The organism is Tenacibaculum sp. XPcli2-G (genome assembly GCF_024124505.1).
Taxonomy (GTDB): Bacteria; Bacteroidota; Bacteroidia; order Flavobacteriales; family Flavobacteriaceae; genus Polaribacter; species Polaribacter mesophilus.
The window spans coordinates 576,716-686,538 of the sequence record NZ_JAMXSH010000002.1; the positions used below are offsets into that span (position 1 = coordinate 576,716).

At 31.4% G+C, this 109,823-nt stretch carries 105 protein-coding genes, 2 tRNA genes and 1 riboswitch (1 of these 108 cut by a window edge); of the genes, 56 read left to right on the forward strand and 51 right to left on the reverse strand.

The genetic code is table 11. The annotated features are described in order from the left end of the window. Positions 1-199, forward strand: partial view of a hypothetical protein gene (locus NH341_RS07270; RefSeq protein WP_159613993.1) — the 3' end only. It extends 1,037 nt beyond the left edge of the window; the window shows 199 of its 1,236 coding nt (coding positions 1,038-1,236); its start codon lies beyond the left edge, outside the window; it ends in the stop codon at positions 197-199. Between the two features lie 9 nt (positions 200-208). Here NH341_RS07270 and NH341_RS07275 read toward each other — a convergent pair whose 3' ends face one another. The 14 genes from NH341_RS07275 to NH341_RS07340 all read right to left on the reverse strand — a co-directional run bounded on the left by NH341_RS07275 (position 209) and on the right by NH341_RS07340 (position 14,120). Further along, positions 209-1,186, reverse strand: a complete 978-nt coding sequence (locus NH341_RS07275) for a polyprenyl synthetase family protein (RefSeq protein ID WP_159493329.1) — start codon at positions 1,184-1,186, stop codon at positions 209-211. A gap of 328 nt (positions 1,187-1,514) precedes the next feature. Beyond that, a complete protein-coding gene (rlmN, locus tag NH341_RS07280; RefSeq protein ID WP_172644833.1) occupies positions 1,515-2,555 on the reverse strand; it encodes a 23S rRNA (adenine(2503)-C(2))-methyltransferase RlmN in 1,041 nt (346 codons plus the stop codon). 70 nt (positions 2,556-2,625) lie between these two features. Continuing rightward, positions 2,626-3,675, reverse strand: a complete 1,050-nt coding sequence (gene queA, locus NH341_RS07285; protein WP_047788566.1) for a tRNA preQ1(34) S-adenosylmethionine ribosyltransferase-isomerase QueA — start codon at positions 3,673-3,675, stop codon at positions 2,626-2,628. A gap of 67 nt (positions 3,676-3,742) precedes the next feature. Beyond that, positions 3,743-4,972, reverse strand: coding sequence for a 3-phosphoshikimate 1-carboxyvinyltransferase (locus NH341_RS07290; RefSeq protein WP_073181788.1), 1,230 nt, complete (start codon positions 4,970-4,972; stop codon positions 3,743-3,745). A gap of 6 nt (positions 4,973-4,978) precedes the next feature. Beyond that, complete coding sequence (locus NH341_RS07295) at positions 4,979-5,227, reverse strand: hypothetical protein (RefSeq protein WP_073181790.1); 249 nt, start codon at positions 5,225-5,227, stop codon at positions 4,979-4,981. After that, positions 5,228-5,554 (reverse strand): nucleotide pyrophosphohydrolase, encoded by a 327-nt coding sequence (locus tag NH341_RS07300; RefSeq protein WP_073182681.1) that lies wholly within the window; start codon positions 5,552-5,554, stop codon positions 5,228-5,230. 47 nt (positions 5,555-5,601) lie between these two features. Then, positions 5,602-5,979, reverse strand: a complete 378-nt coding sequence (locus NH341_RS07305; protein WP_073181792.1) for a VOC family protein — start codon at positions 5,977-5,979, stop codon at positions 5,602-5,604. Next, positions 5,970-7,187, reverse strand: a complete 1,218-nt coding sequence (locus tag NH341_RS07310) for an MFS transporter (RefSeq protein WP_073181794.1) — start codon at positions 7,185-7,187, stop codon at positions 5,970-5,972. The genes NH341_RS07305 and NH341_RS07310 overlap by 10 nt, the downstream gene beginning before the upstream one ends. Positions 7,188-7,694: 507 nt before the next feature. Then, positions 7,695-8,444, reverse strand: coding sequence for a cyclase family protein (locus NH341_RS07315; RefSeq protein ID WP_073181796.1), 750 nt, complete (start codon positions 8,442-8,444; stop codon positions 7,695-7,697). 12 nt (positions 8,445-8,456) lie between these two features. Continuing rightward, positions 8,457-9,581 (reverse strand): radical SAM family heme chaperone HemW, encoded by a 1,125-nt coding sequence (gene hemW / locus NH341_RS07320; protein ID WP_253056248.1) that lies wholly within the window; start codon positions 9,579-9,581, stop codon positions 8,457-8,459. A 200-nt stretch (positions 9,582-9,781) separates the two neighbouring features. Next, positions 9,782-10,336, reverse strand: coding sequence for a crossover junction endodeoxyribonuclease RuvC (ruvC, locus tag NH341_RS07325; RefSeq protein ID WP_159493322.1), 555 nt, complete (start codon positions 10,334-10,336; stop codon positions 9,782-9,784). A gap of 8 nt (positions 10,337-10,344) precedes the next feature. Continuing rightward, positions 10,345-11,967, reverse strand: coding sequence for an adenine deaminase (gene ade, locus NH341_RS07330; RefSeq protein WP_253056250.1), 1,623 nt, complete (start codon positions 11,965-11,967; stop codon positions 10,345-10,347). Between the two features lie 93 nt (positions 11,968-12,060). Next, complete coding sequence (gene pckA / locus NH341_RS07335; RefSeq protein ID WP_073181804.1) at positions 12,061-13,653, reverse strand: phosphoenolpyruvate carboxykinase (ATP); 1,593 nt, start codon at positions 13,651-13,653, stop codon at positions 12,061-12,063. An 86-nt stretch (positions 13,654-13,739) separates the two neighbouring features. Next, positions 13,740-14,120, reverse strand: coding sequence for a DUF423 domain-containing protein (locus tag NH341_RS07340; protein ID WP_047788577.1), 381 nt, complete (start codon positions 14,118-14,120; stop codon positions 13,740-13,742). 80 nt (positions 14,121-14,200) lie between these two features. Between NH341_RS07340 and NH341_RS07345 the strand changes: the two genes are divergently transcribed. The 6 genes from NH341_RS07345 (at position 14,201) to NH341_RS07370 (ending at position 21,664) form a co-directional block, all read left to right on the forward strand. Then, positions 14,201-15,571 (forward strand): saccharopine dehydrogenase family protein, encoded by a 1,371-nt coding sequence (locus tag NH341_RS07345; protein WP_047788578.1) that lies wholly within the window; start codon positions 14,201-14,203, stop codon positions 15,569-15,571. 113 nt (positions 15,572-15,684) lie between these two features. Next, positions 15,685-16,254: a Crp/Fnr family transcriptional regulator gene (locus NH341_RS07350; RefSeq protein ID WP_047788579.1), complete on the forward strand. Its 570-nt coding sequence runs from the start codon at positions 15,685-15,687 to the stop codon at positions 16,252-16,254. Positions 16,255-16,336: 82 nt separating this feature from the next. Further along, positions 16,337-17,611, forward strand: coding sequence for an NAD(P)/FAD-dependent oxidoreductase (locus tag NH341_RS07355; RefSeq protein WP_047788580.1), 1,275 nt, complete (start codon positions 16,337-16,339; stop codon positions 17,609-17,611). Between the two features lie 7 nt (positions 17,612-17,618). Continuing rightward, positions 17,619-18,374: a DJ-1/PfpI family protein gene (locus tag NH341_RS07360; protein WP_159493320.1), complete on the forward strand. Its 756-nt coding sequence runs from the start codon at positions 17,619-17,621 to the stop codon at positions 18,372-18,374. Positions 18,375-18,485: 111 nt separating this feature from the next. Further along, positions 18,486-18,673: riboswitch (cobalamin riboswitch) on the forward strand. A gap of 185 nt (positions 18,674-18,858) precedes the next feature. Beyond that, positions 18,859-21,183: a 5-methyltetrahydropteroyltriglutamate--homocysteine S-methyltransferase gene (gene metE / locus NH341_RS07365; protein WP_253056252.1), complete on the forward strand. Its 2,325-nt coding sequence runs from the start codon at positions 18,859-18,861 to the stop codon at positions 21,181-21,183. 55 nt (positions 21,184-21,238) lie between these two features. Next, positions 21,239-21,664, forward strand: coding sequence for an acyl-CoA thioesterase (locus tag NH341_RS07370; RefSeq protein ID WP_159493318.1), 426 nt, complete (start codon positions 21,239-21,241; stop codon positions 21,662-21,664). A 39-nt stretch (positions 21,665-21,703) separates the two neighbouring features. On the opposite strand, the gene NH341_RS07375 is transcribed toward NH341_RS07370, so the two are convergent. From NH341_RS07375 to NH341_RS07390, 5 genes are read right to left on the reverse strand one after another with little or no spacing between them, the layout of a single operon-like run. Next, the gene (locus tag NH341_RS07375) at positions 21,704-22,423 is read right to left on the reverse strand and encodes a tRNA1(Val) (adenine(37)-N6)-methyltransferase (RefSeq protein WP_253056254.1); all 720 of its coding nucleotides are present in this window, start codon (positions 22,421-22,423) and stop codon (positions 21,704-21,706) included. Beyond that, entirely contained in the window at positions 22,424-22,555 is a 132-nt protein-coding gene (locus NH341_RS15355; RefSeq protein WP_256471484.1) for a hypothetical protein, read from the reverse strand. It abuts the gene before it with no gap. 39 nt (positions 22,556-22,594) lie between these two features. After that, the gene (gene mnmD / locus NH341_RS07380) at positions 22,595-23,254 is read right to left on the reverse strand and encodes a tRNA (5-methylaminomethyl-2-thiouridine)(34)-methyltransferase MnmD (RefSeq protein WP_253056309.1); all 660 of its coding nucleotides are present in this window, start codon (positions 23,252-23,254) and stop codon (positions 22,595-22,597) included. 7 nt (positions 23,255-23,261) lie between these two features. Beyond that, positions 23,262-23,681: an acetolactate decarboxylase gene (locus NH341_RS07385; RefSeq protein ID WP_253056255.1), complete on the reverse strand. Its 420-nt coding sequence runs from the start codon at positions 23,679-23,681 to the stop codon at positions 23,262-23,264. Continuing rightward, the gene (locus NH341_RS07390) at positions 23,681-24,193 is read right to left on the reverse strand and encodes a DUF4920 domain-containing protein (protein ID WP_253056257.1); all 513 of its coding nucleotides are present in this window, start codon (positions 24,191-24,193) and stop codon (positions 23,681-23,683) included. Before NH341_RS07390 ends, NH341_RS07385 begins: the two co-directional genes overlap by 1 nt. A 120-nt stretch (positions 24,194-24,313) precedes the next feature. Here NH341_RS07390 and NH341_RS07395 point away from each other — a divergent pair, with 120 nt between their 5' ends. Both NH341_RS07395 and NH341_RS07400 read left to right on the forward strand, forming a co-directional pair. Further along, positions 24,314-25,363, forward strand: a complete 1,050-nt coding sequence (locus NH341_RS07395; RefSeq protein WP_253056259.1) for a branched-chain amino acid aminotransferase — start codon at positions 24,314-24,316, stop codon at positions 25,361-25,363. 67 nt (positions 25,364-25,430) lie between these two features. After that, complete coding sequence (locus NH341_RS07400) at positions 25,431-26,312, forward strand: TlpA disulfide reductase family protein (RefSeq protein ID WP_053056649.1); 882 nt, start codon at positions 25,431-25,433, stop codon at positions 26,310-26,312. A gap of 44 nt (positions 26,313-26,356) precedes the next feature. Here the strand turns inward: NH341_RS07400 and NH341_RS07405 are convergent, their stop codons facing one another. Together NH341_RS07405 and NH341_RS07410 are read right to left on the reverse strand one after the other, a co-directional pair. After that, the gene (locus NH341_RS07405; protein ID WP_047788588.1) at positions 26,357-26,743 is read right to left on the reverse strand and encodes a nucleoside triphosphate pyrophosphohydrolase family protein; all 387 of its coding nucleotides are present in this window, start codon (positions 26,741-26,743) and stop codon (positions 26,357-26,359) included. A 386-nt stretch (positions 26,744-27,129) separates the two neighbouring features. Beyond that, positions 27,130-27,861 (reverse strand): SDR family NAD(P)-dependent oxidoreductase, encoded by a 732-nt coding sequence (locus NH341_RS07410; RefSeq protein ID WP_253056261.1) that lies wholly within the window; start codon positions 27,859-27,861, stop codon positions 27,130-27,132. 39 nt (positions 27,862-27,900) lie between these two features. Between NH341_RS07410 and NH341_RS07415 the strand changes: the two genes are divergently transcribed. Next, positions 27,901-28,113: a hypothetical protein gene (locus NH341_RS07415; RefSeq protein ID WP_231128378.1), complete on the forward strand. Its 213-nt coding sequence runs from the start codon at positions 27,901-27,903 to the stop codon at positions 28,111-28,113. An 81-nt stretch (positions 28,114-28,194) separates the two neighbouring features. Here the strand turns inward: NH341_RS07415 and NH341_RS07420 are convergent, their stop codons facing one another. Both NH341_RS07420 and NH341_RS07425 read right to left on the reverse strand, forming a co-directional pair. Further along, complete coding sequence (locus NH341_RS07420; RefSeq protein ID WP_253056263.1) at positions 28,195-30,228, reverse strand: dipeptidyl peptidase 3; 2,034 nt, start codon at positions 30,226-30,228, stop codon at positions 28,195-28,197. Between the two features lie 45 nt (positions 30,229-30,273). After that, positions 30,274-30,834 (reverse strand): DNA-3-methyladenine glycosylase I, encoded by a 561-nt coding sequence (locus tag NH341_RS07425; RefSeq protein WP_047788590.1) that lies wholly within the window; start codon positions 30,832-30,834, stop codon positions 30,274-30,276. Positions 30,835-30,933: 99 nt separating this feature from the next. On the opposite strand from NH341_RS07425, the gene NH341_RS07430 reads away from it, so the two are divergent. Both NH341_RS07430 and sppA read left to right on the forward strand, forming a co-directional pair. Further along, positions 30,934-31,365 (forward strand): DUF6146 family protein, encoded by a 432-nt coding sequence (locus NH341_RS07430; RefSeq protein ID WP_253056265.1) that lies wholly within the window; start codon positions 30,934-30,936, stop codon positions 31,363-31,365. Positions 31,366-31,430: 65 nt separating this feature from the next. Continuing rightward, entirely contained in the window at positions 31,431-33,176 is a 1,746-nt protein-coding gene (gene sppA, locus NH341_RS07435; RefSeq protein WP_159614035.1) for a signal peptide peptidase SppA, read from the forward strand. 47 nt (positions 33,177-33,223) lie between these two features. Here the strand turns inward: sppA and NH341_RS07440 are convergent, their stop codons facing one another. Continuing rightward, positions 33,224-33,988: a hypothetical protein gene (locus tag NH341_RS07440; RefSeq protein ID WP_159614037.1), complete on the reverse strand. Its 765-nt coding sequence runs from the start codon at positions 33,986-33,988 to the stop codon at positions 33,224-33,226. A 247-nt stretch (positions 33,989-34,235) separates the two neighbouring features. After that, positions 34,236-35,489: a methionine adenosyltransferase gene (metK, locus tag NH341_RS07445; protein WP_159614039.1), complete on the reverse strand. Its 1,254-nt coding sequence runs from the start codon at positions 35,487-35,489 to the stop codon at positions 34,236-34,238. 321 nt (positions 35,490-35,810) lie between these two features. Here metK and trxA point away from each other — a divergent pair, with 321 nt between their 5' ends. The 8 genes from trxA to NH341_RS07485 all read left to right on the forward strand — a co-directional run bounded on the left by trxA (position 35,811) and on the right by NH341_RS07485 (position 41,548). Then, the gene (gene trxA, locus NH341_RS07450; RefSeq protein ID WP_028892415.1) at positions 35,811-36,128 is read left to right on the forward strand and encodes a thioredoxin; all 318 of its coding nucleotides are present in this window, start codon (positions 35,811-35,813) and stop codon (positions 36,126-36,128) included. 70 nt (positions 36,129-36,198) lie between these two features. After that, the gene (locus tag NH341_RS07455; protein ID WP_073181843.1) at positions 36,199-37,119 is read left to right on the forward strand and encodes a DUF58 domain-containing protein; all 921 of its coding nucleotides are present in this window, start codon (positions 36,199-36,201) and stop codon (positions 37,117-37,119) included. Between the two features lie 54 nt (positions 37,120-37,173). Further along, positions 37,174-37,247: transfer RNA gene (locus tag NH341_RS07460), tRNA-Asp, on the forward strand. Between the two features lie 42 nt (positions 37,248-37,289). Further along, positions 37,290-37,363, forward strand: a tRNA-Asp gene (locus NH341_RS07465). A 261-nt stretch (positions 37,364-37,624) separates the two neighbouring features. Continuing rightward, complete coding sequence (locus tag NH341_RS07470) at positions 37,625-38,449, forward strand: prephenate dehydratase (RefSeq protein ID WP_253056267.1); 825 nt, start codon at positions 37,625-37,627, stop codon at positions 38,447-38,449. Beyond that, positions 38,446-39,588, forward strand: coding sequence for a pyridoxal phosphate-dependent aminotransferase (locus NH341_RS07475; protein WP_253056269.1), 1,143 nt, complete (start codon positions 38,446-38,448; stop codon positions 39,586-39,588). Before NH341_RS07470 ends, NH341_RS07475 begins: the two co-directional genes overlap by 4 nt. After that, on the forward strand, positions 39,588-40,454 hold the full coding sequence (locus NH341_RS07480; protein ID WP_253056271.1) for a prephenate dehydrogenase: 867 nt from the start codon (positions 39,588-39,590) through the stop codon (positions 40,452-40,454). Before NH341_RS07475 ends, NH341_RS07480 begins: the two co-directional genes overlap by 1 nt. Positions 40,455-40,465: 11 nt before the next feature. After that, positions 40,466-41,548, forward strand: coding sequence for a bifunctional 3-deoxy-7-phosphoheptulonate synthase/chorismate mutase type II (locus NH341_RS07485; protein WP_159614047.1), 1,083 nt, complete (start codon positions 40,466-40,468; stop codon positions 41,546-41,548). A gap of 24 nt (positions 41,549-41,572) precedes the next feature. Here the strand turns inward: NH341_RS07485 and NH341_RS07490 are convergent, their stop codons facing one another. Further along, positions 41,573-42,031 carry a hypothetical protein gene (locus NH341_RS07490; protein ID WP_159614049.1) on the reverse strand — a complete coding sequence of 153 codons (459 nt, stop codon included), beginning with the start codon at positions 42,029-42,031 and terminating at the stop codon, positions 41,573-41,575. A 64-nt stretch (positions 42,032-42,095) separates the two neighbouring features. Here NH341_RS07490 and rsgA point away from each other — a divergent pair, with 64 nt between their 5' ends. The 3 genes from rsgA to NH341_RS07505 all read left to right on the forward strand — a co-directional run bounded on the left by rsgA (position 42,096) and on the right by NH341_RS07505 (position 44,273). Then, entirely contained in the window at positions 42,096-43,037 is a 942-nt protein-coding gene (rsgA, locus tag NH341_RS07495) for a ribosome small subunit-dependent GTPase A (RefSeq protein ID WP_159493304.1), read from the forward strand. A 73-nt stretch (positions 43,038-43,110) separates the two neighbouring features. Next, positions 43,111-43,563 carry a D-aminoacyl-tRNA deacylase gene (gene dtd, locus NH341_RS07500; protein ID WP_047788600.1) on the forward strand — a complete coding sequence of 151 codons (453 nt, stop codon included), beginning with the start codon at positions 43,111-43,113 and terminating at the stop codon, positions 43,561-43,563. Between the two features lie 65 nt (positions 43,564-43,628). Further along, entirely contained in the window at positions 43,629-44,273 is a 645-nt protein-coding gene (locus NH341_RS07505; protein WP_253056273.1) for a YceI family protein, read from the forward strand. Between the two features lie 48 nt (positions 44,274-44,321). Here the strand turns inward: NH341_RS07505 and lipB are convergent, their stop codons facing one another. Then, positions 44,322-45,026 carry a lipoyl(octanoyl) transferase LipB gene (gene lipB, locus NH341_RS07510; protein ID WP_047788602.1) on the reverse strand — a complete coding sequence of 235 codons (705 nt, stop codon included), beginning with the start codon at positions 45,024-45,026 and terminating at the stop codon, positions 44,322-44,324. A gap of 86 nt (positions 45,027-45,112) precedes the next feature. Between lipB and NH341_RS07515 the strand changes: the two genes are divergently transcribed. The 4 genes from NH341_RS07515 to NH341_RS07530 all read left to right on the forward strand — a co-directional run bounded on the left by NH341_RS07515 (position 45,113) and on the right by NH341_RS07530 (position 51,538). Continuing rightward, positions 45,113-48,796: a reprolysin-like metallopeptidase gene (locus NH341_RS07515; protein ID WP_253056276.1), complete on the forward strand. Its 3,684-nt coding sequence runs from the start codon at positions 45,113-45,115 to the stop codon at positions 48,794-48,796. 168 nt (positions 48,797-48,964) lie between these two features. After that, positions 48,965-49,579: a deoxynucleoside kinase gene (locus NH341_RS07520; RefSeq protein ID WP_047788603.1), complete on the forward strand. Its 615-nt coding sequence runs from the start codon at positions 48,965-48,967 to the stop codon at positions 49,577-49,579. Positions 49,580-49,989: 410 nt separating this feature from the next. Then, a complete protein-coding gene (locus NH341_RS07525) occupies positions 49,990-50,217 on the forward strand; it encodes a hypothetical protein (protein ID WP_159614053.1) in 228 nt (75 codons plus the stop codon). Between the two features lie 76 nt (positions 50,218-50,293). Further along, positions 50,294-51,538, forward strand: a complete 1,245-nt coding sequence (locus NH341_RS07530; protein WP_253056278.1) for a radical SAM protein — start codon at positions 50,294-50,296, stop codon at positions 51,536-51,538. Here the strand turns inward: NH341_RS07530 and NH341_RS07535 are convergent. Next, on the reverse strand, positions 51,535-52,269 hold the full coding sequence (locus NH341_RS07535) for an RNA methyltransferase (RefSeq protein WP_253056280.1): 735 nt from the start codon (positions 52,267-52,269) through the stop codon (positions 51,535-51,537). The genes NH341_RS07530 and NH341_RS07535 overlap by 4 nt on opposite strands. A 71-nt stretch (positions 52,270-52,340) precedes the next feature. On the opposite strand from NH341_RS07535, the gene NH341_RS07540 reads away from it, so the two are divergent. The 6 genes from NH341_RS07540 to folK all read left to right on the forward strand — a co-directional run bounded on the left by NH341_RS07540 (position 52,341) and on the right by folK (position 61,083). Beyond that, positions 52,341-54,794 carry a BamA/TamA family outer membrane protein gene (locus NH341_RS07540; RefSeq protein ID WP_047788608.1) on the forward strand — a complete coding sequence of 818 codons (2,454 nt, stop codon included), beginning with the start codon at positions 52,341-52,343 and terminating at the stop codon, positions 54,792-54,794. A gap of 95 nt (positions 54,795-54,889) precedes the next feature. Continuing rightward, positions 54,890-55,948: a class II fructose-bisphosphate aldolase gene (gene fbaA, locus NH341_RS07545; protein ID WP_047788609.1), complete on the forward strand. Its 1,059-nt coding sequence runs from the start codon at positions 54,890-54,892 to the stop codon at positions 55,946-55,948. A 51-nt stretch (positions 55,949-55,999) separates the two neighbouring features. Beyond that, complete coding sequence (accD, locus tag NH341_RS07550) at positions 56,000-56,857, forward strand: acetyl-CoA carboxylase, carboxyltransferase subunit beta (protein ID WP_173360535.1); 858 nt, start codon at positions 56,000-56,002, stop codon at positions 56,855-56,857. A gap of 129 nt (positions 56,858-56,986) precedes the next feature. Beyond that, positions 56,987-57,256: a 30S ribosomal protein S15 gene (gene rpsO, locus NH341_RS07555; RefSeq protein WP_047788611.1), complete on the forward strand. Its 270-nt coding sequence runs from the start codon at positions 56,987-56,989 to the stop codon at positions 57,254-57,256. A 187-nt stretch (positions 57,257-57,443) separates the two neighbouring features. Next, positions 57,444-59,672: a polyribonucleotide nucleotidyltransferase gene (locus NH341_RS07560; RefSeq protein WP_047788612.1), complete on the forward strand. Its 2,229-nt coding sequence runs from the start codon at positions 57,444-57,446 to the stop codon at positions 59,670-59,672. A 280-nt stretch (positions 59,673-59,952) separates the two neighbouring features. Next, the gene (gene folK, locus NH341_RS07565) at positions 59,953-61,083 is read left to right on the forward strand and encodes a 2-amino-4-hydroxy-6-hydroxymethyldihydropteridine diphosphokinase (RefSeq protein WP_159614059.1); all 1,131 of its coding nucleotides are present in this window, start codon (positions 59,953-59,955) and stop codon (positions 61,081-61,083) included. Between the two features lie 27 nt (positions 61,084-61,110). On the opposite strand, the gene gldC is transcribed toward folK, so the two are convergent. Continuing rightward, entirely contained in the window at positions 61,111-61,449 is a 339-nt protein-coding gene (gene gldC / locus NH341_RS07570; RefSeq protein ID WP_125069024.1) for a gliding motility protein GldC, read from the reverse strand. Continuing rightward, the gene (gene gldB / locus NH341_RS07575; protein ID WP_173360536.1) at positions 61,449-62,411 is read right to left on the reverse strand and encodes a gliding motility lipoprotein GldB; all 963 of its coding nucleotides are present in this window, start codon (positions 62,409-62,411) and stop codon (positions 61,449-61,451) included. The genes gldC and gldB overlap by 1 nt, the downstream gene beginning before the upstream one ends. 92 nt (positions 62,412-62,503) lie before the next feature. Here gldB and nadE point away from each other — a divergent pair, with 92 nt between their 5' ends. Then, complete coding sequence (nadE, locus tag NH341_RS07580; protein WP_253056282.1) at positions 62,504-63,292, forward strand: NAD(+) synthase; 789 nt, start codon at positions 62,504-62,506, stop codon at positions 63,290-63,292. Between the two features lie 47 nt (positions 63,293-63,339). Here nadE and dnaG read toward each other — a convergent pair whose 3' ends face one another. Next, positions 63,340-65,349 (reverse strand): DNA primase, encoded by a 2,010-nt coding sequence (gene dnaG, locus NH341_RS07585; RefSeq protein WP_047788617.1) that lies wholly within the window; start codon positions 65,347-65,349, stop codon positions 63,340-63,342. 137 nt (positions 65,350-65,486) lie between these two features. Here dnaG and NH341_RS07590 point away from each other — a divergent pair, with 137 nt between their 5' ends. Next, complete coding sequence (locus NH341_RS07590) at positions 65,487-66,404, forward strand: leucine-rich repeat domain-containing protein (protein ID WP_047788618.1); 918 nt, start codon at positions 65,487-65,489, stop codon at positions 66,402-66,404. 73 nt (positions 66,405-66,477) lie between these two features. Here the strand turns inward: NH341_RS07590 and clpX are convergent, their stop codons facing one another. From clpX to NH341_RS07610, 4 genes are all read right to left on the reverse strand, one after another. Then, on the reverse strand, positions 66,478-67,716 hold the full coding sequence (clpX, locus tag NH341_RS07595; RefSeq protein WP_047788619.1) for an ATP-dependent Clp protease ATP-binding subunit ClpX: 1,239 nt from the start codon (positions 67,714-67,716) through the stop codon (positions 66,478-66,480). A gap of 44 nt (positions 67,717-67,760) precedes the next feature. Continuing rightward, the gene (gene clpP / locus NH341_RS07600) at positions 67,761-68,420 is read right to left on the reverse strand and encodes an ATP-dependent Clp endopeptidase proteolytic subunit ClpP (RefSeq protein WP_047788620.1); all 660 of its coding nucleotides are present in this window, start codon (positions 68,418-68,420) and stop codon (positions 67,761-67,763) included. Between the two features lie 129 nt (positions 68,421-68,549). Then, on the reverse strand, positions 68,550-69,872 hold the full coding sequence (tig, locus tag NH341_RS07605; RefSeq protein ID WP_253056284.1) for a trigger factor: 1,323 nt from the start codon (positions 69,870-69,872) through the stop codon (positions 68,550-68,552). A 131-nt stretch (positions 69,873-70,003) separates the two neighbouring features. After that, positions 70,004-70,351 (reverse strand): phage holin family protein, encoded by a 348-nt coding sequence (locus NH341_RS07610; protein WP_047788622.1) that lies wholly within the window; start codon positions 70,349-70,351, stop codon positions 70,004-70,006. A 196-nt stretch (positions 70,352-70,547) separates the two neighbouring features. Between NH341_RS07610 and NH341_RS07615 the strand changes: the two genes are divergently transcribed. The 4 genes from NH341_RS07615 to NH341_RS07630 all read left to right on the forward strand — a co-directional run bounded on the left by NH341_RS07615 (position 70,548) and on the right by NH341_RS07630 (position 72,847). Then, a complete protein-coding gene (locus NH341_RS07615) occupies positions 70,548-71,114 on the forward strand; it encodes a Crp/Fnr family transcriptional regulator (RefSeq protein ID WP_047788623.1) in 567 nt (188 codons plus the stop codon). 62 nt (positions 71,115-71,176) lie between these two features. After that, a complete protein-coding gene (locus tag NH341_RS07620; protein ID WP_159614069.1) occupies positions 71,177-71,755 on the forward strand; it encodes an NAD(P)H-dependent oxidoreductase in 579 nt (192 codons plus the stop codon). 121 nt (positions 71,756-71,876) lie between these two features. After that, positions 71,877-72,371: a DUF2867 domain-containing protein gene (locus tag NH341_RS07625; RefSeq protein ID WP_053056652.1), complete on the forward strand. Its 495-nt coding sequence runs from the start codon at positions 71,877-71,879 to the stop codon at positions 72,369-72,371. Positions 72,372-72,424: 53 nt separating this feature from the next. Continuing rightward, complete coding sequence (locus NH341_RS07630) at positions 72,425-72,847, forward strand: redoxin domain-containing protein (protein WP_239179358.1); 423 nt, start codon at positions 72,425-72,427, stop codon at positions 72,845-72,847. A 9-nt stretch (positions 72,848-72,856) separates the two neighbouring features. On the opposite strand, the gene NH341_RS07635 is transcribed toward NH341_RS07630, so the two are convergent. Then, positions 72,857-73,228: a hypothetical protein gene (locus NH341_RS07635; RefSeq protein WP_047788626.1), complete on the reverse strand. Its 372-nt coding sequence runs from the start codon at positions 73,226-73,228 to the stop codon at positions 72,857-72,859. 145 nt (positions 73,229-73,373) lie between these two features. Here NH341_RS07635 and NH341_RS07640 point away from each other — a divergent pair, with 145 nt between their 5' ends. Further along, positions 73,374-73,631, forward strand: a complete 258-nt coding sequence (locus NH341_RS07640; RefSeq protein ID WP_047788627.1) for a hypothetical protein — start codon at positions 73,374-73,376, stop codon at positions 73,629-73,631. A gap of 75 nt (positions 73,632-73,706) precedes the next feature. On the opposite strand, the gene NH341_RS07645 is transcribed toward NH341_RS07640, so the two are convergent. Together NH341_RS07645 and NH341_RS07650 are read right to left on the reverse strand one after the other, a co-directional pair. After that, a complete protein-coding gene (locus tag NH341_RS07645) occupies positions 73,707-74,474 on the reverse strand; it encodes an alpha/beta fold hydrolase (protein WP_253056286.1) in 768 nt (255 codons plus the stop codon). A gap of 2 nt (positions 74,475-74,476) precedes the next feature. Further along, a complete protein-coding gene (locus NH341_RS07650) occupies positions 74,477-75,190 on the reverse strand; it encodes a pyridoxine 5'-phosphate synthase (protein ID WP_073181874.1) in 714 nt (237 codons plus the stop codon). A gap of 59 nt (positions 75,191-75,249) precedes the next feature. Here NH341_RS07650 and NH341_RS07655 point away from each other — a divergent pair, with 59 nt between their 5' ends. The 8 genes from NH341_RS07655 to murI all read left to right on the forward strand — a co-directional run bounded on the left by NH341_RS07655 (position 75,250) and on the right by murI (position 83,190). Then, entirely contained in the window at positions 75,250-75,909 is a 660-nt protein-coding gene (locus NH341_RS07655; protein WP_047788630.1) for a CBS domain-containing protein, read from the forward strand. A gap of 31 nt (positions 75,910-75,940) precedes the next feature. After that, entirely contained in the window at positions 75,941-76,837 is an 897-nt protein-coding gene (locus NH341_RS07660) for an NAD kinase (RefSeq protein ID WP_253056288.1), read from the forward strand. Positions 76,838-76,941: 104 nt separating this feature from the next. Next, positions 76,942-77,622, forward strand: a complete 681-nt coding sequence (locus NH341_RS07665; protein WP_253056289.1) for a DUF6089 family protein — start codon at positions 76,942-76,944, stop codon at positions 77,620-77,622. A 2-nt stretch (positions 77,623-77,624) separates the two neighbouring features. Then, a complete protein-coding gene (locus NH341_RS07670) occupies positions 77,625-78,377 on the forward strand; it encodes an isoprenyl transferase (RefSeq protein ID WP_047788633.1) in 753 nt (250 codons plus the stop codon). Then, on the forward strand, positions 78,370-80,913 hold the full coding sequence (gene bamA / locus NH341_RS07675; RefSeq protein WP_047788634.1) for an outer membrane protein assembly factor BamA: 2,544 nt from the start codon (positions 78,370-78,372) through the stop codon (positions 80,911-80,913). The genes NH341_RS07670 and bamA overlap by 8 nt, the downstream gene beginning before the upstream one ends. Before the next feature lie 63 nt (positions 80,914-80,976). Further along, positions 80,977-81,780, forward strand: coding sequence for an OmpH family outer membrane protein (locus tag NH341_RS07680; protein WP_047788635.1), 804 nt, complete (start codon positions 80,977-80,979; stop codon positions 81,778-81,780). A 37-nt stretch (positions 81,781-81,817) separates the two neighbouring features. Then, positions 81,818-82,327: an OmpH family outer membrane protein gene (locus NH341_RS07685; RefSeq protein WP_047788636.1), complete on the forward strand. Its 510-nt coding sequence runs from the start codon at positions 81,818-81,820 to the stop codon at positions 82,325-82,327. Between the two features lie 74 nt (positions 82,328-82,401). Further along, positions 82,402-83,190 (forward strand): glutamate racemase, encoded by a 789-nt coding sequence (gene murI, locus NH341_RS07690; RefSeq protein WP_253056291.1) that lies wholly within the window; start codon positions 82,402-82,404, stop codon positions 83,188-83,190. Here the strand turns inward: murI and NH341_RS07695 are convergent. Together NH341_RS07695 and NH341_RS07700 are read right to left on the reverse strand one after the other, a co-directional pair. Then, a complete protein-coding gene (locus tag NH341_RS07695; protein ID WP_239179326.1) occupies positions 83,187-84,167 on the reverse strand; it encodes a type IX secretion system membrane protein PorP/SprF in 981 nt (326 codons plus the stop codon). The two genes, murI and NH341_RS07695, sit on opposite strands and share 4 nt — an antisense overlap. A gap of 94 nt (positions 84,168-84,261) precedes the next feature. Beyond that, positions 84,262-85,107, reverse strand: a complete 846-nt coding sequence (locus NH341_RS07700; RefSeq protein WP_073181883.1) for an AraC family transcriptional regulator — start codon at positions 85,105-85,107, stop codon at positions 84,262-84,264. A 155-nt stretch (positions 85,108-85,262) separates the two neighbouring features. Here NH341_RS07700 and NH341_RS07705 point away from each other — a divergent pair, with 155 nt between their 5' ends. The 5 genes from NH341_RS07705 to NH341_RS07725 all read left to right on the forward strand — a co-directional run bounded on the left by NH341_RS07705 (position 85,263) and on the right by NH341_RS07725 (position 92,061). Continuing rightward, a complete protein-coding gene (locus NH341_RS07705) occupies positions 85,263-86,186 on the forward strand; it encodes a dihydrodipicolinate synthase family protein (RefSeq protein ID WP_073181885.1) in 924 nt (307 codons plus the stop codon). Positions 86,187-86,208: 22 nt separating this feature from the next. Next, entirely contained in the window at positions 86,209-87,795 is a 1,587-nt protein-coding gene (locus NH341_RS07710) for an aldehyde dehydrogenase (NADP(+)) (protein ID WP_159493285.1), read from the forward strand. Between the two features lie 156 nt (positions 87,796-87,951). Then, positions 87,952-88,959 carry a 4-hydroxyproline epimerase gene (locus NH341_RS07715; RefSeq protein ID WP_047788642.1) on the forward strand — a complete coding sequence of 336 codons (1,008 nt, stop codon included), beginning with the start codon at positions 87,952-87,954 and terminating at the stop codon, positions 88,957-88,959. A gap of 59 nt (positions 88,960-89,018) precedes the next feature. Continuing rightward, entirely contained in the window at positions 89,019-90,263 is a 1,245-nt protein-coding gene (locus NH341_RS07720) for an FAD-binding oxidoreductase (protein ID WP_159493284.1), read from the forward strand. Between the two features lie 10 nt (positions 90,264-90,273). Next, complete coding sequence (locus NH341_RS07725; RefSeq protein WP_253056293.1) at positions 90,274-92,061, forward strand: aminopeptidase P family protein; 1,788 nt, start codon at positions 90,274-90,276, stop codon at positions 92,059-92,061. An 11-nt stretch (positions 92,062-92,072) separates the two neighbouring features. Here NH341_RS07725 and NH341_RS07730 read toward each other — a convergent pair whose 3' ends face one another. Beyond that, a complete protein-coding gene (locus NH341_RS07730; protein ID WP_159614087.1) occupies positions 92,073-93,146 on the reverse strand; it encodes a proline racemase family protein in 1,074 nt (357 codons plus the stop codon). Then, complete coding sequence (locus NH341_RS07735; protein ID WP_159614089.1) at positions 93,146-94,099, reverse strand: ornithine cyclodeaminase family protein; 954 nt, start codon at positions 94,097-94,099, stop codon at positions 93,146-93,148. The genes NH341_RS07730 and NH341_RS07735 overlap by 1 nt, the downstream gene beginning before the upstream one ends. 130 nt (positions 94,100-94,229) lie before the next feature. Between NH341_RS07735 and NH341_RS07740 the strand changes: the two genes are divergently transcribed. Next, positions 94,230-95,537 (forward strand): S28 family serine protease, encoded by a 1,308-nt coding sequence (locus NH341_RS07740; protein WP_173360547.1) that lies wholly within the window; start codon positions 94,230-94,232, stop codon positions 95,535-95,537. A gap of 18 nt (positions 95,538-95,555) precedes the next feature. Here NH341_RS07740 and NH341_RS07745 read toward each other — a convergent pair whose 3' ends face one another. The 7 genes from NH341_RS07745 to NH341_RS07775 all read right to left on the reverse strand — a co-directional run bounded on the left by NH341_RS07745 (position 95,556) and on the right by NH341_RS07775 (position 101,924). After that, positions 95,556-96,653 (reverse strand): alanine racemase, encoded by a 1,098-nt coding sequence (locus NH341_RS07745; RefSeq protein ID WP_047788646.1) that lies wholly within the window; start codon positions 96,651-96,653, stop codon positions 95,556-95,558. 2 nt (positions 96,654-96,655) lie between these two features. Further along, positions 96,656-97,810 (reverse strand): alanine racemase, encoded by a 1,155-nt coding sequence (gene alr, locus NH341_RS07750; protein ID WP_159493279.1) that lies wholly within the window; start codon positions 97,808-97,810, stop codon positions 96,656-96,658. Next, a complete protein-coding gene (locus NH341_RS07755; protein WP_047788648.1) occupies positions 97,810-98,946 on the reverse strand; it encodes an amidohydrolase in 1,137 nt (378 codons plus the stop codon). Before NH341_RS07755 ends, alr begins: the two co-directional genes overlap by 1 nt. Next, positions 98,934-100,292: a sodium:solute symporter gene (locus NH341_RS07760; protein WP_253056295.1), complete on the reverse strand. Its 1,359-nt coding sequence runs from the start codon at positions 100,290-100,292 to the stop codon at positions 98,934-98,936. The genes NH341_RS07755 and NH341_RS07760 overlap by 13 nt, the downstream gene beginning before the upstream one ends. 78 nt (positions 100,293-100,370) lie before the next feature. Further along, positions 100,371-100,565 carry a 30S ribosomal protein S21 gene (gene rpsU, locus NH341_RS07765; protein WP_073181894.1) on the reverse strand — a complete coding sequence of 65 codons (195 nt, stop codon included), beginning with the start codon at positions 100,563-100,565 and terminating at the stop codon, positions 100,371-100,373. A 56-nt stretch (positions 100,566-100,621) separates the two neighbouring features. Continuing rightward, on the reverse strand, positions 100,622-101,485 hold the full coding sequence (locus tag NH341_RS07770; RefSeq protein WP_047788651.1) for an RNA polymerase sigma factor RpoD/SigA: 864 nt from the start codon (positions 101,483-101,485) through the stop codon (positions 100,622-100,624). 1 nt (position 101,486) lies between these two features. After that, positions 101,487-101,924: a GNAT family N-acetyltransferase gene (locus NH341_RS07775; protein ID WP_083574767.1), complete on the reverse strand. Its 438-nt coding sequence runs from the start codon at positions 101,922-101,924 to the stop codon at positions 101,487-101,489. Between the two features lie 770 nt (positions 101,925-102,694). On the opposite strand from NH341_RS07775, the gene NH341_RS07780 reads away from it, so the two are divergent. Next, positions 102,695-103,579, forward strand: coding sequence for a glycine zipper family protein (locus tag NH341_RS07780; protein WP_253056297.1), 885 nt, complete (start codon positions 102,695-102,697; stop codon positions 103,577-103,579). A 336-nt stretch (positions 103,580-103,915) separates the two neighbouring features. Here NH341_RS07780 and NH341_RS07785 read toward each other — a convergent pair whose 3' ends face one another. Next, positions 103,916-105,913, reverse strand: a complete 1,998-nt coding sequence (locus tag NH341_RS07785; RefSeq protein ID WP_253056299.1) for a protein-disulfide reductase DsbD — start codon at positions 105,911-105,913, stop codon at positions 103,916-103,918. 18 nt (positions 105,914-105,931) lie between these two features. Continuing rightward, entirely contained in the window at positions 105,932-106,378 is a 447-nt protein-coding gene (locus tag NH341_RS07790) for a protein-disulfide reductase DsbD domain-containing protein (protein ID WP_253056301.1), read from the reverse strand. Between the two features lie 720 nt (positions 106,379-107,098). Between NH341_RS07790 and NH341_RS07795 the strand changes: the two genes are divergently transcribed. Next, on the forward strand, positions 107,099-109,823 hold a 2,725-nt coding region (locus tag NH341_RS07795; protein WP_253056303.1), incomplete at its 3' end, for an S-layer family protein.

The following is a 109,823-nucleotide window of genomic DNA, read 5'->3' on the forward strand; positions in this document are numbered from 1 at the left end:
GAACCTAAGTTATGTAGAGAAAATAGTTGATATTAATATATTCTCAAGAAATGATTTAGAAAACACATGTGCATTAAGCCTTTTAATTAAAAACAATTTATACAATGGAACAACTAGTAAAATAAACATTCAGTCAAAATGTGGTGGATACGGTTATTTAATTATGAGGTTTAATGAGATTTGTAATTGTAATAAATAAGTTAACTTCCTATATTTTCCTTTCCACAACATAATCAATCATTTGCAGTAGGGAATTTTTATAATCTGAGTCTGGATAATTGTCTAAAATGGCTAATGCCTTATTTTTATAGTCGTGCATTTTAGCAGTAGTATACTCCAATCCCCCATTTTCTTTGACAAAAGCAATAACTTCTTTTACCCGTTTTTTGTTTTTGTTATGCTTCTTAACGGAATTTATTAACCACGATTTTTCTTTTGGAGAACAAGTATTCAAGGTATAAATTAACGGAAGTGTCATCTTTTGTTCTTTGATATCTATTCCTGTTGGTTTACCTATTTTGTCTTCAGTGTAATCAAATAAATCATCTTTAATTTGAAAAGCAATACCAATATACTCTCCAAACTTACGCATCTGTTGCACTGTTTTATTATTTGCTCCTACCGAGGCAGCACCAATACCACAACAAGCAGCTATTAGCGTAGCTGTCTTTTGACGGATAATTTCAAAATAAACTTCTTCAGTAATATCTAGTTTGCGAGCTTTTTCAATTTGTAATAACTCCCCTTCACTCATTTCTCTAACCGCAATAGAAATCAGTTTTAACAAATCAAAATCTTCATTATCTATAGAGAGTAATAATCCTTTGGATAGTAAATAATCACCTACTAAAACAGCTATTTTATTCTTCCAAAGTGCATTAATTGAGAAAAAACCTCTACGTCTATTACTATCGTCAACTACATCATCATGTACTAATGTTGCTGTGTGGATTAATTCTACTACTGAAGCTCCTCGATATGTACGTTCATCAAAACCACCATTAGAAACCATTTTTGCTACCAAAAACACAAACATTGGTCGCATTTGCTTTCCTTTTCTGCGGACGATATAATAGGTAATTCTGTTTAATAATGGAACTTTAGACAACATCGAATCTTTGAACTTTGTTTCAAAGAGTTCCATTTCTTTAACAATCGGAAGTTTTATTTGCTCAACTGGCTTCATATAGTGAACAAAAATAAGAATAAAAAATGTTTACTTTTGATTAAAAACAAAATATGAAACACTTAAAGATAAGAGCGATTGTTTTTCTTATAACCTGCACCTGTTTAATATTATTAGGAAGCTACATTTCTGACGGTAATCAACGCTCTTGTTTAGGTAATCCAGTTATTTTACCATACATTTTTTTAGGTCTCCCTTTTGTATTTTTGTTAGGTATACTGGATATTATCGTTTTAACTTTTTTAAAGAAACTAAGACTTTATAAAATTATTATTAACTTAAGTTTAATTCTAGTTTCTTTTCTCATTGCTTTTCTATTTATAGAGTACTAAGATTTATTAGCTAATTGCCCACAAGCAGCATCAATATCTTTTCCTCTAGAACGACGCACATTTACCACAATATCGTTCATTTCAAGATTAGAAATATAATTGTTTAAAGCTCTATCTGATGCTTGTTGAAACTCTCCGTCATCTATTGGATTGTACTCAATTAAATTAACCTTACACGGAACATATTTGCAGAATTGCACCAAGGCATCAATATCTTCTTTTCGATCGTTAATTCCATTCCAAACAACGTACTCATACGTTATTTTTCGTTTAGTCTTTTCATACCAATACTCCAAAGATTCCCTTAGATCTTTTAATGGAAAAGTAGCATTAAATGGCATAATAGATGTTCGAACCTCATCAATAGCGGAGTGTAATGAAACTGCTAAATTAAAACGTACTTCATCATCTGCCATTTTTTTAATCATTTTAGGCACACCAGAAGTTGATACGGTAATTCTTCGAGCTGCCATTCCCAAGCCTTCTTCTGAAGTTATTTTATCAATAGCTTTAATTACGTTGTTGTAATTCATTAAAGGTTCTCCCATTCCCATAAAAACAATATTTGACAATTTATGATTATGGTATAACCTACTTTGTTTATCAATTGCTACGACTTGATCGTAAATTTCATCCGCATTTAAATTACGCATACGTTTTAAACGAGCTGTTGCACAAAATTTACAATCTAAACTACATCCTACTTGACTAGATACACAAGCTGTAGTACGTTTTTCTGTAGGAATTAAAACTGACTCTACAATTAATCCGTCATGAAGTTTAATTGCATTTTTTATAGTACCATCATTACTACGCTGCATTGTATCAACTTCAATATGATTGATTACAAAGTTCTCATCAAGCATTTTTCTTGTTACTTTAGATAAACTTGTCATATCATCAAACGAATGTGCTGCTTTATGCCATAACCATTCATATACTTGGTTACCTCGAAAGGCTTTATCTCCGTTTTCAACAAAAAAGTCACGGAGTTGTTCTTTGGTTAATGCACGTATGTCTTTTTTCTTTACTATCATCATTAGGTACAAAAATACACAAAACCTCACAAGTAACTTGTGAGGTTTTGTAAATGGTTTAAAAACTGTTTTATAAAATTAACATCGCATCTCCGTACGAGTAAAATTTATATTTTTCTTTAATTGCTTCATGGTATGCTTCCATAATAAAATCGTGCCCTGCAAATGCAGAAACCATCATTAACAATGTAGATTTAGGCGTATGAAAATTCGTTACCATAGAGTTAGCTATACTAAAATCATAAGGAGGAAAAATAAACTTATTCGTCCATCCTTCAAAAGCGTTTAATTGATTGCTTGAAGAAACAGATGATTCTATAGTTCTCATTACAGTAGTTCCAATTGCACATACTCTTTTTTTGTTAGCTATAGCATTATTTACAATATCTGCACTAGCTTGTGGGATAATAATTTGCTCAGAATCCATTTTGTGCTTAGATAAATCTTCAACCTCAACTGGATTAAATGTACCTAAACCTACATGCAATGTTGTTTCAGCAAAATCTACTCCCTTAATTTCTAATCGTTTCATTAAGTGCTTAGAGAAGTGCAATCCTGCTGTTGGCGCTGCTACTGCTCCTTCGTGCTTAGCAAAAATAGTTTGGTAACGATCTTCATCTTCTGGCTCTACCTCACGTTTTATGTATTTTGGTAATGGAGTTTCTCCTAACTCAATTAATTTTTTTCTAAATTCATCGTAAGGTCCATCAAATAAGAAACGTAATGTTCTACCTCGTGAAGTAGTATTGTCAATAACTTCGGCTACTAAACTTTCATCGTCTCCAAAGAATAATTTATTACCTATTCTTATTTTTCTTGCTGGATCTACTAATACATCCCACAAACGATTTTCAGCATTTAATTCACGTAATAAAAATACTTCAATACGGGCTCCTGTTTTTTCCTTGTTCCCGTACATACGAGCTGGAAAAACTTTCGTATTGTTCAACATCATTACATCTCCTTCATCAAAATAATCGATTAAATCTTTAAATAGTTTATGCTCGATTTTTTGTGTGTCACGGTGCAATACCATTAATCGTGCTTCATCTCTATGCTCTGAAGGATATTCTGCCAATAATTCTTTTGGCAATTCAAAATTAAAATTTGATAATTTCATTTGTAAAATTTTCTTAACGGTGGCAAATATACAATTTCAACATAGGGGTTGTCAAGCTATTGCCCTATTATTTTATGGTAACATTCTGAATTCCTACACTCAGCATATCTTTCCAAAAACTTCTATACGATTTAGTTACTACTTCTGCTTCTAAAATTTCTATGGAAACTTTTAATGCTAACGGAGCAAATGCCATTGCCATACGGTGATCATTATAAGTGGCTATTTGAATATTCTCTTTAATTTTTATAGATGATTTTAAGTGTAAACTTTCATTAGTAACAGAAATATCTGCTCCTAATTTTGTTAACTCTTCACGTAATGCTTCTAAACGATCAGTCTCTTTAATTTTTAAGGTATGTAGCCCTGTTAAATCACAAGTAACACCTAATCCGAAACATGTAACTGCAATAGTTTGGGCTATATCTGGTGCATTTTTTAAATTTTCTTTCAATACAGCTGAACTATGTTCTTTTTCTTTGGTTAAAAGAATTGAGTTGTCTTTAAAAGTAGTCGTTACTCCAAAGTGTTTATAAATTTTTTCCAAGCAACTATCTCCTTGCAGACTATCTTTTTTATACGCTGATAATTTCACAAAGGAACCTACTTTACTCAACGCTATAATCGAATAAAAATAAGACGCTGAACTCCAATCAGACTCAACTACAACTGTTTGTTTCTCTAAAGTTAATTTAGGTTTTATTTTAATAACCTGTCCTTTAAACTCAGCTTCAACCTTCAATTGATGTAATAGCTGTAAGGTCATATTGATGTAAGGGACAGACGTTATTTCACCTATTAACTCAATCTCTAATCCGTTTTGTAAACCTGGAGCAATTAACATTAATGCTGAAATATATTGACTACTTACATTTCCATTAATCGAAACCTTATCCTTTGCTAGTTTTTTCCCTGATATTTTAAGTGGCGGGTATCCTTCTTTTTCAACGTACTCTATAGTTGCTCCTAAATCACGGAGCGCATTAACCAAAATTTCAATCGGTCGATTATGCATGCGGTCTGATCCTTGCAATATTTTTGTAACGCCTTCTTGTGTTGCAAAAAAAGCAGTTAAAAAGCGCATCGCAGTTCCTGCATGTCCAATATCTGCAACTATATCATCAGAGGTTAACGCTCCTTGTAAATGGTGTGTATCGTCAGAATCTGATAAATTTTCTATCCGTAAACCTGAATATAATTGCTGTAAAATCAACAATCTATTCGATTCACTTTTTGAACCTGAAATGGTTATGTGAGTACCTGAATTAAATTCTTCAGTTTTTAATCTTAAATCCATAAAAAACTATTTCGTTTTTTTATTTACAATGTATACACTATAAATAAGTGCGATTACTATTTTGCTCAACCAAAAACGAATCCACTGTTTATTTGCGAAATGTACATTGTACACAGTTTCAAAGTCTCCTGAAAAAATAGCCCCTCCTGTTTTAAATAATAAAGAAAATACCGCTACGATTATTAAAAAAGGAGTTCCTACTTTTAAAACATTAATCCAAAAACTTCCTTTTTGTATATTATTAATGAGACTCATTTATTGTAGTTTTTTGTTATTGTGATGACGATCGTGATCTCTTTTAGTTTTAATATCCAACTTCTTATCAAAGGCTTCTTGCAAATTTACGCCTGTTTGATTTGCTAAACACAACACTACAAACATTACATCGGCCAATTCTTCTCCTAAATCTTTGTTTTTATCACTTTCTTTTTCACTTTGCTCTCCATAACGACGCGCAATAATTCGAGCAACCTCTCCAACTTCTTCTGTTAGTTGCGCCATATTTGTTAACTCGTTAAAGTAACGTACTCCGTGATTTTTAATCCAATCATCTACCTGTTTTTGTGCGTCTTGTATATTCATATTTTCTGCTTTCTTATTAAACATTCAAAGATAAAAACTTCTATTTCTTAATCGATTCGCCAAGGCGGATTTTTTCTGTGTTCTCCTGCTTTAAACAGAATTAATTTATTACCATCTGGATCTAACAAGTGGGCTTCTCTCCATAACCATGTTTGATCTTTGGGTAATTGGGTGAATTGAACTCCCTTTTCTTGTAGTTTCTCTACTAATTCATCTAAATTTTCATCTTCAAAATACAATGTAACACCCTCTCCTTTAGGCAGCTTCTCTACTTGATGAATTGAGAAAGTTGTATTACCATCTGGCACTTCAAATCGGACATATCTAGGGCTTGCATCTACAATGAGAAGCAAGCCTAGTTTTTTATAAAATATTACAGATTCATTTACATCTATAGACGGAATTGTTACTTGATTTAAGTCCATGCGATTACTTTCTCTCTTTTTACAATTCGTATTAACATTAATAAAAATAATACTCCTATTCCCGATAATACAATCATAAAATTCCATGTATTATCAAATCCAATATTATCAATTAATTGCATTCCAGAATTGTGTCCGAAAATATGCGACATAGAAAATGCAATACTATAATACGCCATATATTCTCCTTGATTTCCTCTTTTGGCTCGTTCCATTACAAAGGCGTTTGAAAAAGGGAAAGCTATCATTTCTCCAATAGTCATTAACAACATTCCTACAATTAAAATTCCAGCCCAACCTGTTAAATTGATTACTACAAAACTTAATCCTGTAAGTGATAAGCCAAAAAACATTAAGAATTCTTTAGTATACTTACTTTTTTCTAACCAAGTAATCAGCGGCATTTCTAATAGGAAAATGAAAAAACCGTTCATGCCCATTAACAGTCCTATTTCTAACTCTGTTAAATGATGTATATCTTTATAATATAATGGCATGGTAGAGAAATATTGTAAAAAAATAAACCCGAACACAAACATTCCTACAAAAAATATCCAAAAAGCCTTATCTGAAAAAATCGACTTTGGATTTTCTACCTTTACTTCATCTAACACTCTTGCTTTTTTAGGGTGTAATACATTTATCAGTAATAAAGTTGCTAAAACACAAGTAACTCCATCTACCCAAAACAGCCCGCTATACCCCATTGAGGTAATTATTAATCCTCCAACTGCTGGACCTGCAGAAAACCCCAAGTTAATTGCCAGACGGATTAAGGTTACTGAACGTGTTTTATTTTCTGGTTTACTATAAGTATTTAAGGCTACAAACATAGCGGGTCTAAAAGTATCTGCTACTAGCATCACCAAAAAGATACCAATACAAAACCCCCAGAAAGTTTCTACAAATTGTAAGGATACAAAGAGTAATCCTGTTAAAAACAAACTGGTTTTCATTACCTTGTAAAAACCTATTTTATCTGCTAATTTTCCTCCCAACCAAGAGCCTACAACAGAACCTAATCCAAAGCAAGTCATAATCCAACCTACATCTTTTAAAGTAAACTGTAAACTTTCTCTTAAATACAAAGACATAAACGGAATTACCATTGTACCTGCCCTGTTTATTAGAGTTATTAAAGCGAGCCACCATACTTCGATTGATAAACCTTTAAAGGTATCTAAATAATTAAAATAGAGTTTTTTCATGTGGTTTGGTTTTAGTGTTGATGTTGATATAAAAATAAAAAGTCCGACTATGAAGTCGGACTTTTTATTATCGTTATATTTTATGTGAACATAATTATAATACATACATTGCCCGATCGTCTTTGTGTCTTACCACAGTCGATTTACATTGCTTATATGTATTAAAAATTGTCATTACTTTAATTCTACGGCTGTAAATTTATAAAAAAACAAATTGTTTCTACAAAAATTTTATTTTTTATTTTTTTTAATAGTTTTTACACACTTAAAAGTTTACTTTTAACCATTCGTCTACAGTAACACTCTTTTAATCTTATTTTTTATTTTCACTTTAATATCTACATTATCTTTGAAGTGTAAGTGAAACATAAAGTAAATCTCGCCGAACAGATAGAGATCCCTAAAAAGAAACATTTACTAAGTAACATCAATAAACTATTCTATTTTAAATATTCAGAAAAGCATGCTTATCTAAAACTTTTCAGTAGTTTGTTTTTATCATAACAATTAACACAATTTATAAAGAATTGGCTTACTTGGAGTAGCATCATTTTCAAATGGTGCTATCATAAGGTTCAAAAAGTAAGTTCCATCCTCTATTCTATTAGGTACATATATAAATTCTGTTATTGTTGCCTGCATTCTAATTTCTCCTTGTGTATCCCAAAAAGCATTATGTGCTAACAATTTTCCTTCGTCTTTTTCTTTATCTACAGATGGTAAGTCAATTAATAAATGTTCTATTCCTTTTTCTTTTAAGTATATAGCACCTTCTTCTAACAAATAGGTTGGATTTGTGTTTGAATACCGCATCGATTTTTTGTCTGAAAGGTTTGGTAAGGTTCTGATTACAATTGCATCACGCTTTTTGTTCCCTAAAACATTTTGTAATTGTTTTTTTGAAATTACAAAGTCCTTATTTTTTAACTGCTCAGGAGCAATAGTCACTACTTCTGCTAAGAAGAAAAATTTTGATAGTTCTTTGTTTACTGAATAAACTTCTTCTGTTATATGCCCCACACATTCGGTATGTGTAATATGTGAGTGCGGATTAAACTGTATGTTATTAAAATTTACATCAGCTCCTTGTTGTACACTTCCAATCCAATTCCCATCTGAAACAGGAAAAATTTTAGGATCATCAAGATACCATGCATTTATATTTTCTTTTGAGGTATCAATTGCTATTGAAATGTCTAGTGGTTTTGATAAATCTATTTTGTATTTTCTTGAGTTGTATTCAATTGTTGCAATCATACTCAAATATACTTAAATAATAAATAATTCGGAAGCCAATCCATCTGCTAAGAACTTTCCCTTTTCTGTAGTCTTCAAAACTTCATTTGTAATGACTAGTAGCTCTTGCTGGATAAACTTCTCAGCATTTTTAAGGAGATTTTTTCTAAATTCTTCCCCGAAATCCTCCTCTATTTTCTCTAACGACACTCCCCAAATGGTTCTTAATCCTGTCATCAAATATTCATTAAACTGATCTTTCTTAGTGAGTTTTTCTTCTTCTAAAGGGAGTTTTCCTTCTTGAATTGCTTTTATATATTTTGCATTGTTAGCTACATTCCAACTACGGTGTGTTTTATTAAACGAGTGTGCAGAAGGACCAATTCCTATATATTTTTTTCCTAACCAATAACTAGTATTGTGCTTTGAAAAATAATTAGGTTTTCCAAAATTGGAAATTTCGTAATGTACAAATCCGTTTTTAGTGGTTTCTGCTACCAAAACATCAAAATGTTCTTTGGCTACTGTTTCGTCAACATCAGGATATTTTCCTTGCTTGATAAATGAATCTAATGCTGTTTTAGGTTCTACCGTTAACGCATATGATGAAATATGATTGATCTCGAAATCAAAAGCTATTTGCAAATTTTCTCTCCAACGTTCATTATTCATATTCGGAACTCCGTAAATCAAATCAATAGTAATATTATCAAAGTAGCGTGTCGCTACAGACAAGCAGTTTTTTGCTTCTTGTGCATTATGAGCACGGTTCATTAACTGCAAATCTTCTTCAAAAAAAGATTGAATTCCAATACTTAGTCGGTTAATTGGAGTCTTAGATAATTCTATTATTTTTTCTTCTGATAAATCATCTGGGTTGGCCTCTAAAGTAATTTCTGGATTTGTTACTACTGTATAGTTTTTATAAATAGCATCTATCAACAATTGTAACTCGTCAACCGACAATAAACTCGGTGTTCCTCCTCCAAAATAGATGGTTTCTATTTCTTCATTTTGTAACTCTTCCTTTCGTAATTCTAGCTCTTTCACCAAGCAAGAAACTAACTCCTCTTTCTTTTTTAATAAAGTAGAAAAGTGAAAATCGCAATAATAACACGCTTGCTTACAAAATGGGATGTGTAGATAAATTCCTGCCAAATCAGTTATCAGTTATCAGTTATTAGTTATTAGTTATTAGTTATCAGTTATTAGTTATCAGTTATTAGTTATCAGTTATTAGTTATTAGTTATTAAGATTACTTATAAATCCTTGTCGTTTTTAATATTGAAAAAAGAATTTTTGCTATTTCATCGGCTTTTTTCAAAAATTGTTTACTGTTCATTAAGCATTGAAAAAATCAGTTTTTGATTTTTTTCGGGTTTTGTTTTACAAACGCTGCCCAACCTGTATAGTTCTTACCTCCTACTTTAGTTCCTGAATTATAGAAATGACACACCGCAGCTGCTAAACCATCCGTTGCATCTAAGTTTTTAGGTAGCACTTTTAAATTCAATAACGATTTTAACATTAAGGCTACCTGTTCTTTACTTGAAGTTCCTTTACCTGTAATTGCCATTTTTATTTTCTTGGGCGCATACTCGGTTACTGGTATTTGTCTTGACAATCCTGCTGCCATGGCTACTCCTTGTGCACGCCCTAATTTCAACATGGATTGTACATTCTTCCCATAAAAAGGAGCTTCCAACGCTATTTCATCTGGATGATAAGTGTCAATCAATTCAATGGTACGTTCAAAAATAATTTTGAGTTTTAAATAATGATCGTCATATTTTTTTAAGAGCAATTCATTCATTTGAACAAATTCCATCTTTTTACCTACTACCTTTATAATTCCAAATCCCATAATGGAAGTTCCTGGGTCAATCCCTAATATAATTTTTTCTGTCTTCAAACTCTCGTTTATTTAACTTCTAGAGAAGTAAATTTAAATGTATTTCCATCAAACAAGCCTTTGTCTGATAGTTTTAAGGATGGAATTACCAACAACGCCATAAAAGATAAGGTCATGTACGGAGCTCGTAATTTGCTACCTAGTTGTTTTGCCATCGCATCCAATTCGGCATAGGCTTTTCCTATTTCAACTGCTGGTTTATCTGACATGATTCCAGCCACAGGGAGCGGAACAACTTTTTCTTCAGAAGATGTTACAGCGCAAACGCCTCCTTTATTTTCAATCAATAAGTTTACCGCCTTACAAATTAATTCATCCGATACACCGACAGCGATAATATTATGAGAATCATGTCCTACAGAACTCGCTATTGCCCCTTCTTTTAACCCGAAGTTTTTGATAAACGCAATCGAAGGCTCTGCATTTTGATAACGATTTACTACCGTCATTTTTAGCACATCGTTCTCTACATCAGAAACTAAATTTCCTTCTTTTATCAACGAATCTGCTTCTATTTCATTTGTCACTAATTCTCCATCTAGAGCTTCTATAACTCGAATCTTTTCAGATGCTGAATGGAATTCAAAATCGGAAACGTTTTTTGCATCAGTGTCAAAATTATTCAACACTTCAAAATCTACATGCTCTACAAATGATTTTCCGTTTTCAGCCACTAACTCACCATTAATATACGTTTGTAGTATTTCAAACTTTTGTAAGTCTTTCACCACAATAAAATCAGCATCATCTCCTTCGTTTAAAATCCCAACATCCAAATTGTAATGCTCTACCGGGTTTATACAAGCAGCTTGCAATACTTTAAAAACATCTATTTCTTTCGCTACTGCGCGCTCACATAGCTGATTAATATGACCTAACAACAAATCATCTGGATGCTTATCATCAGAACAGAACATCATATTCTCATAATACTCAGGTAGTAAATCAATTAATGCTTCAAAGTTTTTTGCAGCACTTCCTTCACGGATAATAACTTTCATCCCTTTTTCCAACTTCTCCAACCCTTCTTCATAGGTAAAGCATTCGTGATCGGTATAAATTCCTGCCGCTATGTATTTATCTAAATCTTCTCCTCGTAGTCCAGGTGCATGACCATCTACAGGTTTGTTGTAATGTTTTGCCCAAGCGATTTTTTGTAACACTTCTTCATCTTGATAAATAACTCCTGGATAATTCATCATTTCTGCTAAATATTTGATATCAGGATTCTCCATCATTTTTTTTATGTCTTCTGAATCAATTACCGCTCCGGCACTTTCAAAAGAAGTCGCTGGTACGCAAGATGGTGCTCCGAAATTGAATTTTAACGGAACTTTTTTTCCGTTTTCAATCATAAAATTTACTCCTTTTACACCTAATACATTGGCTATTTCATGTGGATCGGATACTGTTGCTACCGTACCGTGTGTTACGGCTATTTTTGCAAACTCTGATGGCACTAACATAGAACTTTCTATATGAATATGCGCATCTATAAATCCGGGTAAAATATAGTTTTCTACAGTATGTTCTACTGCTCTAATTTGTGTAATCTTTCCTTCTTTAACCTCAACTTCTCCTTTAAATATTCGTTTGTTTTGAATATCGACTATATTTCCCTGTACAATCATGCTAAAATTTATTTATTGCTAAAGTACTGAGTATTTTTCACAAAAAAAGCACCCGTAACGGATGCTTTTTTGATAAGTATATTTTTTTTAAGGTTACGCTATTGGTCCTCCTTTAATAATTTCCTCGCTTGCCATTTCTTCAAACTGAGCAAAGTTCTTTCTAAATGAATTCGCTAATTCCATAGCTTTTGCATCATAAGCATCTTTGTCTGCCCATGTTTGCTTTGGATTTAATACTTCATCAGGAACATTTTCACAAGTAGTTGGCATTGATAATCCAAAAATTGGGTGTTGTACAAATTCAACATTTTCTAAATTACCTTCTAAAGCTTCTGTAATCATAGCACGAGTGTACTTTAATTTCATTCTGCTACCAGTACCGTAAGCACCACCTGTCCATCCAGTATTAATTAACCAAACGTTTACACCTGCTTCTTGCATTTTCTTACTTAACATTTCAGCGTAACGCGTTGGGTGTAATGGCATAAATGGAGCTCCAAAACAAGCTGAGAAACTTGGTAATGGTTCGTTAATTCCAGCCTCTGTACCTGCTACTTTTGCTGTGTACCCAGAAATAAAGTGATATGCTGCCTGCCCTGGTGTTAATTTAGAGATTGGAGGCAGTACTCCAAAAGCATCTGCTGTTAAGAAGAAAATATTCTTTGGGTTTGCACCTTTAGATGGTTTTTGAATGTTTTCAATGTGATAAATAGGGTAACTTACACGAGTGTTTTGTGTAATTGATGTATCATGAAAATCTACATTTCCTTTATCATCCATCACAATATTTTCAAGGATTGCTCCTCTTTTAATTGCTCCGTAAATTTCTGGTTCTTTCTCTTGAGATAAGTCGATTACTTTTGCATAACATCCTCCTTCAAAATTGAAGATTGTGTTTTCAGCAGTCCAACCATGCTCGTCATCACCAATTAAACTACGATTTGGATCGGTAGATAAGGTCGTTTTACCTGTTCCTGATAATCCAAAGAAAATAGCTGTATCACCATCTTTACCAACGTTTGCAGAACAATGCATTGGTAACGTGTTTTTGAATACAGGTAAAATAAAGTTTAATGCAGAGAAAATTCCTTTTTTAATTTCCCCTGTGTATCCTGTACCACCAATTAACGCTACTTTTCTAGTAAAGTTTAAAATAGCAAAGTTGTGTTGGCGTGTTCCATCCACTTCAGGATCTGCCATAAAACCTGGAGCGTTTACTACTGTCCATTCTGGAGAAAAGTTTTTTAACTCCTCTGCGGTAGGACGTAAAAACATATTGTGCGCAAACATGTTACTCCAAGGATATTCATTTACAACACGAATATTTAATTTATAATCTTCGTCTGCACATGCATAACTATCACGTACAAATACTTCTTTGTTAGATAAATAATTAGTTACTTTATCGTATAGCTTGTCAAATTTTTCTGAATCGAAAGGAATATTAATATCTCCCCACCAAACTTGGTCTTTAGTTATATCGTCTTTAACAATAAAACGATCCATTGGAGAACGTCCTGTGAACTCACCTGTTTTAACAGCTAATGCTCCAAAACTCGTTTCTACTCCTTGTTCTTTTTCAATAGTGATGTCGTGTAACTCGTCTGAAGTTAATTGATAACGAACCGTAGCGTCTTTTATGCCTAAGTTATCTAACGATATCGTTTTCGTATCAAGATTTGTCATCTTAAAAGATTTTAGTTGTGTTTAATTTTGGACAAAAATAGTTCTTTTTGATTAAACAGCTATATCATTAAATGATTTTATCAACTTTAACCTTTAATAACTTTTTTAAAAAAGCTATATGCTAAAAGGCTCCAACCAACGATTAATAACACTCCTCCTAACGGCGTTACAAACCAAATTGCTTTTGCAGGAACATTCGCTAAGTAAATTAAATATATAGACCCAGAAAACAATAAAATCCCAGCTATTAAAAAATAACTAATTCTGTTTTTTTCTTTGTTAGTAAGCTCAGTAAACATATTTACAAAAAGTAATAAAAACACATGAAAAAACTGATAACGTACAGCAGTTTCAAAACTCTCGAGGGCTTCTAGTGTTAATTTTGTTTTTAAAGCATGAGCTCCGAAGGCACCTAAAATCACAGCAATCATTCCCAAGACTGCAGCTATTGTTAAATTTTTATACATTATTTTAATTTTTGTTTAAATTTAAACTTTTTTAGCGATATTGTCGCCTCAAATTTTATACACAACAAAAATAATTATAAATGAGAAATATATTGATTATTGGTGCTGGTAGATCGAGCTCTTCACTTATAAAATATTTATTGGATAAATCTTCACAAGAAAACCTACATATAACTATTGGTGATGTTTCGTTAGAAAGCGCTCAATCTAAAATTCACAATCATTCAAGTGCTACAGCAATACAGCTAGATGTTTTTAATGCTGAAGAGCGCTCAAATGCAATTCAAAAAGCTGACATTGTTATTTCAATGTTACCTGCTCGTTTTCATATTGAAGTAGCTAAAGATTGTATTACTTATGGAAAACACATGGTTACTGCGTCTTATATTTCTGATGAAATGAAAGCTTTAGATGAAGAAGCTAAAGCTAAAGGTTTAGTGTTTATGAACGAAATTGGTCTGGATCCAGGAATTGACCACATGAGTGCTATGCAAGTTATTGATCGTATAAAAGAACAAGGAGGAAAAATGCTATTATTTGAATCTTTTTGTGGTGGATTAGTAGCTCCTGAAAGCGATACCAACTTATGGAATTATAAATTTACTTGGAACCCAAGAAATGTAGTATTAGCTGGTCAAGGTGGAGCTTCAATGTTTATTCAAGAAGGAACCTATAAGTATATTCCATATCAAAAATTATTTAGAAGAACTGAATTTTTAACTATTAATGGCAGTGGAAGATTTGAAGCGTATGCAAACCGTGATTCTTTAAAGTATAGAAGTATTTATGGTTTAGAAGATATTAAAACCATGTATCGTGGAACTATTCGTAAAGTTGGTTTTTCTCGTGCTTGGAATGTTTTTGTCCAGTTAGGAATGACTGATGATACATACACTATTGAAGATTCTGAAAACATGAGCTATCGTGATTTTACAAATCTTTTCCTAGCCTATTCTCCTTCAGATTCTGTTGAATTAAAATTCCGTTCGTATGCAAAGATTGATCAGGATGATTTAATGTGGGATAAATTTGTAGAGTTAGACATCTTCAATCCGAACAAAAAAGTAGGCTTGAAAAACGCTACCCCTGCTGAAATTTTACAAAAAATATTGATGGATTCTTGGACTCTTGAAGCTGAGGATAAAGATATGATTGTAATGCATCATATTTTTGGGTATCAATACAAGGAGGAAAATCATCAAATAGAAAGTAGCATGGTTATTAAAGGTGATGATCAAACCTATACTGCTATGGCAAAAACTGTTGGCTTACCTGTAGCTATGGCTACGGTACGTATTTTAAACGGTGACATCACAACTCCTGGAGTTCAATTACCGATTAACAAAGAGGTGTACGAACCAATTTTAAAAGAATTAGAAGATTACGGAATTACTTTTGTTGAAAAAGAAGTTCCGTATTTAGGCTATAACCCTGAGAGTATAAAAGGATAAAGTCTTCCAAAACGAACACAAAAGGCATCAATTTATTTGGTGCCTTTTTCTTTTAAAAATAAAAGGAATCTCTATAAAGTTGGTATTTTTACCTTTAAATACTAAACTAAGATATGGGTAAAAGCATTTTAAAAAATCATATTAAAAATTACACAAATCTTTCTGAAGAAAAATTAACGGAAATACTTTCTTTTTTTGATTGTCAATCCTATAAAAAAAAAGAAATTTTATTACTCACAAATAAACGTTGTAATAAACTATTTTTTGTTACCAAAGGTTGCTTACATTTATATTTTATTGATAGTTTGGGCTACAAAAAAACTACACAGTTTGCTCTAGAAAATTGGTGGTTAACTGACTTTTTAGCTTTTCAGAACCAAAAACATGCTAACTTTACCATAGAAACAGTTGAAAACTCTGAAATTTTGTCGATCTCCTTTTCAAAATATAACGAGTTATTAAATAAGTTTCCCTTATTAGAAAAATATTTTAGAAGTATATATGAAACCGCATACGGAGCTGCTTTAATGCGTTTAAAATACATTAACAGTTACTCTAAAGAAGATATCTTTTTTAGATTTAGAAAAGACTTCCCTGATTTTGTACAACGAGTACCCCAATATTTATTAGCTAGTTTTTTAGGATTAACTCCTGAATATTTAAGTGAAATTAAAAGAAAATAGCTATTCTTAAGTTAGTTTATTTTTTACTAAAACATACTTAACTACCTTTGCATTTATATTAATTTAAGGGCATAATAGCATTATGAAAAACATGAAAAAAATTGTCGTTGTTGGCGGCGGTTTTGCTGGGTTAGAACTTATAAAAGGGTTAGGAAATTCTGAAAATTATCAAATTATTTTAGTAGATAGTAATAACTATAATTTCTTTCCTCCTTTAATCTACCAAGTATCCACAGGTTTTATGGAACCTTCTGCAATTAGTTATCCATTCAGAAAAATTTTAAGAAAATTTAAAAATGCTCGTTTTCGTCTGGGTACTCTTGAAAAAGTTGTTCCAGAAGAAAATAAAATAGTGGTAAGTAATGGAGAAATAGCATATGATATCTTAGTAATGGCTACTGGTACAGAAAGTAATTTTTTCGGAAACAAAAACATTGAAAAGTACAGTTTACCAATGAAAACTATTAGTGACGCCTTGTCACTTAGAAATGTTATTTTAACTCGATTTGACCGTGCTACTAGAATTCACAATCCTGAAGAAAGAAAGAAGTGTTTAACTTTTGTTATCGCTGGTGCTGGTCCTACTGGGGTTGAACTTTCTGGTATTTTATCTGAAATTAAAACTTCAATTATCATAAAAGATTATCCAGAGTTAGATAAAAATGATTTTGGAGAAATTCATCTTATTGATGGTCAAAGCTCTGTATTAGCTCCAATGTCTAAAAGAGCACAAGAATATACCTCTAAAAAGTTAAGTGAACTCGGAGTAACATTAACGATGAACACCATGGTTAATGATTTTGATGGTGAAACTGTATATTTATCAAACGGAGAAGAAATACATACTAAAAACCTTATATGGGCTGCCGGTGTATCTGCTAAAACATTTGATGGCTTTTCAAAAGAAAGCTTTGGTGCTGGTAGAAGATTGAAAACAAATCAGTTCAACCTAGTACACTCATATGATAACATTTATGCTTTGGGTGACTGTGCTTTGATTTTAGGAGACGAAAGCTATCCTAAAGGGCATCCTCAATTAGCACAACCTGCATTACAACAAGCTAGAAACTTAGCTAAAAACCTTTCTAGAAAAGATACAAACTGGAAAACTTTTCAATATAATGATAAAGGTTCATTAGCTATTATTGGAAGAAATAAGGCTGTATTAGATTTCCCAGGACAAAAACAATCATTAAAAGGTTTTGTTGCATGGTTAATTTGGATTTTTGTACATATTATGGGGCTTGTAAACTTCAAAAACAAAGTAAGAACTCTATACAACTGGTTAGGCTATTACATATACAAAGACCAATATTTTAGAATGATTATTAAACCTACTCAAAGAGATACTAAATAAAATACGCATGAAAAATTTAAGTATTGTAGTAATACTACTTTTTACAATTATTACTGTTGGTTGTAATTCAGAAAAATCGAAAACCAATAAAAAAACAGAAGAAGTTGAACAAGTTGTATCTCCATCTGACACACTAACTAAACACCTAAAACCATTTAATCCTAATTTACCAACTATTGGACTTTTAATGTTTAATGGGGTTTTACAAGGAGAAGTTATAGCAACGTCAGATGTATTTGGAAAAGCAGATAAAGATGGCAAACAACTTTTTAATGTAGTAGCTATTGCTGAAACAGCTAAACCCATTACTACTGAAGAAGGAATGCATTTTGTTCCCGACTATACCTTTGAAAACTGCCCTAAACTAACAGCCTTGTTTGTACCAAGCGCTTACGACATGTATGCACAAGTACATAATAATAAAGTTGTAGATTTTATAAAAACAAAAAATCAAGAAACCAAATACACTGTTAGTAATTGTGCTGGAGCTAATTTAATTGGTAAATCTGGTATAGCAGATGGTCATAAAATTGTAACATGGATTGGCGGCGGTGAGCAACTACAAAAAGACTACCCAAATTTAAAAGTGCAAAACGACAGCTTGGTAACTTTTGTTAAAGACGGTAAGTTTTTATCTTCAAACGGAAATTTAGCAAGTTATATTTCAGCGTTAGAACTTCTCGAAATTATGACAAATACTGAACATAGAAAATTTGTTGAAAGCTATTTATACTTGGATCAACTTAAAAACTGGAAAAAATAAACATTAATTATAAATTTTCTTTTTCAAACATAAGCATCAATTTATTGGTGCTTTTTTTATTACCAGTTCTAAAAAAATAATACATACATTTACCTCGATAAGTTCTTTACATACTTCATCAACCGAAAAGGTTTTACTTAACTGTAGATTAATAGGGAATCGTGTGCAAATCACGAACTGTCGCGCAACTGTAAGTAACACACCAAAAGTTTTTATCCTAGTATATCCACTGCCAAAAGCGGGAAGGATGATAAAAGCTGTTATAAGTCAGGAGACCTGCCTATTCGGATATTGACAATGCTTTCGCGATTTGAAGCTTTTGGGTCATACCGATGATATATTTTTAACGCACACTTTCTTTATGAAATGCTGTGCTTTTTTGGTATGTCATTATTTTTCCTCAAACATCTTATCGTTTTTAGCATTGCGAAGCATCTAAAAGAGCTTTTAAAATTAATGTTTAATTATAAAAGTTTAAAAGAAAATGCAAACGCACATTCTTGGCTATCCGCGTATTGGTAGCAACAGAGAACTCAAAAAAGCCTGCGAGCAATATTGGTCAGGCAAAACTAGTTTACAGGAACTTCTTGAAACAGGAAGAAATATCTGTCAACAAAATTGGAAAACACAACAAGAAGCAGGCATAGACCTTATTCCTTGTAATGATTTTTCTTATTATGATCAGGTGTTAGACATGACGCTTACTGTTGGAGCTATTCCTAAACGTTACAATGAAGTAATGTTAAAAACTTCAAATTCTGAACTTGACCTTTACTTTGCTATGGCAAGAGGATATCAAAAAGATGATCTTGATATCACTGCTATGGAAATGACTAAATGGTTTGACACCAATTACCATTATATCGTTCCTGAATTTTATAAAGATCAGGAATTCAAACTATTTTCTAACAAAATTGTTAATGAGTTTGCCGGAGCTAAACAAGCAGGGATTAATGCTAAGCCTGTAATTATTGGTTTGGTTAGCTACCTTCTTTTAGGTAAAGAAAAAGAAGAAGGTTTTGATAAATTAGATTTAGCCCCAAAACTACTCCCTGTATATATTGAAATTCTACAAGAACTTCAAACACAAGGTGTTGAATGGATTCAGTTTGACGAACCTTTTTTAGCATTAGATTTGAGTGAAAAAGCCAAAGAAACCTATCAATTTATCTATAATGAGATTAGAAAAAAGTTTCCTAAACTAAAGTTTATAGTTACTACTTATTTTGAAGGTTTAAAAGACAATCTTTCATTAGCTAACATACTTCCTTTAGACGCATTGCATATCGACTTAGTTCGCTGCGAAGAACAGCTAGATGATGTATTGAATACTCTTCCTAAAAATAGAATTTTATCGTTAGGTGTTGTAGATGGAAGAAACATTTGGAAAAATGACTTTGAAAAGTCATTACAGCTAATAAAAAAAGTCACTGATAAGTTAGGTTCTGAAAAAACCTTTATTGCTTCTTCTTGTTCTTTGTTGCATTCTCCTTGTGATTTAGATTTAGAGATCTCTCTTGACACTGACATTAAACAATGGCTTTCTTTTGCTAAACAAAAACTTACCGAAGTAAGCTTATTAAAAGAGTTATCTGAAAACACTAGTAATGAAAATATTTTAAATGCTTTTGAAGAAAATAAAAAAGCTATTGCCAATAGAAAATCCTCAGCATTAATCCATCATAACGATGTAAAACTACGTGTTGATTCCATTAACGAAACAGATTCTAGAAGAAATAATAGTTTTTTAATTCGTAAAGAAACACAAGAAAAAGTATTGAATTTACCGCTATTCCCTACTACAACCATTGGTTCCTTTCCTCAAACTAAAGAAGTAAGAAGCTGGAGATCTCAATTTAAAAAAGGTATCTTAAGTAGTGAAGATTACAAGTATTTACTAAAAGAAGAAACTCAAAAAACCATTCAATGGCAAGAAAAAATAGGGCTAGATGTATTAGTTCATGGTGAGTATGAGCGAAACGATATGGTAGAATATTTTGGTGAACAACTTGCTGGAGTTACATTTACAAAAAAAGGTTGGGTTCAAAGTTATGGTAGTCGTTGTGTAAAACCTCCTATTATTTATGGTGATGTTTATCGACCACATCCAATGACTGTTTATTGGTCACAATACGCACAGTCTTTAACTGACAAATGGGTTAAAGGAATGCTTACAGGCCCTGTTACTATTTTACAATGGTCGTTTGTGCGTGACGATCAACCTCGTAGCATTACTTGCCAACAAATTGCACTGGCTATACGTGATGAAGTTAGAGACCTAGAAAATGCTGGTATTAGAATTATTCAAATTGATGAGCCTGCTATAAGAGAAGGTTTACCATTACGAAAATCAGGGTGGAATGATTATCTAAAGTGGGCTGTTGAAGCTTTTAAAATTTCATCTTGCGGTGTAGATGACGCTACACAAATACATACACATATGTGCTATTCAGAGTTTAACGACATTATTCAAAGCATTGCTGAGATGGATGCCGATGTAATTACTATTGAATGTTCTCGCTCTCAAATGGAGTTGTTAAACGCTTTTGCAGATTTCAAATATCCGAATGAAATTGGACCTGGGGTTTATGACATCCACTCACCAAGAGTTCCTTCAAAAGAAGAAATGGTTGAATTACTACAAAAAGCACAAAAAGTTATTCCAGCTTCTCGTCTTTGGGTAAATCCTGATTGTGGTCTTAAAACTAGACATTGGGATGAAACTGAAAAAGCTTTAATAGCTATGGTTTCAGCTTCAAAAGAAGCCTCTTTAAGCTATAATGCTAACACCTTAGAAACTGTAAATTAATAATAAAGTGCCTGAAAAGAATATTTCAGGCACTAATTATACTAACATATATAAAATGACCACAGAAGAAAAAATAACAAAGTCGGAAACACGTATTTTCAAAGCCGTATTTCCAAATACAACCAATCATTATGACACCCTTTTTGGAGGAACCGCTATGCAACTAATGGACGAAGTTGCTTTTATTACAGCAACACGATTCTGTAGGCAAAAAGTTGTAACCGTAAGTAGTGATAAAATTGATTTTAAAAAACCTATCCCTGCTGGAACTATTATTGAATTAGTAGGAAAAGTAAGTTATATAGGTAACAAAAGTTTAAAAGTTACTGTTAAAATTTTTACTGAACAGATGTACTCTCAACATAGAGAAAAAGCCATTGAAGGTGAATTCACCTTTGTTGCTATTGATGAAAATAAAACCCCTATTGCTGTCATAAAAACTGGCACTGAAGAACTACATTACTCACAAGAACATAACTAAAACTAAACAGAAATTTTGAAAATACAACCTCATAAAAGATTACATCTTCAAATAAAAATCTTTCGTAAGGTTAATATAGGCATCAGTATACTGGTGCCTTTTTGTTTCTATTATCAATTCTTCTTCTTGGATTGTAGTCTCTACAAAGGACATTTCTAATAAACTACGTTTGATTTCAGTAGTAGGAGTTCCTTTTACTCGACAAACTCTGTGTAGGTATAAATTATGATTTTTAGCTAGTTCTATAAAATTTTCTTCTTCTTTAAATGGTATAATAGTTGAAAACTTTCCATACTCCGACAATATTTCACTCACTCCTTTTAGTAGCTCTTCAAAAGACAGTGAACTCGTAAATCGTGCTTTATTTCTCGCTAAATCTTCCGTTTCGTAGTTATCAGTATAAAATGGTGGATTGGATACAATTATATCATACTCTTCTTCATCTTCAGACATTTCTTCTGCAAATTCAACAAAAGAAGCATTGTAACAAAAGAGTCTATCTCCCCAATCAGACTGCTCAAAATTCTCTACAGTTTGTTCATAAGCATCTCCATCTACTTCTACTGCATCAATAGTCATGGCATCGCTTCGTTGCGCTAACATTAATGAAATAACACCTGTGCCTGAACCGACATCTAATATTGTGTCTGGAAACTCTCCTAAATTACACCACGCTCCTAATAATACTGCATCGGTACCAACTTTCATCGCTGTTTTGTCTTGATGCACTGTAAACTCTTTAAATTTAAATGGTTTCATTTATAAAAATCTTCCAAGAATTTTTTCTGCATTGAAGAACAAATACAACACAACAATTAATAAAACTACTAAAAACAACCCTCTTTTAGGATTCCCTCTTTTTCGATTACCGAAACGTCTTTTAAACTCCATTTCTTTATTTTCTAATTTCTACATTAATCACGTAAAATATCACGTTATAATTTTTGTTCCTCGTAACATTTCTCTTTTACCTGGAGGCCCGGGCAAACGCTCAACATCAAAACCTACTGCTTGCATTGCTCGTCGTACACTTCCCTTTGCGGAGTAAGTTACTAAGACACCTTCTGGTTTTAGTGCAGCAAACATAATTTTAAAAATATCTTCCGTCCACAAATCGGGTTGTACTCTTGCTCCAAAAGCATCAAAATAAATCAAATCAAAACTATTCTCATCGGTAATTTCAGCAAAAAATTGTTTGCGTTTAGTTAATGAAAAATTGGGAGTAATGTTGTGTTTTTCTTCCCAAGAAACTTCGTGAATTTTTTCAAAAAATTCTCTTTTATCATCGGCGTCCAACTCCGCAACATAATTTAATTTTGCTACTTCTTCTTTAGCTACAGGATATGCCTCTACTCCAACATAATCAATCTCCTTTTTAGCTTCCAATAACGTGATAAAAGAATTAAGTCCTGTACCAAAGCCTATTTCTAGAATAGAAACATTTTTTGCATCTACATACTTTAATCCATTTCTAATGAATACATGATAGGCCTCTTGTATCGCTCCGTGTTTAGAATGATATTGTTCATTCCACTCTGGCAAATGAATGGTTGTGGAACCATCTGACGTTATGATAATTTCTCGTTTTATAACTAAACTATTTAATCAGTAATTTTTTAATCCTAGGTATTGGTCCAGTGCAAGTTGTTTTATGGCAGGCAATACAACTATTTACAGCTTTGTTGAAATTTTGCTTTATAGAATCTTTTGAACCCAAATATACTTGCTGTATATTTTGAATATATAATTTTGAAAAAGCTTCAAAACTTGCATTTCTATCTGCTGGGTCTGTTAAAACAGCACTATGAATATTCAAGTAAGTTTCAGGAAAGTCACCTATTGGCTCTCCTTCTAAAATCTTATTTTTAACGGTCATATTCCCTTCGTACATAGCATTCATTAAAGCTGCCATTTCAGAAGACTGATACATTATAAGTTCCTCTTTTGGTTGTTTCTTTTCCTCTTTGCAAGAAAAAAGCACCAAAGACATCAATAAAACAATAATTAATTGTTTCATTATTTTTTCATTAACACTCCATCTGCTTCAAAAGCATAGGTGTATTTTGGTTCTATAATTTTTGCTATTTCTTCTTCTGATTTTCCTGCATCTTTAGCATAATGTTGTAATTCATCAACAGAAATCTCAGTAACAAAAGCTTTACCGTTTACTATCACTTCTTTATTATCTGCATTTAAAGGCATGAAAAAACCATAATCTTTAAAACGCACCATTGACTCTTGTTCTTCCCCTAAATCTAACTTCATCCAACACCCTTTTTTCTTACACACTTCATTTATCGTTGAAGTAAATTTTATGTTTAGAGTATCCCCTTTTTTTAAGTTTTTGAATTTTATTCGCATTTCTTCAGCAGAAATAGCATTGCTATCTGTAATCTCATCTCCAAAAGACGCATAGGCAATCTTTTGTTCTTTAATACTATTCGCAGCAGGAGCTGCATCTTTCTTTTCAGTTTTACAAGCACTAAACATTACGCTTAAAAGCGTAGCAAAAACTAGTAGTCTTTTCATTTTCAAAAAATTAAAATTAACATATCAACAAATATACTCATATTTCTTCAAGCTGGTAGTTAACCTCAAAACATACCACTAGATTTCGTATCTTCGTAGCACTTCTAAAACAATCACATAATGAATATTGATATTGAGCTTATACAAGAGTCTAAAATAAATACGGTAGATTTTAACAACTTAGCGTTCGGTCGCACTTTTACTGACCATATGCTAGTTTGTGACTTTGCTAATGGAGAATGGAAAACACCTAAAATTTTACCTTATGGACCTTTAACTTTTGAGCCTTCTGCTAGGGTTTTTCATTACGGGCAAGCTGTTTTTGAAGGAATGAAGGCTTATAAAGATGAAAATAATGATGTCTTTTTATTCCGTCCAGATGAAAATTTTCATAGAATTAATAAATCTGGGGCTCGTTTAGCAATGCCTCCAGTTCCTGAAAATGTATTTTTTGAAGGGTTAAAAAAACTTCTTGAGATAGATGATGCATGGATTAAGAAAGGAATAGGAAACTCGTTATATATTCGTCCGTTTATTATTGCTTCAGAAGGAGCTATTGCTGCTTCACCTGCTGAAGAATATAAATTTATAATTATTTGTTCACCTGCTCAATCATATTATGCTGGTGAAGTTAGAGTACTATTTGCTGAAGAATACAGTCGTTCTGCTGACGGTGGTGTTGGTTTTGCCAAAGCCGCTGGTAACTATGCTGCGCAATTTTACCCTACTAGTTTAGCACATAAGGAAGGGTATCAACAAATTATTTGGACTGATGCTAATACTCATGAGTATCTAGAAGAAGCTGGTACAATGAACATCTTTTTTAGAATAGGAGATAAACTTGTAACTGCACCAACTAATGACCGTATTTTAGATGGTGTTACTCGTAAATCGATTATTCAACTTGCAAAAGATTATAATATAGATATTGAAGTTAAAAGAGTTTCAGTTGCTGAAATTAAAGAAGCTGCTAGACAAGGTGAACTGTTGGAAATTTTTGGTTCTGGTACTGCTGCTGTTATAAATCCTATAAAAGGATTTAAACACCAAAACGAAACTTTTGAATTACCTGAAACAAATGATTCTTATGCCTCTTTCTTTAAAGAAAAACTACTCAACATTCAGTATAACAAATTAGAAGACAAGCACAACTGGAGAGTTAAAATTTAATCATTTCATTTAAAAAAGCTATATTAGTAAACGGAATTAAGTTATTTTAATAAAAAATTCTAAAGAAATGAGAAATATTATACCTGCTTTATTATCAATAGGAGTTGGTTTTGTTATTTCATTTTTTGGATTGGATTTCTATTCTAATTCATTAGAAAATGAAAATAATATCATAGCCCAAAGTAATAAAATTACTTCTTCTAAAGAAGACACTCCTGAAGAGCCCTTATCTGTTGATAATTCCTCAACAGGTTCTTTTTCCGTTGACATCGAAGACATTCAAAAGAACTTTGATAACTGGGAAGCTTATGCAAAGGAAAACATTGATTTAATGTCTACCTTTATTCCTCTAGATGATGAAGGTGCAGCTATGGAAAAAGGTATCTTTTTAACCTTACTACGCACAGGCGCTTATATTCCGATTAAATCGGAAAAAAAAGGTAAAGTACAATACCAGCTTACTGGTATTGATGCTTCTTCTGATGAAAAAATAAAAAAATCAATCGTTAGTAAGGCTTCAATAGCACATCAATATTTTAAGATGGAAGGCAAAAAACTTCCTGATTACAATTTTGTTGATTTAAATGGTAACGCTCACAATAAAGCGGATACAAAAGGAAAATTATTAGTGCTAAAGTGCTGGTTTATTACATGTAAGGTATGTGTAGAAGAGTTTCCTGAATTAAATGAACTGGTTGATAAATACAAGGATGATAAAATAGAATTTGTTAGTTTGGCTTTTGATAAAAAAGATGAATTGATTAAATTTTTAGAAACTAAAGAATTTAAATACCCTACTATTCCTGAACAAAAGGATTATATGGCTAAGAAACTAAAGGTTAAACAATATCCTACACATTTAATTGTAGATGCTAATGGTATTATTATTAAAATGGTTAATAATGTAAAAACATTAACATCAGAATTAGAAAGAATTATGGGTAAATAAATAGAAAAACAAAATGTAAAAAAGCTCCTTATTAAGGAGCTTTTTTATTTATCTAAAATTTCTTTAATGTTTGGTTTAAAGTAATTTGGCCCTTTCAGTACTTTACCATCTTCACGATAAATAGGTTTACCGTCTTCTCCTAACTTACTCATGTTACTTCGTTGTATTTCATTGAATACTTCTTCTATTTTATGTTGCATACCGTGTTCTATTATAGTTCCACATAAAATATACAACATATCGCCTAAAGCGTCTGCTACCTCAACCAAATCGTTATTTTGTGCTGCTTCTAAATACTCTTCATTTTCTTCTTTCATTAAATTATAGCGAAGTAAGTTTCGTTCTTCTCCAATGTTTGCTGTTGGTTCATTTTTTATTCCTAACCCGAAAGCTGAATGAAATTCGTGTACTGCTGCTATTCTTTTTTTCATTATAGTTATGATTTTAATTCAATAATTATTAGTCAATAATGTTTTTATTTATATCATCATTTGACACATTTTATGGTTTTACCATACTTTTTTTAGTTTTTTTATTCCTTTATATATTTTAAGTTATCTAACTTTAAGAAACTCAAAAAAAATAAATTATGTTAAAAGAAATTTCTAAATTAGGTTCAACCCTAAATAAAACTGAACAAAAATTAATAAACGGTGGTACAGGTCGACCTTTACCCTGTAGCTCTGCCCCAACTTATTACAATGGATATTGTTACTTATGTGGTGAACAATACGAGATAGGCTCTAGTTACTGTTAGAATTAATAGAAAAGCGGACTTGTTTCGCTTTTTTGTTTACACTTTAACTTATCTAAAGTATTATGTTGCCATTTTTAAAATTCTTGCTGGTACTATTTTTAGTACCCAAGCTATTAACCTCCATCTTTTTGAGATATAAGCTACTCGTTTTTTTCGTTTTATTGCTGCATAAATTTGATTAACTGCTTTTTCTAGAGGAACCATCCAAAAAATACCATCACCTAAAGCCATTGCTGTATCAACAAACCCCGGACGGATATCTGTAATAAAAACTTTTTTTGTTTTAATAGATTTTGTTTTGATATACAAACTCTCTAAATACGCTTTTTGATATGCTTTAGAAGAGAAATAATCTGGTGCTGCTCTATTTCCACGTAGTGAAGCGATAGAAGAAATACCGACTAAATGACCAAAACCTTGTTTTTTAAACAATTTATAAGCTAATTCATATAGTTTTGTTACACCTAAAACATTCGTGTTTATAGTTTGCTCTTGTTTATCCCAGTCTAACTTTGGGTTTACAAATCCAACTCCTGAAGATTGTATCACCAAATGAACTTCTCCTAATTCATTTACTAACTCATTAAACACTTTTTCTACCTCATCTACTTGTTGGATATCATTTTGCTTAATAAGTATTTGGTTAGAATACCTCTTCTTTAACTCTTCCAATTTTTCGAACCTTCTCCCGGTTACCGCTACGATATAATTTTCTTGTATTAGTTTTTCTACAAGTCCTTTTCCAATACCAGAAGTGCCTCCAAAAATAATTGCTGTTTTAGTTTTTTTCATTCTAAAATCATTCTTTAACTTTGCTAAAAATACAATTTTATGTTTATACTTATTGCTGCAAAAATGTTTACTACAGGTAGAATTATTTTTGCGAGTTTATTTGTTATAGCTTTTATTCTTTTAATGTATTTTAGTTATAAAAAAGATGCTAAAAACAATAAAAAGCATTATCAAAATGGAGCTTTATACGTTGCCATAGCAATAGCGGTAGTAATTGCGTTATTGTTTTTATCAAAATTATTAACTAAATAATAAAACTCTTAAGAGTTTCTTATAAAAGCAAAAAACCGATTCTTTTCAGAATCGGTTTTTTTTATTCAAGTTTATAACTTTTTAATTTTTTATTGGTAAGAAGTTATAGTTTTTAGCGTAGAACTTCATTTGCTCTTCAAACGTTTCTGGTTGCTTAATCTTAATATTAGTAATATTTCCTTCAGTATCAGTTACTGGCTCTAATACTGGATTTACAAATCCGCTATAAGGAGCTGATGTAAATTGAGCATTACGATCTAAAACTTCTTTATGAATATCTTGATCTACTTTTACTCCATAACCTTCCACTAATGCTTTTGCCGCTTCAAAATCTCCTTCAGATTTAATTCTTTGTGTATCTTTTAATAAACGTCCGAAAATTTCACGAAGTTTTTCATAATCATTAATATTATAAAAAGTTTTTCCATCTCTGGTAACTTTTTCAATTACATTATCTTTCGCTCCTTGCTCAAAAGCCCAAGCTGAAACCCATTGACGGTTTACCATGTGATCTTCTTCAATATCGTCTCCTAAATTAATTCTAATTAACTGTGTCATTAATCCATTTCTGATATACCCGTCATAAGCAGCTTTTCCTACTTTTTGCCAATCATCAACTAATCCTAATTCTTGTAATTTAGGATCCATTAAGTAATAAAGTCCAACTAAATCTGCTCTACCCTCTTCCATTGTTGAAGCGTAGTTTTTCAAAGTTTCTTTTGGTTGACCAACTCCGTCGTTAATTACACCTGAAGCATGCCCAATTACCTCGTGTAATGCCGTGTGTAATTTATCTGCTAACTTCCCATATTTAATCTCTAAATCAATTTCTTCTTGATCGTTAGCAAACTCTGTTAAACGTCCAGTTCCTCCAGCATTATTATAAGATCCTATGATATTTCCTAACGATACCGATTTAGAACCGTGTTGTTGACGAATCCAGTTATTGTTTGGCAAATTCACTCCAATTGGAGTACTTGGAGATGCATCTCCTGCTTCACCAGCGACATTTACTGTTTTATACGAAACCCCTACAACATCTTTCTTTTTGTGACTTGGATCTAACGGAGAATTATCTTCAAACCATTGTGCATTGTCTGATAATACTTTCATCTTTTTAGACATATCAAAGTCTTTGATTTGTACAATTGTTTCGTACGAACCTCTATACCCTTTAGGATCATTATAAACTTCAATAAAACCATTAATCCAATCAATATTTCCTTCTGTAGATTCAACCCAAGCAATTGCATATTCATCCCAAGTATGTAAATCTCCTGTTTTATAGTATTCGATTAATAACTCTAAGGTTTTTGCTTGCTTTTCATTTTCTGCTACTTCTTTAGCTTTTTCTAACCAATAAATAATTTTATCGATTGCTTGTCCGTACATTCCACCAGACTTCCAAACTTTCTCCACTAGTTTTCCATTCTCACGAACTAGCTTCGAGTTTAATCCTGCCTCAATTGGTTGCCCTTCTGGTCCTTTATCAGCTTTCGCATAAAAGTCTTCTACATCTTTACTTGTGATATCTGCTCCGTAAAAATTTACTGCTGATGCTAATACATTATCCACTCCAGCTTTCTTATTTACTTTTTTAGCATCTTTATCATTAAAAATAACTTCTAATGCTTCCGTAGATAACTCAGTATTAGTTTCTTTTAACAACGTTTCTAAATACTCTTTAGAAAATGTAGGTTTTAACTTATCGTTAGAGTAATGATGATGGATTCCGTTAGAAAACCACACTCTTTTCAAATAGGTAGTGAATGCTTTAAAATCTTCACTTTCTTTATCTCCTTTGAAGCTATTGTTAATATTTTCTAAAGCTGCTCTAATTTCAAGATTGTGACGGTAGTTTTGATCCCACATAATATCACGTCCAGATAAACCAGCTTGTGTTAAATAGTACACTAATTTTTTTTCTTTTAGTGTTAACTCATCAAACCCTGGAATTTGATAACGTAACACTTTTATATCAGCAAATTGCTCAACAACATATTCAAATTCTTTTGCCTTTTTTTCTACTACTTTAGGCTCTTTTTTTGCGTCTACACCACAAGAAGTTAATACTCCTGCTGCTGCAAACACAAAAAGCATTTGTTTTAGTTTCATTTATATATTTTTAAATTTATTTTTTGAACGCTAAAATTACGAAATTTAAACTTCATGATATCGGAAACAGTCGGTTGTATGGTCGTTTACCATTCCTGTCGCCTGCATATGTGCATAAATTACTGTTGAACCTACAAACTTAAATCCTCGTTTTTTTAAATCTTTTGAAATCGCGTCAGAAAGCTCTGTTGTTGCCGGTACTTCTTCTCTCTTTTCAAACCTATTCACTATCGGTTGTCCATTAGTAAAAGCCCAAATATATTTTGAAAACGTACCAAACTCTTCTTGTACTTTCATAAAAGCCTGAGCATTGGTTATAGTCGCTTTTATCTTTAATTTATTTCTTATAATTCCAGCATCTTGAAGCAATTCTTCATATTTGTCTTCAGAGTATTTTGCTATTTTTTTATAGTCGAAATTATCAAATGCCTTTCTAAAGTTTTCTCTTTTCTTCAAAACTGTAATCCAACTCAAACCTGCTTGGAAAGTTTCTAATATTAAAAACTCAAACAGCTTATCGTCATCATATACAGGCACTCCCCATTCATTATCGTGATACTCAATATATAGTGGGTCATCACTAACCCAAAAACATCTTTTCTTCATTTTCTATTATTTAATGCTGAAAATTACTGTTAAACAAATTAAAAATCAATGAAAAATGGAATAATTTTTGCAACTTTATAATTATAAATCATACTGATTATGAAAACCTTACAACGCATTCTTTTTCTTAGCATTATTGGAATTATGATATGGGCTTGCAGTTCCTCGCCTATAAAAAATACTTCTAACACTCCTAAAGAGGAACCAGTTGTAATTGCTAATGATAGTTTAGAATATGAAATTATAATTATAGACCCTGGTTTTACTACCTATTTAAACAGCATTGCTAAACCCGTAGGATTTTATTCACAACAATACCTCGAAAATAAAAACCGTTTGTATGTAAACACATGGAATTATCGAGCTAGGAATCCTTTACAATTTAATTCAAACATTTATGAAAATGTAATTGATTATAGTCCACACGTTGATTATGGCTATGAAGTAAATTATAAACTTTTTAATTATTTTGAGTTCGCTCAACGAAAATACCGCATGAACTTGGGGGTAGGAATAAATCGCTGGAACTAGCAATATCTTAGTATAAGGCATCTTTCTAAAAACTGTATATTTGCTCAAAAAATTAATCATATAACATGAAGTTTTTAAGAAATTTACTTGCCTCTGTTCTAGGCTTTTTCATTGCCTTATTTTTACTGTTTGTATTCTTTTTTGCTATAGCTGCTATTGTAGGAGCTGAAGAAAAAATTGTTGTAAAATCAAACTCAGTTTTAGAATTAGACTTATCACCCCCTATTAAAGATTATGCTCCAAAAGAAGACAATCCTATTGCTGAAGCTCTAGAACTAACAGATGAAAAATTGGCTTTAAACAAAATTATCAACGCTATTGAAAATGCAAAAACTGATGATAAAATAAAAGGAATAAGTATTAAAACACCTTTTGTTAATGCTGGTATTGCCCAAACACAAGCCATACGAAACAAAATTGAAGAGTTTAAAGAAAGCGGTAAGTTTGTATATGCATATAATGACATTTATACTCAAAAAAATTACTACCTAAGCTCTGTTGCTGACAGTTTATTCTTAAACCCAGTAGGAGCTATTGACTTTAGAGGTTTATCTACCGAAATTTTATATTTCAAAGACTTTGAAGACAAATATGGTATTAAAATGGAGGTTATTCGTCACGGAAAATATAAAAGTGCAGTTGAACCTTTCTTGGAAAATGAAATGAGCGAAGCTAACCGCGAACAAACCACTTCATTTTTAAAATCAATTTGGTCAGAAATCACAGATGATATTAGTAAGAGTAGAAACATTTCTATAAAAAAACTAAACCTTATTGCTGATAATTCTAATGGAAGAAATATTACTGTAGCAAAAGAAAATAATTTAATAGATGCTTCTATTTATGAAGATGAATACGAAAAGAAGTTAGCTATGGGTTCTGATAAGAAAGTAAATACTATTTCTATTGAAGACTACATAAACTCTGGAAAAGGAAGAATTTCTTCTACTGCTAAAGATAAAATCGCTGTAATTTATGCACAAGGTGATATTGTGTATGGAGAAGGAAGCGAAGACTATATCGGACAAGGAATTATAAACAAAGCTATCAGAAAAGCCCGAAAAGATGATAATGTAAAAGCTATCGTACTTCGCGTAAATTCACCTGGAGGTAGTGCTTTAGCCTCTGAATTAATTTGGCGTGAACTAGAATTAACAAAAAAAGAAAAACCTTTAGTAGTTTCTATGGGTAACTATGCAGCTTCTGGAGGTTACTATATTGCTTGTAATGCTAACAAAATTATTGCAGAACCTACTACAATTACAGGATCTATTGGAGTTTTTGGAGCCATTCCTAACTTTAGTCAGTTTACCGATAATATTGGTATCAATGCAGAACAAGTCTCTACTAACAACAGTGCTTCTTATAGTGTTTTTGAGCCAATGAACCAGAAATTCTACGATGTAACTAAAGAAGGTGTTGAACAAATCTACACTACTTTTGTTAACCGTGTTTCTGCAGGGCGTAACATGACTTTTGAACAAGTAAACGAAATTGCACAAGGTAGAGTTTGGACTGGTAAAGAAGCTATTGAAAATGGCTTAATAGATCAATTAGGAGGATTAAATGACGCTATTAAAGTTGCCGCTGAATTAGCAGAGGTTCAAAATTTTAGAGTTCGTAATTACCCTAATTACAAAACTGACTTAAAAGAGGCTCTAAAGTTCTCTCCATTCATGAAAGCTTCAAAAGAAGAAATACTTAAAGAAACTTTAGGTGATGAAAATCACCAATTATACCATAATATTCACAAAATGAAAAACCTAAAAGGAATTCAAGCTAGAATACCCTTTGTATTTCAAGTGAAGTAAAAAAGAAAAGCCTCGACAATGTCGAGGCTTTTTTATTATAATCTAGTTTATTCGTAACTATAAGTAGTATTTATAGCAATTGATTCTTCACCAGCAACAGCTACTCCTTTTCCTATTAAAGGGTACCCATCCGAATCATAAGTATAATCTACAGTTAAAGTACCTATAACGTTATCACCTCCGTCTTTATAGATAATCTTCGTTACGTTATTTAATGGCAATAATCTTCTAGCTTTAATTACTTCTGAAGCTTGAGGATTCACACCAAAACTAACATCAACTCCATCTAAAATTTCAATAAGCCCAGCAGATTCTAAAGTAGAAAAATACATATTTGGCTTATTGTCATAAAATATTTCTGCTGTATAATTTTCAACAACATTCATTTCAGTTTCCCAATCATAAACCTCAACTTGAAATAAAACTTTACTAGGATTTTTGTTAGAATCATATTCTAATGCCATTCCTGTTTCATAAATATTATATGGTGATTGATACAACTCTTCTATTGAAAGGCTTTCTGAAAGATCGCTGTCTTCTGTCACCTTAATAGTACTCCCGTCATTGCTATAGTTTATTAAAGTAGCGTCTGTTCCATTTGTTCCAGAAACACTTACCAATTCTTTTTCAGCATTATACATAAACTGTGTAGTAATTGTTTCATTTTCTTGATTTGTCGCTGCAACAGTTTTTAATCTTTTCTTTTTAGCTTCTCCGTTAACTTCATCAAAATCGTCTGAAGCAGAGCTACTACATGAGGTTAATAATACTACTCCTAATCCAATAGCAAAAACATACTTTAATTTTTTCATTTTTTGTGATTTTTAATGAACTCATTTTTATTGTTCAAGCAAAAACTAAGTATTTCCCCCTACATAAAATCTTTAAGACAATTAATAGAAATGAGTAAAAGAAGAGAACAGCAATTTTTAGCAATTTGAAAAATATAAAAAACAAGTTCGGTTTATATTGTTTTTAAATTTCATACAAAAATAGCTGTATAAAAAAATACCTGCAATAAAATTACAGGTATTTTTCACTATGTTTTTATTTCGTTTATTACAAACCGAAACTCTCTTTTACTTTAGACACATAATCTAATTTTTCCCAAGTAAACAATTCAACTTCCATTGTTTTACTTTCTCCATTAGGTTGTGTAAATGTTTTAGAAACTACTTCATTTTTTCTTCCCATATGCCCGTAAGCTGCTGTTTCACTATACATTGGATTACGTAACTTTAAACGATCTTCAATAGCGTGTGGACGCATGTCAAAAATTTCAGAAACTTTTTGAGCAATTTCTCCATCAGTTAAATCCACTCTTGAAGTTCCGTAAGTATCTACAAAAATACCCATCGGTTCTACTACTCCAATAGCATACGATACTTGTACTAAAACCTCATCAGCCACTCCAGCAGCTACTAAATTCTTAGCTATATGACGTGTTGCATACGCTGCAGAGCGATCTACTTTACTTGGATCTTTTCCAGAAAATGCACCACCACCATGCGCTCCTTTTCCTCCATAAGTATCAACAATAATCTTACGGCCTGTTAACCCTGTATCTCCATGAGGTCCACCAATTACAAACTTTCCTGTTGGATTAATATGATATTTAATATCATCATTAAATAACGCTTGAATTTCTGGAGTTAATTGTGCTTTTACTCTAGGAATTAAAATCTCAACAATATCTTTTCTAATTTTAGCTAACATTGTTTCATCATCAGCAAAATCATCATGTTGAGTAGAAACTACAATTGCCTCAATGCGTTGCGGTACGTTATCGTCAGAATACTCAATAGTTACCTGACTTTTAGCATCTGGACGTAAATAAGTAATTTCCTTATTCTCTCTACGGATTGCTGCTAATTCCTTTAAAATTATATGTGATAAATCTAACGCTAACGGCATATAATGCTCAGTTTCGTTTGTCGCATAACCAAACATCATTCCTTGATCACCTGCTCCTTGCTCTTCTTTTGAAGCTCTATCTACTCCACGGTTAATATCATCTGACTGTTCATGAATTGCTGATAACACTCCACAAGAATTACCGTCAAACATATACTCACCTTTGGTATATCCAATTTTATTAATTACCTCACGAGCAATTTTTTGAACATCTAAGTAAGTAGAAGACTTAACTTCTCCTGCTAATACTACTTGACCAGTTGTTACTAATGTTTCACATGCTACTTTTGAATTTGAATCAAAAGCTAAAAAATTATCTATTAGAGCATCAGATATTTGATCTGCTACTTTATCTGGATGTCCTTCAGAAACACTTTCTGAAGTAAAAAAATATGACATAAATACTTTTTTTTAAAATTTAACTAAAAGAAAAAATCTGAATTGCTAAGTCGCTAAAAGGAGTAGAAATTACTGCTTTAGCATTTTTATTTTGAATCATTGTTCAATGAGGTTGCAATCAGTCAAATTTTTCCTCAAAATATATTTGACAAAGTTATAGATTATTTTACATACACAAAAACAAACTTACACGTAAATAAATAGAAAGTATTGATATTATGATAATAAAAAGTAATTTTTGTAAAATTGTATTGGTAAAATATTTGTTTACATTTGTACGTAAATAAATAAGAAAATAACTTTAGATAAAACATAAATAAAATGGCATTAGAAATTACAGATGCTTCTTTCGAAGAAGTAGTATTAAAATCTGACAAACCAGTATTAGTAGATTTTTGGGCAGCTTGGTGTGGACCTTGTAGAATGGTATCTCCTATCGTTGATGAAATTAGTAATGAATACGATGGTAAGGCTGTAGTTGGAAAAGTAGATGTAGATGCAAACCAAGAATTTGCCGCTAAGTATGGTGTAAGAAACATACCAACTGTATTAATCTTCAAAAACGGAGAAGTTGTAGACAAACAAGTTGGTGCTGCTCCAAAAAAAGCATATACAGATAAAATTGATGCTGCTTTATAAGTAAAGATATTATTTGATATTATAAAAAAGGTTTGGCTATCGCCAAACCTTTTGTTATTTTCGGTAATCTATGATTGATTTAAACAGTACTGCTTCAAAAATTAACAACCTTGAGCTACTTGCTAAACAAGTGGTAGAAGGCTTTATTACAGGAATGCATAAAAGTCCATTTCACGGATTTTCAGTTGAATTTTCTGAACACAAACTCTACAACAAAGGAGAAAGTACTCGACATATAGATTGGAAGCTATTTGCCAAAACTGAAAAATTGTACACTAAAAAGTACGAAGAAGAAACGAATCTTAGGTGTCATATAATCATTGATAATTCTGCGTCGATGCATTATCCTCCAAGCAATAATGAATCAATAAATGATTTAAATAAGATTGGTTTCTCTGCAGTAGCAGCTGCCTCTTTAATGGATATCTTAAAGCGACAACGTGATGCTGTTGGTTTAAGTATTTACTCTGACACTTATGAATACTATGCTCCAGAAAAAGGTAGTGAACGTCATCGTAAAATGTTATTACATCAATTAGAGCATTTATTATCATCTAATTCTACTTCAAATACAAAAACCTATCAATACTTACATGAAATAGCAGAGAAGATTCATAGAAGGTCTTTAATTTTCTTATTTACCGATATGTTTCAAACTTCAAAGAATGAAGAAGAACTTTTTAATGCTTTAAGACATCTAAAATTTAATAAACATGAAGTAGTATTGTTTCATACATATGATAAAAAAACAGAATTTTTGTTTGATTTTGATAACTCACCAAAAAAATTTGTGGATGTTGAAACTGGAGAAGAAATAAATTTATACGCAGAAAATGTACAGCAAAAATATCAAGAATTGAGCTCCTTTTTTTTCAAAAACCTAAAAAACAAATGCTTACAATATAAAATAGATTACATTCCTGTAGATATTAGTGAAGGTTATGATAAAGTGCTTATAGCTTATCTTATCACTAGACAGAATTTTTTATAAATAACTCTTTTTTATTTAAAAAAAGGTTATATATTTGCATCCGCTTAGAGCAACGGTCTGGTAGTTCAGCTGGTTAGAATACATGCCTGTCACGCATGGGGTCGCGGGTTCGAGTCCCGTCCAGACCGCTAAAGTTTCTCTAAAACATATAACATATTGCTTAAAGCAACGGTCTGGTAGTTCAGCTGGTTAGAATACATGCCTGTCACGCATGGGGTCGCGGGTTCGAGTCCCGTCCAGACCGCAAAAAGCTTCTCATTTTGAGAAGCTTTTTTCTTTTTTACACTTTTTTTAAAAAAAATTTGGTTTAGTTAAATTTATTTCTAAGATTTGTTCCGTACAAAAAACACAAATACAATGATGTTACAAAACGTATGGCAAGGTTTCTATTTTTACTTTTACTTTTTTAGTAAGAGACGAGACTTTGTATCATATTGTTAACCTAACAAAAAATATATACCCAATCAAAGTCTCGAATTTATCGAGGCTTTTTTTTTGATGTAAAATGAAAAAAATAGCCATTCAAGGAATACAAGGAAGCAACCACCATATTGTTGCAAACAACTACTACGGAGAAAACATCGACTTACACAAGTGCTTATCTTTTGACGTATTGGTTGATAGCCTTATTAATTCAAGAAGTGAGCAAGCAATTATGGCTTTAGAAAACACCATAGCAGGCTCAATCATACCCAACTATGCCCTAATTGACAAGTACAATTTGCATATTTCTGGTGAGTATTACTTGTCTATACATCATCATTTAATGGCGTTACCTGACCAACGAATTGAAGACATTACTGAGGTTTGCTCACATCCAATGGCATTACTACAATGTAAAGAATTTTTCAAACAACATAAGCACATCAAGTTAGTTGAAGATGTTGACACTTCCGCTGTTGCAAAAAGAATCGCGGATCAACAATTAAAAGGAGTTGCAGCAATTGCACCAAAAATGGCTGCTGATATTTTTAATTTATCAGTTATTGAAGATGAAATTCAAACGATTAAAAACAACGCAACTCGTTTTGTATTTCTTCAAACAAGTCTTCCAAAAAATGGTAAAAGTGAAATCAATAAAGCTTCATTAAAATTTGAACTAGATCACAAAAGAGGAAGTTTAGCTACAGTACTAAATGTAATGAGCGACTGTAAATTAAACCTTACTAAAATACAATCGCTACCCAAAATCGAGACACCTTGGAAGTACTCTTTTTTCGTAGATGTAACTTTTGAAAAATATAAAGATTACGAAAAAGCAAAAGCCATCATACAAATTATGGCAGAAGAATTTAAAATATTAGGCGAATACAAAAACGGAAGATTATGATACAGTTTGCTAACAGACTACAAACCGTACAGGAATACTACTTCTCTAAAAAACTACAAGAAGTACGTCAATTAATTTCAGAAGGTAAACCAATCATAAATATTGGAATTGGGAGCCCTGATTTACAACCTCCAACATCAGTATTGAAAGCTATTCAAGATAGTTTACAAGATACTGGAGCACATAGTTATCAGAGTTATCAAGGCTTACCTGAATTTAGACAAGCTGTTTCAAGTTTTTATCATAAAAACTATCAAGTTAGTATTAATCCTGCTAACGAAGTACTTCCTTTAATGGGAAGTAAAGAGGGAATTATGCATATTTCATTGGCTTTTTTAAACGAAGGAGATCAGGTATTAATTCCTAATCCAGGATACCCGACCTATAGCTCTGTTACTAATTTACTAGGAGGTAAACCTATTTTTTACAATTTAGATGAAGCTACTAACTGGCAACCTGATTTTGAAGCTTTGGAAAAACTCGACACCTCAAGAATAAAGTTGATGTGGGTAAATTATCCGCACATGCCAACGGGTGCCGATGCTACCAAAGAAACTTTTCAAAAGTTGATTGACTTTGGAAAAAAACATAACATAATTATTGTAAATGACAATCCGTATAGCTTTATATTGAATGAACACCCTCAAAGTATTTTACAAATTGAAGGCGCAAAAGATGTTGCTTTAGAATTAAACTCAGTGAGTAAATCTTTTAACATGGCTGGATGGCGTGTTGGAATGTTATTAGGTAAACCTGAATTTTTAACTGAAATTTTAAAAGTAAAAACTCAAATGGATTCAGGTATGTTTTATGGAATTCAGAAAGGAGCTACCAAAGCATTAGAACTAGATAAGGATTGGTTTACTCAACTAAACAACACCTATAAAAAAAGGCAAAAACTAGTGTTTGAGTTAGCAGAAAAATTAGGATGTACCTACGATAAAAACGCATCTGGAATGTTTGTTTGGTGCAAACTTCCTGATGGAAAAACATCTGAAGAAATGATTGATGATTTACTATATAATAAACACATCTTCGCTGCTCCAGGAACCATTTTTGGTAATCAAGGAGAAGGCTATATTCGTTTCTCATTATGCGTTCCAGAAGAAAAAATTAACGAAGCAATCAACAGAATATAATGAACGTATTTATCATAGGACTAGGATTAATCGGCGGAAGTTTTGCCTTAGATATTCAGCTAGGATTTAAAAATGCTACTATCTACGGAATAGATTCCAACGAAGAGCATGGAGACCTTGCTTTAGAGAAAAGGATTATCCATCAAAAAGCAACTTTTTCAGAGTTGAAAAATGCAGATATCGTTATTGTTGCCATTCCTGTAGATGTTTCTAAAGAGGTGATCTTAAAAACATTAGATAGCATCTCTGATACTTGTTTGGTTTTTGATGTAGGTTCGACTAAAGAACTGATTTGCGATGCTGTTAAAAATCATCCGAAAAGAAGAAATTTTTTAGCAACACACCCTATTGCTGGAACGGAATTTTCAGGACCTAATGCGGCTTTGACAAATTTATTTAGAGGTAAAACCAACATTATTTGTGAAGTAGAAAAAACAGCTTTCAAATTACAGGAAAAAGCATTAGATATATTTTCAAAATTAGGAATGCGTATTCGATACATGGATCCAAAATCGCACGATAAGCATATAGCCTATGTATCACATTTATCACATATCAGCTCTTTCATGTTAGGTAAAACAGTTATTGAAAAAGAGAAAAACGAGCGTGACATTTTTGATATGGCTGGTAGTGGATTTGCTTCTACTGTGCGTTTAGCAAAAAGCTCACCAGCAATGTGGACACCTATTTTTGAGCAAAATAAAGAAAATGTTATTGAGTCTCTGAATGAATATATTCATAACTTACAACAATTCAAAACTTTATTAGAAAACAACGATTTTCCAGAAATCTATATAGAAATGGAAAACACCAATCATATAAAACAAATATTAAATGGAATTTTAGAGGGAATACCTCAACAATAAGAATATCAAAAATGGAGAATACAAAAGAGTTAAAAAAATGGTTAGATGCTTTCGGGTTAGGGCATCCACTAGTAATTGCAGGACCTTGTAGCGCCGAAACAGAAGAACAAGTACTACAAATTGCACACGAATTAAAAGATACAGATGCTACTGTTTTAAGAGCTGGAATTTGGAAACCTCGTACAAGACCAGGTAATTTTGAAGGTGTGGGTGCTTTAGGGCTAAAATGGTTACAAAAAGCAAAGCAAGAAACAGGAATGTTAATTGCTACTGAAGTAGCTAACAAAGACCACGTAAAACTTGCAATTGAGCACGACGTAGACATCTTATGGATTGGTGCTCGCACTACCGTAAGTCCTTTTATTGTTCAAGAAATAGCAGATGCTTTAGAGGGTACAGATAAAATTGTTTTAGTAAAAAACCCTGTAAACCCCGATTTACCATTGTGGTTAGGTGCCATAGAACGCTTGTACGCTAAAAACATTAAAAAACTAGGGGTTATTCATAGAGGATTCTCTACTTATGAAAAAACAAGGTACCGTAACAACCCTGAATGGCAAATTCCTATTGAATTGCAAAACCGTTTCCCTGATTTACCACTGATTTGTGATCCGTCACACATCGCTGGTCGTCGTGATATTATTTTCGATGTTTGTCAAACTGCATTAGACTTAAATTTTGATGGTTTAATGGTTGAAACTCATTACGATCCAGATAATGCATGGAGCGATGCAGCTCAGCAAATTACTCCTAAATCATTAATTCAAATGATGATTGATTTAAAAGTTAGAAAAGCCACAGATACAGAAACTGAGTACAGAAATGCTTTAAATACGCTACGTACTCAAATTGACGTAGTAGATCATCAACTCATTGAAATGTTAGGAAAGCGTATGAAAATAGCAGACTCTATTGGTCAGTTAAAAAAAGAGAAAAACGTCGCTATTTTACAAACTAAACGGTGGAATGAGATACTAGGCAAAATGATTTTAGAAGGTGATGAACGTGGTTTAAGTGAAGAGTTTGTACTTAAAATGTTCAAAGCAATACATCAAGAAAGTATCAATCATCAAGAGAAAATAATTAATAAATAAAAAAAGCGCCAAATGGCGCTTTTTTTATTTCTTTAATCTTTTAAAGATATATCTTGTTATAAATAATCCATTTTTATCTCCTTTACCTCCATAACTTTCTACTCCTGTATTAACAAAAGCTAAGTCCCATCCTTCTTCTGTCATAGTGTTAATTTTCGAAGAAATAACAGCATCATTAGCTACAATGTTTTGGAACCTTATTCCTCCTAAGTTAAAGAAGTTTAATAATTTTGTTTCTTCAAAATTTTTAACTCTAATTTCTGAACGATCAGATTTGTTTCTTTTATCTTTTTCTTTATCATCAGATCTTGTTGAGGTGAAATCTTTAAAATCTCTACTTTCATTAGAAGATAATAACCTTGACCTCCCCATTCCATTTGGAACCGTTGACTCAACACTTGTAATCACTTTGTACTCATAAGACTGAGCTACAACCGAAAACGATGATACAGCAAAAGCAATTGCTAATAATAATTTTTTCATAATGTTTTTAAAATTTAAGCAACGAATATATTATATTTTTATGAATAATCCGCATCTTTGTTTTATGATAGGAACGGTTTACAAATCTACAGGAAGTTGGTATTGGGTAAAATCTGAAGGCGAGCTATATAAGTGTCGCATTAAAGGAAAGTTTCGTATCAAAGGAATTAAAAGTACCAATCCCATCTCTGTAGGTGATATTGTTGATTTTTCGTTAGAAACTAAAAATGATGAAGAAACAGGATTGATTACTAATATTCACGAACGAGAAAACTATATCGTTCGCAAGTCTGTTAATCTTTCAAAACAAACTCATGTTATTGCTTCTAATATTGATCAGGTGTTTTTATTGATTACTATTGACAACCCTCCTACATTTACGACTTTCATTGATCGCTTTTTAGTTACTTCCGAAGCCTATTCAATTAAAACTATATTAGTTTTCAATAAAATTGATTCTTACGAAATTGAGCAGCGTGCCGAAATTTTGTATTTAAAAGATATTTATGAAGCCATCGGTTACAAATGCATTGAAGTTTCCGCGACTAAAAACATCAATATTGATAAAATAAAAGAGATGATGACAGACAAAGTAAGTATGTTTGCAGGTCATTCAGGAGTTGGAAAAACAACCTTAGTTAACGCTATTGAACCATCTTTAGACTTAAAAACGAAAGAAATTTCTGAACAACACAAACAAGGACAACACACTACTACGTTTGCTGAAATGTTCGATTTAAGTTTTAATGCTCGTATTATTGACACTCCCGGAATTAAAGGTTTTGGTGTAGTTGATATGGACAAAGATGAATTAGGCGATTATTTTCCTGAGTTTTTTGCTTTAAAACAAAACTGCAAATTCAACAATTGCATTCATATTAACGAACCACAGTGCGCAGTTAAAGAAGCCTTAGAAAATGAAGAAATAGCTTGGTCTCGTTATAAAAGTTATCTACAAATTTTAGAAGGCGAAGAAGAACACTACAGAACCGACATTTGGGAGTAATATAATTTTTTAGTCTAATCTCCACTAAGGTTCAAAACATTCAAATATTTAAAAATTCAACAATTTATATAAAATGAAAATTGTCATTCAACGTGTTTCAAAAGCTAGCGTTACTATTGAAGGTGAAAGAGTAGCTAAAATACAACAAGGGCTTTTAATTTTACTTGGAATTGTTACTGAAGATACACCTGATGATATTAAATGGCTCTCAAACAAAATAACAAACCTTCGTATTTTTAATGACGAAGAAGGTGTTATGAATAAATCGATTAAAGATATAAATGGAGATGCTATTATAGTAAGTCAATTTACTTTACACGCTTCTACCAAAAAAGGAAATCGTCCTAGTTATATTAAAGCTGCCAAACCTGATGTTGCTATTCCTTTATATGAAAAGTTTGTTCAACAAATTGAGGTTGATTTAGGTAAAAAAGTACAAACAGGTCAGTTTGGTGCGGATATGAAGGTAGAGTTGCTAAATGATGGACCTATAACTATCATTATTGATTCCAAAGATAAAAAATAATTTCCATGGGAATTATTTTTAATTATATTTGTATCTGATTAAGTATCATTATTAAAAACACAAAAATGAAAAAAACAATTTTAGCTATTGCATTTGTTGCAATTGGAGCTGTTTCTTGTAAAACAGATAAAAACAAGACTACTGTTAGTGACGAAATTAAAGAAGTTGCAAAAACAGAGAATGTTATTAATACTTATAAGGCTAACATCGCTGAATCTTCTGTTGCTTGGAAAGGTAGCAAACCTACTGGTTCTCATAATGGTGTCGTAAGTTTAAGTAAAGGAACGTTAGAAATCGAAAACGGAAACGTAAAATCTGGTGAGTTCATTATTGACATGACTACTATTTCTTGTGAAGATTTAAAAGCTGGAGACGGTAAAGAAGATTTAGAGGGACACTTAAAAAATGCTGATTTCTTTGATGTTGAAAAATTCCCTACTGCTAAATTTCAAGTAGCTAACTCTGAAGTAAAAGGTGGAAAAGTACACGTTACAGGGAACTTAACTCTTAAAGACGTTACTAAAAGTATTACTATACCTGCTACTATTACAGAAGCTGATGATATGGTAACTTTTAAAAGTGATACTTTTAGTATTGACAGAACTGACTTTGGTGTTACTTACAAGTCTAAAAAAATTGACGCTGCTTTAAAAGACAAATTCATCAATGATTTAATGGAAATTTCTTTTGAAATCAAAGCTAAAAAATAATTTTTAGTTCTAAAGCATAAAAAAAGGTTGACAATTGTCAACCTTTTTTTATGCTTTTATAAACTCTTCCACTTCAAACAGTTCTTTAAAATGTTTTATAATTTTCTCTTTTACCTCTTCTTCCGAGACCTTTCTACCTAATTCAACTTCCATTGAAGTAACAGCTTTTCCACGTATTCCACAAGGAATAATATTATCAAAATAACCTAAGTTAGCATTCACATTTAAAGCAAAACCGTGCATAGTTACCCATCTACTGGCTCTAATTCCCATGGCACAAATTTTTCTAGCAAACGGCGTACCTACTCCAAGCCATACACCTGTTTCTCCTTCACTTCTTTCTCCTTCCAACCCATACTCTGCTATTGTTAAAATGATTGATTCCTCCAACAAACGTAAATATTTATGGATGTCTGTAAAAAAATTTTCTAAATCTAAAATTGGATAACCAACAATTTGTCCTGGTCCATGATAAGTTATATCCCCTCCTCTATTAATCTTATAAAAAGTTGCTTCTTTCTCTTTTAATTTTTCTTCATTCAACAAAAGATTTTTTATATCTCCTGATTTCCCTAAGGTGTACACATGCGGGTGCTCTACAAACAAAAAGTAATTAGGAGTTTCTATTTCACTATCTCCATTTCTTCTTTCTCTTTTTAATGATACTATTTCATCTAAAAGATTCGTTTGATAATCCCATGTTTCCTTGTAATCTTTTCTTCCTAGATCACTAATTCTTATTTTTTTATTCATAAATTGTGGCGCTAAACTACCCTACAAAGGTAGGGAAATTTAGAGTTTTACTGTTATAAACTAAACGTATATCAATAACAAAAATCATGTTTAAAAAAAGTACCCTTCCTTTTTTATTTGCTTTCTATTTATCAATAGCTAGCTTGTTTTCACAACAACTATGGACAAGGAGTCATAAAGACGCCATTACTCAACAAAAGAAAGAAATTTTTAATACAAATAACACTTTACCTAAAGAATACATTTTAATGAGTTTAAACTTAGAAGGCTTTAAAAATACATTGCCTAACTCATTATCTAAAAATACATCTAATTCAAAAATTATCCAGCTTCCTAATGCTAACGGACAACTAGAAAGATTTTCTATAAAAGAAACTTCTTATTTAGCTCCTTCCCTAGCTGAAAAATACCCTATGATTAAATCTTTTTCAGCTCAAGGAATTGACAATCCTTCTTCTTCGGCTAAGATAAGTATTGGAAAAGATGGAGTTCACGTAATTATTTCTTCAGCAAATGAAGGTACTTCCTACATAAATCCATACACCAAAGACTATAAAGAATATATTGTTTATAAGAAAAGTAGTCTACCTCCAAGCAAAGATGAATTTTCATGTAAGGTAGAAGACACTGTACAAAAAAATAACATATCACCACATCAACGAAGAAATGCTGATGATGGCAATTTAAGAACCTATAGAATGGCCATTGCTTGTACAGGTGAATATGCTCAGTTTCACATAAACAACCAAAGAGTACCATCTACAGCTAGTGATGCAGAAAAAAAAGCAGCTGTACTATCTGCTATGAATACTACAATTACTCGTGTTAATGAGGTTTATGAAAGAGATTTAGCTGTAAGAATGGTTATCGTAGACAATAATGATGCTTTAATCTTTTTAGATGCTGATACAGATGGCTTAACAAATGATAGTGCCAGAACCTTGATTGATGAAAGTCAAGAAAAATGTGATGAAATTATTGGTGATGCTAATTATGATATTGGACATACGTTTAGTACTGGAGCAGGAGGACTAGCTCAGCTAAACTCTGTTTGTGCTACAAACTATAAGGCTCAAGGAGTTACAGGAAGAAGCCGACCTATAGGAGATACTTACGATATAGATTATGTTGCTCATGAAATTGGACACCAATTCGGAGCTACTCATACATTTAATAATTCATGTGAGGGGAATAGAAGCTCTAGTACTGCTGTTGAACCAGGTAGTGGTTCAACAATTATGGGATATGCTGGTATTTGCGGTCCAAATGTACAAAATGTAAGTGATGACTATTTTCATGCGGTTAGCATTGCTCAAATGTGGAATCATATTCAAGGTTCAGGGAATTGTGCCAGCACTTCAAACACAGGTAATACTGCTCCTACAGCTAATGCGGGAAATAATGTTAGTATTCCTAAATCGACACCATTTGTTTTAAAAGGAACCGCTACAGATGTTGATGGAACAGAATCTTTATCTTATACTTGGGAACAAATTGATAATGAAGTAGCAACCATGTCTCCATTATCTACAAATACAGGAGGTCCTATGTTCAGATCATTACTTCCTTCTTCATCAGCTGATAGATACATGCCTGCACTATCTACCGTATTAAGTGGTAATACTTCTACCACATGGGAAGTTTTACCTTCTGTGGCAAGAGAATTAGATTTCGCCTTTACAGTTAGAGATAATCATATAGGAGGAGGTAGCTCAGCTAGAGATGATATAAAAATAACTGTTACAAACGCTGAAGCTTTTACTGTAACATCTCCTAATTCTGCGGTATCTTGGGGAGTTGGTTCAACCCAAACCATTATATGGAATAAAGGAACTACAGACCAATCACCTATTAACTGTGCTAATGTAAACATAAAACTTTCAACAGATGGAGGCCTTACTTACCCTATCACTCTAAAAAACAATACACCAAATGACGGTTCAGAAGATATTATTATACCTGATACCCCTACTACAAATGCACGAATATTAGTAGAAGCTTCAGATAATATTTTTTATAACATAAACAATAGCAATTTAACCATTTTCCCTACAGCTCCAACATATTCAATAGCTAATAATACAGGAGATTTATCTGTATGTAATATAGCTACAAATGAGCTTGTTTTTGATTTTGACTACAATGCTTTATACGGATTTAATGAAACAGTAAATTTGTCTTACTCAGGAGCTCCTGCTAACTCTACTGTTACGTTAAGTAATTCTTCAATAAGTAGTAGCGGTAAGTTTACCTTAACGGTAACTAACCTTACAAATATTTCAAAAGGAGATTATACAATTACTGTTACAGCTACGTCAGGTTCAATAACTAAATCTGTTGATATACTTTTAAACGTAAATGACAATCTTTGTAATTCTTCTGGAAATATTGCATCGCAATTGAGCATTACGAATGTTACCTTTAATAGTATTAACAATAACTCTACTAAAACAACTGGTTATTCTAACTTCACCAGTCAAAACACTGAGGTAGTTAGGGGTAACAACTATAACTTAACAACTACTATTAATACAGCTGGAAATGATAATGTAAAAACATTTGCTTGGATTGACTGGAACCAAAATTGTGTTTTTGATACTAATGAAACTTACGACTTAACCTCTACTAGCGCTATTTTAATCACGGTTCCTGAAGGCATCCCAACAGGAGAAACTATTATGAGAGTTTCTACAAGGTCAGACGCTGACCCAAATTCTTGTAACTTGGGCTTTAATGGTGAAGTTGAAGATTATACTATTACAGTTTTAGAACCTACTTTTTCTATTTCTAATAGTACAGGAGACCTATCTGTATGTAAACAAGCTACAAATGAAGTAACCTTTGATTTTGATTATACAGCTTTGTATGGGTTTAATGAAACTGTTAATCTTTCTTATTCAGTATCACCAACTAACCTAAATGTAACATCAAACCCTACTAGTATGAATGCTAGTGGAAAATTTACCTTAACAATAAGTAATTTAACCGCCAAAGAAGTAGATACAGGAGATTACACAATTACTGTTACTGCAGCATCAGGTTCAATGGCTAAATCAGTAAATATCCTTTTAAACGTAAACAACAGCCTTTGTAATTCTTCAGGTAACACTGAGTCTCAATTAAGTATTACTAATGTTACTTTTAATGGTATCAACAATAATTCTGATAAAGCAAATGGGTACTCTGATTTTAAATCAGTAACAACCCAAGTAGTTAGAGGAGAAACTTATGATTTAACAACCACTATCAATACAGCAGGAAACAGTAATACAAACACATTTGCTTGGATAGACTGGAACCAAAACTGTGCATTTGATGCTAATGAAACTTATGACTTAACTTCTAATACTCTTTCTATTATCGTTCCTGAAGATGCTTTATTAGGTTCTACAACTATGAGAATTTCTACAAAAGTAAATAGTAATCCTAATTCTTGTGGATTAAATTTTAATGGTGAGGTAGAAGACTATACTATTACCGTTGAAGAAAGCTTTGCTACAGACAATACGTTGTTTAATGATTTAAAAATAGGCCCAACACCCACGCTATTAAATAAAAAGCTAACAATAAACTTCAAGGTAAAAGATAAAAAATCAACAATTATTAGACTTTTTGATTTTAGGGGAAGATTACTTGAAACACAAAAATTTTCAACTATTTCTAGTCAGTTTAATGAAGAAATACAATTAACCAAAGCTACAAGCGGACTTTATTTATTACAAGTTGAAAATGCGGGTAAACAAGTGACAAGAAAAATAGTTGTTAAGTAGGTTATAAACTATGTCAGAAAAGTAAAAAGCAAGCTAATTGGCTTGCTTTTTATTTTTATCTAATATTCATTTATTAAACTTGTTTCTTAATTCCTTTTTTTATGTAATTTTACCACCCCCTAATCTGGCTGTGCCAGCAATATTAAAAACATTTTTACACAAACAATTATGCACGTAGCAATTGCCGGAAACATAGGCGCGGGAAAAACCACTTTAACTAAATTATTAGCAAAACACTACGATTGGGAAGCTCATTTTGAATCGGTTGATGAAAATCCATACTTAGATGATTTTTATGGAGAAATGGAGCGTTGGTCTTTTAATTTGCAAGTATACTTTTTAAATAGCCGTTTTCGTCAAGTTTTAGAACTTCGTAAATCTGGTAAAAAAATAATTCAAGATAGAACTATTTATGAAGATGCTCATATTTTTGCTCCAAACCTACATGCAATGGGGCTTATGACCAATAGAGATTATAGTAACTATTCTTCATTATTTGAATTAATGGAAAACTTAGTAACCCCTCCTGATTTATTAATTTATTTACGTGCAGATATTTCTACACTCGTAGGTCAAATTCATAAACGTGGTAGAGAATATGAAAACTCTATTAGTATTGATTATTTAAGTAGGTTAAATGAACGCTATGAAGCTTGGATTAGTCAATACAATAAAGGTAAATTATTAATTATAGATGTTGATAATTTAGATTTTGTTGATAACCAAGAAGACTTAGGTTTTATTATCGATAGAATAGATGCTCAAATAAATGGATTATTTTAAGTTTTAAAGAATTTAAGCCTACAATAACAACCTCTTTGTTTTTTAGTAAAAACAAAGAGGTTTTCTTTTATCAATCTATATCTTTATAGCGTATTCGCTATCCTAAAAAATAAAATCCACCTTCAAACAGAAATCTTACTCTCAAATCTCTTCTCTTCAAAAACAAGTTAATTACCCCTCTAAAAGGGTGTTATAATTTTTAAATTATGCATCCATTTTTTATAAATAGTCACCTAGTCACCTTACTTTTTCATCTCAAATCATTAATATTTGCTGCAATTCATTTAAGAAACTTGTTTAAAAACAAGCCTATTAACTTCTATTAGTTTAATGATTTACAGGTAGCTGAAAATGTAATCTTTTAAACTTAAAAAGAAATAGAGTAAGCAATTAACTTAAAATTAATAATTATGAAGAAAACATTTTTTTTACCAAAGGGATTAGAAAAGTTCACAAACTTACAAGCTGACAATCTAGATCTTGTTAAAGGAGGAGCTATTTATGTGGAAGAAGAAATTTATTACCCTACTAGTGGAGGAGGAAGAGTATGTCCTGACGGATTAGTTTGGAGTAACAAGCTACAAAAATGTGTGAAATTAATAGAAGTTGAAGCTGAAAAAGAGCACTTCAGATTATAACACAGAATTTTAAAATCTTCTCAAGGAAATTATACACTGTATAGTTTCCTTGTTTTAACCAACACCTTTTCTAATTATGAATTTTAATTCTTTAGCTATAAAAATTGCTAGTAGATGTAATCTTAATTGTTCATACTGTTTTATGTATAATCTTGGAGACACTACCTATAAAAACCAACCTAAATTCATGTCTTCAAAAGTTGTTGATAATATTATTGAAAAGACTAAAAATTATATAAAAAAGTATAATAAAAAAGAATTTTCCTTTATTTTCCATGGAGGCGAACCTCTACTCGCTTCTAAAGATTTTTATATTAATTTTATAAATAAAGTGCACAAAGTACAACAAGAACTAACCGATGTATCTTTTTCTTTTGACTTGCAAACAAACGGTGTTCTTTTAGATAAAAGTTGGATACAGCTATTCAAAAGCTTGAACATTTACCCTAGTGTAAGCGTTGACGGAACTAAAGAGGCACACGATATGTATAGAGTAGACCATAAAGGAAATGGCAGCTACGACACAGTTTTTGAAAGTGTCAAGTTATTAAAAAATGAAATGAATTTTGCTGACATAGCTTGTGTTATTAATATTGAAGAAAGCCCAAAAGAAATTTACGATAGTTTTAAAAAAATGAATGTTAGCTATGTAAACTTTTTAATTCCTGATTACACACATGACAATTTTCCCTTCGATAAAGACAAAACCTTAATGGCCGATTGGTTAATTAATTTATTTGATATCTGGATTAAAGATACGAATCAATTTAAAATCCCATTATTTTTAGGCTTGTTAAACTCTCTAATGAGAATTAATGAAAAAGCAAAAAACGAATCAACCGTTTTGGTTATCGAAACGAATGGAGAAATCGAGGCTATTGATTCTCTTAAAGCTTGCGGTCACGGTTTTACTAAAACAGGTCTTAATATTAAAAAGAACAATTTTCAAGACATACAACATACCTCTTTAGGTAAATTATATTTTAATGATTTTAACACAAAGCTTTGTACACAATGCTTAGAATGTCCATTAAATGAAATTTGTAAAGGAGGTAGATTGGTTCATCGTTATAGCAAAAAAAATGGTTTCAATAACCCTTCTGTTTACTGTAATGATTTAATTAAGCTTATTGCTCACATACAAAAGTTCTTTATATCATGTTATCCAGAGCTACATAAAAAAGAGAACATCCAACCAATAAAACCTATAGAAATTACAAATTATCTTTCAACTTTTGCTCAAAGCACTTACACTCCTTACAAAAAAGAATTGGAAGCTTTCTCTAAGAAAAATAAAGCATTAGCTAATCAATCATATTAAATCAAGTTTCTTTTAAACTCACTTAATAATATAGCTGTAGCAGTGGCAACATTTAAACTCTCCGTTTTTTGTAAATCGCCAAACCTTGGGATGGTTACAGTGTTTTTTACAATATCAGCAATTTCAAGAGAAATTCCATTTGCCTCATTTCCCATTACTAAAACTGCTTTTTGAGGTAATGGAGTAGTATAAACATTATCACCATGCATATCTGCTGTATAAACAGGCAATGGAGTACTCTTTAAAAACTTAGGCAAATCAACATATGAAACCTGAACTCTAGTTAACGATCCCATGGTAGACTGTACCACTTTTTGATTATAACAATCAACCGTATTTTTAGAACATACCAACTCAGAAATCCCAAACCAATCACACAAACGAATAATTGTTCCTAGATTTCCTGGGTCATTAATACCATCTAAAGCAACTATAAAATTGCCCTTATTAACCTCTTTTTTGTTTGGAATTTTAAAAATTCCTAAAACTTTGTTTGGTGTTTTTAAAGTACTAATCTTTTTTAACTCATTTTCAGAAATCAAAATAACCTCTACATTTTTTGAAGAAATAAAAGACTCTTCTGTAGTATATAATTGTTCTACTACCAAAGAAGACGCTAGTAATTCATTAACCACCTTTACACCTTCTGCTACAAATAATTGATGCTTTTGTCTATACTTTTTTTGCTGTAAACTAGTTATTAACTTTATGTTGTTTTTAGATAAATTCATTAAATTATTTTTAACACTCTAAAACCACTAAAAAATAGTATTTTTGATTCTTAATACGAGGCGTAAAGTTAATGAAAAAACTTTCTTTCTTCTTTTTATTAGTAGGCTTATTCAGCTCATGTAGCACAATTAAATATGTTAAAAAAAATGAGTTATTACTAGCTAAAAACACAGTATATATTGATAGTGTAAAAAACTCTAGTGATAATATTGCTGAATTATTATTACAACGCCCTAACGCTAAGGCTTTGGGTATACCATTATCATTACATTTTTATAATTTAGGAAATCCCGAAGCTCCAAAAACACCTAGTGAATGGGCTAAAAAAAATCCAAAAACCTATAATTTTTACAAAGATGTATTTTCAGAAAAGCAAAGTATAGCTGTAGCTAAAACACTTATTGGTTTTAATAATTGGTTTTTAACTAGTGGGGAACCCCCAATTATTATTGACGATAAAAAAACAGATAAAACTGTAGATAACTTGAAAGCTTACTTTCAAACTGAAGGATATTTTAGAGCTAAAGTTTTCTCTAAAAAAGATACTATTGGTAAGAAAAAAGGAGAAATTAGCTACCATATTACCAAAGGGAATCCTTCTTATTTAGATAGTATTAAAACTTTTATTACATCTCCAGTTCTTGATTCTTTATATCAACTTACAAAAAAGAAAAGCTACCTAAAACCTGGAGATCATTATAAGAATGACAACTTTATAAAGGAAGCGAATCGACTTGTAAAACTTTTTAGGAATAAAGGAATATATCAATTTAATGAAAATTATATCTCCTTTGAAAATGACACTTTAAAAAATTATGAAAAAACCGATGTAGATATCAATATTTCTGATAAAACTATTCCTTTTCAAATTCAGAAATTAAGAAAAGTAAACGTTTATACCGACTATAATTATAGCACTAGAAACTCTAAGCATAAAGACAGTGTAAGTTATAATGGAATTAATTTTTACGCACTTCGAAAACTAAAATACAATCCTAAGTACTTATCTCAATCTTTATTCATAAAACCAAATACCGTTTATAGTGACTCACTAAGAAATTTAACACGCACACATTTAAGAGGATTAAAAAACTTCAAAGCAACCTCTATTCGATATAATGAATTAAGCGAAAACGAACTGGAAGCCAATGTATATTTAACCCCTATAGAAAAATACACTTTAGGTTTTGAAACAGAATTATCACGTTCCAACATTCGTAACTTTGATGTTTCTTTAAAGTTTTCATTAACTAATAGAAATACATTTAAAGGTGCTGAGCTTTTTAAACTCTCTACTTTTGGTTCTTATTTTAACTCCAATAATGGACCCGGTTGGGAAATTGGTTCGGATATTTCACTAGAAGTTCCTCGATTTATGGCTCCTTTCGGATTGCATAAATTGGTTCCAAAAAGAATGTTTCCTAGAACTAAGTTTTACTCAGGAATAGGAATTCAAAAAAACATAGGATTGGATAAACAAAATATATCTATTGGTATAGATTACAAATGGGACTATAACAAAAGAAAATCCATTCAATTAGAACTATTAAATACTCAATATATTAGAAATCTAAATGTTGATAATTATTTTTCTATATATAATTCTGAATATCGAAAATTATCTGAAGTCGCTGAAATTTATGATCCTTCATATACGTTTCCAGACAATACCCCTAGTAACTCAGGTGAAATAATTAATTTCATTTCAGGCGTTCTTACCGATGCTAATTTTGCAGCATCAAACCCAATTGAGTTTCAAAACGTCTTAAACCTTGCTAACAGATATAATATTGTAACATCCGACTTTTTAATTCCAGAAATAGCCTATAGTTATACCTATAATAATCAAGAAAGTATTAAAGATGCTAGCTTTTCTTTTTTTAAGTTTAGAGTTGCTAACTCAGGAAATATTATGGGGCTTTTATCAAATAAGAGCAATAGTTCTGGACAAAAAACTGTTTTTAAAATTCCTATTGCTCAATATTTTAAAACAGATATTGAGTATAAAAAATATTGGGATTTAGGTGATAACAATGTTTTAGCGCACAGAACTTTTCTTGGAGCTATTTTTACTTATGATAATTCTGGCGTTCCTTTTTCTCGTAGTTATTTTGCAGGAGGTTCTAACGACATACGTGCATGGAGAACCTACGATTTGGGTCCTGGTACTAGAGCACCTCTTCTTGAATACAACATTGGTAGCTTAAAATTTTTAACTAGCTTTGAATACCGTTTTAACGTTTTTGGTTCTTTAAAGTCTGCTTTATTTATTGATGCAGGAAACATTTGGGATATAACCAACACAGAATTTGTTGATGATCCAGCTAAATTTAATGGTTTTAAATCGTTAAAAGATATGGCTGTTGGTGCTGGTTTCGGGCTTCGTTACGACTTTAAATTTTTAATTGCAAGATTGGATTTAGGATTCAAAGCACATGAACCATATTTAACTAATAATAAGTGGTTCCAAAACTTCAATTTCTCTAACTCTGTGCTAAATATAGGTATTAATTACCCCTTTTAACAAAGTACTTTCTAATAAAAATTTATCGCAACTTGTATAAAAAAGTGTAGATTTGTTCCTTAAACTAAGTAACACACTACTAAACAAAATAAAAAATGATTAAACCTGGAGTTGCCACCGGAAAAGAAGTTCAAGCAATTTTTAAATTAGCAAAACAAAAAGGTTTTGCTTTACCTGCTGTTAATGTTGTAGGATCAAACACAATTAATACGGTTTTAGAAACAGCTAAAGAACTTAACTCGCCTGTAATAATCCAGTTCTCTAATGGAGGTGCTCAATTCAATGCAGGTAAAGGCTTATCAAATGATAATGAAAAAGCTGCTATTGCTGGTGCAGTAGCTGGTGCTAAACATATACACTTATTAGCAGAGGCATATGGTATTCCTGTTATTTTACATACCGATCATGCTGCAAAAAAATTATTACCTTGGATTGATGGTTTATTAGATGCTAGTGAGCAATTTTATAAAGAAACAGGAAAACCTCTATACAGTTCTCACATGATTGACTTAAGTGAAGAACCAATAGAAGAAAATATTGAAATTTGTAAAGAATACCTTGCTCGTATGAGTAAAATGGGAATGACTTTAGAAATCGAATTAGGAATTACTGGAGGTGAAGAAGACGGTGTTGATAATACAGATGTTGATAGCTCTAAATTATACACACAACCAGAAGAAGTAGCCTATGCTTATGAAGAATTAATGAAAGTTAGTCCACAATTTACTATTGCTGCTGCCTTCGGAAATGTTCACGGAGTATATAAACCAGGAAACGTAAAATTAACTCCAAAAATTTTAAAGAACTCACAAGAACACATTTCAGAAAAATATAACGTTCCTCATAACACAATCGACTTTGTTTTCCACGGAGGATCTGGTTCTACTTTAGAAGAAATTCGTGAAGCAATTAGTTACGGAGTTATAAAAATGAATATCGATACTGATTTGCAATATGCATTTACCGAAGGTGTTCGTGATTATATGAAAGAAAAATCTGCATATTTGCAATCTCAAATCGGTAACCCTGAAGGAGATGATATTCCTAACAAAAAACATTATGACCCTCGTAAATGGTTACGTGAAGGAGAACAAACTTTTAAAGCTAGATTAAAGAAAGCTTTTGAAGACCTAAATAATGTAAACACATTATAAAATTCTTTGAAAAAAGAAAAACCAAACAACTAAAGATTAAAAAACTAAATTATGGCTTGGTTTAAACGTACAGACAAAGGGATTCAAACCCCAACAGAAGAAAAAAAAGACACACCAAAAGGCTTGTGGTATAAAACCCCAAGCGGAAAGATAATTGACACAGACGAACTTAAAAAAAATTTATACGTAAGTCCAGAAGATGGATATCATGTGCGTATAGGGAGTAAAGAATATTTTGAAATATTTTTTGACGATAATAAGTTCACAGAACTTGATCCAAAATTATCTGCTAAAGACCCATTAAAATTTGAGGATACTAAAAAGTACCCTGAAAAACTAAAAGCTGCTCAGAAGAAAACAGGATTAAAAGATGCTGCTCGTGCTGCTGTTGGTAAATCAATGGGAAAAGATTTAGTAATTGCTTCAATGGATTTTGCTTTTATTGGTGGATCTATGGGAAGTGTTGTTGGTGAAAAAATAGCAAGAGCTATTGATCATTCTATCAAAAACAATATTCCTTTCTTAATGATTTCTAAATCAGGAGGAGCTCGTATGCAAGAGGCTTTACTTTCTTTAATGCAATTAGCTAAAACTTCTGCAAAGCTAGCGCAATTAGCAGAGGCTAAAATTCCATATATATCTTTATGTACCGATCCAACTACTGGAGGAACTACAGCTTCATTTGCCATGTTAGGAGATATAAACATTGCTGAACCAAATGCTTTAATTGGATTTGCAGGACCTCGTGTAGTAAAAGACACTACTGGTAAAGATTTACCAGAAGGCTTCCAACGTTCTGAATTTTTATTAGAACACGGTTTCTTAGATGGTATTTACGAACGAAAAGACTTAAAAAAACAGGTAAACTTGTATTTAGATTTAATACAAAATCAACCTGTAAGAGCATAACAAAAAAGCTAGCGATTGCTAGCTTTTTTGCTTTCTAACTTTTTCGTTACCATTCAAAAAAATAATCGTACATTTGCATCTTCAATGTAAATGCATTGAGTACATAATAATCATTTAAATAATATTGGCATGTATTTAACAAAAGAAGTTAAAGAACAAATCTTCGCAAAACACGGTAAAGGAGCAAATGATACTGGTACTGCAGAAGGTCAAATCGCGTTATTTACGCACAGAATTAACCACTTAACTGAGCATTTAAAGAAAAATCGTAAAGATTTTAACACAGAACGCTCGTTAGTACGTATGGTAGGTAAGCGTAGAAGCTTATTAGATTATCTAAAGAAAAAAGAGATTAATAGATATCGTGCGATTATTAAAGAATTAGGAATTAGAAAATAATTCTACAAGAAAAGAGGCTCTATAAACGTGCCTCTTTTTTATTTTTACATGAAGTTTATTTCTGACTAACAAACAGAAATTTATATATAAAAAGCTCAAAATTACTAACAACAATTTTGATTTTCCATTGGAGCAACAACAACACAACAACAAACAAAAACGAATTAAAATTTAGAAGAATTAATTTATGATTCCAAAAGTATTTAACCAAGTAATAGAACTTGGAGATGGAAGAACCATCACATTAGAAACAGGAAAATTAGCAAAACAAGCAGATGGTTCTGTTGTTGTAAGGATGGGAGATACAATGTTATTAGCAACAGTTGTATCAGCAAGAACTGCAAATCCAGGTATTGACTTTTTACCATTAACGGTAGATTACCGTGAAAAATTTGCAGCTGCAGGTCGTTACCCTGGTGGATTTATGAAGCGTGAAGCACGTCCTTCAAATGAGGAGATTTTAACAATGCGTTTAGTAGACCGTGTATTGCGTCCACTATTCCCAAAAGATTACCACGCAGAAACTCAGGTAATGATTCAATTAATGTCTCATGATGAAGAAGTAATGCCAGATGCCTTAGCTGGTTTAGCTGCCTCTGCGGCAATTCAATTATCAGACATCCCTTTTGAAGCACCAATTTCGGAAGTACGTGTTGCGCGTATTAATGGTGAATTCATTATCAACCCTAGTGCTACTCAATTAGCTGAAGCGGATATCGACTTAATGGTTGGAGCTTCTAATGACTTTGTTGCAATGGTTGAAGGAGAAATGGATGAAGTTTCTGAAGAAGAAATGGCAGAAGCAATCCGTGTGGCACACGAAGCTATTAAAGTACAATGTGATGCTCAAGTAGCATTGGCAGAAGCTTTTGGTAAAAAAGAAACTCGTGAGTATGAAGGAGAAGCTGAAGACGAAGAGTTAGCACAAAAAATTCATGATGCAGCTTACCAAAAATGTTATGACATTGCTAAAAAAGGAACTTCTAAACAAGAAAGAGGATTAGCTTTTTCTGAAGTTAAAGAAGAGGTTATTGCAATGTTCACCGAAGAAGAATTAGAAGAATACGGTGATTTAGTAGGAAAATATTTTAGTAAAGCACACAAAGCAGCTGTTAGAGATTTAACTTTAAATGAAGGTTTACGTTTAGACGGACGTACCACTACTGATATTAGACCTATTTGGTGTGAGGTAGATTACTTACCAAGAACTCATGGTTCATCAATCTTTACACGTGGAGAAACTCAAGCATTAGCTACAGTAACTTTAGGTACTTCTAGAGATGCAAACATGGTAGATTCTCCAACAATGCAAGGAGAAGAGAAATTCTACTTACACTATAACTTCCCTCCTTTTTCAACTGGAGAAGCACGCCCTTTAAGAGGAACTTCTCGCCGTGAAATTGGTCATGGTAACCTAGCTCAAAGAGCTTTAAAAGGAATGATTCCTGAAGATTGTCCTTATACAGTTCGTATAGTATCTGAAGTATTAGAATCTAATGGTTCTTCTTCAATGGCTACTGTTTGTTCGGGTACAATGGCACTGATGGACGCAGGGGTTCAAATGAAAAAACCAGTTTCTGGTATTGCAATGGGGTTAATTTCTGATGGTGATCGTTATGCAGTTTTATCTGATATTTTAGGAGATGAAGATCACTTAGGAGACATGGACTTTAAGGTAACTGGTACTGCTGATGGTATTACAGCTTGTCAAATGGATATTAAGATTAAAGGATTGTCATATGAAATCTTAGTAAAAGCTTTAAAACAAGCTCGTGATGGTCGTTTACATATCTTAGAAAAATTAACGGATACTATCGCTACTCCAAATGATGATGTTAAATCTCATGCACCTAAAATGGTAAATAGAGTAATTCCTAACGACTTAATTGGAGCATTTATTGGTCCGGGTGGAAAACACATCCAAGAGTTACAAAAAGAAACAGAAACTACGATTGTTATTAACGAAGACCCTGTTACTGAAGAAGGTATCGTTGAGATTTTGGGAACAAACCAAGAAGGAATTGATAAGGTTATTGCTCGCATCGATTCAATGATGTTTAAACCTGAAAAAGGTTCTGTATATGAAGTAAAAGTAGTGAAGTTATTAGATTTTGGTGCTGTTGTAGAATATACTGAAGCTCCAGGAAATGAAGTTTTATTACACGTTAGCGAATTAGCTTGGGAACGCACAAACAACGTAACTGACGTTGTTAATTTAGGAGATATTTTAGATGTAAAATACTTCGGAATTGACCCAAAAACACGTAAAGAAAAAGTATCTCGTAAAGCCTTATTACCTAAACCAGAAGGTTATGTAGCAAGACCTCCTAGAGATAACAACAAAGGAAGAGATAATCGTAATCGCGATAATCGTCGTGACGATAGAAAACCTAGACAAGATAAAAAAGAATCATAAAAATTCTTTAGATATAAAAAAGCAACCTTATAAGGTTGCTTTTTTGTTTTTATATACTTCTTTAAATGAAGAAAGGCTGCTAAAATTAGCAGCCTTTAACTTTAGAGTTGTTTCAGATCATTCCCCAATAATCATATAAAAATCTTACTCTATAAAGAAATCCACTACTATAACAAGTGACTAATAAAATACCCTACCTTTTTTTTGAAAAATTTATTTAAATAAAAAATCTTTTTTTAGCCTTTCTTTTTTTAGTTTTAGTTTTCTTTGCATCCCATTCATGAAAATACAACGAATTACATACATTTCTATAGGAACCAACCAAGGAGATAAGCTGGCTAACATTCAGAAAGCAATTAACTTAATTGCAGATAAAGTAGGTGCTGTATTAAAAGTAGCATCTGTATACGAAACGGCTTCATGGGGATTTGACAGTAATAATTTTTACAATACTTGTATTAAAGTTTCAACGTATTTACCTCCAGAACAGTTAATACTTAGATTACTTTCTATAGAAAAAGAGCTTGGAAGAACTCGAAAAAATACCGAAGGATATTCTGATAGGTTAATAGATTTAGATATTTTATTATTTGATGATGAGATTATCTTCTCTAAAACCTTAATCGTACCACATCCACGAATGTTAGATCGTAAATTTGCTTTAGTTCCTTTGGTTCAAATTGCTCGTAATGTTATTCATCCAATTGAAAAAAAGCATTTATACATTTGTTTAGAAAACTGCGCAGACACTTCTGAAATTATCAAGTTAGATGTAAAATTAGAAAGGCCAATTCCTATTACCGAAAAGTATAATTATATAGCTATTGAAGGTAATATTGGTGCCGGAAAAACATCATTAGCCAATATGATGTCTGATGAATTCAATGCTAAAATTGTCTTAGAACGTTTTGCGGACAATCCGTTTTTACCAAAGTTTTATAACGACAATGAACGCTATGCTTTTCCTTTAGAAATGAGTTTTTTAGCAGATCGTTACCAACAGCTTTCTGATGATTTAGCACAGTTCGATTTATTTAAAAATTTTATTGTTTCAGATTACTACATTTTTAAATCACTTATTTTTGCTCAAATTACTTTACATAGTGATGAGTATAAATTGTACAGAAAAATGTTTGATTTAATGTACAAAGAAATCACAAAGCCTGATTTATATGTGTACTTATATCAAAATACTGAGCGTTTATTAGAAAACATTAAAAAACGCGGGCGCGATTACGAACAAAATATAGAAGCAAGTTATTTACAAAAAATCCATGATGGTTACAGTAATTTCATTAAAACACAACCTGATTTAAACATCCTAATTGTTGATGTTTCTGATTTAGATTTTGTAAACAATTCTAATGATTATGAAACAATTATTAATAAGATAAAAAATTACAACGCATAAAAAAAGCAGCTTTTAAAGCTGCTTTTTTTATTTCTTAATTAACTCTAGCTTTTCAGCAAAGTAATCGCAAAAATCACGCATGGTAGCACTCATTTTTTCATCATTTGTAGCTCTTTCAAAAGAGTTTGCCATAGACACTAAGGTTTGATGAAAAAACTGCTTCATTTCATCTACAGGCATATCTTTAGTCCACAAATCCATACGTAACGTATCTTTTTGTTTATGATCCCAAACAGATAGCATAATTGCTTTTGAAGCTTCATCTTTTATACCTCCGTCTTCTGCATTCCAAGTAATTTCTTCTGGAATTCTATTTTCGTCTAACCCTACTTTAAATGTTATTTTTGATGTATGTTCTATCGCCATTATCTTTTTGGTTTATATCTTGAGTTTTTGAAAATCTCCTCTTCACTCGTTTGTAATAATTGATGCAAAGATACATCATTCTTTTGCATGTACGAACGTACGATTTGCCAACCAATCCACTCTCCTATTCTTCCTGGAGATTGACTATCTTCTTCCATATAAAACTTAGAAAAAGGAGCTAAATCTAAAAAGCGTTTATCTACATCTTTACTAGTACTGTACAACAAATCTTTTTCTATAAAATACATCCATATTTGTTCTTCATTACTCTCTGCCCACTCTAGTTTTTTTTGTGAATACCCTATTTTTACAGCATCGGCTACATTAGGTAAATAAGCATCTAGCAAATACATTTTTTTTCCTCGATAAATCATTTTATCTATGAAACTCCTTGCCATACTAGGTAGCATTTGTTTACCTACTATAGCCTTGGCAACGTCAACTACGATGTGCTTTTTAGTATTATTTTGTTTTACATAAGCTGGATAATCATTATAAAACTCATGTTTTTCACCTAAATAAGCATCTAAAGAAACCAACAACAAACTATCCGTATATACAATTCTGTTATTATAATCAATATTTGTTAGCATGGTAATCACTTTCGGACTAACAAACCTTGGATTATAATATTTTACATGTTTAAATAATGATATTAACTGCTCCTTTTCTTCTTCGACATCAGAAAAAACCTTTTGAGTTTCAGCAAATAATTCTTGCTCATCTTTATTATTAATCTTATTTATCCAAACACTATCAGGTTGTGGAGGGAAAAGCATCGGGTACTTTTCTTTTGTCTTAGTAAGCTCGTTTGTTTTAGTTGTATAAAAGTCAACATCAAAACGTTCTAAATTGACATTTACACTAATATTAGATACATCAACATCTAACTTATTACTTTCTTCGTTTTTACATGAAAAACTTATAAAAACTAAGGCAACTAGTGCTAAAATTTTTCTCATGAACTTTAGTATATTTACATTCTAAATTACAACGTCGAAATTACTAAATTAGTTTTTACCTCTTAACTGTAAACTCTTAAAATATCACAAAAATGAATACTCCTAAGGTTGCTGAACACATTATAAATTGGTTAAAAGATTACGCTACTAATGCAAAAGTGAATGGTTTTGTTGTAGGAATTTCTGGTGGTATTGATAGTGCAGTTACCTCTACTTTGTGTGCTAAAACTGGTTTACCTACGTTGTGCGTCGAACTACCTATTCATCAAGCTAAAAGCCAAGTAAGTAGAGCTAATGAGCATATTAAATTATTAAAAGAACGTTTTAGTAATGTGAGCGAAGCTGAAGTAAATTTGACCTCTACTTTTGAAGACTTTAAAACTGTAGTACCACCAGTTGAACCTTCTCCTAAAGTAGATTTGGCTCTAGCAAACACTCGTGCTCGTTTGCGTATGACAACCTTATATTATTTTGCTGGTTTACACGGTTTATTAGTGGCAGGTACTGGTAATAAAGTAGAAGATTTTGGTGTAGGTTTTTACACTAAATACGGTGATGGCGGTGTCGATTTAAGCCCAATTGCCGACTTAGTTAAATCAGAAGTATATGAATTGGCCGCATATTTAGATGTTCCTTCTTCTATTCAAAAAGCACAACCTACCGATGGTTTGTTTGGAGATAGTAGAACTGATGAAGACCAAATTGGAGCTTCATATGATGAGTTAGAATGGGCAATGAAAATGCAAAATGCGGGTAAAACTTTGGATGATTTTTCTGGTAGAGAGTTAGAAGTATATAAAATTTATACACGTCTCAACCGAATTAATCAGCATAAAATGATTCCAATTCCTATATGTGAAATTCCTAAAGAATTTAAATAATAAAATAATTTTACTTTTCTATTAATTTTATTCTTAGTAAGTGATATTTAGATTACACGGTTTAATTTTTCAAAAAGACGTTTTTTCAACCCTGTATAATTACCTATTTCTTCTAGATTAGGCACTGCTTTTTGCTCTTGGCTTTCTTGTAGGATTTCTTTAATTTTTTCTTCAATCAAAACTCTACGTAAGTTTAAAATAGCATCCGTTACTAACTTTGGAAGAATTTTTACTGTTTCCGTTACAAAAACCTCTTTTCGTTCCCAATCACTTAGATTGTATTTTTCTTCATCCATCAAAATATTCGTTACTAAGCTAGATATTTGCGGATTTTCGTGCATTACCAAATGATCTACTTTAATTTTTTCATCTTGATTTAATTGATGAATTAACTCATAATATGTTAATCGAAATATTTCGTTGGTAAACTCTATTTCGTCTTCTTGTAAGTTCAAGTACAACTCGTTTGAAACTGTATTTTGATATTCTTCTTTTTCTAAAAATGGACGTCCTCTTTCATCAACTGCATCTACCCAGTTTACAAAATCAACAACTTCATTTCCGTATAACAACAATATTCTAATAACCTCTTTTTCAAGAATATTTAATTGGTTGATATTGTGTTGCAACTTCCCTTTTCCTCCTTTTATTGCTTCCATTGAAGCTTGTCCTTGCTCTTGAAAGTATTCTGAAGGTGGTTGGTTAGGGTCTTGCCCTGCACTACTCTTTCTCGTTGCTGTTGCTCCTTTTTTTAACAACTGGGCTAACTCACTAAATAATACTCTTTCAGAAATGTCCATAATACGTGCACACTCTTGCACATACACTTCCCGTTGAATACCATCAGGAATTTTAGAAATACTTGTAACTATATCTCGAATTAAACCTGCTTTTTTTACAGGGTCGTTCGCCGCTTCTTTCATTAATAAAGAAACTTTAAACTCTATAAAGTCTTGTGACTTCTCTTCTAAATACTGTTTTAATTCAGCATTCGAATGCGCTTTAGCAAAACTATCAGGGTCTTCACCTTCTGGAAAAGCTACTACCCTTACATTCATTCCTTGCTCAAGAATTAAATCTATTCCACGAATTGAGGCTCTAATTCCAGCTGCATCACCATCAAAAAGCACAGTTATATTCTGTGTTAATCGATTTACCAAACGAATTTGATCGGGTGTTAATGCTGTACCAGAAGAGGCTACGACATTTTCAATTCCTGATTGATGAAATGAAATTACATCAGTATATCCTTCTACTAAAAAGCAGTTATCTTCTTTCGCTATTTCTTTTTTAGCTTGGTATAGACCGTAAAGAATTTTACTTTTATGATAGATATCACTCTCAGGAGAATTGAGGTATTTTGCGGCCTTTTTATCGTTAGTAAGTATTCTACCTCCAAAACCTAAAATACGACCAGACATACTGTGAATAGGAAACATCACACGCCCTTTGAATCGGTCGAACTTTCTATCTTCTACTCCTCCTTCTTTTACAATCGTTAAACCTGTAGATTTTAGATATTTTAAATCATACCCTTTGTCCAATGCTGCTTTGGTAAAATTATCCCATTCGTCTTTACAATACCCTAAATCAAATTTTTCAATAGTATCTTCTCTAAATCCTCTCTCTTTGAAATAAGACAGCCCAATTGCTCTTCCGTTTTGTGTATTCATTAATACATCATGAAAGTAGTCTTTGGCAAATTTTGAAACCAGGAACATACTTTCTCGCTCATTCATCTGCTGTTTTTGTTCATCAGACTGCTCGGTTTCTTCAATTTCAATATTGTATTTTTTAGCTAACCACCTTATTGCTTCTGGGTAGGTATAATGCTCGTGTTCCATTAAAAATGAAATTGCATTCCCTCCTTTTCCCGTACTAAAATCTTTCCATATTTGTTTTACAGGCGATACCATAAACGAAGGAGTACGTTCGTCAGTAAACGGACTTAACCCTTTAAAGTTACTTCCTGATTTTTTTAACTGAACGAATTCTCCTATCACCTCTTCTACTCGAGCGTTCTCAAAAACTTTATCAATGGTCTGTTGGGTTATCATATACTACAGAAATACAGCAAACAAATATACTACTAGTTTTAAAAGTTATTTTATTGTTACAAAACTCTAGGCAAATTTAATTTGCTAAAAACATATAATTACATAATTTTGACAAAAATTTCCCCAAATACAAATTAATGAAAATAATTACTTCAGCTTGTTTTGCAACTTTTTTTGCATTTAACATATATTCACAAGAAACAATTCGTATTCCTGATATTGGCTTAGAAGAATGTTTAATTAACTTAAAAATTGACTCGAATGGTTTGAATGGTAGTATTACAATTAGTGATGCTGAGTATGTTACCAACTTAAATGTTAATGATCCTGTTACTAATAAAGATTTACCTAATGTATATTCTAAAATTAAAGACTTAACAGGCTTAGAAAGTTTTCCTAATTTAAGACGTTTAGATTGTTTTGGCAATGAAATTACTAAAATTGATTTATCACAAAGCTCTTCTATTAGTTTTTTAAACTGTAGTGAAAATAAAATTGAACGTTTGGATGTTAGCAAAAATCATAATTTAACTTATATAAGTTGTGATTATAACAAATTAACATCTTTAATACTTGGTGAAAACCCAAACATTCAAAGTTTATACGCTAGTTACAATCAACTTACTACGTTAGACGTTTCAAACTGCCCTAACTTAGAAAGTATGGATGTTACTGGTAATAAAATTAAAACTATAATTGTTAGTGAAAAGCAATTAGCTAACATTCCTCAAGGATGGTATAAAGACGAAAAAACTACATATACAACCAGTAATGGTACTGTTTCTGATAACAACAAGGTAGCAAAAGAAGAGATTGTTGTAGAACAAGAAGATAAAGTAGAAACTACTGAAAACAAACCTAAAGAAATAAAAAAACCTGTACAAAAGTATGCCGAAAGCTTTATAAAATTGGTTGTTTCTGAATATGAAAAAAGCGTATTAAACGAAACATACTTAAAGCAGATAAGAGAAGATCTTATGTACAAATATGATATTAAAGACGAAGAGATTACTAAATGGATACAGCAATATAGTAAGCTTCATAAAACAGAATAACATATTTAGTTTCAAACGTACTAAAAAAGCCATCAAATTTGATGGCTTTTTTTATTTCTTTCAATTAATATTTTTAAGATGCTGCTCTTAATTTTTTTAATGCCGATTTTGTTAATTTAGATTCAGCATATTCTTTTGTTACCTTAAATTCTTTTTCTTCAGAACTTGGCATATCGAACATCGCATCGGTTAAAATAGCTTCACATAACGAACGTAATCCTCGAGCTCCTAGTTTATACTCTACTGCTTTATCAACAATAAATTGTAATGCATCTTCAGTCATTTCAAACGTTACATCATCCATTGCAAACAGTTTTGTATACTGTTTGATTATTGAGTTCTTAGGCTCTGTTAAAATAGCTCTAAGTGTTTTTTCATCTAACGGATTCATATAACTCAATACTGGTAAACGACCAATGATTTCTGGTATTAAACCAAAAGACTTTAAATCTAGAGGTGTAATGTATTGCAATAAGTTATCGTGGTCAATTTTATCTTCTTCTACCGAAGCACTATAACCAACTGCTTGCATATTTAAACGCTTACTAATAAATCTATCAATTCCAGAAAATGCTCCTCCTGCAATAAATAAAATATCTTTAGTATTTACTTCAATAAACTTTTGTTCTGGATGCTTTCTTCCTCCTTTAGGAGCCACATTTACAACTGCTCCTTCTAATAACTTTAATAAAGCTTGCTGCACACCTTCTCCAGAAACATCTCGTGTAATTGATGGATTGTCTCCTTTACGAGCTATTTTATCTATTTCATCAATAAATACTATACCTCTTTCTGCTTTTTCAACATCGTAATCTGCTGCTTGTAACAAACGACTTAAAATACTTTCTACGTCTTCTCCTACATAACCTGCTTGTGTTAATACAGTTGCATCTACGATAGAAAATGGTACATTTAGCATTTTAGCAATTGTACGAGCCACTAAGGTTTTTCCTGTTCCAGTTTCTCCTACTAAAACAATGTTCGATTTTTCTATCTCTACCTCATCTTCATCATCTCTAGTTTGTAACAATCTTTTATAATGATTGTATACAGCTACAGACATAGCTCTTTTGGTTTGATCTTGCCCTATAATATATTCATCTAAAAAAGCTTTGATTTCTCTTGGCTTTTTCAAGGTTAAATCTTTTGATAAATCGCTTGTTTTAGCTTCAGCTATTTCCTCTTCTACAATTCCATAGGCTTGCTCTATACATTTATCACATATATGTGCATCTAAACCAGCAATTAATAAATCGGTTTCTGGTTTTTTACGCCCGCAAAAGGAACATTGTAAATTTTCTTCTTTCGACATCTTATCAGCTTATTGCCAATAGCTCAATGCTATTAGCTTGTTTATTATTTTCTAGTTAAAATTTCGTCTACCATACCGTATGCTTTTGCTTCGTCGGCCTTCATCCAATAATCTCTATCAGAATCTTTGTTTACTTTTTCTACTGTTTGACCTGAGTGCTTAGCTATGATTTCGTACAACTCATCTTTTAATTTTAAAATTTCACGAGCTGTAATTTCAATATCAGATGCTTGTCCTTGTGCTCCACCTAGTGGCTGATGAATCATAATACGAGAGTGTGGTAATGCTGAACGCTTTCCTTTTTCTCCTGCACACATTAATACAGCTCCCATTGAAGCAGCCATACCTGTACAAATTGTTGCTACATCTGGTTTAATAAATTGCATAGTATCGTAAATACCCAAACCAGCATATACACCACCTCCTGGTGAATTAATGTAAATTGAAATATCTTTTGATGCATCTACACTTTCTAAAAACAATAATTGTGCTTGAATTACATTGGCTACTTGGTCATTAATTCCAGTACCTAAAAAAATAATTCTATCCATCATTAAACGAGAAAAAACATCCATTTGAGTAATGTTCATTTGGCGTTCTTCCATAATATATGGAGTTAAGCTACTTGTTATTTTTCCTAAGTAATTACTATTTATTCCGTGGTGTTTTGTTGCGTATTTTTCGAACTCTTTTCCGTAATCCATTTTTAAAATGTTTTTGGGTTATAAAGATGTAAATATAAGAACTATTTCTTTAGTATTTTGTTACTGTTAATGGCTAAAAAAACCTGAATGTACATTCAGGTTTTTATTTATAATTTTAGTAATTAACTATTACTTGTATACTTCTTTAATGAAATCTTCGTAAGAAACTTCTTTTGTATCAAAGCTCATGTTTTCTTTATAAAAAGCTAATAATTTTTGGCTTATTAATTGAGATTGTAATTTTTGAGCTTCGTCTTGATTTTGTAAGATTCTTCCTGCGATATCATCTAACTCTTTTTCTTCTGGATTCATGTTTCCAAATTGAGCCATTTGAGCTCTAATAAATCCTTTTGCATAGTCTACTAACTCTGCATAGTCTAATTTGATGTCGTTATCTTTCATAATCTTTCCTTCGATTAATTGGTAACGTAATCCTTTTTCAGACTTGTTATATTCTTCAACAGCTTCTTCAGCAGTTAATTCTTTTTCTCCTGCAGTTTGTAACCACTTTTGTAAGAACTCAACTGGTAAATCAAACTTAGTATTATCAACTAAGTTCTCAGTAATTGCGTTTAACAATTGTTGATCTGCTTGTTGTTGGAATTGCTTTTCTGCGTCTTCTTTAATTTTGTCTTTTAATTCAGTTACAGTTTTTACACTTCCGTCAGCAAATAACTTATCAAATAACTCTTGATCTAATTCTGCTGGCTCTATTTCAGTAATTTCTTCAATAGTAAATGTTACAGGAATGTCTAAATCGTGAACCTCATCGTGAGATACTCCTAAAGCTCCTTGTAACTTGTGCTCGTCTTCAAATAAGTTTTTAGTTTTTAATTCTAAAACGTCTCCAACTTTAGCACCTACAAACTTTTTTAAGTTTGTTTTTCCTTTAATATCTTTTACAGAAATTGTAGATTTTTTGTTGATTTCTTTCTCTTCGTTTACGAAAGTACCAGTAACGTTAGTTTCTTCTGTAGCTTCGTCTTTAGCAGACATTTTACCGTAACGAGATTGAATGTTTTCAACTTCTTTTTCGATTAACTCGTCTGTAGCAACAATGTTATATTGAGTTACTTTGTTTTTCGGTTGTAAGTTTACGTCGAACTCAGGAGCTAATCCTAATTCGAATTCAAAAGAGAATTTATCTGCATCCCAATTGAAATCTTCTTGAACTCTTGGTAATGGGTTACCTAAGATATCTAACTTCTCTTCAACTAAGAATTTGTTTAACGACTCTTGTAAAAGCTTGTTTACCTCATCAATCATTACTGATTTTCCGTACTGCTTCTTTACCATTCCCATTGGTACATGACCTTTTCTAAAACCAGGAATGTTAGCTGTTTTACGGTAATCGTTTAATACTTTTGTTACTTTATCTTGATAATCTTCTGCAACAATATCAACTTTTACAACTGCATTTAATGCATCTACGTTTTCTTTTGTTATATTCATCTTAAAAATCTGTTTCTTAAAAAATCGGGTGCAAAATTACTACTTTATTTATTGATAACCAAGACTTTTAGCTATAAGAATATTATCTTTTTTACTTCCCTTATTTTCTAGTTTTTAATGTTTTAGGTTACTTATTCGTCTCCTTCTTTTAATAGTGAAAACATTAACGATCTGAAAATTGACAGCAACACACTGAACAAGAGTGCTGTAAAAAATCCGCTAACTGCAAATCCTGACACTAATTTATCTGCCAATAATATAATCACTGCATTAATCACAAATAAGAATAACCCTAATGTAACGATGGTTGCTGGTAGTGTAAAAAACACTAACAACGGACGTACAAACAGGTTTAACAACGCAATTACTACTGCTACAATTACTGCAGTTGTATAACTAGCTACTGTTACTCCTGGTAAAATATTTGCCAATACAATTACTGCTAATGCCGTTAACAATACTTTTAAAAATGTTTTCATATTTCTTTTTTATTTAATTGGTTATGAATTATAAATTTACTCTTTTTCACTGAAACTATTAATTCGTAACACTTCATATACTTTACCATAACCATACCAAAACAGAAACCTGCTGTTTTGACAGGTTTAAAGCTTTGTTTTAATTTTTGATGGATTTTTATTTTAACTTCGTCTTATTTTTAATTAAAACAATAAAATGCTCAAAAAACACTTGGCCTCTTATAATATTCTTTCCGAAGAAGAAATAGACAACTTTGTAAATTTAGTTAGATATAAAAAACTTAACAAAGGTGATTTTTTTATTCAAGAAGGTAACACTTGCAAAGAAGTAGCTTTTATAACTTCTGGTATTTTTAGGTCGTTTTATCATTCGTCTGACGAAAAAGAAGCTACTTATTGTTTTTTATCAGAAAACTCATTTGTTACTGCATATTCATCTTTTATTTCTCAAACAAAAACTAATGAAAATATTCAAGCGTTAACCAACGCTGAACTATACATCATTACCAAAGAACAATTTGTAGCACTAGAAAACTCAAGTACCAATTGGCTACGCCTTTTTAAAATATTTGCTGAACAAGAATATATAAATCTTGAAAACAGAATATTTGTTTTGCAAAATGAAAGCGCTGAAAACCGTTACAAAAAACTGTTAGAAACGCACCCAAACTACCTAAAAACCATCCCATTACAGTACCTAGCTTCTTATTTAGGAATTACACAACGACATTTAAGCCGAATTAGAAAATCGGTTTTTTATTAGACAATTGTCCTTTTTAGACTTGTAAAACCACCCGTACTTTGCATTATAATCTTAACTATATTATGAAGCATATTTTATTAATAAACGGACATCCTGATAAAGAAAGTTTTAACCATGCACTGGCAGCTTCTTACAAAAGAGGCGTTTTGGAAACCGATGCTATTATTGAAGAAATTACCATCACTGACTTAAACTTTAATCCCAACCTTAAATTTGGTTACCGAAAAAGAACGGAACTTGAACTTGATTTACAAGAAGCTTTAACTAAAATTAAAAAAGCAGATCATATTGTATGGTTTTTTCCTATTTGGTGGGCTGGTTACCCTGCTATAATGAAAGGTTTTATTGATAGAGCTTTTTTACCTGGAATAACTTTTCAACCTATCGAAGGAAAACCTTTTCCTAAAAAACTTTTAAAAGGTAAAACTGCTCGACTTATCATAACTTCTGACACTCCAAGCTGGTATGATTATCTTTTTATGAAAAGACCCGCTATTAGACAGTTTAAAAAGGGAACCTTAGAATTTTGCGGTATAACTCCTGTAAAAACTACTTTCTTTTCAGTAATAAAAGATTCAACTCCTAAACAAAGAAACTTATGGTTACGTAAAGTATATACTTTAGGTAAAAACAAACAATAACTCAACTTTCTTTTTTTGGTTAAAAAAATACTAGTTTATGTTAAAATTTAAATAGTTATATGCTAAAATCCTACAATTACTATTTATATATTTACATTCATATTTTTATGAGATTAGTAATATGAAAAAAGTTAAAGAAGATAAAACTCTTTTGAATAAAGACATTAAAAAACTACTTCCTACAATAAATTTTCATGACACATTCTCTACCACTAATCATACAAACACAATAGAAGAAATTGTAAATTTAATTTTTAATAAACCTCCAGTTTGGGTAGACTTTTTATTTAAATTACGTAATAAAATTGCTGCTTTTTTTAATTTAAAAAACAACTACCCTGATGATTATAACGAGCGGTTTGATGTTGGCGGATATGTAAGTTTCTTTAAAATTTTTTCTATATCAAGTAATGAAGTTGTATTAGGTGCTAATGACACTCATTTAAATTTTAGAGCAATCGTACACAACAATCACGATCCTTTTTATAATATCAAAGTTATTACGTTAGTTGAATACAATAATAAAAAAGGTGAAGTATACATGAAGCTTATAAAACCTTTTCATAGGTTAGTTGTTAAGAGAATGGTTAAAAATGCTTATAAATTAAACAATTAACTTTTTGTACTTTTGAGCTATTAAAAAATAACTCTATTAAACCTATAACCTCAATAAAAGTAACCGATTTTAATCAAAACGAAGTTAACTTACTTGAAAAGTATGCTAACAAAATTCTATTATTGTTGTTTTACAACAATGCTTGTTTAGGTTGCACTGGTAGAGCCATTCCACTAGCCTATAAGTTTAAACAAACATACAAGTATATTGAAGTTATTGGTATTCATAGTAACTTTAGCAATAACAATGTTACTAGGGATGATATCTTGAGTATTTTTACTATAAACGAACTCCCGTTCCCTATTTATATAGATAACAACCACAAAATGTATGATTTTTTTAATTCGGAAGGAACACCTCAATGGGTACTAATGACCCCTAATGGTGAAGTGTATAGATCTATCTTTGGATCGCAAGATAATGCTCAAAATAGATTATATTACGCCTTAGAAAGTTTAACCAAAACAAGTAATTAGATTAGCTAGTTATTCTTTTAACACCTTCGCTACTTGACTGGCTATTGCCTCTTTAACTTCTTTATCTTCTTGTAACAAATACAACAAACTATCTTTTAAACGACTATTAATATCTTTGATTTTATATATTGAAGAAGGTTCGTTTGTTACTGACAAAAGCATTTCTTCTTTACCTGTTAATAACCAAGTTGGGTTTATTTCAGGAAAAGAATGTAGAATTTTGTTTAAAACATTACTTTTAAATGATGATTTTCTTCGTATTGCCGTTCCAATAGAGTTGTTAGAAACATCAATGATTTCTTCAAAAGACCTTATATTTAACCTTTTATAGTTAATCACCTCCTCTACCCTTTTATATGTTTCATCTACAAAGTCGCTCATTAAAAATAACTTTTTTCTAAAATTTATTTAATTTTGTTTTCGTGTTTAGATTTTTGTTTGTATTTTTACTTCGTAATAAGTACACAATACGTACAAATATAAATTAAAAAGTGCTATCAACTTCTAAAAAACAACTTGAGTTTTTATGATAACTGCTACACAACGAAAAGAATTAGAAAAAATTAAGCCACCTAAATACCGCGACAAGGTAAAAAACTACTTGAGTAAAAACGGTCATGATTTCTCTTTAGAAACCATACAAAAAGTATACTCAGGTAAAAGGAAAAACTTAATTGTTGAAAAAGCTATAGTAAATGTTTTTTACAACTACATGAAAAACCAACAAATAATTGATGACAATATCAACTATTTAATTGACGAGATAAACAGTGATTTCCCTTAATAATTTTTTTGTTTTTCGCCGGGGGGCGATTATTTTAAGCGAGGGACTAGGGATTAATAAATTCCTCCTCGCTTTTTATTTTAAAAAAGTTACAGCTTCTTTATAAAAATATTCTGGATTTTCAGCATGCAGCCAGTGTCCAGCATTGGGTATTGTTTTTATCACTGCTTTTGGAAAATGTGCCTGAATTAATGGCTCATCTTCTTTTGATATATATCCTGAATTCGATCCACGCAAAAACAACGTTTTTCCTTCAAAAACTGTAAAAGACGGCAACGCAACACCTACTTCACTATTATTTTCTGTTAACGACTTTAAATTAAAACGAAACCCTAATTCGTCTTTCGTTTTTCTATACACATTCTTGGCTAAAAATTGACGGATTCCTTTTTCTGGAATTAACTCAGCTAATTTTTCATCTACTAACTTACGTGAAGTTTGCACCGAAAAATCTACGGAGTTTAACGCCGCTAAAATTTCGTGATGATGTGGCGGATACATTCTTGGAGAAATATCGGCTACAATTAGTTTATTTACTAACTCAGGGTATTCGGTTGCAAATAACATTACTGTTTTTCCTCCCATAGAATGCCCTAACAAATCTACTTTTTTAAGATTATGATATTGAATGTAATTATACAAATCTCCTACCATTAACTCATAATCAAAAGCGTCCGAATGAAAACTTCGTCCATGATTACGCTGATCTATTAAGTGCACCTCAAAACCATCTTCTGCAAATTTATTGGCATGCGACTTCCAATTGTCTCCCATACCAAAGTATCCATGCAAAATAAGTAACGGGGATCCTTCTCCAATGATTTTTGAATGTAATACTTCCATAATTATTGCAAACGATGTAAATACATATTCACAACATTTTCTAAGCCTAAATATAAACTTTCAGATATTAACGCATGCCCTATAGACACTTCAGCCAAATGAGGAATATTTTGTTTAAAAAATTGAATATTATCTAAGCTTAAATCATGACCTGCATTAACTCCTAAACCTAATTCATTTGCTAAAATTGCAGCTTCCGCGTATGGTTTTACCGCTTCTTTGTTTCCTTTTTCGTACTGCGTGGCAAACTCCTCTGTATACAACTCAACTCTATCGGCTCCTGTTTTAGCTGCAGCTTCAATTAACTTTAAATTTGTATCAATAAAAATTGATGCTCTAATTCCTGCTTCTTTAAACTCAGCAATCACATCTTTTAAATACGATTGATGTGTTATAGTATCCCAACCAGCGTTAGATGTAAGTTGATCAACGCTATCAGGCACCAACGTTACTTGTGTTGGTTTAATTTCTAACACCATTTGTTTAAATTTATCAATTGGATTTCCTTCAATATTATATTCAGTTGTTACAATTGATTTTAAATCATAAGCATCTTGGTAACGAATATGACGTTCATCTGGCCTTGGATGAATTGTGATTCCTTCGGCCCCAAAACTTTGTATGTCAGTTGCTACTTTTAGTAAATTAGGCACGTTACCACCTCTAGAATTACGAAGTGTAGCTATTTTATTAATATTAACACTTAACTTTGTCATGTTGTAAAATTATAGGACAAAGGTAACGCATTCAAACATTTTAAACTATATTCGTAGTAATGAAAATCAATGATTTTATATTAAAAGAAATTAAAGCACTTACGCTAAACGACACAGTGAAAAGTGCTCAAAAGCTGTGTAATGATTTACCTATAACTCATATTCCTGTTGTTGAAAACGACAGATTAATAGGTTGTTTACCTGAAAGTGATATTCAAACTATTGAAAATAAAAATCGTACACTGAGTGAATACTCTTATTTACTAGATCATTTTTACACAAATGAAAATGCTACACTACTCGATTTAATTACTTTATTTGCTGATAACGACTCGAATTTAATTCCTGTTATAGATAAAAACCTGCATTATGTAGGCTATTATGAATTGAGTGATATTTTAGATGCTTTTGCTAACAGCCCTTTTTTACATAATGAAAGTGATACTTTAATTATTGACAAGAATAAAACAGATTATTCTATGGGGCAAGTAGCTCAAATAGTTGAAGCCAATAACGGTAAATTATTAGGTGCATATATTTCTTCAGAAAACATAAATAGCATTGAAGTAACCCTTAAAGTTGTTTCAGAAGAAATAAATGAAATTATTCAAACATTTCGTAGGTACGGTTACAACGTTATTACACAACACGAAGATGATTTTTATTTAGAAGAACTTAAAGATAGAGCTGCTTATTTAAGAAAGTACTTGGATATGTAATTTTTTCAACAACCAACACAAAATTTTAACAGTGAAAAAAGTCGCTATTTACGGTCAAGCATATACTACACTTGCAGATAAAGAGGTTAAAATTCTTTTAACTATCTTAGAAAAACATAATATTGTTGTTTTTTTTGAACAACAATTCTATAATTTATTTCTTGAAAAGAATTCACTAAATAAAAAGTATCCTACCTACGCACATTTTAATGACTTATCAAACACTTTTGATGTAATGTTTACCATAGGTGGAGATGGTACTATTTTGAGAGCTGTAACCTACATTAGAGATTTAGATATTCCTATTATGGGTATTAATACGGGGCGTTTGGGTTTTTTGGCCACCATACAAAAAGATCAAATTGAAGAAGCAATTAACTTAATGCTTAAAAAAGAATATACACTTCAAGAACGATCTTTATTACAAATAGAAACTTCTCCTACAACAGAAGATTTTTCTGAACTTAACTTTGCTCTTAATGAGGTTACTATTGCTAGAAGAAACACAACTTCTATGATTGGAATTAAAACCTCATTAAACGAAGAATATTTAACAAATTATTGGGCTGATGGATTAATTATAGCAACACCAACAGGTTCTACAGGATATTCACTTAGTTGTGATGGTCCTGTTATTTTACCTAATTCAAAAAGCTTTGTTATTACTCCCATTGCACCACATAATTTAAATGCGCGTCCAATGGTTATTCCAGATAATACTGATATTCTTTTAGAAGTAAGTGCTAGAGAAAAAGATTTTTTAATCTCTCTAGATTCACGCATTACCACTGTTTCCTTAGGAACTGAAATAAAAATACAAAAAGCACCATTTACCATAAAAAGTATTTTACCAAAGAATCAATCTTATTTAAATACCTTGCGCGGAAAACTTTTATGGGGAGAAGACATACGAAATGAATCCTTATAACGATAATGATTACAATAAAACCATAAAAAAAAAGTTAATCAAAAAGACAGATTATTAACTTTTTAAAGCAAATTCAATTCCCTATATTTGCACGCTATTTTACAATGAGAGGACTTATTTTATTAATATTATTGGCTTGTGTAGTAACACCTCTACAATCACAAACACATGAAATTGGTTTCTTTGCCGGTGGTTCTAACTATGTTGGTGATATTGGTAGTACCAATTACATACACCCTAATGAGTTTGCTGGTGGTCTTATATACAAGTATAACCTAAACCCAAGAATTGCCTTAAGAGGAACATATACTTACATTCCTATTTCTGGTAATGATAACAATGCTGATAATGCTTTTCGCCAAAATAGAGGTATTAGCTTTTCAAACACCATTCATGAATTTGCAGCTGGAGTAGAATTTAATTTCTTTGATTATAACATCAGCGATTACAGAACTTCATTTACACCTTATATATTAGCTGAAGTTGCTGCTTTTAATTACAAAAGTCCAGAACCAACTTCATCAAGTAATACAGTTCTCTTAAAAAACAAATTTTCATATACTATTCCTGTAGGTATTGGATTAAAGGGAAGATTAACCGATAATTTTGCCATTGCTTTTGAAACAGGTATACGATTCACATTCGTAGACGATTTAGACTTTACAACAGATAAAATAAACTCACTAGATTTTGGGGGTAATGGAAATGACTGGTATGTATTCTCAGGAGTTTCTATTGTATATACCTTTGGAAGACCACCTTGCTTTGGTGGAATAGCACAATAATTATGGAAGAAAAACTACAGCGTATTAATTTACAAAAAGTACCAAACCATATAGCCATTATTATGGATGGTAACGGTAGATGGGCAAAAGGTAAAGGTATGCAACGTGTTTTTGGACATAGAAATGCTTTAACAGCTATTAGAGAAACAGCTGATACTGCTTCTGAGCTTGGTGTTAAATTTTTAACCCTGTATGCCTTTTCAACCGAGAACTGGAATCGCCCAAAACTAGAAGTAGATGCTTTAATGAGTTTATTGGTAACTACTCTAAAAAAAGAACTCCCCGAATTTCAACGTAAAAATGTAAAAGTCAATGCTATTGGTAACTTAGCAAATTTACCAAGCAATGCCCAAAAAGTATTGAGTAAGGTTATTGATGCAACTAAAAACAATACTAAAATTACTTTAACCTTTGCTTTAAGCTACGGTTCAAGAGAGGAAATTGTTAATGCTATCAAAAACATATCAAAAAAAGTTGTTAATAACGAGATAGAAATTGAAAAAATTAACGAGAAAATTATAAATAATCATTTATATACGTTTAATTTGCCCGATGTTGATTTAATGATACGTACAAGTGGGGAACAAAGAATAAGCAATTATTTACTGTGGCAAATGGCTTATGCTGAGTTATATTTTACTGATGTACTATGGCCTGATTACAGAAAACAACATCTTTATAACGCAATAATTGATTATCAAAATAGAGAAAGAAGATTTGGAAAAACCAGTGAACAGATTGAAACAAATGAATAAATATTCGTATTTACTAGTATTTTTTATCACCCTATTTGTGGTGAGTACTCAAGCGCAAGACACAACTCCTAAAGACAGTACTGTCACAAATATTATTTCCTACGAAAAAGGAAAAGAGTATATTTTAGGAGGTATAACTGTAACTGGCTTACAAAAATTTAGCGAACAAACAGTAAGAGTATATACTGGTTTAGTTGAAGGACAACCAATTAAATTACCAGGAGACAAACTTACAAGTGCCATTAAAAAGCTATATGAAAGTAAACAATTTAGTGAAGTAGATGTTTATTTATCTAAACGCGATGGTGAAACAGTATATCTTCAATTTGATGTAACTGAGTTACCTCAATTAACTGGAGTTACCATTTCTGGGATAAAAAAATCACAAATTAAAGAGATAAAAAAAGAAACAGAATTAAAAAAAGGGGTAATGGTCACAGACAACCTTATTGTTACCACTCGCAACTTTATTAAAAAGAAATATACAGATAAAGGTTTCTTAAAAACAAAGGTTTCATTAGATACTAAAAAAGACACTTCTGATGTTAACACTGTTAGCATGTCTATTTTTATCGATAGGGGTAATCGTATAAAGATTAAAGAAATTAATTTTACTGGCAATAAAGCCATGTCTAACGCTACTTTGCGTGGTGCCATGAAAAACACCAAACGTAAAGTTTTTGGTCGTTTTTGGAAAGCTTCTAAATATATTTTAGATGATTATAAAGAAGATTTAAAAAGTATTCTTGAAAAATACAGCGAAAACGGATATCGTGATGCTAGGATTTTATCTGACAAAGTTGTTTGGAATGATGACAATACCATTAATCTTGAAATTGAAGTTGAAGAAGGCCGTCAATACCGTTTTGATGAAATTGTTTTTATTGGTAATAAACAATATACAGATGAACAGTTAAGTAACATCCTCCGAATAGACAAAGGAGATATTTACAATGGAAAGGTTTTAAAAGAGCGTATCTCTGGAGATGGTACACCTACTTCTCAAGACATACAAACTCTCTATCATAATAATGGTTTCTTATTCTCTCAAGTAAACGCTGTAGAAACTAAAGTAGAAAATGACTCCATTACTGTTGAAGTTCGTATTAGAGAAGATGAACCTGCAACAATAAAAAAGGTAACAGTAACGGGTAACGATAAAACAAACGACCATGTAATTTATAGAGAATTACGTGTTAAGCCGGGAGATTTATTTAGCCGTGAAAATATTATTAGGTCTATTCGTGAAATTGGACAATTAGGTTTCTTCGACACTAATGTAACACCAGATGTTAAACCTGATTATCAGAATAAAACTGCTGATATTGATTTTTCTGTTGTTGAAAAAGGAGGAAGTCAAATTGAGTTACAAGGAGGTTATGGTGGTGGTTCCTTTATAGGTACTTTAGGTCTTTCTTTTAACAATTTCTCAGTTAGAAACATCTTTAATAAAGATGCTTATAAGCCACTACCTATGGGAGATGGTCAAAAACTTTCTCTTCGTTTACAAGCAAGTAGAACTTACAATACCTATAGTTTTTCTTTTACAGAGCCATGGTTAGGCGGTAAAACACCTCAATCTTTATCTTTCTCTGTATATTTTTCAAATCAATATCGTTATGATTTTACTACGAACGATGTAAATAAAGATGAAAGTCTTAGTATAATTGGTGCATCTATAGGTTTAGGTAAACGTTTAAAATGGCCTGATGATTATTTTACTCTTTCTCAAAACATTAGTTATCAAAGAATAGAATTACAAAACTATGGTTATCGTGTAGGTTCTTCTAATAATATTCTTAGCCAAGGAGATTTAAACAACTTAGCATATACAGTAGCACTTAGCCGTAATTCTGCAGGTCCTAGTTTAATTTTCCCTACTTACGGTTCTGAATTTACTTTAAAAGCTAAAGCTACTTTCCCTTATTCATTAGTTAATGGAAAAGACTACACTGAGCCTACGAACCCAACTTCTGATGAAAGACAAGCTTATTTAGCTGATAAATACAGATGGTTAGAATACTATAAAATTTCTGCTAAAGGTAAGTGGTATACAGCCTTAGCTAACAAGTTAGTATTAATGTCTAATTTCGAAGTAGGTTATTTAGGTTCTTACAATGATGAATTAGGCTTAACGCCAGTTGAAAGATACTTTGTGGGAGGAGACGGTATTGCACAAGGTCAATTAGATGGTCGTGAAACAATTGGATTAAGAGGATATGAGAACAACCGTATCTCTTCTATTGATGGTGGGGCTATTTATAACAAATTTCAATTAGAACTGCGTTATTCTATTACAGATAAGCCTACTGCATCGATTTACACTGTAGGCTTTTTAGAAGCAGGTAATTCTTATGACAATTTTAGCGAATTTAATCCGTTTAAGTTAAAGCGTTCAGCTGGAGTAGGTGTTCGTATATTTATGCCTGCATTTGGATTATTAGGTATTGATTTCGCTCATGGTTTTGATCCTTTACCTGGCTTAACCGAAAAATCTGGTTGGCAAACCCATTTTATAATTGGAAGACAGTTCTAAAATCATGCATTCATAATGCGTCTAGGTTTTGGCACGGTTTTTTCTAAACACATTATATCAAAGATGAAAAAAAGTATTTTATCAATCGTTCTTTTACTTATAGCAAGTATAACCGCTGCCCAAAAAAATCAACGTATAGCTTACATTGATATGGAGTATATTCTTCAAAGTATCCCAGCATATTTAGAAGCACAAAACTCTTTAGATGCTAAAGTAGAAAAATGGAAATCTAAACTAGATAAAGAGGCTCGTGCTATTGAAGTTTTGAAAGTTGATTTAACTAACGAAAAAGCCATTTTAACTAAAGATTTAATTGAAGAGCGTGAAGAAGACATCACCATTAAACAAGAATCTTTAAGAAGGTTAGAGTCTTTATATTTTGGTCCAAACGGTGACATGTACAATTTAAGAAAGCAATTAGTAAAACCCGTGCAAGACCAAGTATACAATGCTGTACAAACGATTGCTTCTAGAAAAAAATATGATTTTGTTTTTGATAAATCTAGCGATTTAGTTATGCTATATTCCAACAAAAAACACGATATTAGCGACCTTGTTGTACAAATGATTAATATCGATCAAAGAAGGCAAGCTAAAAAGGATAAAATTGAAGCTAAAAAGTCATTACTTAAAAATGATAATTTAAGTGACGAACAAAAAGAAAAAATAGCTAAAAGAGAAGAATTAAAAAAGAAAAAAGAAGCTGATAGACTTGCTAAAATTAAACAAATAGAAGAAAAAAGAAAACAACGTTTAGAAGAAAGAGCTAATAAAAGAAAACTTTTACAAGAAAAGAGGAAAGCCTTATTAAAAGCACAAGAAGAAGCTAGAAAGAAAAAAGAAGAGGAAACAAAACAGAACAAATAAATCAAGAATAAAATAACATTAATTAAATTAAACAAAGATGAAACATTTAAAAACGTTATTATTAGTTGCAATTTTTACGGTTGGATTAGGTGGTGTGGCGAATGCACAGAAAACTGCACATATTAACACTGATAAATTATTAGCTGAAATGCCTGCTACAAAAGCTATGAAAGCAGAACTAGAAAAGCTAAACAAAACATACCGTGATGACATTGAAACAATGTATAAGAAACTTGAGGCTAAAATGAAGAAATATGAAGCTGAAGGTAAAAGTCAAACACAAGAGGTAAACCAAAAAAGAGCTGTTGAAGTTCAACAAGAAAGATTAAGAATTAGCCAAGCTGAACAAGCTGCTGGTAAAGAAATGCAAAAGAAATATCAAGAAAAAACTATTCCTATTTTAAAGAAAGCTGAAGATGCTATTAAAGCTGTTGCTTCTGAAAAAGGAATTATATACGTTTTCGATGCTGCACCAGGTAAAGGTTTAATCGTTTACGACAAAGGAGAAGATATTTATGATGCTGTAAGAGCTAAATTAGGATTCTAAAAAGAATACATATATTTATATAAAAATCCTGCTGTTTAAACAGCAGGATTTTTATTTTTGTTATACGTATGAAAATGATTACACAACAACCTATTGGTATTTTTGATTCTGGTATTGGAGGTACATCTATTTGGAAAGAAATCCATCAGCTACTGCCAAAAGAAAACACTATTTATTTATCAGATAGTAAAAATGCTCCATATGGTCAAAAATCAACACAACAAATAGTTAATTTATCAATAAAAAATACTGAATTTTTAATTGATAAAGGAGCCAAAATTATAGTTGTTGCTTGTAATACAGCTACTACTAATGCCATTGAATATCTAAGAGCTAATTATAAAATACCTTTTATTGGTATAGAACCTGCTATAAAACCAGCTTCATTACAAACTCAAACGGGTACTATTGGTATATTGGCTACTAAAGGAACCTTAAATAGTGCTTTGTTTGAAAAAACAACCTCAAGTTTAAATGATCAAATTAATATTATTGAACAAATAGGAGAAGGATTAGTTGAACTTATAGAAAATGGAAACATCTATTCTAATAAGATGACTTTATTATTAAAAAAGTACCTAACACCAATGCTAGATAAAAAATGTGACTATATTGTTTTAGGCTGTACTCACTATCCTTATTTATTACCTCAAATACAAAAAATTACGGGTAAAAATGTAAAGATTATTGACTCTGGCGAAGCTGTAGCCAGACAAGTTAAAAATGTTTTACTTCAACAAAATTTACTAAATAATAGTAATGAAGTTACCGAAAACACATTTTATATTAACAAAGAGGCTGATGTTTTAAAATCAATGTTGAAAGACTATAAAAATAGTACAATAAAATTCTTAAATTTTTAATACGTAAAACTTCCATTAATATTAGGACACGCAGCTGCTCTTCTTTTAGTACAGAATAGATTTACACCTAATGATAATTGATGAAAACCTCCATTTGAAAATACTACATCACCTGTTTGCTGTGTATAAGTATAAGCAAACATCCATTTTTTATAATTAACTCCAACTATTGGAGTTACGTATTGTGAATCTCCAAAGACATTTCCTCCAAAGCTCTTTCTATAAGATAAGGCAGCCCATATTTGAGTTGTATTTAGTGTTTTGTATACTTTAAAATTTATGTCTGCTATTTTTTCTTTAGTCTGTTCTTTGTATTGAAACATTAATGAGGGCTCAAATTGTAACTTTTCTTTATCACCAAAAAAGTATCCTCCTCCAAGAATATAATTTCTAAGATTATATGATTCAAAATCTGGGTTTAAATTGTTTTTTGCTGATAAGAAAATATTTTTTATGGTAAAATAAGATGACAGCCCATTTTTATGATATGCCATTCCGAAATCAGCATTAAAATAAAAATCACTTTCTATAACCTGACTTACTGTAGGATCGTTTATAAAAGCCCTTTGATCTCTTTCATTCTGAACCACAGAAAAAGACAATCCAAAAGATAACTGATTAAAAAGGTTTTCATTTCCCATATCTATATGATAAGCATAGGTACCTTGAACTCCCTTTTGTGAATGATATCCATTTTTATCATTAAAAAGAATTACTCCAACTCCTGTGTTAGAGTATTCTCCTAACTTTGTATGAAAACTTGCTGTTTGTAAAGCAGGAGCATCATCTACCCCTAACCATTGTTGACGTGCTGTTAATCTTATTTTCCCACAATCTCCTATACCTGCAGCTGCAGGATGTAATAAATATACATTATCTGACAAATAATCAGCATAAATTGGTAATGTTTCCTGTGCTGAAACATTATAAACTAAATTTAATAATAAAAAAAAAACAGAAACAATTATCTTCTTCATAATTTTTTAAAAACAAAAAGACAAATATAACTAAGAAATATTGCTTTTTTTGTTAAATTTTAAGAAACAAAATAACTATTATTCAAAAAACTATTTATATGTTTTTATGTCTAAAAATTGAAGGGCTTATTCCTTTAACTTCTTTAAATTTTCTATTAAAATTAGATAAATTATTGAATCCTGATTTATATGCTATTGAGCTAATTGGAAGGCTTTTGTCTGACACTAATAATTTACAAGCATTCTCTACACGCAATTCATTTAAAAAAGTAAAGTACGTTTTATTTGTTCTTTGTTTGAAATATCTGCAGAAAGCATTGGGAGTCATATTTGCTTTTTCTGCTATTTCATATAAATCTATATTTTTTTCAAAATTATTTATTGTAAAATCCATTACATCCCGCATTCTTTTTCCTTCATTATCTGTATATCTTTTAGGGTAGATAAAGCTAGCAAGCTCTATTGTATCAGAATCAACTAAAATTTTTAAAACTCTTAGTAAACCTATGAAACGATTAAGATTACTTGATTTTTGTAAACTTAATAAAATTCTTATAACTTTTTTTTTGTTATTTAAGAGTTTAAATCCTGATATAGATTTTTCAAAAAAAGGAATTAATTCTTTAAAGTCATCTAACTGGAAAAAACTCTTCCCAAAAGATTCTTTTGTAAAAAAAAGGGAAATCATAAAAGACTCTTTAATAACGGAAGCATCACTTTTAAAAACATGTGGTAAATTACCTCCTATAACTAAGACATCTCCAGATGAATATTTATTAACAGTATCACCAACAATTAAAGTTCCCTCTCCCTTCACTATTACACATAATTGTATTTCCTCATGCTGATGGAATTTATCATAAAAGAATTGTTCTTTATCCTCCTGATAGATCAAACCAATATTATGAGTTTTTGGTATTTTAAAGGGTAAAACTTTCATTAATAAAACTACTATTAGTATTCAAAAATATGCAAATACTACTAACAAATACTAATCAAAATAATTAATAAGGTAATATTATACCAGTATTAGGTAATTTGAAGCTAAGACAGTCACTTCTTCACTTATAACTTTGCCAAAAAAACAATACTAAAATGAGTATAAATTGGAACGGTGTAATGCCAGCAGTAACTACAAAGTTTACAAATGATGATGCCCTAGACTTAAACATGTTTGAAGTGAACATAAAAGCACAATTAGATGCTGGTGTACACGGCATAGTATTAGGCGGTACGCTAGGAGAAGCTAGTACTTTATCTGATGATGAAAAAAGGATATTAACCCAAACTACCGTAAAGCTTGTTAATAATAAAGTGCCTGTATTAATTAATATAGCTGAACAAACTACAAAAGCAGCCATAGAAGCAGCTCAAAAAGCTGAAGAAGATGGGGCAAAGGGTTTAATGATGCTTCCTCCCATGAGATACAAGTCTGGAGACAGAGAAACAGTAGAATACTTTAAAGCTGTAGCAAAAAACACTTCACTTCCAATTATGGTTTATAACAATCCTGTTGATTATAAGATTGAGGTTACACTAGATATGTTTGAAGAATTATTAAAACATGATAATATTGAAGCTGTAAAAGAGTCTACAAGAGACATTTCTAATGTAACTAGAATTAAGAACCGTTTTGGTAATCGATTAAAGATAATGACTGGTGTAGACACAATAGCTTTGGAAAGTTTATTAATGGGTGCAGATGGTTGGATTGCTGGTCTTGTTTGTGCTTTTCCTAAAGAAACAGTAGCTATTTATGAACTACAAAAAGCGGGGCGTATACAAGAAGCTTTAGAAATTTATCGTTGGTTTTTACCGTTGTTGGAATTAGATATAAACCCTAAATTAGTGCAAAACATTAAACTAGCAGAAGTAGCTACAGGTATCGGTACTGAAAACGTAAGAGCACCAAGGCTACCATTAATTGGTGAAGAGCGTAAACACGTTTTAAGCGTAATAGAAACAGGCTTAAAAAACAGACCAACTTTACCCAATTATAAAACTTTAGCTACTCACTAATTAACTCTTTGTCAATTTAAATATGATTACAGGAAAAAACTATATAGGAAATCAGTTATCGAATTTAGGAAGTACAACTTACAAAACATTTAACCCTGAATTAAACCAGGAAAATGAATATATTTTTACCGAAGCGACTCCAGAAGAGATTAATAATGCTGTCGATTTAGCTACAACAGCGTTTAAAGAATACCAAACTATTTCTGGTAAAAGAAAAGCTGAATTTTTAAATGCTATTGCTGATGAAATTTTAGCCTTAGGTACTAAATTGATACAAACATATTGTGCTGAATCTGGATTACCAGAAGGTCGTGCAAAAGGAGAACGAGGAAGAACTGTATTTCAATTACGCTCTTTCGCTGATTTAGTTGAAGAGGGCTCATGGGTAGAGGCTACCATCGACACTGCAATTCCTGATAGAGAACCAAGTCCTAAATCAGATTTACGTAAAATGAATATTCCTTTAGGTCCTGTAGTTGTTTTTGGCGCAAGTAATTTTCCTCTTGCCTATTCTACAGCAGGTGGAGATACTGCAGCTGCTTTAGCCGCTGGTTGTCCTGTGATAGTTAAGTCGCACCCAATGCATGCAGGTACGGGTGAACTTATAGCTTCAGCAATTATTAAAGCTGCTGAAAAAACTGAAATGCCTAATGGTGTTTTTTCTAACTTAAACTCTAGTGGTATTGAAGTAGGTCAGCAATTAGTAGCTCACCCTAAAGTAAAAGCTGTTGGCTTTACAGGTAGTATCCGCGGAGGAAGAGCTTTATTAGATTTAGCTGCAAAACGAGAGGAGCCGATTCCTGTATTTGCTGAAATGGGAAGTATTAACCCAGTTATTATGCTTCCAAAAGCATTACAAAATAGAAGTAAAAGCATAGCAAGTACTTATGCTAATTCTATTACGTTAGGTACAGGACAATTTTGTACGAATCCTGGATTGATCTTAGGAATAGAAAGCGATGGTTTAGATAATTTTATTAATTCTTTAGCTAAAAAAATTGTAGAAATCAATCCAACTTGTATGCTACATCCAAACATTGTTGGAGCATACGAGAGTAACAAATCTAAAGCTATTGCTCAAGAAGGATTAACTGTAGTTACTAACTATAAAGAGGAAACACAAGCCAACTATGCTTCTCAAATAGTTACAACTGTTAAAGGAAAAACATTTTTAGACAATCCTACTTTACACCAAGAAGTATTTGGCCCATATTCTATTGTGGTTCAATGTAAAAACGAAAAACAGTTAGAAGAAATAATTTCGAGCTTAGAAGGGCAACTTACAGGAACAGTTATTTCAGATGATAATGAAGTAGCTAACTACCCTACTATAGTTTCAGCTTTACAAAACAGGGTTGGAAGAATTATTTTTAACGGTGTTCCTACTGGTGTAGAAGTTTGTCCATCAATGGTTCATGGAGGTCCATACCCAGCATCAACAGACAGCAGATTCACAGCAGTAGGAATCAACTCTATTAAACGTTGGGTACGTCCATTTAGCTATCAAGACTGGCCTAATTATCTGCTTCCTCAAGAACTAAAAAACGAAAACCCTTTATATATTTTACGTTCTGTTAACGGTACACTAACAAAAGAGAAAATAGTATAATAAAATTTAATAATTTCTTTAGAAAACCTGTAAGTTCAAAACCTTACTTTTGGAGCATCTAAAGAAATTGAAATAAAGCCAGCTTCGTCTTTCCAAAATAGAAAAATTTGAAGGGTTTTTTCTACTACAGAATACAAGCTGGCAATTCAATTTAAGATGAAAAAAACTTTTTTTTGTGTAGATGCACACACTTGTGGTAATCCTGTGAGAGTTGTTGCAGGAGGTGGTCCTAACTTAATAGGAGCCAACATGAGCGAAAAACGTCAACACTTCCTTAGAGAGTATGATTGGATTCGTAAAGGTTTAATGTTTGAACCTCGTGGTCATGATATGATGAGTGGCTCAATCTTGTTCCCTCCTCACAACCCAAAAAATGATTTTGCTATTTTATTTATTGAAACTTCTGGATGTTTACCCATGTGTGGTCACGGAACAATTGGAACAATCACTATAGCAATTGAAGAAGGCTTAGTTACACCTAAAGTTCCAGGAAAGATTAGAATGGAAGCTCCTGCTGGCTTAGTTGAAATTGAATATCAGCAAACCGGAAAAAAAGTAGATTGGGTTCGTTTGACAAATGTAAAAAGTTATTTAGCAGCTGAAGAACTCACAGTAGATTGTCCAGATTTAGGAGAAATTACTTTCGATGTAGCTTATGGTGGAAATTATTATGCAATTGTAGATCCTCAAAAAAACTTTTCGGGTGTACACAATTTTACAGCATCTAAAATTATTCAATACTCTCAAGTTGTTCGAAATCGAATAAATGAAAAATATCCTGACATGTTTATTCATCCAGAGAATAAAACTATTAGAGACGTTACACATATGCTATGGACAGGTGATCCAATAAACCCAAGCTCATCAGGAAGAAATGCTGTATTTTATGGTGATAAAGCAATTGACAGAAGCCCTTGTGGTACTGGTACATCTGCTAGATTAGCTCAATTATTTACAAAGGGAAAATTACAAATTGAAGAAGACTTTATACATGAGAGCTTTATAGGTAGTAAGTTTATTGGTCGTGTAGAAAAAGAAACAACTTTAAATGGTAAACCAGCTATTATTCCCAGTATACAAGGATGGGCAAAAGTATATGGGTATAATAACATTATAATAGATGATAAAGATGACCCATATGCTTATGGTTTTCAAGTTATTTAAATCATTAATTTTAGGTTATTGGTAAAAAACAATTAATAAACAATTAAAACGTTACATTATTGAAAGATTGTATTATAATTGGTGGAGGAATTATAGGTTTATCTACTGCGTATTTCCTTCAAAAAGAAGGTCATAAAGTAACTGTTATAGATAAATCTAACTTTTCTTCGGGTGCTTCCTATGTTAATGCAGGTATTATAACACCTAGTCATATTATTTCACTAGCCGCACCAGGCATTATTAATAAAGGTATTAAATGGATGTTTAGCTCTACAAGTCCTTTTTCTATTAAACCTCAGTTAGATTATGACTTTTTTCAATGGGCATGGTTATTTAAAAAATCTGCTACACATAAAAAAGTTGCAACTTCTATTCCTATTATCAAAAATATTAATGTATTTAGTAAAGAGCTTTATGAGGAAATTAAAACTTCTAATGATTTTGATTTTCATTATCAACATAAAGGTTTATTAATGCATTATAAAACTGATAAAATAGGGGAAGAAGAGTGGAATATAGGAAAATTAGGCATAAAAGAAGGGTTAAAAGTAGAACATTTAACTAAAGAACAAACTCAAAAATTAGAGCCTAATATTAAACTAAATATTAAAGGTTCTATCTACTATCATTCAGATGCTCACATGACACCTAATGAGTACATGAACCAGTTAAAGCTATATTTAACACAAAATAATGTAACTTTTTTAGCTAACGAACAGGTTACTGATTTTCATATCAAAAACAATAAAATACAATATATCAATACTCTTAATGATACAATTACTGCAGATGAATTTATATTAGCAACTGGCTCATGGACACAAAGAATAGCTAAAAAACTTGGTATTAATATTCCTATTCAAGCAGGTAAAGGCTATCGGGTTAATGTAAAAGAGAATACGGGTATTACAATTCCTGCTATATTAACTGAGGCAAAAGTAGCTGTAACACCTATGAATGGTTTTACTCGTTTTGGTGGCACCATGGAAATTGCTGGTATTAACAATAAAATAAACCTAAAAAGAGTACATACAATTACTCAAGCCGCTAAACAATATTACGACAATTTACAAATTACAAAAAAAGACATTGATAATGTAGAGAGCGGACTCAGACCTTGCTCTCCAGATGGGTTACCATATATTGGTAAACTCTCAAAAATTAAAAATGTGACAGTAGCTACTGGTCATGCGATGATGGGATGGAGTCTAGGTCCAGCAACGGGTAAATTAGTTTCTGAAATCATAAGTAATAAAAAAACAAGTTTAGATATAAAACCGTTTAACATTGAACGTTTTTCTTAAAAAAGCTATTATGGTTAATGAAAGATTAAAAGCTTTACGTGACTTCATGTCTATTCAAAAGATTGATGCCTTTATAATTCCATCAACTGACCCTCATCAATCGGAATATGTGGCTGATCATTGGAAACTTCGTGAATACTTTTCTGGTTTTACAGGGTCTGCTGGAACTCTAATTGTCACAAAAGATAGAGCTGCTTTATGGACTGATTCTCGATATTTTTTACAGTTTGAAGAAGAGTGTAACACTTCTGAAGTACAACTACATAAACAATCTATTCCTCATGCTCCAGAACATGTAGCTTGGTTATGTAATTTACTGAATACAGAAACTTGTATTGGCTTAGACTTTAGGTTGTTTTCCATATCACAAATAAATTATTTAACATCACATACAACTTTAAAAAACATACAACTTAAAAATCAACCTAATTTTGCAAAAAATATATGGATAAATAGGCCTAGTTTACCTAATACACCTATTTACCATCATTCAATTAAATACAGTGGAGCTTCAACTTTATCAAAAATTAGAAAAATTCAGGAAAGGTTAAAAGATAAAAATGTAGATTTTTATTTCTTCTCATCATTAGATGAGATTGCCTGGTTATTTAACATTCGTTCTAGTGATGTTGACTATACCCCTTTGGTTACAGCTTATGCTCTTATAGGTAAACAAGATATTTATTTTTTTTGTGATAAAAAGAGATTTACACCCCAAGTTATTAATGATTTTGACGCTAATAATGTTTTTATAAAAAACTATGATGAAGTCATAACTTATCTGTCTGAAATAACTTATAATAAAAAAACCATAGTTGACTTTTCTACTTTAAATTATGAGTCTTTTGTTAATTTAAAAGGAACCCTTATTTCTGAAAAATCTTATGCTAAAACTCTTAAATCAGTTAAAAATATTACTGAGATTGAAGGTTCCAAAAAGTGTATGATCAAAGATGGAGTTGCTTTAACTAAGTTTTTTATTTGGCTTGAAAAAAAACTCTGTAAAAATGTTGTTTCTGAATATGAAATAGGACAAAAACTTAATTATTTTAGGCAACAACAAGATTTATATAAAGGTGAGTCATTTGCTACAATTGTAGGCTATAAAAAAAATGGAGCCATCATTCACTACACTGCTACTAAAGACAATTGTTTGCTTGTAAAAAATGAAAATATTTTATTGTTAGATAGTGGTGCCCAATATGAAGATGGAACTACTGATATTACCAGAACTATTTGGCTTGGAGGCACACCTTGTAAAAAAATAACAACAGCATACACAGCTGTTCTAAAAGGTTATATTGGACTTGAACAACTTGTTTTTCCTAGAGGAACAACAGGAGTACAATTAGATGCTTTTGCTAGAGCTCCATTATGGAAAAATGGATTAGATTACCCACATGGAACAGGACATGGTATTGGTAGTTTTGGTATGGTACACGAACCTGACCAAGGATTTGCTAGCACTACAGTAACTGAAAGAGGTACAAGTTCACATTTTGAAAACCAACTAACAACTATTGAACCAGGATTATATATTTCTAGAGAATTCGGTATTAGGATAGAAAATATAGTTCTTTCAAAAATACAAAAGACTTCTAGTTTTGGTATTTTTTTAGAGTTTGAACCACTAACACTATGCTATATTGATACCACATTAATTAATGCAAACTTACTTACTATTGATGAAAAAAACTGGTTAAATGCTTACCATAGTAAAGTTTACCAAACACTTTCTCCTTTCTTAACTAAAGAAGAAAATATTTGGCTAGCTAAAAAATGCACAAAAATTAATTAATATTTTGGGGTTTATCGAAGTATAAACCCTTTTTTCATTGGATCTTTTGGGTCTATTATAAAAGTTTGTACGGCTGTTATATATGCGGTTCCCTCAACTTGAGGAATTACAGCTTTAAATGCTCCATAATTTTCTTCGGAGATTACAGAACCTTTGAAAGTAGAACCTGTAATACTTTCAATACTCATTACTTGATTAAAATCTATTTCTTTCCTTGCTTTGTGAATTGCCATTCGCCCTGAAACACCTGATCCTGTAGGGCATCTATCTACTTCTCCTTCTGCAAAAACACATACATTTTTACTATCATTACCAGACATTTGTTTAGTATTATCAATAAATATAGTTCCGTATAAAAAGCTTAAATCATCCTCAAAAGGATGTAAAATTTCTTTGTCTTGCAACATTACTTCATTTTTAATAGCCATTCCTGCGTTTATTAAATTTCTATAGTTTCTTGCAGATAAATCAAAATCAAAATTATTTTTACACATGTCTACATATGCATAAAAAGCTCCACCATAAGCTAAATCATATGTAACTTCTCCTAGCCCTTTTACATTTACTGTACGGTCTAAGCCAACAACAAAACTAGGTACACAATGAAATTTTACACCTATTACTTCATTGTTTTTCACCTCTGTATAAGAAACAATTCTACCACAAGGGGCATCTATTTTCAATATATTCTCTCCTTCTACAACCTCTATCCATTTCATGTGTATTGCAAGAGTAGAGACTGCAATAATGGCATGACCACACATAGTTGAGTACCCTTCATTATGCAAAAAAATAATACCAAAATCTCCTTCATCATCATTTGGAGGCAATAAAATACATCCATACATATCTGCATGTCCTCTTGGTTCAAACATTAAAGCTGTTCGTAAATAATCATAATTTTCTTTACAAAATCGTCTATAATCTAAAACTGATTTCCCTTCTAAGTCTGGAAATCCTTTTATTATTACTCGTAACGGTTCTCCCCCAGTATGCATGTCGATAGTTTCTATCTGTATCCAATCTTTGGGAATAGTAAATGTTGTTTTTTGTATAATATTTTTATATGTTTTACTCCTATTCATTATATGTATTGTTTATAATAATAATTTGCCGCTATTAAATCTTCTAAAGCATGACCTACTGATTTAAAAAGTGTAATTTCTTCTTCTGATGTCCTAGCTAAAATGTTATTAGCACACAGCCTAAATAAATCTGCTTTAATATCTTTTTCTTCTATTATCCCTTGGTTTAATGGAATTACAATATCTCCACTCTCTTTAAGCCCTCCTTGAAAAGTATCCACAAAAACTGTTGATTTAAGTATAGCTGAGTTGTCAGCTTCTCTCATGTCTTTTTTGTAAGCTCCTACAAGATCTATATGTTGCCCTTTTTGTAATAAATCACCATTAATTAATGGCATTTTAGATAATGTTGCTGAAGATATAATCGCTACTTCCTTTATTTTTTCTTCTATTTTCTCTACTGGTACTACTTTTACAATATTACTATTACACTGCTTTGCTATTTTTTTCGCTTTTTCATAGTTTCTTCCCCAAACATATACCTTTTTTATTGGTCTAACTGTACAATGCGCTTTTATTAAATTAGTAGCTAAAGCTCCTGTACCTATCATTAATAATGAATCTGCGTTCTTTCTTGATAAAAAAGAAGATGCTAAAGCAGAAGCAGCCGCGGTTCTTTTTGCTGTTAAGCTTTTAGCATCTAAAACTGCTTTAATAGTTCCGTTTACAGAATTTAACAAAATATATGTTCCATGAATAGCTGGTAAGTTAAATTGATGATTCTCTGGACTAACGGTAACTATTTTTATTCCTGCTGTTTTTCCTGGGTTCCAAGCAGGCATTAAAAGTAAGGTTGAATCTTGAGTTGCTTTAGGATTTGTAAAATCATGATGGTGCCTTAAAGGTACTTGTACCTTGTTGTCCGAAAATGCTTTTTTAAGTTCATTTATTAACTCTTGAAAAGATGTATTACTTTCTATAAACTGATTATTAATTTGTACAATTTGTTCCATAGCTAAATGTACGTTTTTTAAAATCTTGCGATAGAATCTACCCTTAAACTACTTAATATTTGCACACTGTTAGATAAAATAGTATCAATTTAAAAAAATGAAAGCCTATAATTTTATACAAAATTATTTTATGAAGTTAATTCCTACTTTTCTTTTTACTTTTATTATTACTGTTTTACTTTCATGTAACACAAATAATAATAAATCTTTTAAAAGTAAACTACAAGAAGTTTTTCCTAATGCTAAAATTAATACTATAAAAACTGAAGATCATTTTATAGAGTCTTATCAAGTTATTTTAAATCAATTTTTGGATCATAAACATCCGGAAGAAGGTACTTTTAAGCAATATATTTACATATCACATAGTGACTATAATAACCCTACTATTTTGGTTACAGATGGGTATGCTTCCCATAATAGAACTACCGAATTAAGCAAGATTTTTAAGGGTAATCAAGTTATTGTAGAATACAGAATGTACGGAAAATCTAGACCTGATGAAATTCCTTGGAAATATCTAACAAATGATAATGCCACAAACGATTATCACTTTATTGTTGAGAAGTTAAAATCTTTGTACAAGAATAAATGGATTTCTACGGGTATTAGTAAAGGAGGAGAAACTGCATTAATTTATAAATATAATTTTCCTAATGATATTGATGTAACTGTGCCTTACGTAGCTCCTTTAATAAACGGTACAGAAGATATTAGAACTAACGATTTCATAAATACTATTAAGAATGAAACTTGTAGAGATAGAATTAAAACATTTCAACGTGCTATTTTACATAAAAGAAGCGATATAATTCCATTACTAAAAGAATATGCTACGACTAATGAGATTACTTTTAATGAAGTTCCTTTTAATGAAGTTTTAGAATATGCTGTATTAGAATTTCCTTTTTCTTTTTGGCAATGGGGAGATGGCAAGTGTGATAAAATACCTGAGAACAATGATGATATCAACGTATTATTTAACTTTTTAATAAAGAACTCTGATATTACTGTTTATAGTGATTGGGGATATAACTATTACCTTCCTTCCTTTTATCAACATATGACAGAATTAGGGTATTATGGATATGACTTAACACCTGTTAAAGATTTGCTTCAAGTGGTTACCTGTAGTTCTAATAAGCGTTTCGCTCCTAAAAATATTGACATAAGCTACAACCCAAATTATATTAAAAAAGTGCGCAATTATGTAGAAAATAAAGGGAATCGAATTTTATACATTTACGGCGAAAATGATCCTTGGTACGCTTGTGCTCCTATACCTAAAAAAGAGGTTGATGCCTTAAAAATGGTATTACCTAATGCAAATCATGCTACTAGAATAAGACATTTTTCTGACGAAAAACAAAAAATCATGTATGATAAATTACAAGCATGGTTAGGTAATACCATTACTATCTACCCCCTAAAAAAGTAGAGGGTAGATATCTTTGTTTTATACATAAACTTTATCTATAAATTTAGAACTTAACAATCTTGCTACCCCCATATAGCTAAGTGTAAACTTTACTTTATCACCTACTTTATATTTTGTATCTCCTGCTTCATTTTTATTCAACCCAACATCAATTACTAACATATCAGAAGTAATTCCCACAAAAGATATACTTTTATCCTCAACTTCAATATCATTTTTATCTACATCTAATAAACCAAAATCTAAAATTGCCTTGTACGATGTTTCTTGTACATCGTTTTCATCATAAGTAGATGTATGTCCAATACTTGCTTCACTTATAATGCCATCGGGAACTATTTTTTTCTTTTCCAACTCTATTACGTTAGCATAAAACTCAAATGTTTCTGTATGCAAATCTTTAAACTGCTTATTCTCTAACGGACTTACTCCAAAGAATGCAGCTTCTCCAATTCTAAAATGGTTTATATCTTTAGGAGCGACTCCATTTTCCACCAATGGTAACGTAATTGATGTACCGCCTGACACATATTTTAAATCCTTATTAAATTTAGCCGATATTAATTCTTTATATAACGATAATTGCAATAGCTTATCATAAGTAGGCTCTACTCCGTACATACATCCTAAATTTGAACCTATACCTATTACTTCAATATTCGGTAGATTGAATACTTTTTCATAAAACCCTAAAATATCATCTCTTTTTACTCCTTCTCTTAACTCACCCATTTCAATCATGATAATAATTTTATGAATTTTATTTTTCTTCTTCGCTGCTTCATTAAGTGACTCTATAGTAGATAAAGAGCTGTTTAAAGAAATATCTGCGTACTCTACCACATCATCTGCATAAATATTTGCTGGGGGTTTTATGTAAATAGTACGTAAATCTGGATTCACCTCTCTTAAGTTTCTTAAACTTGTTAATCTAGAATCTCCAATCGAGTTTATTTTTTCAGTTACATCCGGAGTTAAAATTGCTTTTAAAAATGTTTTATCTCCCGAGAAAACTTTTGTTACCAAGCTCCATTCGATATGATTTTTTTCAAAGAAATTACTTAGTTTTTTTATATTATCTTTTATTCTTTCAGAATATATAATTAATTCTGCCATAATTATTTTGTTATTATTCTTGGTAAATTCTCAGGAAGTCGTGTTAATAATTCATAATTAATTATTTGTATTGAATCGTTGAATGATGAAACTGTTATTTCAACATCACCTTGACTCCCTATTAATACAACCTCATCTCCTTTTTCAATAGTATCGGCATGTGTTATATCTACTGCCATCATATTCATATTAATGGTTCCTACTATTTTATGTCGTTGTCCTCTTATTAAAACTTTTCCTTTATTACTAAGAGAACGGCTATATCCTGAAGAATATCCAACTGGTATAATTGCTATTTTGGTTTCTTGGTTTGTAAAGTATGATGTGCCATAGCCAATAAACTGACCTGCTTTTATCGTTTTAACATCCATAACTTCTGTTTTCCAAGATATGATTCTTTTTAATGGATTTTCTACAATTTTTTCTTTGGTTAAATAATGAACCAATATCTCTTTTGTTGGAAAAAATCCAAATTGTAAAATACCAACTCTTACCAAGTCTAACCTTGTTGTTGGGTATCTAATTGTAGCTGCTGAACTTGCTAAATGGTAATTTGGATTGAATAAATCAAGTTCTTTTACTCTCTTTCTTACATTTTTAAATTTTTTCTTTTGATCGGTTATTCTCTTGTAATTTGATATACTTTCTGCTCCTGCTAAATGAGAACAAATTCCTTTAACATCAACAAACTCTTTATGTGTCTCAATATATTTAAGAACTTTTGTTGTTTCTTTTGGAACAAAGCCTGTTCTGTTCATTCCTGTTTCGATTTCTAAATGAATTTTAGCTCTTCTTTTTACTTTTTTTGCTGCTTCTATCGCTTTTTGTAGTCTATTTTCTTCAAAAACAAAAAACTCTATCTCATTTTCAATTGCCCATGGTAACTGGCTATTTTCAATCATTCCCATTATCATAATGGTTACATCTTCATAAGGTAGTGTTTTTTTTATATCAAAAGCCTCATTCGCATCAGAAACGCTAAAATGTCTTACTCCGTATTTGTATGCCAACATACAATAGGTTTTAATTCCATGACCGTAAGCATTTCCTTTTACTACAGATGAAAAAATAGTAGTATCTCCTATTATTTCACGTATAAAATTGATGTTATTTTTTATTGCTGATTCAGATAATTCTAAATAAGATGTATGAGTCATTATTGTTGAACTTCTTTTAAAATATTATAAAATAATTGTGCTCCTGTTACTGTTATATCATCAGGAAAATCATAATCTGGATTATGTAGTGCAGGAGTGTTTTTCCCAGCTCCTAGTCCAAACATAGCTCCTTTATATTGTTGTGTAAACAACCCGAAATCTTCGCCCCATTTAAACGGGCTATTTATTTCGTTAATTGATAAATTTAGTTGTTCCGCTACCTTTTTTATATACTCAACAGCTTCTTTGTTATTTTTATTTGCGTAAAACTCTTCAAACCAAGAAGTATTAATACTTAACTTTTCTTTTTCTTGAAGCTTTTGAAGTAATTGTTCGAGGTTATTCTGTTTTTCTTTCATTAAACGCGTACTCCAACTTCTTAATGTAAGATGTACTTCTCCATATCCTGCTGATACTCCATAGGCTTTTTCTCCCATTGTTACGTATATGGGAGTAGCTAAAAAGAAATCAGAATCTTCTGGTATATTTTTTGTTTCTTGTCTTACAAAATGAAGAATTTCAGCAATTGCATTAGCTGGGTTGTAGCCTTTTTCTGGCTCTGCTGCATGTGCTGTTTTTCCTTCCAAAGTAATTATAACACTTTTTACATTGCTAGTAAACTCATGTTCTTTTACAATTATTTCTTGTTTGGTAAAACCTGGTAAATTATGTAGCGCAAAAACATAATCTATATTAAGTTGTTTAAAATAAGTATCTTCTAAAATAGACTGCGCTCCTCTTCCATTTTCTTCTGAAGGTTGAAAAAGTAATACTACTTTTCCTTTAGACAACGGTTTTTCCGTAAGAAGCTTTGCTACTCCAAGTAAAATAGTTGTATGCCCATCATGTCCGCATTTGTGAGAGACTCCTTCATTTACAGATTTATGTTCGAAACTATTTATTTCTTGAATAGGCAACGCATCAATATCAGCCCTTAGCATAACTGTTTTCCCTTCTTTTTTTCCATTGAAGATTGCTAACAAACCTGTTTTAGCCACTGGTTGTATCTCACAAAATGTGTGTTCCTCTAAAAAAGTTTGTATTCTTTTTTTAGTTTCATATTCTTCTTCAGAAACTTCAGGAAACTTATGTAATTCTTTTCTTACCTTCTCTAAAGTATCCTTTAGGCTTTCCATGATTTTGGATTATTAATTAACTGAATTATTGAAAATACAATAGCTGATAATGTAATTCCGAAGAAATTCGCATCTAAGTCAAAAGGTAGTTTTACTTCAAAAACAATTAATAGTAAAGTGGTCAATCCTCCTGAAATCATTGCATAAAAAGCGGCAATTGGTGATGGTTTTTTTAGTAATAACGTTCCTAAAACAGGAACTAACAACCCTGATACCATAAAGGCATACGAATACAACATTAACTCTAATACATTTTGCATTTTTGTTGCCAATACAATAGCTAAGCCTCCTATTAAAAAGGTTATTAATTGTGAGTTTTTTATACTGATACTTTTCTTGAAATACCCAAAAATGTCTGTTGTTAAGTTTCCTGAAGCTGCCATTAAACAACTATCGGCTGTAGACATAATTGCCGAAAAATAAGCCGACATCATTAACCCCATTAAACCCACTGGTAAAATACTTCTCAGCAACAATGGAAGTCCCAATTCTGCATCCAATTCTACTCCTGGGGCATACCCTATACTAGCAAACATTCCTTGCTCATAGGCTACTCTTGAAAATAACCCTAAGGCAACTCCCATAAACGCCATTATTGGGTACTCAAAAAGTCCCGCTATTTTCCATGCTTTTTTTGCTGTTTTTTCATCTTTACAAGCATAAATTCGTTGGTATAAAGTCATTCCAACAAACCAAATAGGTACTATTGTGATTATCCAGTTAAACATATCAATAAACGAAACATTGGTTAGTGATAAAAAACTGGCTGGTAATATTTCTTTAATGCCACTCCACCCTCCTATTTCAGCATAACCGATAGGGATTCCAATTCCTATTAGCCCTATCATTAGAATTATCCACTGAATGGTATCTGTATAAATCACAGCTTTTATTCCTCCAATAACTGTATACACCACTGCAATGACTCCCATAATTAAAACTGCATTAGTAATAGATATAGAAGGAAATGTAGCGGATGCTAGTTTTGCTCCTGCTAAAATTTGTGAGCTTGTAAAACCTATGTACCCTATTAACGAAATAATTCCTGCCATTAGAGCGACTTTTGCATTGTAGTGAAAAGCTAATGACTCTGGAAACGTTAGAAAATGATGTTTTTTTGCTATTGGATATACTTTAGGGATTAAAAAAACGGCGCTTATCCAAGCACCTAATAACCCTGTAAAAAGCATCCAGCTACCGGAGAGTCCCATTAAAAAACCAAGACCTCCTAAGCCAATAGAAAAGCCCCCTCCAACATCAGTTGCAACAACAGATAACCCTATATGACCTGCTGACATGTTTCTTCCCCCTACATAGTAATCGTCTTTTGATTTGTTTTTATTCATGAAGTATACTCCTACTCCAAGCATAAAAACTAGATATAACACAAATATTAATAGATCAATAAAATGTATATCCATATCTTATTTTTCCTGCTCTAATAAAAACTGCTCTTTATACTGAGCCTTTTTTAATTGCTCCCTTCTGCTTACAGATGGTTTTGTGTACTCTTTTCTATCTCTTATTTCTTGTAAAACTTTTGTATTTCTATATTTTCTTCTGTAGCGTTTAATCGCTCTATCGATATTTTCACCTTCTTTTACTTGTATTATTAACATATTTAGATCTTTTTAAAATTATTATTTCTGTTTTTATGGATTAAACAAAGTCGAAACTAGCCTAAATAAGTTTGTAACACTTTAGTTCTCGATCTTTGTTTGAGTCTTCTAAGTCCTTTTTCTTTAATTTGGCGTACGCGCTCCCTTGTTAAGTCAAAAGTTTCTCCTATTTCAGTTAAACTCATAGGGCGGTAATCTTCTAAACCATAAAATAGCTTTATGATATCAGATTCTCTTGGAGATAATGTTTCTAAACTTCTACTAATTTCCAACTGTAAAGATTCTTGCATTAAATCTTTATCTGGCTTAGGAGCTTCTGAAGCTTTCATTACATCGTATAAATTTGATGTTTCTCCTTCTTTTAAAGGTGCATCCATAGAAATATGTCTTCCAGAGTTTTTCATTGACTGTTTTACATCTGAAACAGTCATATCTAAAACTTTAGCTATTTCTTCTGGAGTTGGCATTCGTTCATTACTTTGTTCAAGCTTAGAAACTGCTTTATTAATTTTACTAATGCTTCCTATTTTATTCAACGGTAAACGAACCACACGAGATTGTTCTGCTAAAGCTTGTAAAATAGACTGACGTATCCACCAAACGGCATACGATATAAACTTAAATCCACGCGTTTCATCAAAACGTCTTGCTGCTTTAACCAAACCTATATTTCCTTCATTAATTAAGTCAGAAAGGCGTAATCCTTGATTTTGATATTGTTTTGCCACCGACACTACAAAACGTAAGTTAGCATTTACCAAAGTTTCTAATGCTCTTTGGTCACCTGTTTTGATTTTTTGAGCTAACTCAACCTCTTCATCTGCAGTAATCAAATCAATCTTACCAATTTCTTGTAAGTACTTCTCAATAGATTTTGATTCTCTATTGGTAACTTGTTTTGTTATTTTTAACTGTCTCATATTATCTCTTTAGTCTCATTTCTAAATACGGAGTGGTAAATCCTAGCTTTTCGTACAAAAACTTTGCTGGATTATCTTTTTCTACATGTAAAGCAATATCTCCTTTACAGTTTTCTATAGCATGTGTCATTATTTTTCTTCCTACTCCTTTCCCTCTATATTCATTATGAGTGGCTATGTACACTAAAATGTTTTCTGGGATATACTCATCCATTCCAGTTTTATTTATTACCACTGCACCTATAATTTCACCTTTATCTTCTATCGTAAAAACATATCCACCTAATCCTGTTCGCTCTTTTGCTGCATAGTCTATTGCTTTACGAATTGCTGATTTTTCATCTCCATATTTTTCAAGATGTTTGTATAAAAAGTTAGTTACTCTTTCTATTTCTAGAGGGGTTATACGATTAAATGCATCGTAAGTTTTTATTGTCATAATTTGATTTTTATAAAAAAGAATAGGTATGTAATAATTGTAAGTTTCTTTAGTTTTTTCTACTGAAACTTAAATAGCAATAAATACAAAACCTATTTATTTTGGTATTTGTCTTTTAATGCGGAATACTTTTTAGAAAAGTGTACGATTATCTATAAACGGATACTCGTAAGGTCAAAAAAAACATTTTATAAATCTATTTTTTAACTGGTAAATAGTTCTACAAAGTGTTTTTAAATATATTAGAGAAACTTCTCACAAAGGAGGAGTTATTGTAAACTTAAATTAGAACCCTGGTGGGATAAACTTGTCCGATTGATTACGGAACACAAGGTAGTTGAATGTAAAAACTCGTTGATTTTTTTTCTCGTGTGTAGTATCTACCATATCGTACAAAGGTACGAATTTTATAGATAATTTCAAAACAGCTACTGTAAAAGAACCCTTTACAGTAGTTTATATAATTTAAATAAAAAAAACATGCTCAATGAAGTCTTTAATTTACTTAAACTTCAGGAAAATTTTCTATATAAAGTAAGGCTTCGAACTTTTCCTTTCAGCTAGTAAGTTTATCAAGTTCTCTTCCCAATTATATCGAGATGTAATAATACATAAGAAAAAAATTCTTCACATAAGGTTGTAAAAGCTCCATACAATTTTTTTTTGAATATTTGGTAAGCGTTTGACTTACTAAAAGTAAGTCAAACGCTTACCTTTCATAATTTTAAATAATTTACTTTTACCCTCAATTAATTTTAAATAAAAAAATAATGAAAAAATTACAGTATTTATCAATCAGTTTTATGCTATTTATAGCATTAACCTCATTTTATAATTGTCAAAGTAAAGAAGATGATTCATTAATGATTGATACTTCTACCAATTATGAAGAATTAAGAAATGATTTAAAAAATTATACAAACAATTTTAAAGAAGTTTTTAAATCAGAGGAAAGTATTAAAAACGAAATAAAAAAGCACTTAAGAACTAATAAAACGTACCTAAATAAATCTTATGACGATACAGAGATAGATGCTCACATTGAAATTATTGAAGTTAATGAAGATTTAGATAAGGTTTATGTTGAATTATCAAACCACTATGATAATTTAACTGAAACTTTTTTATTAGATTACTATAATGAGCTATCTAATTCATACGACCACGAATTATTGGATGTTATAAAAAAACACCAAAATAAACTAAATTCAAGTACTCTATCAGCAAATAACAAGAATGAAATTCAATTAATTTTAGATGGATCATTAATGGCTTTAAAGAATTTAGAAGATATATATATGCAAAATAAAAGGCTTAGTTCTAAAGGTGGTTTTTGGAATTGTATGAGACAAACTGGTGGTAAAAAAATAGGTAGAGGAATGGTAGCAGGAGCTTTAAGAGGGGGCTATGTTGGATTAGCTGGTGGTCCTTTAGGAGTAGCAGTAGGTGCAGCTAAAGGTGCAGTTGTTGGTGCTTTATTCGGTGCCTTTTGGGCAGCTGCAGATTGTTTACCTGCCATTCAAGAAAGTACAGAAATGCAAAAAGCTGTATTAACAGAATCCGATTTTATGAAAAGTGAAGATTTTATATTATCTAAAGAAACATTATTGTTATTAGCATCAACTAATCTTATAATTGAAAAACAAGGAAATTAGTTCCTCTTATGAAAAAAATGAAAAATATTCGTAAAAGTTTAGATATTATAGCAGGAACAATAATAATTTTCTGTTCTATTTATTTCGTCGATAAAGAATTATCAATAAATGTTATTTTAGAAGATTTAAAAAAACCACGGTTTTATTTTTTAATATTAAGTTCATTTTTTGTTTCAATCCTTATAAGGTATATTGTTTTAAAATCAATTAAAAAGAGGTAAGTATGATCAAAGATGATGTACTTATCTTATGGTTCTTTTTAAATATTTTATTTATAAGAAGAATTCATTACTATTAACAAACAAATCCCCACTATTGAAATAGTGGGGATTTTATTTACTTTTTGAAATTAGTAATCCCATTTTCAAGCCAGTTATAGTATTCATCTACATCTGGGGTGTATGCTATAGGGTCTATTATATTTGATTCATCATGATTCATTAATACATAAAATGGTTGTGAGTTTGCTTTATACTTAATAGTTTGCATTTCACTCCATTTTTGACCAATATATTTTAGTTTTTTTCCTGGGTTTAACTTTGATTCTACCACTTCATCTTCTTCTAATGGTCTTTTATCATCTACATACAAAGAAATTAAAACTACTTTGTTTTTCAACACGTCTAAAACCTTTGGTTTCACCCAAACGTTTTGTTCCATTTTTCTACAATTTACACAAGCATGTCCTGTAAAATCTAACATTACTGGCTTTCCTACTTTTTTAGCATAAGCTAATCCTTTATCATAATCATGAAACGACATAATATCATGTGGTGGCATTAAATGTGCCCCTTCTGGCAAACGCTCATGTCCATTTCCTTGATTACCTGAACTTACTACTGCTTGTTTTGTAAATCCTACTCCATAAGGTGACTCACTATAATGTTGTGGCGGTGGAAATGCACTGATTAAATTCAACGGTGCTCCCCATAACCCAGGAACCATATAAATGGTAAAAGATAATACAATCAACCCTAAACTTAATCTTCCTACAGATATATGACTGATTGGGCTATCGTGTGGTAATTGTATTTTTCCGAAAAGATAAAAAGCTAAGGCTCCAAAAATAGCTATCCATATAGCAATAAACACCTCTCTTTCTAGTAGATGTAATTGTAATACTAAATCGGCATTTGATAAGAATTTAAATGCTAAGGCTAATTCCAAGAACCCTAAAACTACTTTTACCGTATTTAACCATCCTCCTGATTTTGGCAATGAATTTAACCATCCTGGAAAAGCTGCAAATAAGGCAAATGGTAGTGCAATAGCTGAAGAGAACCCTAACATTCCAACAATAGGAGCTATTCCTCCTTTAGAAGCTGCTTCTACTAACAAAGTACCTACGATTGGTCCTGTACACGAAAAGGATACAATTGCCAAGGCTAACGCCATAAAAAAAATTCCAATTAACCCTCCTCTATCAGCTTGAGAATCTACCTTAGTTGCCCATGAACTTGGTAAAGTAATTTCAAAAGCTCCTAAGAAAGACACAGCAAAAATTACTAAGATTAAGAAGAAAACTATATTAAACCATACGTTCGTTGATAATGCGTTCAAAGCATCAGCTCCAAAAACAGCAGTTACTACCGACCCTAATAATACATAAATCCCTATAATAGATATTCCGTAGATAATTGCATTTCGAATTCCTGCTGATTTACTTTTGCTTTGTTTTGTGAAAAAGCTTACTGTCATCGGTATCATAGGAAATACACACGGAGTTAACAATGCTGCAAACCCAGATAAAAAAGCAATGAAGAAAATCCCCCATAAACCTTTCTTTTCTTTCTTTTTACTTTCTTTTGAAGCTACTTTATCTGTTGTTTTTGTCTCTTTAACGTTATCTGAAGAAACTTTAACTGCTGTCGCTTTAGTTAAATCAAACACCAAATCTACTTCTTTTGGAGGCAAGCACATTTCATCTGTACAAGCAATAAACTCTACAAACGCATTTATTTGGGTTAAACCAGCATTAACCAGTTCTACTTCTTGTTTAAAAACTGCTTTGTGTGCAAAAGATTTAATATTCATTCCTTCATCACCAAAAAGTGTTGTAAACTTAATTTCTCCCTCCGGCTCTGTAGTGTTTCCTACAATTTTAACTTTCCCTCCATCATCATCATACGTAAAAGTTGTTGGAATAGGTCCTCCACTCGGAACTTCCTGTGCATACAAATGCCAACTTCCTTGAATTGTTGCTGTACTTACTAAGTTATACGTTGTTTCAGAAATTTTCTCTACACTCGTTTTCCATGCTATTGGATTGTGAATTTGGCTCATTGCCGAAAACCCAACAGTAAAACAAAGCAAAAATGCTAGTATTTTTTTCATCTTATTTGGGGAAAGGGATTAATTTACATTAAAAGTTAATTCTACTTCTTTTGGAGGTAAACAGTTCATTCCTGTGCACACCATATACTCTACCATTCCTTTAACTGTAAACTTTTCTGTAGTTTTTAAACGGATTCTCTGAGTAAAAGTAGCTTTAGTATCAAAATATTTAATTTTCATTTCAAAGATTGGATCGTCCACTACATGTCCTGCTTCTTCTTTAGTATTTCCTTTTTTCAAGTATTTAGTATCTCCCTCAAAAGTAAATAAGGTTGGAATTGGCCCTCCTTTTGGAATCTCTTGTGAATACAAATGCCAATCTTTTTGAATTGTTGCGGTAGCTACTAACTCTGCTTCTTTATCTGATATCTTTTTTACTGAAGTACTCCACTTTACTGGATCGTGCACTTGGGAAAACGTAAAGGAGCAAGTAAATAATAGTAGTATTAGATATATTTTTTTCATTTTTAAATAAGTATTGAACTCGTAAAAATAACGTGTTTTATATTCATAGAAGAATAATTAAATAATAATTAACATTCTTATTCAATTTTATTTTCTATCCGTGACAAGGAACTGTTAATTATAAAATTATCTTAAAAAACATAAAAAAATGTTAATTTATTTTTTATATATTTATAGTGATTTTTTGAGTCATTTTTTAAAATCACACCTTTAAATTCTTTTTACAATTAAAAACAAAAAAGTAGATGAAGTAACAGTATTTATCATAAACTAAATTTAAGTCCCCCAAATATGAAACACTTTTATTTTAAAAAGTTTAGTGTAGATTTTATATTAGAATTTATAATTCTTCTCAACAAACTACATATTTCTATCAATAGAAAAAAAGGAGTAGTTAAACTCCAATCCATCACTCTCTCAAAAATGTGGAGAGCATTTCCTTCAATTAAGTTTCTTAAAACTTTTAATTACAGGTTTAAGAGTATGTTTTATAATATAAGAACTATAACACTTTCCACATAATCATTAATACGGTTAACTATATTTAAAGATGTTCTTTTATAGTTTCCCATTTAATTTTAACTTGATTATCAAACTCTAACGAGTTGATGAAGTGTATCCTATTTTTTTAGTCTTAAATTAAAGAGTATCACACATTCTAGCGCAAAAAACACAAACAAGTGTTTGCACTATAATCCATCTAAACAAAAAAAGCTTTATATGAAAAATAAACACCCTCACTATAGTGTATATAAAAGCATATTATATATAATTTTCTTAACATTTACTATTAGCCTTAGTTCGCAAGTAATCATAAAAGAAGAATTAAAAAGAAGTAATCTCAACAAAACCTTATCCTATAAACCACCTCAAGACACAAAATTATCCTCATCAAACAATCTAGTTAACCCTATAAGTAGTTCTTTTTTAACAAAAAAAATAACTAATAGTAATTTAAATCAAAGATCCTTTTCATCTACTTTTAGTATGATGATGATGGCTACACCAACTTTAGATTTAAACTCTATAACACCAGGAAATAATTATGATTTCCAACTACAGCCAACAACATCAAACATTTTCCCTGTAACTGTAGATCCAAAAGTAACAACAGATACAGGTGTTTTAAGTGCAACAATAAGTTTTTCTGGAATTGTTGATACTCCTTTTGGTGAATTGTTAGCTATTAATAATGGCGGTGGTTTTGATTTATTATGGTTACAATTACCGGTATCTGGTCCATTTACCTATACTATAGGGAGTTCAACAATACAAATTACACAACTAACAAACACAACATTTAATATTGTAGAAACCTCTGGAAATCCTATCTCTAATTCTGAGTTTGAAACGTTTTTATCCACCTTGTTTTATGGAGATTTGCAAAGCCCATATACAGATGGGGTACGCACAATGGATGTTACTATTTTTGATACAAATGGAGATTCTACCACAGCACAAACCATTATAAGAATCTACACTACTCCCCCAACAGTTGTAGATGAAGCTGATAGTATTCTTGCTAATTCTACTGGAACTATTACAGGTAATGTTCTTACTAATGACTCTGGCTCTACCGCCATATCGGTAACAGAAGTAGACGTCTATCCTTCAGCTGTTAACAACACTTATACTACTTTATATGGAGACATTACAATACAAGCAAATGGTACTTATACTTATGATGTAGATGAAACAAATGCTTCTGTTACAGGTTTAAGAAACGGAGAGAGTTTAGATGATATTATTTCTTATACTGTAGCTGATGCCATTGGTATAAAAGATTATGGTATATTAACCATAACAATTAACGGAGTAGATGAAGCCCCTGACGCAATAGATAACACAGATTCTTTAACTGCTTTTATCGATGCAAGTGCCACAGGTAATGTAATAACCGATCCTGGAACTGGGGGCTCTGATACCGTAGATCGAGGCTTATCTACTTTAGTTTGGGAAAGCAATTTTACAAATGGAGAAACAGTAAATGGAAAAACAAAAACTATTGGTGGCGTGGGGCTTTCTTTTACTACTTTAGACCCTGGAGGATTTGGTACATCCTTTAACCAAACAGTAGATTATACTACCAACGGAGGTCATACAGGTTATTTAATATATAATATAGACGGAACAACTAACCCAACTGATGACACTGTTTTAGTTATAGATTTTGATCAACCTGTTTTTAATTTAGGTTTCTTACTAACAGATATTGATTTTTCACAAGGAAGTTCTTGGCAAGATCAAATAAAAATTGAAGGTAATTTAGATGGTATAAATTCAACTTATAAATTTGTTACAACAGGTGGAGTAATTAACTCAGGAAGTAATACTTTTTATGGAATAGGTAGCGCAATACCTAGTGATGCTACAGGAAATATCAATGTTTTTTTTGAACAGCCAATTAATCAATTAAGATTAAGCTATAATTATGGACCTAATGTTACAGATCCTGACCCTCTTGGACAAATTGCTGGTGTTTCAGATATTTACTGGCAAGGTTCTGGCTCTGTTACCACCATAAGACTTGGTACTACATTAGGTAACCTAAATGCCGGAAATTTAAATATTTTATACCCTGGAACTTACGGGTCAATAATAATGAATCCAGATGGAAGTTATGAATATATTGTTGATACATCAAACCCAGCAGTAGCAGGCTTACTCGTAGGTCAAACATTAACAGATACATTTTTTTATGAAATTTCCGACGGAGTGTCTTCAGATACAGCTAATTTAGTAATTACTATTAATGGATCAGGGACAGACCCTGATGGTGATGGAATAGCCGATAGGCTAGATTTAGATGATGATAATGATGGAATATTAGACACAGAAGAATCATTAGCTTGCGCAGGAACCCCATTAGATTTAACAGGAATTGGAACTACCTTAACCTCTGGAAGTTATTTTGATCAAGATACAGAAAAAATAATAGATGTAACAATTACTACAACAGGTACAGTAGACGAAGGTAATGCTAATGGAGATATCTTAATCACTCAAGGAGGAACAGCAACTTTTACTTTTTCATCCCCAGTAACAGTTTCTCTAAAACATGAAATTGGTATAACTGGAAATTTTGATACAGGGGATACTTGGGAATTAACTTCAACAGGAGAATTTACTGTAGCCGACCCAAATGGTGATTTAATGATTAATTCCAATTCTGGTGGCATTTTGAACTTTGATGCCTTAGGTGCTATTTCAGCATCTGAAGCTTGGGAAATTAAAACAACCACAACATCGCTAAAACTTGATCTAAAATCTGGAAATACAAAATCTCCTATCAACTTAGCTCTAATATGTGGCGGTTTTTTAGATTCCGACAATGATGGAATTCCGAATCATTTAGATTTAGATAGTGATAATGATGGGTGCTTTGATGCAGTAGAAGCAAGTGAAAATGTTTCTTCTGGTCAGTTAGACGGAAATGGAAGAATAG

Bases quoted from the DNA above. Each gene is read 5' to 3' on its own strand.
- pckA (WP_073181804.1), bottom strand. From the start codon at position 13,653: ATGACAAATCTTGATACGAAAACGATATCGTTAGATAACTTAGGCATA.
- NH341_RS07640 (WP_047788627.1), top strand. From the start codon at position 73,374: ATGATAACTGCTACACAACGAAAAGAATTAGAAAAAATTAAGCCACCT.
- NH341_RS07670 (WP_047788633.1), top strand. From the start codon at position 77,625: ATGGAAGAAAAACTACAGCGTATTAATTTACAAAAAGTACCAAACCAT.
- NH341_RS07430 (WP_253056265.1), top strand. From the start codon at position 30,934: ATGAAAACCTTACAACGCATTCTTTTTCTTAGCATTATTGGAATTATG.
- NH341_RS07650 (WP_073181874.1), bottom strand. From the start codon at position 75,190: ATGACAAAGTTAAGTGTTAATATTAATAAAATAGCTACACTTCGTAAT.
- NH341_RS07375 (WP_253056254.1), bottom strand. From the start codon at position 22,423: ATGAAACCATTTAAATTTAAAGAGTTTACAGTGCATCAAGACAAAACA.
- NH341_RS07540 (WP_047788608.1), top strand. From the start codon at position 52,341: ATGAAAAAACTTTCTTTCTTCTTTTTATTAGTAGGCTTATTCAGCTCA.
- NH341_RS07395 (WP_253056259.1), top strand. From the start codon at position 24,314: ATGAATATTGATATTGAGCTTATACAAGAGTCTAAAATAAATACGGTA.
- NH341_RS07710 (WP_159493285.1), top strand. From the start codon at position 86,209: ATGATTACAGGAAAAAACTATATAGGAAATCAGTTATCGAATTTAGGA.
- NH341_RS07610 (WP_047788622.1), bottom strand. From the start codon at position 70,351: ATGAAAACATTTTTAAAAGTATTGTTAACGGCATTAGCAGTAATTGTA.
- NH341_RS07680 (WP_047788635.1), top strand. From the start codon at position 80,977: ATGAAAAAAAGTATTTTATCAATCGTTCTTTTACTTATAGCAAGTATA.
- NH341_RS07525 (WP_159614053.1), top strand. From the start codon at position 49,990: ATGAAGAAAACATTTTTTTTACCAAAGGGATTAGAAAAGTTCACAAAC.
- NH341_RS07645 (WP_253056286.1), bottom strand. From the start codon at position 74,474: ATGGAAGTATTACATTCAAAAATCATTGGAGAAGGATCCCCGTTACTT.
- rlmN (WP_172644833.1), bottom strand. From the start codon at position 2,555: ATGATAGTAAAGAAAAAAGACATACGTGCATTAACCAAAGAACAACTC.
- NH341_RS07455 (WP_073181843.1), top strand. From the start codon at position 36,199: ATGATTGATTTAAACAGTACTGCTTCAAAAATTAACAACCTTGAGCTA.
- NH341_RS07730 (WP_159614087.1), bottom strand. From the start codon at position 93,146: ATGAATAGGAGTAAAACATATAAAAATATTATACAAAAAACAACATTT.
- NH341_RS07530 (WP_253056278.1), top strand. From the start codon at position 50,294: ATGAATTTTAATTCTTTAGCTATAAAAATTGCTAGTAGATGTAATCTT.
- NH341_RS07300 (WP_073182681.1), bottom strand. From the start codon at position 5,554: ATGAATATACAAGACGCACAAAAACAGGTAGATGATTGGATTAAAAAT.
- NH341_RS07695 (WP_239179326.1), bottom strand. From the start codon at position 84,167: ATGAAGAAGATAATTGTTTCTGTTTTTTTTTTATTATTAAATTTAGTT.
- sppA (WP_159614035.1), top strand. From the start codon at position 31,431: ATGAAGTTTTTAAGAAATTTACTTGCCTCTGTTCTAGGCTTTTTCATT.
- ade (WP_253056250.1), bottom strand. From the start codon at position 11,967: ATGATTGTACAGGGAAATATAGTCGATATTCAAAACAAACGAATATTT.
- NH341_RS07470 (WP_253056267.1), top strand. From the start codon at position 37,625: ATGAAAAAAATAGCCATTCAAGGAATACAAGGAAGCAACCACCATATT.
- folK (WP_159614059.1), top strand. From the start codon at position 59,953: ATGAAAATACAACGAATTACATACATTTCTATAGGAACCAACCAAGGA.
- NH341_RS07615 (WP_047788623.1), top strand. From the start codon at position 70,548: ATGCTCAAAAAACACTTGGCCTCTTATAATATTCTTTCCGAAGAAGAA.
- fbaA (WP_047788609.1), top strand. From the start codon at position 54,890: ATGATTAAACCTGGAGTTGCCACCGGAAAAGAAGTTCAAGCAATTTTT.
- tig (WP_253056284.1), bottom strand. From the start codon at position 69,872: ATGAATATAACAAAAGAAAACGTAGATGCATTAAATGCAGTTGTAAAA.
- NH341_RS07520 (WP_047788603.1), top strand. From the start codon at position 48,965: ATGCACGTAGCAATTGCCGGAAACATAGGCGCGGGAAAAACCACTTTA.
- NH341_RS07685 (WP_047788636.1), top strand. From the start codon at position 81,818: ATGAAACATTTAAAAACGTTATTATTAGTTGCAATTTTTACGGTTGGA.
- NH341_RS07725 (WP_253056293.1), top strand. From the start codon at position 90,274: ATGGTTAATGAAAGATTAAAAGCTTTACGTGACTTCATGTCTATTCAA.
- NH341_RS07745 (WP_047788646.1), bottom strand. From the start codon at position 96,653: ATGGCAGAATTAATTATATATTCTGAAAGAATAAAAGATAATATAAAA.
- rpsU (WP_073181894.1), bottom strand. From the start codon at position 100,565: ATGTTAATAATACAAGTAAAAGAAGGTGAAAATATCGATAGAGCGATT.
- NH341_RS07490 (WP_159614049.1), bottom strand. From the start codon at position 42,031: ATGAAAAAATTATTATTAGCAATTGCTTTTGCTGTATCATCGTTTTCG.
- NH341_RS15355 (WP_256471484.1), bottom strand. From the start codon at position 22,555: ATGGAGTTTAAAAGACGTTTCGGTAATCGAAAAAGAGGGAATCCTAAA.
- NH341_RS07340 (WP_047788577.1), bottom strand. From the start codon at position 14,120: ATGTATAAAAATTTAACAATAGCTGCAGTCTTGGGAATGATTGCTGTG.
- NH341_RS07480 (WP_253056271.1), top strand. From the start codon at position 39,588: ATGAACGTATTTATCATAGGACTAGGATTAATCGGCGGAAGTTTTGCC.
- NH341_RS07700 (WP_073181883.1), bottom strand. From the start codon at position 85,107: ATGAAAGTTTTACCCTTTAAAATACCAAAAACTCATAATATTGGTTTG.
- trxA (WP_028892415.1), top strand. From the start codon at position 35,811: ATGGCATTAGAAATTACAGATGCTTCTTTCGAAGAAGTAGTATTAAAA.
- NH341_RS07350 (WP_047788579.1), top strand. From the start codon at position 15,685: ATGGGTAAAAGCATTTTAAAAAATCATATTAAAAATTACACAAATCTT.
- NH341_RS07290 (WP_073181788.1), bottom strand. From the start codon at position 4,972: ATGGATTTAAGATTAAAAACTGAAGAATTTAATTCAGGTACTCACATA.
- NH341_RS07740 (WP_173360547.1), top strand. From the start codon at position 94,230: ATGAAGTTAATTCCTACTTTTCTTTTTACTTTTATTATTACTGTTTTA.
- NH341_RS07785 (WP_253056299.1), bottom strand. From the start codon at position 105,913: ATGAAAAAAATACTAGCATTTTTGCTTTGTTTTACTGTTGGGTTTTCG.
- NH341_RS07655 (WP_047788630.1), top strand. From the start codon at position 75,250: ATGAAAATCAATGATTTTATATTAAAAGAAATTAAAGCACTTACGCTA.
- NH341_RS07385 (WP_253056255.1), bottom strand. From the start codon at position 23,681: ATGAAACAATTAATTATTGTTTTATTGATGTCTTTGGTGCTTTTTTCT.
- NH341_RS07315 (WP_073181796.1), bottom strand. From the start codon at position 8,444: ATGATTGCAACAATTGAATACAACTCAAGAAAATACAAAATAGATTTA.
- NH341_RS07310 (WP_073181794.1), bottom strand. From the start codon at position 7,187: ATGAAAAAACTCTATTTTAATTATTTAGATACCTTTAAAGGTTTATCA.
- NH341_RS07505 (WP_253056273.1), top strand. From the start codon at position 43,629: ATGAAAAAAACAATTTTAGCTATTGCATTTGTTGCAATTGGAGCTGTT.
- queA (WP_047788566.1), bottom strand. From the start codon at position 3,675: ATGAAATTATCAAATTTTAATTTTGAATTGCCAAAAGAATTATTGGCA.
- NH341_RS07400 (WP_053056649.1), top strand. From the start codon at position 25,431: ATGAGAAATATTATACCTGCTTTATTATCAATAGGAGTTGGTTTTGTT.
- NH341_RS07705 (WP_073181885.1), top strand. From the start codon at position 85,263: ATGAGTATAAATTGGAACGGTGTAATGCCAGCAGTAACTACAAAGTTT.
- nadE (WP_253056282.1), top strand. From the start codon at position 62,504: ATGAATACTCCTAAGGTTGCTGAACACATTATAAATTGGTTAAAAGAT.
- lipB (WP_047788602.1), bottom strand. From the start codon at position 45,026: ATGAATAAAAAAATAAGAATTAGTGATCTAGGAAGAAAAGATTACAAG.
- NH341_RS07590 (WP_047788618.1), top strand. From the start codon at position 65,487: ATGAAAATAATTACTTCAGCTTGTTTTGCAACTTTTTTTGCATTTAAC.
- rpsO (WP_047788611.1), top strand. From the start codon at position 56,987: ATGTATTTAACAAAAGAAGTTAAAGAACAAATCTTCGCAAAACACGGT.
- NH341_RS07370 (WP_159493318.1), top strand. From the start codon at position 21,239: ATGACCACAGAAGAAAAAATAACAAAGTCGGAAACACGTATTTTCAAA.
- NH341_RS07305 (WP_073181792.1), bottom strand. From the start codon at position 5,979: ATGGACTTAAATCAAGTAACAATTCCGTCTATAGATGTAAATGAATCT.
- NH341_RS07775 (WP_083574767.1), bottom strand. From the start codon at position 101,924: ATGACAATAAAAACTTACGATGCATTTAATCGTATAACCCCTCTAGAA.
- NH341_RS07760 (WP_253056295.1), bottom strand. From the start codon at position 100,292: ATGAATAAAAACAAATCAAAAGACGATTACTATGTAGGGGGAAGAAAC.
- NH341_RS07635 (WP_047788626.1), bottom strand. From the start codon at position 73,228: ATGAGCGACTTTGTAGATGAAACATATAAAAGGGTAGAGGAGGTGATT.
- murI (WP_253056291.1), top strand. From the start codon at position 82,402: ATGATTACACAACAACCTATTGGTATTTTTGATTCTGGTATTGGAGGT.
- clpP (WP_047788620.1), bottom strand. From the start codon at position 68,420: ATGGATTACGGAAAAGAGTTCGAAAAATACGCAACAAAACACCACGGA.
- alr (WP_159493279.1), bottom strand. From the start codon at position 97,810: ATGACTCATACATCTTATTTAGAATTATCTGAATCAGCAATAAAAAAT.
- NH341_RS07770 (WP_047788651.1), bottom strand. From the start codon at position 101,485: ATGAGACAGTTAAAAATAACAAAACAAGTTACCAATAGAGAATCAAAA.
- NH341_RS07440 (WP_159614037.1), bottom strand. From the start codon at position 33,988: ATGAAAAAATTAAAGTATGTTTTTGCTATTGGATTAGGAGTAGTATTA.
- NH341_RS07665 (WP_253056289.1), top strand. From the start codon at position 76,942: ATGAGAGGACTTATTTTATTAATATTATTGGCTTGTGTAGTAACACCT.
- NH341_RS07755 (WP_047788648.1), bottom strand. From the start codon at position 98,946: ATGGAAAGCCTAAAGGATACTTTAGAGAAGGTAAGAAAAGAATTACAT.
- metK (WP_159614039.1), bottom strand. From the start codon at position 35,489: ATGTCATATTTTTTTACTTCAGAAAGTGTTTCTGAAGGACATCCAGAT.
- dnaG (WP_047788617.1), bottom strand. From the start codon at position 65,349: ATGATAACCCAACAGACCATTGATAAAGTTTTTGAGAACGCTCGAGTA.
- NH341_RS07405 (WP_047788588.1), bottom strand. From the start codon at position 26,743: ATGAAAAAAAGAATAGCAGCAGTACACGAATTTCATTCAGCTTTCGGG.
- NH341_RS07410 (WP_253056261.1), bottom strand. From the start codon at position 27,861: ATGAAAAAAACTAAAACAGCAATTATTTTTGGAGGCACTTCTGGTATT.
- NH341_RS07735 (WP_159614089.1), bottom strand. From the start codon at position 94,099: ATGGAACAAATTGTACAAATTAATAATCAGTTTATAGAAAGTAATACA.
- NH341_RS07415 (WP_231128378.1), top strand. From the start codon at position 27,901: ATGTTTATACTTATTGCTGCAAAAATGTTTACTACAGGTAGAATTATT.
- NH341_RS07780 (WP_253056297.1), top strand. From the start codon at position 102,695: ATGAAAAAATTACAGTATTTATCAATCAGTTTTATGCTATTTATAGCA.
- NH341_RS07345 (WP_047788578.1), top strand. From the start codon at position 14,201: ATGAGAAATATATTGATTATTGGTGCTGGTAGATCGAGCTCTTCACTT.
- NH341_RS07360 (WP_159493320.1), top strand. From the start codon at position 17,619: ATGAAAAATTTAAGTATTGTAGTAATACTACTTTTTACAATTATTACT.
- NH341_RS07790 (WP_253056301.1), bottom strand. From the start codon at position 106,378: ATGAAAAAAATATATCTAATACTACTATTATTTACTTGCTCCTTTACG.
- gldB (WP_173360536.1), bottom strand. From the start codon at position 62,411: ATGAGAAAAATTTTAGCACTAGTTGCCTTAGTTTTTATAAGTTTTTCA.
- NH341_RS07715 (WP_047788642.1), top strand. From the start codon at position 87,952: ATGAAAAAAACTTTTTTTTGTGTAGATGCACACACTTGTGGTAATCCT.
- NH341_RS07625 (WP_053056652.1), top strand. From the start codon at position 71,877: ATGAAAAAAGTTAAAGAAGATAAAACTCTTTTGAATAAAGACATTAAA.
- NH341_RS07620 (WP_159614069.1), top strand. From the start codon at position 71,177: ATGAAGCATATTTTATTAATAAACGGACATCCTGATAAAGAAAGTTTT.
- NH341_RS07355 (WP_047788580.1), top strand. From the start codon at position 16,337: ATGAAAAACATGAAAAAAATTGTCGTTGTTGGCGGCGGTTTTGCTGGG.
- NH341_RS07535 (WP_253056280.1), bottom strand. From the start codon at position 52,269: ATGAATTTATCTAAAAACAACATAAAGTTAATAACTAGTTTACAGCAA.
- accD (WP_173360535.1), top strand. From the start codon at position 56,000: ATGGCTTGGTTTAAACGTACAGACAAAGGGATTCAAACCCCAACAGAA.
- dtd (WP_047788600.1), top strand. From the start codon at position 43,111: ATGAAAATTGTCATTCAACGTGTTTCAAAAGCTAGCGTTACTATTGAA.
- NH341_RS07390 (WP_253056257.1), bottom strand. From the start codon at position 24,193: ATGAAAAGACTACTAGTTTTTGCTACGCTTTTAAGCGTAATGTTTAGT.
- bamA (WP_047788634.1), top strand. From the start codon at position 78,370: ATGAATAAATATTCGTATTTACTAGTATTTTTTATCACCCTATTTGTG.
- NH341_RS07560 (WP_047788612.1), top strand. From the start codon at position 57,444: ATGATTCCAAAAGTATTTAACCAAGTAATAGAACTTGGAGATGGAAGA.
- NH341_RS07295 (WP_073181790.1), bottom strand. From the start codon at position 5,227: ATGAGTCTCATTAATAATATACAAAAAGGAAGTTTTTGGATTAATGTT.
- metE (WP_253056252.1), top strand. From the start codon at position 18,859: ATGCAAACGCACATTCTTGGCTATCCGCGTATTGGTAGCAACAGAGAA.
- rsgA (WP_159493304.1), top strand. From the start codon at position 42,096: ATGATAGGAACGGTTTACAAATCTACAGGAAGTTGGTATTGGGTAAAA.
- clpX (WP_047788619.1), bottom strand. From the start codon at position 67,716: ATGTCGAAAGAAGAAAATTTACAATGTTCCTTTTGCGGGCGTAAAAAA.
- NH341_RS07515 (WP_253056276.1), top strand. From the start codon at position 45,113: ATGTTTAAAAAAAGTACCCTTCCTTTTTTATTTGCTTTCTATTTATCA.
- NH341_RS07425 (WP_047788590.1), bottom strand. From the start codon at position 30,834: ATGAAGAAAAGATGTTTTTGGGTTAGTGATGACCCACTATATATTGAG.
- NH341_RS07485 (WP_159614047.1), top strand. From the start codon at position 40,466: ATGGAGAATACAAAAGAGTTAAAAAAATGGTTAGATGCTTTCGGGTTA.
- NH341_RS07275 (WP_159493329.1), bottom strand. From the start codon at position 1,186: ATGAAGCCAGTTGAGCAAATAAAACTTCCGATTGTTAAAGAAATGGAA.
- gldC (WP_125069024.1), bottom strand. From the start codon at position 61,449: ATGGCGATAGAACATACATCAAAAATAACATTTAAAGTAGGGTTAGAC.
- NH341_RS07420 (WP_253056263.1), bottom strand. From the start codon at position 30,228: ATGAAACTAAAACAAATGCTTTTTGTGTTTGCAGCAGCAGGAGTATTA.
- NH341_RS07475 (WP_253056269.1), top strand. From the start codon at position 38,446: ATGATACAGTTTGCTAACAGACTACAAACCGTACAGGAATACTACTTC.